Source organism: Robbsia sp. KACC 23696, assembly GCF_039852015.1.
GTDB lineage: Bacteria > Pseudomonadota > Gammaproteobacteria > Burkholderiales > Burkholderiaceae > Robbsia.
This window is the reverse complement of the sequence record NZ_CP156627.1, coordinates 287,943-403,285: the sequence shown is the minus strand read 5'-3', so window position 1 is coordinate 403,285 and position 115,343 is coordinate 287,943. Positions and strand designations below refer to the sequence as shown.

Here is a 115,343-nt window from a genome sequence, read left to right as displayed (position 1 = left end):
CGCGGCGAGCGGAGCGACAACGACGGGCTTTGCGATATGCACGAGCGGTACGGCGCGGTCGTCGGCGACACTGTCGAACGTGGCATCGCCGATGAGGCCGGGCGCAGGCGCATCGACGGCGATGTAACCCGCCATCGTGGCCGTACTGTCCATCGCCGCTTCGGACGCGAGCGCGAAGCCGGAGGTACAGCCAAGGCTGACGATCAAGCCGCCAGCGCGTATCGATCGCATTAAATAAGGTACTTTCATGAATCGGGCCTCTCTGATTGAATGGGCCTGCGCGATTGCCGGCGCTCCAGGCTGCGCTCAGAGTAGCACCGAATATTTCGATTTTGGGATTGGCGAAATGTTTTTAATTAGGTTTGCGAAGTAAATAAAAAATGAAAATATCCGATATTGGAAGCATTTATTTTACGGGAAGAGGGGCAGGGATGGATTAGGCGGTAGGCAACGCTTTAGGCTGCTGTCGACCGTCGTGCCGTCCGGGGCGCGGCCATGCTACGCTAGCGTCCTTGAAAGCCGTCCTATCCGGGGCGGCGCCGCGCGTCGGGGAGTAGGCGACGCGATGGGATGCTGAGGCAGGGGAGTGCACAAACGTGACGTTGGAGCAGTTGCGGATCTTTATTGCGGTAGCGGAGCGCGGACACCTGACGCAGGCGGCCGAGAGCTTGTCGCTGACGCCTTCAGCGGTCAGCGCCGCCTTGCGTAGCCTGGAACATCGCTACGACGTCAAATTGTTCGATCGGGTCGGCCGCGGCATTGCGCTGACCGAAAGCGGGCGGCTGTTCCTGACCCACGCGCAGGAAACCATCCGCAGCGCGACCGTGGCCGAACAGGTGCTAACCGATCTCTCCGGTGCCGCGCGCGGCAGAATTCGATTGCGCGCGAGCCAGACCATCGCCAGCTATTGGCTGCCGCGACCGTTGGTGCGCTTCCGTCAGCAGTTTCCCGGCATTGAGGTCGTCCTGGGTGTTGGCAATACGCAGACCGTCGCCGACGATGTCGTCGAGGGACAGGCCGATGTCGGACTCGTGGAAGGCGAGGTCGATCAGCCGTCGCTGGATCGGCAGCAGTTCGGCGCGGATCAGCTGATCGTCGTGGTCGCCCCCGGACATCGCTGGGCGTCCGCCCGAGACTTGCGCGTCTCCGACTTGATGCAGGGGGAGTGGGTCAGTCGCGAAGCGGGTTCCGGCACACGCTCCGTCTTCGAGGCCTTTCTTGAAAAACACGGCATGACGCCGTCGGCACTCGACATCATCATGACGTTTCCGTCGAATGAGGCGATCCTGAGCGCGGTAGCCGATTCCGATTTCGCGGCCGCCGTCTCGACGTTCGCCGCCGCGCCGGCCCTCGCGTCCGGTAGCCTCGTGCGCGTGCCCATCGCGGTTGCGGAGCGCGCCTTTAGCGTCCTGACGCACCGTGAGCGCTTCCGCACGCGCGCCGTGTCTGCCTTGATCGCCGAACTGACCGGTATTCGACCGGGACCGTGACGCGCACAGAAACGCAGCCTATACGCCCCTGGTCGGGACACAGCGGCGGGATGGCAGTCGATATCACCGATACGGAGCCTTCGCATGACGACGTTGATCGATTCACATGTCCATGTCTGGAAAGACGATCCGGCCTATCCCTTCGCGCAGGGTGCGAACGTGCCGGCTGGCATCGATGCCAGCGTGGAGGCGTTATTGGCCTTGATGGATGCACACCGCGTGCAACGCACGGTATTGATTCAGGTGATTCATTATCGTTGGGACAATCGCTATCTCGCGGATGTCCTGCGCCGCTTTCCGGACCGTTTCCACGGGGTTGCCCGCGTCGATCCGGAGGATCCGGCCGCGCCAGATCATATCTCGGCGCAAGCCGAGCAGGGTTTTCGTGGTGTGCGCTTGAGTCCGGCGGAGGGCCCGCAGGGCGATTGGATCGCCGGTGCGTCCATGCAGCCGCTATGGTCACGCTGTGAATCGCTGAAGGTTCCGATGACCTTGCTGGCGCCCGCCTCGCGTATCCCGGAAATCGCGAAGTGGATCGATCGCTTTCCCGATGTCACTGTCGTCATCGATCATATGGCGGACACGCCACTGGACCGGCCCGATCTGTTGGCACCGTTGCTGAGCTTGCAGCGCTATCCGAATGTGTTCGTCAAGATCACGCATCCGTGGTCGCTGTCGCGGGAAAGCTATCCGTACGACGATGCGTTCGCCCAGGTCGAACGTGTCTACGATGTATTCGGCGCAGATCGCGTGATGTGGGGAACCGATTTTCCGGTCAGTCTGCCGTATGCTTCCTACGGCGACGTGGTGGCGCTGTATCGCGATGGTCTGCGCTTCATGCCGCCGGCCGACCGTGAACAGGTGTTGTACCGCACCGTACAGCGAGTCTGGCCTTTTGGCATCGACTAGCTACATGATCAGAGGGATGGATGAAGACCGCGTACCGGACTGACGGCTTCGAGCAGGGATGCAATATGGAGTATCGTGGATTCCGCCTGCCAGGCACCCACCACCTGGACGTTGATCGGCATCCCTTCCTTGCTGGTGCCGAAGCGCATTGCCAAGCCCGGCAGGCCGGTCACATTGAGCGGAACCGTTGCGCCTTGAAGATAGGTGGCATCGACCGTTTGTCCGTCGATGACGAACGTTTCTCGGCCATGTTCGTGCGCCGGAATCGGTAGGACATGCGTGATGAGCGCATCGTAATGGGAGAAATAATCGGCATAGCCGTCACGCAGGCGCTCGGCCGCTTGCTCGGCCTCGATAAAGTCCTGCATCGATGTATCGGGTAAGGCGAGCATGGTCTTGGCCATTTTGTAGAGTTCGTCTGGATTGCGACCTGCCGTGGCGGCAGCAAAGGCCGGCTTCATCTCCATGACATGGAGCTTGTTGAACACGTCGAGCGCGAAATCACGTTCCAACGCCGGTATGCCGACATGTTCCACGAATATGTCCTGGGCCTTCAGCGCTTCGGCTGCCGCTTTCACCGTCGCGGCCACTTCGGGATCGACCGGCCCAAAGCCGGGGCCGACCATCCAGCCGACGCGTAGCGGACGACCTGCAGCGCGGCCCACGGCCGCATCGAACGGCACCGTGCTGCTTGCAAACGCGTCTTTCCCGTCCGGACCGCGCAACTGCGCAAAGGCCAGTGCGATATCCCGAACCGAGCGGGCCATCGGTCCAACGTGCCAAAAACGACGCGGCGCTCGCGGCCAGATCCCCGTCATCGGGATACGGCCATGCGTGGCCTTCATCGACGTGATACCGGTCTGGGCAGCCGGTCCCCGCACGGATATCGCCAAATCGGTCCCGAGTCCGATCGGTGACATACCCGCTGCGATGGCAGCCGATTCGCCGCCGCTCGATCCGCCGGGGGTACGGTTCAGATCCCACGGATTGTTTGATCGCCCTGAGAGCAAATTGTCGCTTTCGATCCAATAAGAAAATTCGGGAAGGTTGGTTTTTGCTAGCAGGATGGCACCCGCGTTCTTCATCCGCGTCACGCTGGTGGCATCGCTTTCGGGCCGACGACCTTTGAAGAGGGGCGATCCGCGCTGGGTCAACACGCCGGCGGTGTCGATCGAATCCTTCACGGTGAAAGGGACGCCATGGAGCGGGCCGAGTTCATGTCCCGCGAGGACCGCCACTTCGGCCGCCTTCGCGACACTGAGCGCATCGTTCGCCAAGGTGACGATTGCGTTCACTGCCGGATTCACGGCGGCGATACGATCGAGGTGTGCCTGCATCACCTCGACCGGCGAGACCTCCTTCGTGCGGATAAGGTCGGCCAACGCGGTGGCATCTTGGAAGAATAAGTCGGTATTCATGGTGAGCCTTTCAAAGTGGGAGGAGCAAAAAGTTCGTTGACGATTTTTAACTAACGTTAGTTAGGTAAACGTTATGCGCTATACTTCATCGCGTCAACACTTTTTTCGCGCAGGCGCTTTATGAAAAATCAGGCGGGGGCGAACCCTAGCTCCAGCTCCAGCGACAAGATCCTCGTTGCGGCGACGAAGATTGCACAAGCGCACGGTTTCAGTGGCTTGAACATGCGCACGCTTGCCGACAATCTGGGTATCAAGGCCGCCAGCCTTTATTACCATTTCCCCAGCAAGGCGGATCTTGCCGCCGCATTGGCCAAGCGTTACTGGGAGGACTCGGCCGCGACGCTGGAGGCTTTATGGGATGAGACGTCCGTCCCGGCCAGCTGCATGCGACGCTACCCGGATACGTTTCGCAAATCGTTGGAAAGCGAGAACCGTATTTGTCTTTGTAGTTTCATGACCGCTGAATACGACGATCTTCCCGAGCCGGTGAAGGTCGAGGTGCGGGCGTTTACTGAGGTAAATGTCGCTTGGCTGAAAAAGGTTCTAATAGCAGGCGCCATGGTTGGGGCATCCGACGCAGAAAATCGCGCACGAGCGATTTTTGCGGCCATTGCTGGTGCGCAATTAATGGCACGTGGCCGTTCCGATATTCGGCTTTTCGATACCTTGATCGATAGCTATCGCGCCGCGGGACTGATACCCGCCTAGGGCGAGGCCGCCGTCGATGGAAGCGGCGTAACGTGGTTGGTCGGTGTTTCTACTGCGCGTTATCGGCGGAAGCATCAGAGCTGACTTACCGCGGCGTATTTGCCTGAGTCATCATATGACTGGCCTGATTTTTCGCAATGACGCAGTCAGGGGTATCGCATCCAATGGGGCCTTAGATGTTGTCGCGGTACGCAACAATCATTGAAATTTGCCTGTATTTCCCGTTATATTGCACGTTTTATTACAATGCTTTCGGCCGCTGCACCGATAAACACAGGTCAAACCCTAGCAGAGAAAGCTGTCATGGCACGCTACACTAAGTCATACGATAACTAGGCCGTCCGCTCTGGCATTGCCGGTGTGGCAAGGCCACACGGAGACAGACATGGAAGCTTCCGCACAGAGCCGATGGTGGCGTATCGGCGGCGCGCTGATGACCGGGTTGTTCATCGCCTATCTCGATCGCACCAATCTCTCGGTCGCGCTGCCGTCGGTATCGGAGGATCTGGGCTTTGCCGGTCCGCATTTCGCCGTCGTGTCGGGATGGGTGCTGACGATCTTTCTGATCGGCTATGCGTTCGCCAATATCATCGGCGGTTTGGCGACGCGGAAGATGGAACCGAAGACGGTGGTGATCGTCAGTTTCGTCGTGTGGTCCGCGGCGACCGTGATCGCCGGTTTTGCAACCGGCGTGACGCTGATGTTGATCTGTCGATTCATCCTGGGCGCAGCGGAAGGGGTTTACTGGCCGCAGATGTCGCGTTTCGCGAAGGATTGGTTTGCGCCGAGCGAATTGACCAAAGCGAACTCGGTGATTCAATACTACGGACAGTTCATCGCACTCGCCACCGGCTTCATGTTGCTGACGCCGATCTACAATGCCTTCGGCTGGCGCACGCTGTTCTTTCTGACGGGCGGTATCGGCCTCGTCTTTATCGTGCCGCTCTATCTCAAATTATTGCGCCCGCGTAGCGAGGCGCCATTTGCCGAGCGTCATGCCGAAGTAACGGTCAGCGAGCCTTTGACTTTTTCCGCGCTTGGCGGCTTCGCCTATGTGCTGTTGGTGTTCAGCTACGTCACGAACGGCATGCTTTTCTGGGGCATTACGCTGTGGGTCCCGATGGCGGTGAAATCGATCGGTTTCAGTGGCGGTGCGCAGGCACTGGCAAGCTCGCTGCCTTTCCTGGCTGCGGTGTTGTTGGCCATCCCGATGTCGATGATCAGTGACCGCACGAACAAACGCGTGCTGATCGCGGGTCTCGGTTTGCTGATCCCCGGTGTCATGCTCCTGTTCCTGCCGCAATTGACGAGCGGGTATGCGAAGTTGGTATTGATCACGATTGCGCTAGGGTATTACGCGAGCAGCTATACGCCGAATATCTGGTCCATTCTGCAACTGACGGTGAAGCCGTCCGCCGTGGGCGCCGCATCCGGGATCATGAATGGACTCGGCGCGGGCGGTGGCGGCACAATTGCCGGCTTCCTGGTGGCGCTGCTGTATAAGCAGAGCGGCAGCTATATGCTGGGCTTTACCGTGTTGGGCGGCATCGTCATTGTGGGTGGCGTTGCGTTGCTGGCATCGGGTTGGATCTCGACGCGTCGTCGGCCGGTTGGTATCGCGGCTGCCCCTGTCCGCGCCTGAGCTGAACACGCGGCGATCGTCGATCGCGTGTTGTACCGTTTCGGCAGATGGCCGCTCTGGATGCTATTCAGAGCGGCCTTTTCTTTGCGCGTCGCTGTCGACCGACGGTCGTCGAAGCCTGTTGTCCGCATCCCCTATCGGCGTTGCCTGACACATTAAGTCGCAAGGTATAAAAATTTTTTATACGCGACATTTTGTTTTATGGATTGTTGCGTTTCGTTTATTAAGATAATCATTCGGTGTTTTGAATATTTTAGCGAATTAATTAAAGTCCAGACTTTAATCGGCCGTTATAAGCTTGGACCCGACTCCCTGCGTGAGGCGTGCAACGCGATTGACGTCTTAAAAAAAGCCATCGCCGTGCCGGGCGGCAAACGGGCAAATACGATTTCCGATACGAGGCTCCCCCATGCGTTCCTTGACCCTGCGCAAGAAGCTCCTGCTTCCCTTGCTAATCTGCTGTCTCGCGCTGACGCTGCAAGCGTGCATCAGTGCGTTCCAATTGCGGGATAGCCAATTGGCTGCCCGGAAGCTCGATTTGGCCCACGTGATCGATACGGCTGTCAGCATTTGCAAGTTCTACGCGGATGAAGCGAGCGCCGGCCGATTGCCCGACGCCGAAGCCAAGGCCCGCGCGATCGCCGCCATCGGCGCGCAGCGGTATGGCGCGAGCGGGTATATCACCAGCCTGACGAGCAAGTCGATCGTTATCGACAATCCGCTGAGCCCGAAGATCAACGGAAAAGACATGTCCGGTTTCCAGGACGCGCGTGGGCTTTATTTGTATCAAGCCATCGCAGCGGCCGGGGCGACATCGGAGGGCCGCGGCTATATCGAATATTGGTGGCCGAAGCCCGGTGAGAAGAACGCCAGCCCGAAGATCGGCTATGTCGCCCGTTTCGCACCTTGGCAGATGGACTTTATCGCCGGGGAATATTTCGATGACATCAACGCGGACTTTTATGTCGGTCTGGCCAAGTCCGGTGGGATGTTGCTCGTGCTGGCGCTGGTCGTCGGAGCGGTGGCGTGGCGCGTCTCGGCCGATGTCTATGGCTCCGTTGGCGGAGAGCCGACCGAGGCGGCAGCAGTCGCGCTCGGCATTGCCCAAGGCGATTTGAGTGCCGATATCAAGACGCATGCCGAGGATCGCAGCAGTCTGATGTTCTCTTTGAAGGAAATGCGCACGCAGTTGTCGCGCGCGATTGGCGACATCAAGCATTCGACGGAGTCCATCACGGTGGCGTCGAAGGAGATCGCGTCCGGCAATCATGATCTTTCCGTGCGAACCGAGGAGCAGGCCGCGGCACTGCAGCAGACCACTTCCAGCCTTGACGAGCTTGTCAGCACCGTCGATCGGAACGCCGAGAACGCGGTTCGCGGCGCGGCCTTGGCCAACACCGCTTCCGAAGCGGCCGTGCGCGGCGGGAGTGCGGTGGGCGAGGTCGTGACGACGATGCGGGGCATCAGCGAGAGTTCGCACAAGATTGCCGAGATTACCAGCGTGATCGACGGCATCGCGTTTCAGACGAATATCCTCGCCTTGAATGCAGCGGTGGAAGCAGCACGTGCCGGCGAGGGCGGTCGCGGCTTTGCCGTTGTCGCCGGCGAGGTGCGTCTGCTGGCACAACGCAGCGCGAGTGCGGCGAAGGAGATCAAGACCTTGCTGGATGCCTCGACGGCGCGCATCGAGACAGGATCGCAACTGGTCGAGCGTTGCGGCACGACAATGACCGACGCGTTACGTTCGGTCGATGCGGTAACGAAGATCATGAGCGATATCGCCGAGGCATCGTCGCACCAGACGCAAGGGATCAACGAGATCAGCAAGGCCTTGCGGCAACTCGATAGCGTGACGCAGTCCAACGCGGCACTGGTGGAAGAAGCGGCCGCCGCGGCGCAATCGCTGGATGATCAGACGGCACGGTTGAGCGGCGCGGTGTCGGTATTCCGTGTTTAATGCAGCTAGGGCGAACGGGGCGGCGATTCCTTCTTCGTTTACACTATATCAATTCGGAGCCCGTCTTCGTTGGGTTGGCGGGTTGAAGCGCTTGGCTTCCTTTTCGCTCGTGGGAATTGATCCAATTGTCGGTCTTAATGATCAACAGCGGTATGTGCCCAGCACGATCACGGCGCTCGTCCACGGCATCGAAGCGTGTCAGACGGTTCAGGCAGATGTCCCGCAATGCAGCGGAGCTGAGCGTTTTGATATCAATGGTCTCGATTGCATCTCTGCTCAGGCCAGCGAACTCTCCGTTTTCCCCGAAGTCACCCAGCGCGGTCAGTAGACACTCTTTAAAGGACGGTTCGTTCCGTCTATTGATGTTCGATGGATTCGATAACTTGCTTACAGCAATATAAGAACAGTAGGGCATTTCGAAATAGTTGGTCATCGAGGTTACTTTTGCGTCGATGTCCGAGATGGCTGCGGCTATTTCTTTAAGTGTCCGTTGGACCTCTCCGCGCTGCGATGATTCGAGATTCATTGCGCACCATAGCGTCACCGTCGAGTCGGTGTCGAGAGATAAGGTGCCCAGGTAAGGTGAGGTATTGTAGACATTGATGTATCTCGCAATGTATGTGGCACCGGCCGGATTTGTGACGAGGGTCTTGATTCGTGCAGAGATCGCGACATCGGTGTCGCCGTCGTCACATGGGTTCGCTGTGAAGTAGAGGTCAATGCCTTTGAGCGTTCGATGCCACAATGCCTTGGTTTTCTCGATTACATAGAATTCTTGCCCATGCGAGATGGTGTCGAGCGTCTCACCGAAAAAGTGAGGAATCGTCCTTTGCAATGCACGCCAATCCTTCACGTGTTCCAGAGAACCGGTGTTGCTTTCGGACTGGACGCAGTGGGATAGTTCGAGCCATTTTGCCGACGGAGGGTAGACGTCGATTGGTGGCGGCTTTCGGTTCGGCGTAAATATATAACCCAATAGCGTCTCGTCCGGCTTGACCCACGGCACCGTTTTTTTCGTTTCCGAGGGCTGCGTGCGGTGCGTTTGCACCGAAGATGAAGGTATTGCCGCCAAACTTGCCCAGTGCGTTTCCTGATTCAAACTACGGTGGCCTCGCAACATCGAGATGCGTAGCGCTTTCTCATTGCCACCATCTATCTGGGCATTGTATTTCAACATGGTCAGCGCGCAAAAGCAGCTCTTGCAGAAATGTGCGATCTCACTTTCTACGCGGGCCGGCGTAAGATCGAAAAGTGATACTTGCCGATGTATGCTGATAGTGTCCGATACATCGTTACCAGCCGATAAGCGGCTCGTGGTCATCCCGTATTGTAGGTGTGGAAACGTGTTGGTTTTGGCGCGCATACGAACATTCGTGATCCGAGACGTCAGCTCTACGACACGGCGCGCTTCCGGATGGCCTTTCCTAAGTAAGATATACAGTCCATCGTGCGTCGTGTAGCCTGCATTTCCACGCTTGTCGATCGCGCTTAACAGATCTTGCTCAAAGGGAAGCGTATTTTCTTCGCCGAAAGCCATGGGGAGAAGTTCGATAAATTCGGCGAACGTCATAGGGTTGCTTGCTGCTTGCATCGCTTGTCCTCGAGATTCCCTGAGTTGATTGCGCAAAAGCGTGCAATGGATCAGGCAGTGAAGGCATGTCTGGACGATCGGGGTGTCCAGACATGCGCCCACGCGCATCTGCACGGTCCGTCAATGGGTTCGACGGACTTCCGTGATCCACTATATCGAGCAATATGAGACCCACTCAATCGAGCGTGCGATGTGACGTTGCAGATTGCGAAGCGATGACATGGATACGAAGTCCCTGACGCAATATGGTCGAATTGCTTAGACGTAGAAATTGTTTCCGTCATCGAGCGGGCGCGAAACCTGCATGTTTCAATCCGGCGACTTCAACCAGCTATCTTTTATACCAAAGCCAGCCCTCAATATTGCAACGCCCATTTTATCGATGACACTTGATGAGAAATCGGGTTCAGTACTCTTTCCAAATATTAACGCCGCGGCATCCTGGGAGCTTGTGAGGGGGATGTATGTAAGTGGAGCATCACCGAGGTCGATAGTGTTACCAGGGCTAATAGGATCTTCAGGGTAATCCGCCCAATCCAGGTGTGCATTAAAGTCCTTCAGGCTGGCGCTCCGCGCGCCGAGCAAAGGGCAGAAAATCTGGACCCGATCGAGCATCACGTTCACACCGTACACGACGACGAAATGGCCGACCAGGTTGCAAAGCAATGGCCCGGATTTCAAGCCTTCTCTGATTTCCTCGCTCGTGTAGGCGCCGCGCGTGTGGCACTCCAATCCTTTAGGGGAAAGGTTGGCATTTTCAAGAGGCTTGAACACCACGTCCGCATCCGACCCCTCGAAAATAAATCGATCGTTCGTGGCCGGCGCATAGTCTTTGCCGTGGTAGGCAAGGATCATATTTCTGCTGGCCTCACCGCATGCATTCGCGCGTTCCTGCTTCAGCCCGACGATATCGACATACGTCGTCGAATCCTGAAAAATTCTGTGTTCCATCGCTCTCGAAAAATCCGGCTGATTCATCAAATCGGAAAAAACCATATCGCGAAGCGATTCGATCGTGACGCCCTCTATCTCCCGGGAGACACCACTGTCGCGATCGAGCAGAGAGATGCCGCCATGGGGCGTGTTGGAAAGCTCATAGCGTTGCTCGCCAATCCGCATCTGAACGGGAATGTCAGGGGTATCCGGGTCCCACTTCATCAAGGCTTTTCCAATATCCAGAAGATCGTTTTCCATCTCCGCCGCACCGCTCGTCAAATAGGCGCCGTAGATGCCCAAGCTCAGAATGTTCAGCACTTTCGCGAGTGTCGAACTGATGGGATCCGTGAGCTTTTCCCCGGATACCTCACCCGCCGCAACGCTTTGTAGCGTGTGGCTTAACGTTTGGATACTCATTGCACGCCTCGTATTCCGCTGCCAATACGCGAATCGATCTGCCCTTGCGATCTTCTGGCGGCACTGCCGGAAATCGCGCAGGCCTGGATCGGATGGTCTGCACAAAATGACTGAGTAACGGATCTCAAAAAGAGTTCCTATCCCGCCCATGACGTCGCACGATTTGGCCATGCAGTGAGACGTCTGCGTGCCGTTCTGTCCAAGTTGTTACCGTTGATCGAGGCGTTGGAAACCTATCTTTCTGTATATTACGTTTCGCTTGAGCGAGGAAAGCAGGGTGCCTATGAGCGCTGTACGGACCGTGCACATTAATGAGGAAAAACAGCCTATTGCAGCGTGCATTCTCCGTGGCGACAAGGGCGTGTATGCCGCCGCGCCGCGGCGCGCACTGTACCGAAACTTACACATTGCTACGGACGGGTACAGCTTATTCGGGTTCAATGGAAGCAACCGGAAAGGACAAATCGAGATGCAAAGGTGCACATCGATTGGTCAAGGATCCGGGCTCTGTACCGGATCAGTTCCAAGGAGGCAATGTGAAACGGTGGACTTTGATAATTGCGGCAGGAGCCGCTGTGGCGGGCCTGTTAGGCGGGTGTATCGTCGTCCCGGGCGGTCCAGGCTATTATGGTGGTGGCGGTGGTGGTTATTACCATCATCCGCGATATGATTATTACCGCTGATCGAACAATGCGGCGTGCGCCGGCACATGCCATGCCGCACGCGATACTGGATTAGCACTGACAGATTTTTAGCACTGACCGATTTGTGTGAGCGTGGTAGGGCCCCTCTGCTGCGAACTGTCTTTGACGGTTCGCAGTTTTTTTTGCGCTTTCTACTTGCGCAACGCCGCTTGCCTTCGATCGGATTCACGGTAAGCTGAAACACGCGGTACGGTGTGCGTGCGGTGCAAAGAGCAAGAACGGGCGCCGAACCTTCAACCAAGCGGAGCCGATGCATGAGTCTTGCCGAGACATATGAGGCGTATATCGCGTGCCTGAACGCCCGCGACCTGGATGAACTGGGCCGTTACGTGGCGGATGGCGTCATCCACAATGGCAGGCAACTCGGTCTCTCCGGTTATCGCGAAATGCTTGTCGGCGATTATCGCGATATCCCGGATTTACAGTTTCGCATCGATTTTTTGGTGGTGGATACGTCGAGCGTCGCGAGCAGGCTGCATTTCGACTGTCATCCGAAAGCCGAGTTCCTCGGCGTCGCGGTGAACGGTCGGCATGTCGTCTTTCACGAAAACGTGTTCTATCGATTTTCCGCCGGGAAGATCGAAGAGGTCTGGTCCGTGATCGACAAAGCCGCTTTGGAGGCGCAGCTGCAGTCGCTGCGCGCTTAGCGCGGCCATGTCACATGGCAAGGCTCGGACGCTTCATTCCAGACTATCGTGCCGTGTCTCGCGCATGCACAGAACGCCGATCAGGCTGATTGCCGCTGCGACCGAGACATAGCCGCCGACCCAGCTCAGGCCGCCTTTCGAGACAAGCACCTGTGCGATATAGGGCGCGACCGACGCGCCCAGAATGCCGCCCAGATTGTAGGCGACGCCGGCCCCGGTGTAGCGCACTTCGGTGGGAAATAGTTCCGGCAACAGTGCGCCCATCGGTGCGAACGTTGCCCCCATCAAGAACAGCTCAATGATCAGGAACAGCTGCACGGACAGCAGTTCACCGCTGCCAAGCAGCGGCGCCATCGCGAATCCCGAGAGCAGCGCTGCCAGCGTCCCGGCGATCAAGACCGGCTTTCGGCCATAGCGATCGCTCGCCCAGGCAGTCAACGGTGTCGCCAGCGCCATGAATAGCACCGCGACGCACAGCATGCCGAGAAAGGTCTGGCGCGACAGATGCAAGGTGCCGACACCGAACGACAGCGAGAACACGGTCGAAATGTAAAACAGCGTGTAGCAGACGACCATCGCGAGCGCACCGAGCACCATTGGCCAGGCATGGCGGCCAAGCAAGGTTGCCACCGGCATGCGCACGCGTCGATGCTGCTGGATCGCCGTCTGGAACGCCGGCGTCTCGGCAATTTTAAGACGGACATACAAGCCCAGGGCGACCAGCACGGCGCTGACGATGAAGGGAATGCGCCAGCCCCAACTGCGGAATTGCGCATCGCTCAAGGTCATCGTGAGCGCGAAGAACAAGCCATTGGACGCCAGAAATCCGATCGACGGCCCCAGTTGCGGGAACATACCGTACCAACCGCGTTTGCCGTCGGGCGCATTCTCCGTGGCCAGCAAGGCGGCGCCACCCCATTCGCCACCCAGCCCGATGCCCTGGCCGAAGCGCAGCAGGCAAAGCAGGATAGGGGCGAGGCTGCCAATGCTGTCGTAGCCCGGAACCAGCCCGATCAGCGTCGTCGACACGCCCATGACGAGGAGCGAGGCGACCAGCGTGGACTTGCGCCCGATGCGATCGCCGAAATGGCCGAACAGGAAGGCACCAATCGGCCGGGCGATAAATGCGATGCCGAACGTGACGAAGGCTGACAACGCTTGTGCCGTGGCCGATCCATGCGGAAAGAACACCGGGCCGATGACGAGCGCGGCCGCCGTGGCATAGACATAGAAATCGTAAAACTCGATTGCCGTGCCGATAAAACTCGCGAATATCACGCGCGCGTGTTGCTGCGGGGGCGCGGTGTTCGACGACGCTTGCGCGGCGTCATGCGCAGCGGTCCCGGGCGATGAAACGGGGGAAGTGGACATCGATGTCTCCTGAACGATCTTGGCTGCGCGTCGGCACGACACAGTGACGCCACAGTCATCGCTTCATGCAACGAACAAAGGGGAGACACCGGGCGCGGACGGCCGCCGATTTTTGGTATGCGGCCGGAAAAATGACCGGAGACGATTCGCGCCACGGGCAGGTTGCCGGGCGAAACCGTCGGGACAGGCGACAGCACGATGTGGGTACTCGTGCGAACCGGCCTGTCCATAGGCGGGGATAGAAGGGCAAGTATAGCGGGCGGCCGACCTCGGCGGCAAGGCATCCGCGGCGATGGGGAATCCGCGCGACGGCGTACTAGCGGCTATTTGACGGTGAAGCCGTAGTCGCCTTGCGTCCGATGCCCGTCATCGGCAACGGCCACCCAATGAACGGTGTAGGCCCCCGGCTGCAGCGGTTTCAGCGGAACGGACATGCGGGTACTGTCCTTCGGATCGACCGTCGATGGCCCGGCGGCAACGGGCTGTCCCGCGTGATCGGTGACGTCGATCTTGCTGAAGCGCGCGGTCAGTCCTTCGGTGTAGGTGATGGCGACATCGGCGGGCGCGGCATCGACGACGGCGTCTTTCGCAGGGGTCATCGTTTTGGGATGCGCATGGGCAAATGCCAGCGAAGCGCTGCCCATCAGCGAGAGGAATAAAGCGGCGGATGTCAGGGAGCTGCGAAAACGTTGCATATCAAAAGTCTCGATCGCGTAATGTGCATTGAATCGGCCATGTCCCCCGAGCCAGTGCGTGTATCTGGCGGACAGGACCTTGAACATAGACCCGCATTGTAGCGCCGAGGCGTTAAACGCTGCATCCGGGTCGCACGCGCCCGGCAGCGAGCCAATGCCGATTCGAAAGCTTTTTCGATACACGGCACGCGATACACGATACGACCGACGGTCGATAACGACGTTGTCTCTTTTTTCAGTGCAGCATGGCCCGTTGTCGCTCGGCGGTTCCCTTCTTGTCCAGCGACAGCGCGGCGACGAGGCTGAGGACGGCATTGGCCGCCAGCCATACGCCGACCATGGCGTTGCTGTGGAATTGGTGGGACAGCCACGCCGCGATCGCCGGGGTGAAACCTCCGAGGATGGCGGCTGCGATGGCTTGCGAGAACGCATAACCGGCGGTCCGCGCGCCTGGGGGCACCAATTCGACCATCGCGGCCACTTGCACTGCACTATATGCCGCGTACAGCATCGAGAACCAGATTTCGACGACGGCGAATTTCAACAAGGTCGGTCCGGCTGCCAGCCAGGCCATGCCGGGATACGCGGTGGCGGCTGCCAGCAAGGTGACGCAGATCAGCATCGTCCGGCGATTGACCCGGTCGGCGATCAGTGCCATCAATGGCAGACCGATCAGCACCGTCAGGCCGCCGAAGAACAGGATGACGAAACCGGCGGCTTCTCCCAGATTCAGGCTTTTGATGAAGGTGGGCGCGTAGGTGGTGATGATCTGCGACATGACCGTGGCCAATGCCGACATGCCCATGCAGCGGAGAATGATGCGCCAGCCGCCCGTCATGCTTGCGCAGATCTCTCGCATAGTGGGCGTCCGTTTCTTCGCCGCGAACACGGCTGTCTCGGAAAGGCTCGAGCGCAACCAGAACATCACCGGGATGACGGCGCAGCCGATCAGCAGCGGAATACGCCAGCCCCAGGCGTGCAAATCCGTCGGCGAGAGCGAGAAAAGCAGGACGAGGCCGGCCAGCGATGCCACCATGACCGATACTTGCTGACTACCCGCTTGCCAGCAGGTGAATAAGGCGCGCTTGCCGGGCTGTGCGATTTCCGCCAGATACACGACCACGCCGCCCAGCTCCGCGCCGGCGGAAAAGCCCTGCAACAGGCGGCCGCAGAGCACGATGATCGGCGCGGCCACGCCGATGCTGGCGTATGACGGTGTCATCGCCACCGAGATGATGCCGACCGACATCAGCGACAACGCCAGAATCAGGCCCTTACGGCGGCCATGCTTGTCCGTGTAGGAGCCCAGCACGATCGCACCCACCGGGCGTGCCAGGAAACCGAAGGCGAAGGTCATCAGCGACATCATGAGGGACAAGTATTCGTTGTCGCTGGGGAAGTACGTTTGTGCGATATAGCGGGCGTAATACCCGTAGATCATGAAGTCGTAGATCTCGAGCGCATTGCCCGCGACGACCTGCAGGATCGGACGTATCGAAAACGTCTCGGCGGAGGCGGGGGGGCGTGCATCGGCATTGTCGCTCGTGCTCGACTTTGCGGGCCCTCGCCGTGGATCGACATAGACGGAATCCTTCAGCATGACGTGTCTCCTGCTTTTTTTGATACGGCGGTGCAGGCCTGCAAGCGTCGCTGCCTGACGATGCGAAAATGATTGCGCAATCTTTCTTTGCGAGATAGTCGGGTTTACACGCGCGCGCGGCATCGCGCGTGTATAAAACACGCTGCGAATCAGGGTTATTTCGAGATTTTGACGGCGTCGCGGGGGACGCGTTACAGGACGCGGGTGCTATCGCGGTCGATGATGTCGAAGCCGGTATCGATCGTGTTGCGATGGTCGTCGGCGGGGGCGCAATCGGCCGGCGCGGGAAGAACGCCGAAACGGTGCAGCAGCGTGGTGGCCACGCGCTCGCCAATGCCGCGGCCATCCACGCGTACCGTCGACAGGGACGGATATAGATGCGCGGCGGCGCTCAGGTCGCCGAACCCCATGACACCCAAATGTACCGGAACGGCGATGCCTCGGCTTGCTGCTTCGGCCAGCACGCCCGCCGCGAGGGTATCGGAACTGCACAGCACCGCGTCGTAGTTTCCGCGGTCCAACAAGCGACGCAAACCCTCCCGCCCCAACCCCATCGTCGCCGGTGCGGCCAGGATCTCCATCGCCACGTGGTCGCTGGCCAGGCTTTGGAGTTCGGCCATCGCACTGCGGCTACGTCGCAAGCCACGCGGATCGTCGACGGAGACGATGCCGAAGCGACGATAGCCTTTTTGAAACAAGTGCCGAGCGACGGCGATGCCCACTGCTTCGTGCGAGAAACCGATGATCGTATCGATCGGGTTCGCGTTCAGATCCCACATTTCGACTACTGGAATACGGGCCTGTTTCAGGCGGGCAATCGTCAGCGCGGTGTGATCCGTACCCGCGAGTACAACGCCGTCCGGACGCCGTCCCAGAATAGCCTCGAGCAAGGCTTCCTCGCGGTGCGCCGCATACTCGGTCAATCCCAGCAAGGTCTGATAATTGGCCGCGTGCAGTCGTGCGATCAGCGCCTGAACGGTGTCTGCAAAAACTGCACTGGCGATCGTCGGCAAGAGCACCGCGACTAGGCGGCTGCGGTTGCTCGCCAGACTGCCGGCGAGAAGGTTCGGCACATAGCCGGTGGCGCGGACGGCCGCAAGCACCTTCTGCTGTGTCGCATCGCGAACAAGCTCTGGCCGATTCAAGGCGCGGGACACCGTCATCGGCGCGACACCCGCCACGCGCGCCACGTCGATCAGCGTGACTTGCTCGCCGCTCTCGGTGGCGGCCAGCATCGGCATAGACGTCGCGCTCGGCGTCGGCGCACTGGCGACGGTGAGGGCGTCGCCGCGTTTTGCCTGCCGTGCTTTACCTGTCCCGCGCGGGGTTTTCAGCTCTTTTGGTGCCATCTCGTTGCTGTCTCTTCCGTCGAATGCCGGCGCGCCTTCCTGGCGTGCACGCGCCATTGTATGCGGAGCCTTTGCCGAATTGGCGCACTGCGCCACGCCTCGCTCGGGAAAACCCCAGTCAGCGAATGCTGGACAGCGACCGAATGGTTGCGCAATCATTTGGCCATTGCCGGTGGGTCTTACGCACTGTGCCGCGCACCTCGAGGAGACGAACCTATGCATTCCCCTGCAAACCCTGCCCAGGCCGCAATGCCTTCCAATGACAAGATCGCGTGGATCAAGCTGTCGTCGGTGCGTTTGCCGCTTGCAAATCCGATTAGCGACGCGAAGGTGCTGACCGGACGACAAAAGCCGATGACCGAGATCGCGATGTTGTTCGCCGAGATCGAGACCGCCGATGGCCATCGCGGCCTGGGCTTCAGCTATTCGAAACGGGGAGGGGGGCCGGGGCAGTTCGCACACGCCAAGGAGATCGCCCCGGTGCTGATCGGCGAGGATCCGAGCGATATCGCGCGATTATGGGATTCGCTGTGCTGGGCGGGCGCGTCGGTGGGGCGTAGCGGCCTGGCGGTGCAGGCGATCGGGGCCTTCGACGTTGCTTTATGGGATATCAAGGCGCGTCGTGCGAATTTGTCCCTGTCGAAATTGCTCGGTGCGCGACGGGATAGCGTGCGTTGCTACAACACCTCGGGTGGCTTCCTGCATACCCCGTTGGGTCAGGTGCTCAAAAATATCGATATCTCGCGTGAGAAGGGTATCGGTGGCATCAAGTTGAAGGTCGGGCAACCGGATTCTGCCTTGGATGTCGAGCGTGTCAGTACGGCGCGTCGCCATCTGGGCGACAGTTTCCCGTTGATGGTGGATGCCAATCAGCAGTGGGATCGCCCGACCGCGCAGCGGATGTGCCGTACATTCGAGCCGTTGGACTTGATATGGATCGAGGAGCCGCTCGATTGCTACGACGCCGAAGGCCACGCGGCGCTTGCTGCAAGCTTCGATACGCCGATCGCGACCGGCGAGATGTTGACCAGCGTGGCGGAGCACCGGGCATTCATTCGCGCGCGCGGGGCGGATTTCCTGATGCCCGATGGACCGCGGGTGGGTGGCATCACGCCTTTCTTGAAAGTCGCCGCGCTGGCGGAGGAGGCCGGCATTATGTTGGCGCCGCATTTTGCGATGGAGCTGCACGTCCATCTGGCGGCGTGCTATCCCACGGAACCCTGGGTCGAACACTTCGAATGGCTCGAACCGCTCTTCAATGAACGACTCGAGACGCGTGCCGGACGCATGCTGGTGCCGAATCGGCCGGGTCTCGGTCTGTCCCTTAGTGAACGGGTCCCGGGCTGGACCGTCGAGCAGGTGGAAATAGGGCGACGAGGCTGACAAGGCGGCACGCGCACTACGTCTCGAATGACTAGGGAAAACAAATCTCGGCGCTATCCGATACCAAAAAGGGAAAACCCGTATGGCGCTATCTCGAAAATATAGCGCTTTAAAACAGTAGGAAAACCAATAAGCGCATTTGGATAGGCGATTTTTGGAATGATTAGGTTTACTTTGTAACAGCGCTGAAGAAACCGCTTCTCTTCTCCGTATACCCGTTTGAACGGCTCCGTTTTATGGCAGTGTCTGGGCGCGCTGCCATGCCATTCGAGATAGCCGGTCGGGTTCGCTTGTTCGAAAGATAAATAATAAGGGCGGAGGAAACTATGCAGCAGTCGAAGCGCGGCATCACAGTGCGTTCGGGATTGTTGGCGGTGCTGGTGGTGTTTGCGGTCATGATCCTGCTGGGAGGCGCCGTCGGCGTCTTATCGCTGGGAGGCGCTAACCGCACCAATAGCACCTTGGCTGAAGTTGCAAGACAAGTCGTGTTGGTCAACGATGGGTACAAGGACAGCACGCGGACACGCGCCGCGCTGACGCGCGGCTACTCGGCGCTGAAGGAGCGCGGCGACAACGCGGCGCGTGATAATGCGTTGAAATCCGCGCAGACCACGCTGGACAAGGCAGCCAAGGAAACCAGCGCCTTGCATGATGCGCCCATTGTCGAGGGGATCGAGCCGACGCTTGCCCGCTCGACCGCGGAGACATCGACTGCCCTGGCAACATTGCTGGAGTCCGCGCGCGATGCGCTGCGCGCGGGGGACACGGACGCCTATGTCAAGATCAACGACGAGAAAATCACCGTAGCGGGGCAGCGCTACACCGCTAATCTCGAGGCCTTTCAGGCGCAGGCCAGCGCCGTGATGCAGGCGGCCAGCGAAGCCGGTGCCCGGCAATATTCCCGTGTGATCGCCTTGGTCGCTTTGGGGATCGTTTTATCGCTGAGCTTACTGTTGGCGACTCATCTGACGCTGCGGCGCTGGGTGATCGGACCTTTGCAAGACGCCAGCGCCTTGCTCGATCGCATCGCGGCGAATGATCTCACCGCGACGGCGACCTATCGCAGCAATAACGAGATAGGGCTGCTGTTCGATGCGATGCGTCGAATGCAAGGCGGCCTTGCCGAGACCGTGTCGGTGGTCCGCAGCCGATGCGAAGCGATCAACACCGGCACCCGCGAAATCGCGGCCGGTAATCTCGATTTGTCGGCGCGCACGGAGCAACAGTCGGCATCGTTAGGCGAAACGGCCTCCAGTATGAAGGAGCTGACCTCGACGGTGAAACGCAATGCCGACCACGCGCGTGAGGCGAACGAGCTGGCCAATTCGGCGGCGTCGGTGGCGAAGCGCGGGGGCGAGGTGATCGGCGACGTGATGCGCACGATGGACGTAATTTCCGCCAGTTCTCGCAAGATTGCCGACATCACCGGCTTGATCGACGGCATCGCCTTTCAGACCAATATCTTGGCCTTGAATGCGGCCGTGGAAGCGGCGCGTGCCGGCGATCAGGGCAAGGGCTTCGCGGTGGTCGCGGCGGAAGTGCGCAGTCTTGCGCAACGCAGTGCCGGTGCGGCCAAGGAGATCAAGGGATTGATCGAGTCGTCGGTAGCCGATGTGACGCACGGCAACCGCTTGGTCACGCAGGCTGGTTCGACGATCAACGAAGTGGTCGGCAGTGTCGATTCCCTGGCGACCTTGATGGCCGAAATATCGGCGGCTACGTTCGAGCAGAGCGACGGCATTTCGCAGGTCGAGCAGGCGGTCAGCCAGATGGATCAGGTCACGCAGCAAAATGCGGCTTTGGTGGAGGAAGCATCGGCAGCCACCAGTTCGCTGGAATCCCAGGTCGAGGACATGGTGTCGGCTGTAGCCGCATTCCGTCTGAGCCGTTAAGCGCGGCACGCGATGCGGCCTGCCGAAGGCCGCATCGCGCGATAGCGTGCAAGCGATCAATCGATCGCACCGACCGAAAATGCATTGCCGACACTGACGAAGTTTCCGCCGCCAAGATAATGGATCGTGTGCAGCGTCGGCCGGCTGCCATCGAATTGCCAATGGCCATCTCGAAATATGGCCGGATCGGCCGCTGCCGACACGACTTCGCAAAAACACGTGTCATAGGCGTCCTCGCTGTGTGCTTCCGGAATCAAGCGACATTCCAACCATGCGGAGCAGCCCGTCTCGATGACGGGCACACCGAGAACCGGACCCGCCAGCGACGCGATGCCGTAGGTCGCGAACTTGTCTTCGTCGTGCCCGGATACGACACCGACATCACGTGCCATTTTTGCGCCCTCGACATTCGGTACGCAAATCCCGAACTTGCCTGATGCGTCGATCAACGACTTTGTAAAGGTGTTCTTGTCGATGACGACGGCAAGGCGCGGGGGAACGAACTCGACAGGCGTCGACCATGCGGCCGACATCACGTTGCGGCGCTCGCCGCTCGTCGACGTCACCATGATCGTCGGGCCGTGATTGAGGAGACGGCTGGCGTGTTCGAGCGCAACGGGTGCGAAGCGCGAGCCGACGGGAAGTGCCGATGCAGTAGTCATGGTGGCGCAGGGAAAAGGGAAACGGTGATGACGGGAGCGAGCATGCCGTGCTCCGGCGAGACCTTGCCGCATGCGGCGTCGCGGCAGGTTAAACCCGCATTGTCCCAAAATTCCTTGGCTTCCGCCTCGTACACACGATGCGACGACGACACGCGCCTCCTGGACGCGGCTGCCGCGTCATCACCGGGCGATCAGCGCGACGATGCAGGTCAGCAAGCCGATGCTCCCGAACACGAGCAGCAGGGCGAGCAGGTGTGCGCAGGCAATGTCCCAGCGGCTCATGATGCCGCGCCGCCTTGCAGCGTGTTCGACAGCAGACCCTTGAAATACAGCTCGGCGGTGGCATCCCATGCCGGACCGCTAGCTTTCGCGCGATGACGGATGCGATCCGGGTCGTGGTCGGCAGGCAAACGATGGAGATAGTGGGCGGTGATCATCTTGCGGCTCCTGGAGCAACGGTCGGAGCGCTTACGATAGCCAGTCGGCTATCATCTTGAAACAGCATGAATCGGATTTCAGTGATGGGCTTTTTGAATGGCTGAGCGATGAAAACCTTGGACATCGAAGCGGTGCAGGCCTTTGTGCTGACCGCGGATCTGCACAGTTTTACGCGCGCCGCCGAGGTGCTCGATATGACGCAGTCGGCTGTCAGCGTGAAGATAAAGCGACTGGAGGAGGGACTGGGGCGAAGGTTGCTGGAGCGCACGCCGCGTTCGGTCAGGCTTTCCAGTGACGGCAGTGCGTTTTTGCGCGGCGCGCGGGACCTGGTGGCGGCGCATCACGCGGCGCTCGAAGCCTTCGCGCCGAAGAAACGGCGGCTGGTCATCGGCGTTAGCCATCATATCGTCGGCGCGGATTTGCCGGTATTGCTGCGGCGTGTGGGTCAGGCCGAACCCGGCGTGGCCTTGGACATGCGCGTTGCCGCCTCGCGCGACTTACTGGAAGCGTTCGATGCCGGTGCCTTGGATGCGGCCATCGTGCTGCGTCACGACAGTCGGCGTCTGGATGGGGACGTGATCTTGACACAGCGCTTCGGCTGGATCGGCGCGACGGACTTCGCCTACCGTCCCGACGAACCGTTGCCGCTTGCCACGCAGCCCGAGCCTTGCAGCGTTCGCAGGATGGCCGTGGAGGCCTTGAACGCCGCCGGGATCCGGTGGACCGAGGTGTTTGTCGGGGGCGGGGTCAACACCATCGGTGCGGCCGTATCCGCGGGGTTGGCTTTGGCCGCTTTAGGACGGCGAGTCGCGCCGCCCGGCACCGTCGACATGGGCCCGCGCTTGGGCTTGCCCGCTTTGCCAACGCGCGACATCGTCCTGCACACGGGCCTGACCGATGCGCAGGCGAAGGGGGTGCTGCGCACGCTGGCAAGCGCGCTCAGGTCGAGTCAAACCTCGCGCGAGCGGGCATTCGAGGCTGCGTGATAGGGCGGTCGCGCGCGGGGCGCGGGGTGAACCGATATTTCCCAGCTGGTGGGAATTATGGAGAGATGAGGGTGTGATGCTGAATTAAGGATCGAAGGCGGGAATTATCGAGTAATGGGGCGGTTTTCCTTAATAAAGGATCACAAGTGGGAATTATTAGCAATCTAGCCGATGTCCGTGTATAATTCCCACAAAGAAGACTTTATCGTGTTCGAGCGCTTGAATTGTAATTAATCCCTATAGGTGGGAATTATGGCGAGAACGGTCACCCGACCCGAAATTGGGCTCAATCCTCTGGCCCAAAGCCTTGCTGATTTTGGACATCTGATACGGAATCGCCGGGCATGCAGCGGGCTCGCGTTAATGGATGCGGCAGATCAGTTGGGCGTCTCGAAAAGCGCTTTATCGCGACTGGAGAACGGCCGGGCCGTCGGCCTTGATCTGGCGCTACGCGTGGCTTCCGGTCTTGGCTTGCAACTATTGATCGTCGACAAAGCGCAAGCGGCAGATGCACTGGATGCAATAAGGCCGGCCGCGGCCGAGGCCGAGTGATGCAATATCGACTGCGTGTCCAGACCGATGGACAGAACGTTGGTGCGATCGAATACGACGCTCATCAAGAATCTTATCGATTCGACTATGCGCCTGAATGGCGAAATCGACGCGGCGCTTTTCCTCTCTCCCCGCGTATTCCTCTCCATGGCGGGGAGCAGGTACGCTCGGGCGTGATTCAACGGTTTTTGGCCAATTTGTTACCTGAGGGTCGGGCGCTCGACGTCGCTTCAATTGCATACCAATTGTCGAAAACCAATACGTTTGGCCTTACGCGACGACTCGGTGCAGAGCCTGTTGGGGCTTTGAGCTTCCTGCCAGACACCGACGACACCTTCGAACGAAGCGCCACAGCGCCTACCCGTCGCGCCATCGCCGATGAGGAATTGGCGGAACGCATTCGCGACCGCGACGGTATCCCCTTTCCTGTGTGGGACGGACGAGTGCGATTGTCCATCGCCGGCTATCAAGACAAGCTTCAGGTCATGGTTGAGGGGGAGCGACTGTCTTTGGTAGAGCATCCGCTCAGTTCGACGCATATTTTAAAGCCCGAGTCGCGCAATCCCCACATGCCGTTCATGGTTGCGAACGAGCATTTCTGTATGTCGCTTGCCGCAGCCCTCGATCTTTCTGTGGCACCCGTGCGTATTCGACGGACGCCCGAGCCTGTTTTACTGATTGAGCGCTTCGACCGCATCGTAGAGACATCTATGAGTAGTGCGAATGAGGTGCTTGCAGTGCGTCGTCGACACGTTGTCGACGCATGTCAGGCTCTGGACTTACCTGTCGACTTTAAGTATGAACGAAACCTGGGACATAACGTCGACGTGCAGTACGTTCGTGACGGTGTCAGTTTCGAAAAAATATTTTCGTTGCAAGCGGATTTCGATAACCCGGCATTAGCGCGTATGTTCATTACCCGTTGGGCATTGCTGCAACTCCTGATCGGGAACAGTGACGCGCACGGAAAGAACCTTTCATTTTTTCAAGCCGCCGGCGGCTTATCACCGACTCCGATGTATGACTTGGTCTCCGTGTACGTGTACGGAGACACGGTCGAACAGGAAATGGCGATGGCGTATGGCGATGCTTTTCGGCTGGAGGAGATCAGTGCGTTTCAATTGGCCGATTTTGCACATCGGGCAAAGATTCGACCCACTCTGATCAGTCGGGAAATCACACGGTTGGCGAACGCTGCGCTTGTGCATGCGCCTGTTTTAGCGCGCTCCGATACCTACACGGCCGAGGAGAAGGCCTTCCTGAACCGGCTGGCGGCCTTTGTTGGCAAGCAAGCGCGGGCGCTCTTACAAGTCGCGCCGATGATCGCCCAAGTCGATCGCGACTTGTTATAAGCGCCCGAAACGTTCACCCAGCCAGCAATTCAGCGTCGTTCGCCGCGGGCACGTGCAGATCTGTCGTGTCAGGCGCTTTCGACTCGAATTGCGCGATGATCCGCTGGTTATAGTCGTCGAGATAGGCCTGCAATTCCGTGCGGTCGATCAAGCGTACCGATGCCGCGTTTGCCAGTTCGATCGCCGATTGCGTGAACGCGGCGTTCGTGACGACGATGGCCTCATCGCAGCCATGGACGCGCTTCGCCGAGATAGCGTCCTGGACGGCTCCCTTGCCGAGCCGTTCCGCGTGCTGCCGCGCTTGAATCAGGATCTTCTTGCCGAATCGGTTGACGAAAAGATCGGCCCCCCGAAGGCTGCCCGGCGTGCTGCCTTCGACGTCATACCCGGCTGTCTCAAATACCGCCGTCAGACATTTTTCGAAGGCCTGGCTATCCATCGTGTCGACGTGATACATCGTCACGAAGCGCATCGGCTCGAAGTGCGTGAGCTTCGATGCCATGCGTTCGACGAGAATATCGAAGTGCAGTGTCTCGCATTTCTTCGACCATTCCTGAATCGTGCGCCAGGACAGCAACGGCGAACCGACATGCTCCGCCGCATGTTCGGAATACGCCAATTCCGCAAAGCGGACGTCGCGTTCCCAAAGAAAATAGAAAAAAAGGCTCAGGTCGTCTCGAAAACGCGTCCCGGTTTCGCTGATCCACGATTTCAAGCTTGCTTCGAGCGACTCCGCGATATGCCGCGACATCTCGCTGGAGAAACCGAGATAGGCGGCATTGAAACCGGTGGTCTGCAGCAGCTTATCCAGCAGGTGCGGCAACTCTTCGAGTTCGGTGAAACCTTTGCGAACCAATACCTCCCGAAACAATTCCCGATTCGTATAACTTCCGTTCGATCGTGCACCAAGGGACACGGTCGTATCCTGCTCGGCTTCCAACGATTGTTCGATGTGGAGGAAATTGGCGAAATACGGCATTTTGAACCGCGCATATTTCTGCAATACCGCGCGTAGCAATTCGCCGAGTTGCGCTTGCTCGCTCCGCTTGACCAGCAGATCCTTGACGAAGCCTTTGGTTTGATACTGAAATTCGGGGAAAAACGACGCGTCGAGCGGAATCTGCTGGGCCTTGATGGCGGCGGGATCCGTTCTTTCTCCAGGAGCAGGCGCGCACCAGGGACAAAGGGTTTCGAAGGCGGTTTTATTGCAAGCACTGCAACGGTAAATCACGAACGCTTTCTCCAAGCGGGACAAATGGAATGCTGCCCTTCGTTCCGATTCCGCCATCGGCCTGCAACGTCACAAGGGACGATTACTAAATAGTTACGAATTGTTGCAATGCTAACGTACGTTTACATCGATTGTAAATCTCGAATTTAAAAGACTTCTTCGCCCTGTAACGGCGCTTCTACTTTATCGAGATGAATGACCGGCGCGCGCGTCTGCGTTGTCGTTCTACGCGCGCAGCGGTTTTTCGAGACGTAAATCCGTCCGATCATTGCTCGGCCGAAACGAGCGTGAAGCCTTCGTCAAGCCAGCCGGTCAGGCCGCCGATCATCACTTTCACCGGGCGGCCCAGGCCCGCGAGGCGGCTCGCGCCGCGCGTCGCGCCATTGCAATGCGGGCCGGCGCAGTACGTCACGAACAGCGTTTCCGGCGGATAGGCCAATAGCTTCGACGCGATGATCTTTCCGTGCGGCAGGTTGATCGCGCCGTCGATATGCTCAGCGTCGAATAAAGCGGGGCCGCGAACGTCGAGTAGGACAAAGCCGGGATCGTCGCTGGCGAGCGCGCTCGAGACGTCGGCACAGTCTGTCTCGAATTGAAAGGACCTGTCGAAATGGGCTTTGGCGGTCGCGCTGTCGGCGGCAGGCACGGCGCACACTGCGTTGCGGGCGTGGGAGAGGGGCATGGCGGTGGATTCCTTCTGGGCCGGCGTGTTGGAATAAGCCCATTCTGGCGCGCTTCACACGCCCGGATAAGTGGCGTAACCGACATTCTTCGGTAAGATCACGACATGAAAAAACATCTCGTCGTCGCGCTGGCCTATGACCGCCTGTGTACTTTCGAGTTTGGGTGCGTGACGGAAGTGTTCGCGCTCGAACGGCCGGAGCTCGACGTCGAATGGTATCGATTCGACGTCTGCGCGGTGGAACCCGGCCCGCTTAGGGCGGCGGGAGGGATCGGCATTGCCGCGCCGTACGCGCTGGGTTTGCTGGATCACGCGAGCACGATCATCGTACCGGGTTGGCGCGACGCGAACGAGGTGCCGCCCGAGGCCTTGCTGAAGAAACTGCGCGATGCCGCTGCACGAGGCGCACGTCTCTGTTCCATTTGCTCAGGGGTTTTCGTGCTGGCGGCTGCCGGTCTTCTCGACGGGAAAGCGGTGACGACGCATTGGCGTTACGCCGCGGATCTGCAACGACGCTATCCCTCGGTGAAGGTGCAGCCCGATTCGCTTTATGTCGACGAGGGCAACATCATTACCGCGGCCGGCTCCGCTGCCGGCCTGGATATGTTGCTGCATCTGGTGAGGTTGGATTACGGCGGGGCCGTTGCAAATCGCGTGGCGCAACGGCTGGTGATCTCGCCGCATCGTGAAGGCGGGCAAGCGCAGTTCATCCCGCGCCCGATGTTGACCGCCGAAAGCGATCGCTTGTCGACGTTGATGACGTGGATGCGCGAGCATCCGGCTTTGCCGCACACGCTGCGCTCGTTAGCGGAGCGTGCGGCAATGAGCCCGCGTACGCTGCAGAGACAGTTTCTCAGCGCGACCGGGTTTGGCCCGTACGAATGGTTGGTGCGGGAGCGTGTCGCCATCGCGCGCGAATTGTTGGAAACACAGGCGGCCTTGCCCGTCGATCAAATTGTCGATCTGGTCGGCTTCGGTTCGGTCGAGTCGATGCGCCGTCACTTTCGGCGAGTGACATTCACGAGTCCGGCCGCGTACCGAAAAAAGTTCGGCAATGGTCAGAAAGCGCCCGTCGTCACCCACAAGTAGCGCCTTGCTGGCGGTATCGACGGCAAGTTGTCGGCGGCATCGTGTTCGCCCCCGTTACATCGCCAGCAGGCGCATGCCGAGCAAGCTCAATCCGCCCAGGCAGAGCAGGGCCAGCATCGCGGCGGCGACGACTCGGCCCCCTGAACGCGCGATGTCGCGGATATCGACGCCGAGCCCCAATGCGGCCATCGATACGATCGTCAGCAGGCTGGAGATCGACTGCGCCGGTGCCAGCATCGCGTGCGGAAGCGCATCGGCGGAACGTAGGCCCATCAAAACCAGAAAGCCGATGACGAACCAGGGACAGAGTTGATGCCAGGCAAGCGGGCGCGGGCCGCTTGCCTGCGATGCCGACGCGTGTGACGGCAACAGCGACAAAGCAAGCAGTACCGGGCCCAGCATCAGCACGCGTACCAGCTTCACCAATGTGCCCACTTGCACGCTGATGGCCGACACCGCTGCCGTGGCGGCCAATACCTGTGGCACTGCATACACCGTCAAGCCCGCGAACACGCCGTAAGCGCGCGGCGGCATGCCCATCAGCACGCCGAATACCGGCAAGAGCAGAACGACGATGACGCCCAGCACGGCAGTGAAGGCGATCGATGCGGCGACGTCGCGACCTTTCGCGCCGATGATCGGGGCGACGGCGGCAATCGCCGAATTGCCGCATATCGCGTTACCGCAAGCGACTAGCAGCGCCAATTCGTGATGCAGCCCCAGCATGCGTCCGACCCAATAGCCCATAACGATCGACAATACGACGATGGCGACGATGGTGCCCAATAAGCCCGCGCCCTGCGCGAGTACGGTGGTGGCGCTGACCGAGGCACCCAGCAACGTCACGGCGATTTCCAGCACCGTCTTCGCGCAAAAGTCGATACCGCGCTCGAAGCGCTCCGAGAGCGGGACGATGCTTCGCATCGCGACGCCGAACATGATGGCGAGCACTAGGCTCTCCAGCCAGGCACGGTGGAACAGCCAGACCTGAAACTCCGCCACGACGAGCGCGGCGCCACTGACCACGACGCAGAGCAACAGGCCCGGCGCGATATCGGCCAATATCTCGGCCGCGCGCGCGGCGACGCGGCCGGCGGATGACGGCGATCTGAGTATGTCAGCGGAGCGGAAGGGCGCGGTCATGTCTTAGCACTTTCATTCATATCAATATGAATGAAAGTGTGATGTAACGAATCGTCAATGACAATCAAATGTTTTTTGAGAAATCGTGAAATAGAATCGAACGGTCTCTTTTGTCGGCTGACTCCATCGACATACGGCTAGCGGATGGCCGGCATAGTCTGGAATGGCCAACGCCTGGTGCCCTTCGGTGCGGGATCGCACGTTCGCACGATCGAATGAAAAATGGCGTGCCGCGGCACGCCATCTGATTCTCGCGACGAGACGCCGCGTCCTTTCAGAGGAGCGCGGCGGCACGATCGTCAGGCCATATCAGCCCTTTAGGTTCTTTACGACTTCGCGCCCGGCGCGTACCACCGCGTCGGTGGTGATATCGAATTTCTTATAGACATCTTGAATCTTGCCGGACTCGCCGAAGTCGTGCATCCCAATAAATTTGCCTTCGAGGCCGATGTATCGCTCCCAGCCTAATTCCACCGCCGCTTCAACCGCAACGCGTGCGAGCGTATCGCCCAGCACTTGCTTTTTGTACTGGAGATCTTGTTTCTCGAAAAGCAGTCGGCAGGGCATCGACACGACTGCCGTCGGCACCCCTTCTTTCTGCAGAATGTCGCGGGCCTCGACGGCAAGGTGCAACTCGGAACCGGTCGCGATCAGCGTGAGTTGCCGCGCGCCGCCTTCGGCTTCTTTCAGCACATAAGCGCCGCGCGCGGATTTGTTCTCGGTGCCGGCCTCCGTACGGAGCAGCGGCATCGGCTGGCGCGACAACGCCAGCAGGGCGGCCTGACGCGGCTGATCCATGACCAGTTCCCAGCATTCCGCCGTTTCCACCGCGTCGCCCGGCCGATACACGGCGAGATGCGGAATCGCTCGCAGCGCGGCAAGGTGTTCGACCGGCTGGTGCGTCGGGCCGTCCTCGCCCAAACCGATCGAATCGTGCGTCATGACGAAGATCGTCCGGATGCGCATCATCGCGGCTAGGCGGATTGCCGGACGGCAGTAATCCGAGAAACACATGAAGGTGCCGCCGTAAGGGATCAGGCCGCCGTGCAGGGACAGGCCGTTCATCGCTGCCGCCATGCCATGTTCACGTACACCGTAGTGGATGTACGAGCCGTTGTAATGGCCCGGTGTCACCTCGACCTGATTCTTGGTCTTCGTATTGTTCGACGGCGTCAAATCGGCCGAGCCTCCCAGCAATTCCGGGATGGCGTCGAACAGGTGATTCAGCACCGCGCCGCTGGCCTGACGCGTTGCCATCTCGCCACCCTTCGCGATGAACTCCTCGCGGGCAGCGGCAATCGCCTTCTTCCAGTTTGTCGGCAACTCGCCCTTGTTTCGGCGTTCGAATTCGCCACGCAGCGCGTCGGGCGCTTTTTTGACACGATCCGCCCACGCGAGTCGGGCAGTACGGCCCTTTGCGCCGATCTCGCGCCATTCGCTGAGCAGCTTCTCGGGAATTTCGAACGGAGGCGAATCCCATCCCAAAATCTTGCGAGCGCCAGCGATTTCGTCTTCGCCCGGCGCGTCGCTGTGGGCCTTTTGCGTACCCGCCTTGGTCGGGAAACCGAAGCCGATGATCGTTTTACAGGCGATCAGCGTCGGTTGATCGGTCTTTGCGCGCGCGGTTTTGATGGCGTCGCGAATCGCATCGGTATCGTGGCCGTCGATTTCGAGGACGTGCCAGTTGGAGGCCTTGAAACGCTCGATTTCGTTATCGGAGACGGCAAGGCTGGTGGCGCCGTCGATCGAGATCGAATTGTTATCCCAGAATGCGATCAGCTTGCCGAGTTTCAGGTGGCCGGCCAGCGAGATGGCTTCCTGGCTGATCCCTTCCATCAGACAGCCGTCGCCGAGGAAAACATAGGTGAAATGGTTGACCAGATCATCGCTGAATTGCGCGTTCATGATGCGCTCGCCGAGCGCCATGCCGACGGATTCCGCGATCCCTTGTCCGAGCGGGCCGGTGGTCAGTTCGATACCGTCCGCGTGACGGTACTCCGGGTGGCCCGCCGTCTTGGCGCCGACCTGACGAAAACGTTTCAGTTCGTCGATCGTCATATCGGCATAGCCGGTCAGATAAAGCAGGCTATACAGCAGCATCGAGCCATGGCCGTTCGATAAAATAAAGCGGTCGCGGTCGATCCAGTGCGGATCGGCGGCGTCGAACTGCATGAAATCCTTGAATAAAACCGTCGCGATATCGGCCATGCCCATCGGCGCGCCCGGGTGGCCGCTCTTGGCCTTTTGCACGGCGTCCATCGAGAGAAATCGGATGCAATCCGCCATGTCCCGCAGGTGCTTGTCCCGTGGAGCCGGCAGGACGACGGGTGCTGAGGGTGCGGCAGAGGAGGAGGATTGTGATGACATCGGGATATCCTTTCAGGTCGGTAGCGAAGGGCGCTTACAAATGGACGTCTGAAGCTGCACCCTGGGAAGACGGACAGGGAGGGGGGCCTACAACCCGTCCGCGAACGCACAGGGCATCCTTCCTATAGTAAGTCCGTCCGCGATGATTTGCAGGAAAGGTGGCCGGTGCCATCGCCGGACAGCGGGGAGGAGGGGAAAGGTGCATCGCACGGACGTGCGTTTTCTGCCGGTCGCCGTTTCCGGCGTCCGGCTTTGGCATTGCCCGATTTTTTACGGGCTGCAGAAAGACGGCTGATAGTTGTAGACCCAGGCGGTCTTCGTGCTGCTGGGCAACAAAGTCCAGTTCGTCATGCTTTGTAGCGTGCTGAAGATCAGTGCCGAGCGGGACGTGACCTTGTCGGTGAAGGCGCCGTCGTCGTTGACGTCGACCTCGAACGAGATTTCCACCAAGGACGGGGTTGTCGCGCCGTTGGCGTACCAGACCGTCAGCGTGAAATCGGCGTCCGATTGACCGATGTCGCTGGTGGGGCCGTCGTAGGTCAGCTCGTGAATCGACAAGCCGCCTACCGGTGACAGCGTATCGCTACTGACACTGTCGAAGGCCGTGGTCGTCGGGAACAGGTCCTTGATGTCGCTCAGGTGGTTGATGTTCTTGCCGCTTTTCGCCGATTCGCTGGTCGAATGCGAGAACTGTTCGTGAAACGTTGGCGTGATGTCGTCTTCGAGCTTGCTCGACGCATCCGAGGCGCTGCCACTGACGTCGGTGTTGGCCGAGGTGCTCTCGTCGGTCGAACCGAATTTCAATTCGATCTGGCGGGCACCGTCGTCGTCGCGTTCGCGCATCGAATATCCGGCCGCTTTCACTTCGCAGCTGCCCGGCGTGTCGTAATACAAGACGGTGCGGTCGTGGTCGGCCGCGAAGGTCTTCGTCACGGTTTCATCGAAACCGTTGGCGGTGAGGCTCGCCTTTAGATCGGTCAGGAAGCGGTTTGCCGCATCGAGCGGCGCGCTGTCGAACGCTGCCGGATTCAACAACACTTTGTATTCCCGACTGCCTACCGTCGGGGTCTTTGCAAACGCATCGTGCGCGACCAGGGCCGTTGCGAGCAGCGCAACGCCAGCCGCATGATGCCAGGTGATCTTTGTCATTTGGGCTCTCATGGGAAGTGATGTAAAGCGCTCCTAGACTAGTGTCCTTGCATGACGTGGCCGTGAAAGGCATCGCGTGAGCAATCTGAATACCGCTCCCCCGTATGCCGCTTGTGCGCGCCCGCGATCGGTACCGCATTGCCTTTTGATAGCTTTTTGTAAGCTTCGAATTTTGTTCGCGCGCGCCGCGATAAGCCATGAATTAAAGCTGTCCTTGTAAATGATATGTTATATCATTGCAAATATCGGTGCCGATCGAATCGACACCTTTCGGCGGGCCCTTGATGAACCAGCCATGGCGACCGCTTTGCATTCCATCATTACAAAAGTATTTCGATATCCTTACTTTCAACATCCGGTCTCAGAAAGCGATGACAAAAACACCGATTGCCCGCCTTGTATTTTTGCTCTTTAGCGCATCGCTAACCGGTCCGGTATTTGCCGCGGCCGATGCAACGGACGCGGCATCCGATCCAACGATATCCGGCGCAACCGCCGCCCCAACCGGCGGCGAAACCGCATTGGTACCGCTTACCGTGACCGCGAAGCGTCTCGACGACGCGCGCAACGGCCTCTCTCCCGATACGGGTAGTTCGGTATATCGCATCACGAGCAGGGATATCGATAACCTCCCTCAAGGCGCAGATACGCCGCTGAATAAGGTCTTGCTACAGGCGCCTGGCGTAGCGGACGACTCATATGGGCAACTGCACGTGCGGGGGGATCATGCCGATCTTCAATATCGCATCAACGGCGTGATTATTCCCGAAGCAATCTCGGGATTTGGCCAGGCGCTGGACACGCGGATCATCGATCAAGTCAATGTGCTGACGGGTGCCTTACCGGCGCAATATGGCTATCGCACTGCCGGCATCATCGATATCACGACAAGGACAGGTGAAGAGGGCAGTGGCGGTGCGGTGAGCGTGTTTGGCGGCAGCCACCAGACACTGAAAACGAGTGCCAATGTTTACGGAACGAAAGGTGCGTTCAGCTATTTCTTTACCGGGTCGCTAGGCGAAAACAATCTCGGAATCGAATCGCCGACGTCGAGCAGTACTCCGTTGCACGATCACACACGTCAAGGGGATGGTTTCGGCTACTTATCGTATGTGATCGATCCGAGCACGCGCGTGAGTGTGATGTTTGGCACGACGAGCAACCAGTTTCAATTGCCGAATACGCCTGGTCTCGCGACGAATTACGCGCTCGTGGGCCATGATGGGTTCGACTCGTCCACGCTTGACGACAACCAGTCGGAGCTGAACAATTTTGCCGCAGTTTCTTTGCAAGGGACTATCGGTGCATCGCTCGACTATCAGGTATCGCTTTTCACACGCTACACGCGGACCCAATTCACGCCCGACACTGCCGGCGACTTAATGTTCAACGGCGTGGCATCGAACGACTTTCACAACGATCAAGCCAATGGTATCCAGACGGACATCACGTATCGTCGGAACGCCGCGCATACGTTACGCGCCGGGATGCTTTTTCAGGAGGAGCACGCGCAATTTCGAGATAACGTCAGCGTGTTTGCGACCGATGCGGAGGGGAACCAACTGTCCGACGTGCCGTACGCCATTCAAAGCGCTAGTAGCAAAACAGGATATTTCTGGAGTGCGTATGTGCAGGACGAATGGCAGTTATCGGACCGCTTGACGGTCAATTACGGTGTGCGTTACGACGGGATGGACCAATACGTCAACGCGAGTCAGATCAGCCCCCGTATCGGGGCGGTGTTTAAACTTACGCCGACCACGACGGTACATGCAGGGTATGCGCGATATTTCACGCCGCCTTCCTTCGAGCTGGTATCGGGCACCACGATCGGCCAGTTCGCCGGAACGACGAATGCAACCGAGGTTACCCAAAACGATCCGGTGCAGCCCGAACGCAGTAACTACTACGACGTCGGCATTTCGCAGAAACTGTCCTCCACCGTCACCGTTGGACTGGATGGCTATTACAAGCAGGCGAAAGAGCTGTTGGACGAAGGGCAGTTCGGCACTGCGCTGATTTACGCGCCTTTTAACTACCAAAAAGGCCGCGTTTACGGTGTGGAGTTCACCGCGAACTATCGGTCCAGCAATGTGAATGCTTATTTGAATGTCGCCTACAGTCGTGCCCAAGGCGAGAATGTGGATTCCGCCCAGTTCAACCTAGGTCAGGACGAGTTGAATTTTATCAGCAATCACTATGTGTTCCTCGATCACGACCAACGTGTGACTGCCTCGTTCGGCGGGGCCTATAAGCTGCACCAGACGACTTTTTCAATCGATGGCCTGGTAGGCAGCGGGCTGCGCAGCGGCTTTGCGAATACCGATAAGTTGCCGCTGTACGCGACCTTCAATTTCGGCGTCAAACAGCAATTCAACGAGCCGATCACCGGAAAGTTCTCGGTCAGTGTGTCACTCGAGAACGCGTTCGGTCGCTCCTACGAGTTACGTGACGGTTCGGGGATCGGCGTCGGCGCGCCGCAATATGGCCCGTATCGCGCGGTGTACGCGGGTATTACCAAGCAGTTCTAGTCGTTCGAGCGGGCATTCGGCGCGCCAGCATCTTGCCGAAGCGCCGATAAAATCTGAAACCTTCCTCGGTTCGTTGTCACTCACCATGGTCTTTCCATCGCGGGTATCGAGGAAATCAGATGGGCATGCCAGTTTCGCAGCGTCATTTCTATAGCCTCGCGATCTCCGCCGTCTTCTGCGCCGCTTGCAGCGGGTCACCACCCGATGCGCCGGCCATCGTCCCGCCGTTGGTGGCGGCGCTCGTCGTGCAAGCGCGCGACGTGACGCTCACCCAGGAATATCCTGGCCGCATTGCGCCATATCGCATCGCCGAAATACGCCCGCAGGTCAGCGGTATCGTGATTCGCCGTCGTTTCGAGGAAGGCGCGGAGGTGCGAGAGGGCCAGGCACTGTTCGATATCAATCCGGAACCTTTTAAAGCGGACCGTGACGTCGCCGCCGCGACGCTTCGGAAGGCCGATGCGGCATTGACGTTGGCGACCGTGCAGGCCGATCGCATCCAACCCCTCGTAGCGATCGAAGCCGTCAGCGAGCAGGCCTATGACGAGGCCATTTCGAAAAGAGATCAGGCGTTCGCCGAGGTCAGGCAAGCCCGAGCAGCGCTCGATCGCAAGCAACTGGACGTGCGCTTCGCCACCGTGGAGGCCCCTATTTCGGGACGGATCGGCCAGGCATTGGTGACCGAGGGGGCGCTTGTCGGCATCGGCGACGCCACGTCGATGGCGCAGATCCAGCAAATCGATCGCGTCTACGTCGATGTGCGCCGACCGGCTTCCTCACGCGATGCATTGACGAACGCCACGCTAAAGACGAAGGACGATCATAGCGAGGGTGTGCCCGTTACCCTGTTCGATGCCGATCACGGCCAACTGAAGGAAGCGGGGCGTATTCTTTTCTCCGGCCTAACCGTCAATGCGAGCACCAATGACGTGTTGCTGCGGATCACCGTCGACAATGCGAAGCGCACGCTGTTGCCCGGGATGTTCGTCTGGGCACGGGTGCCCCTCGCATTTTATCCGGCTGTCTTGACGATTCCGCAGCAGGCGGTGGTGCGCTCCGGCAACGGTCCCCATGTCTGGACGATTCGCGAGGACGGCCGGGCGCACTTGCAGCCGGTGGAATTGGGCAGCCTTGTTTTTCGAGACTACATCGTACTGCAGGGGCTCGTTGCCGGTAGCAAGGTGATCGTGGAGGGCGCCGAGCGCGTCAGCGAAAACGGCGCTGTCACGACGCAACCGTGGAATCCGCCCGAAGCCGATGCTTCGGGGCGGAATGCCGCGACAAAGCAGGCGGTGTGATATGGCGCAGTTCTTTATCAACCGCCCCATCTTTGCGTGGGTCATTGCCGCGTTTATCTTTTTGTTCGGCGTCATGGCGCTCCGCTCGCTGCCCATCACGCAATATCCGGACGTCGCGCCGCCGAGCGTCAACATCACCGTCGTGTATGCGGGTGCCGACGCGCAAACGATCAGTGATTCGGTCGTCAGCCTGATCGAACGCGAGCTGTCGAGCATCAAGAACCTGCTGTATTTCGAGTCCTCGGCCGATGCATCGGGCGCCGCCACGATCGTCGCGACGTTCAAATCCGGAACGGATCCGGAAATGGCGCAAGTCGATATTCAAAACAAGATCAAGGTGGTCGAGCCTCGGCTGCCGCAGGCGGTGCGTCAAAGTGGCATTAGCGTCGAAGCGGCGGAGTCGGGCTTCTTGATGATCGTCGGGCTGAAATCCGACGGGGGCAGCTTAGACGGCATCGCGCTGAGCGATTATATGGCGCGCAACATCACGGACGAGCTGCGTCGCGTCGAGGGAGTGGGTCGGATCGTCCCTTTCGGCGCGGAGCAAGCGATGCGTGTCTGGGTCGATCCGGCAAAGCTGTTGACGTTCGGCATGTCGATGAAAGAGGTGATCACCGCGATCAGTGAACAAAACGTGCAATCCTCCCCGGGGAATATCGGGGCGGCGCCCCAGGATAGCGGGCAGCGCGTAACGGTTCCGCTCATCGTAAAAGGTCAACTCGGTACGCCGGACGCGTTCAAGCAGATTGTCCTCCGATCGAATACATCGGGTGCAAAGGTGCTTTTGGGCGATGTGGCACGTGTCGACTACGGCGCACAGACCTACAATTACGTCATTCGTGAAAATGGCCAGCCGTCAACGGCCATTGCCATTCAGCTTGCGCCCGGCGGCAATGCGGTGCGCACGGCCGCAGGCGTGGCGCATCGATTGGAGGAGTTGCGTCAATCGATGCCTGCCGGCATGCACTATTCGATACCGTTCAACACCGCCCCCTTTGTCACGATATCGATCGAGAAAGTAGTCTACACGTTGATCGAGGCGATGGTGCTGGTGTTCGCCGTCATGTACCTCTTTCTGCAGAATGTTCGCTACACGCTGATCCCTGCCATCGTCGCGCCGATCGCCTTGCTCGGTACCTTCGCGGTGATGTCGTTCGCGGGCTTCTCGATCAATGTCTTCACGATGTTCGGGATGGTGCTCGCGATCGGCATCGTCGTCGATGATGCGATCGTGGTCGTGGAGAATGTCGAGCGCATCATGGCGACCGAGCAGCTTTCTCCCTACGACGCCACATGCAAGGCGATGAAAGAAATTACCGGGGCCGTCGTCGGGATCACCCTTGCACTGACTGCCGTGTTTATTCCGATGGCATTGTCCTCCGGCTCGGTCGGTGTCATCTATCGCCAGTTCTCCCTTTCCATGTCGGTGTCGATTCTCTTCTCGGCATTTTTGGCGCTGACACTGACGCCCGCCCTGTGCGCCACCCTTTTGCAACCGGTCGTGCATGGGCATGCGGAGAAAAAGGGCTTCTTCGGGTGGTTCAACCGGAAATTCGACCGCTTATCGGCTGCCTACGAAGCGCGTCTTATCCGGCTGACCTTGCGTGTCGCGCGCGTCATCTTCGTGTTCGCCGCGCTCTGCGTCGTGCTTTTCGCCGCTTTCAAGAAATTGCCTTCCGCATTTTTGCCGGTGCAGGACCAGGGCTATTTCATTACGAGCATTCAACTGCCGGCCGATGCGACGATGGAACGCACCTTGGTCGCCGTGAAAGCGTATGAGCGGCACATCGCCTCCCGCACGGCGGTGGCATCCAATATGGCGATCGTCGGCTATGGTTTTTCCGGTTCCGGATCGAATGCCGCCTTGATGTTCACGGTGCTGAAAGACTGGGGCGCGCGCGACGGCTCATCGTCTCGCACCGAGTCCGAGCTGGCACAGAAGGCCATGCAGCAAACAACGGAAGGACAGTTCATGTCTTTGCTGCCGCCCGCGATTCCCTCGCTCGGGACCAGTTCGGGGTTCGCTTTGCGACTGGAAGACCGCGGCAATCAGGGCTATGCAAAGCTGAAAGAGGCCGAAGCCACGCTGATCGCGCTTGCGTCGAAGAGCCGCCTGCTCGCCGGTGTTTATGCCGATGGTCTGCCCTCCGGTGCCAGCGTCCGTCTGGATATCGATCGGATAAGAGCATTGTCGATGGGCGTGCCCTTCGCCACGATCAGCGAGACCTTGAGTGCGGCTTTCGGTTCCGCCTATATCAATGACTTTCCCAACGCCGGCCGAATGCAACAGGTCATCGTGCAAGCCGACAGCCCGTCGAGAATGCAGATCGACGACGTCTTGAAATTCTATGTCCGCAATGATCAGGGACAGATGGTGCCGCTGTCGGCGTTCGTGCAACCGGTCTGGACCCATGCGCCGCTGCAGCTTGTTCGTTATCAAGGCTATCCGGCCGTGCGGCTCTCCGGCGCTCCGGCAGCAGGGGTTTCGAGCGGTGTCGCGATGCAGGAAATGGAGCGGCTGGGGCAACAACTGCCGCATGGCTTCAGCGTCGAGTGGACCGGGCAATCGCTTCAGGAGCAGGCGTCGTCGAGTCAGGCACCAATCTTGATGGCGCTGTCCTTGCTGGTGGTGTTTCTGGTTCTGGCGGCGTTGTACGAGAGCTGGTCGATACCGGTCGCCGTACTGCTGGTGGTGCCGCTGGGATTATTGGGTGCCGTCGGCGCGGTATTGCTACGAGACATGCCCAACGATGTGTTCTTTCGCGTCGGCATGATCACCGTCATTGGCTTGTCGGCAAAGAACGCGATCTTGATCGTCGAGTTCGCGAAGCAGTTACGGGAGGAAGGGCGGAGTGCCGTCGATGCCGCCGTGACGGCGGCGCGTATGCGGCTTCGCCCGATCATTATGACGTCGCTGGCATTCGGCATCGGCGTCGTACCGCTGATGGTATCGACAGGCGCGTCGTCGGAGACGCAACATGCCATCGGGACAGGCGTATTCGGCGGCATCGTCGCCGCCACCGGTTTGGCCATTTTCTTCGTGCCGGTTTTCTTTGTCCTGGTGATGTCCGTGCAGGAGCGCCTGATAGACCGTTTCAAGGTCGGACGACCGTCATCGACGAATCGCGACCGCGAATAGGAAGCGCTGAAAATGAAAAACAGCTTCTTGTGCGTGTGCGTGGGCGTCTCCTTGTCGGCATGCAGTCTTGCGCCGAAAATGGTCCGGCCCGACGCGCCCGTGCCGGCCGCGTTTCCGGCGGTCTTTTCGGCAACGCCGACGATGCGCGACGCATCGACCGATAACGCCGCGGCAATCGGCTGGCGATCGATGTTTGCGAATCGCGCGTTGCAGCAGCTCATCGAACGCGCGCTGGGCAATAATCGGAATCTGCGCGTCACGGCGTTGAATGTGGCCGCGGTAGCGGCGGAATACCGCATAGCGAGATCCAGTCGGCTGCCCGCGCTGGCTGCAAATGCGTCGTCCACGCGGCAACGGTTTCCGCTCGATGCGGGGGAATATGGTCAGGCATTCGAGGGCACGTCGGCGTCGTCCGGCTATCTGGTGAACGACTATACCGTCTCCGTAGGCCTCAGTGCCTTCGAGGTCGATTTGTTCGGCCGCGTGAAGTCCTTGTCCGATGCGGCAAAGGCCCGCTATTTCGCGAGCGAGGAGGGCCGGATGTCGGTGCAGATCGCGTTGATCGGGGCCGTGGCAGACGCGTATTTCTCCTATCAGCTTGCAACGGAACAGTTGCAGTTGACGCGAAAAACCCTTGCCGATTGGCAGCGCTCGTTGACCTTGTCCCGCGCCTTACGGCAGGCGGGGCAGACGAGCCGATTGGACGTTGCCGAGGCGGAGTCGCAAGTACGCAGCGCGGAGGCCGATGTCGAACAGCGTATCCGCGCGCAGCGCGTCGCGATCAATGCGCTTCGGTTGCTGGTGGGCACGGATTTGCCCGATCCGCAAATCCCACTTACGACGCTGGCGCAGGATGACGTCATGACGGTCTTGCCCGCCGGCGTCCCGTCCGATCTGCTGTTGCGACGACCGGACGTGCGGCAGGCGGAACAGCTATTGATCGCCGCGAATGCGGACATTGGGGCCGCGCGCGCCGCCTTTTTTCCGCGGCTGTCCTTGACCGCGACATTGGGCTACACGAGCCCGGCTTTGCGGGGGCTTTTCACGGGCGATCAGTCGGCGTGGTCTTTTTCACCGCAATTAACGTTGCCGATTTTTCAAGCCGGCGCCTTACGCGCCGCGCTGAGCGTGGCGGAATTGCGTAAATCGGTTGCCGTGGCGCAGTACGAGCAGGCCATCCAGATCGCGTTTCGCGAGGTTGCCGACGGCTTGGCCGGCAGGGAAACCTACGGCAGGCAGATCATTGCGCAGCAAGCGGTGGTGGCCAGCGCCGCGGAACGCGTCGACCTTGCCGATGCGCGATACCGCGCCGGATTCGATACCCGTTTGGCCTTATTGATCTCGCAGCGTGCGTTGTACAGTGCGCAGGATAGCTTGCTGGGATTGCACAGCGCGGCGCTGAGCAATGCCGTCGCTTTGTATAAAGCGTTGGGAGGCGGCGTGCGGGGCGATGACATGCCGGCATCATTCCCGCGCGATCAAGCAGCCGCTAACCCCGATTGATGCGAGACCAGCCTGGCATACGCCCCGCCTTTTGCTAGCAGCACGCTGTGCGAGCCGATTTCGCGTATTCGGCCGTTGTCCATCACGACGATCATGTCGGCATTCTTGATCGTCGATAGTCGATGCGCGATGATGATCGCCGTCTTGTCGCGTTTCAAGGTATCGAACGTCGCATGAATATGATGCTCGTTGATCGTGTCGAGCTGCGAAGTCGCTTCGTCCATGATCACGATGGGCGCATCCTTCAGAAACGCGCGTGCGATCGCGATACGTTGGCGTTGCCCGCCGGAGAGTTGCACGCCTCGTTCTCCCACGCGTGTGTTCAACCCCTCGGGCAGCTGTTTGATGAAGTCATGCAATGCGGCAAGCTCCAAGGCCTGCTGTAATTGATCGTCGGATGCATCCGGTCCCGCAAGTCGTATATTCGCTTCGAGCGTGTCATTGAAGAGATAGGTGTCTTGGCCGACCAGTGCGATATGGCGACGGACATCGTCGAGACGGATATGCCGCAGATCCGTTTCATTCAGCGTTATCGTGCCCGCCTGCGGGTCCCAAAATCGGAGCAACAGGTTCGCCAAGGTCGACTTGCCGGCGCCGGATGTGCCGACGATCGCCACGGTCGTGCCCGGCTCGATGCGAACGCTGACGCGCTCCAGGGCCGGCATATCGCGTCCCGGATAGGCAAACGTAACCGCGTCGAAACATACCGCGGGATTTTTTGGGATAGGCAGGTCGCCATCGCGCACCGGATCCGGCTCCTCCTGAACCAGATGCAAGCGACGGGTGGACGCAATCGTGTCGGCCAGCTGACGCGCGGTCTGCCCGATTTCCGACACCGGCATGAATGCCGCAACCGAGACCAGTGTCAGCAACGGCAGCCATTCAGGCGCAATCCAGCCTTTCCCACAAAGCACGGCGCCCACTAGCGTGACCGCCAGCGCGCCCACGCCGGTCGCGACTTCCAAGGCGGCCCCTTGCTTTGCGAGATCGTCGAGCAACGCGGAACGCACGCGCTGATAGCGCGCGACATCGTGCATGAATACGGCTTTGCGGGCGTCGGTTGCCTGAAATGCCGATAGCTCCGCGAGACCTTGTATCGTTTCCGTCAGGTGCGCGCCTAATTGACCGAGACCGGCTCTTGCCTCCGCCCCAAGCTTGTCGATCTTTGCCCGCGCGAAGATCGGATTCAGTCCGGCCCATGCCAGAAAGGGCAGCAGCACCAGCGCAAGGGGCCAGGCCACGCATGCCAGCAGTATCAGTACCGCCGCCGGTATCAAGACCGCGACGAAGGCCGGGGCGACGGTGTGGGCGTAGAAATATTCGATCGTCTCCACGTCCTGCGTCGCCAATGCCACCAGATCGCCGGAACGACGGCGGAGCAGATAGGCCGGTGCCAGCCGCGTCAACTTGGCAAACAAGGCGATCCGCATCTCGGCAAGCAGGCGATACGCCATATCGTGCGCTTGCCAAGATTCCAGCCAATGCAAGGTCGCGGCAAGCGGTGCGGCAATCAACAAGCCGACGGTCAGCATCGTGACGGAGCGCCCGGATGCGACGCCGGCGACGACCAGCGATCCCAATAAACTCACGGCGATAAACGCCAAAACGCGACCGATCCCGCACAGCACGGTCAATGTCAGCCGCGTGCGCCAGGGCCGGATAAAGCGCAGTAAGGTTTGCAGTGTCCTGGCCCAGCCGATTTCGCGGGCGTCTTCGGCGAGGGATGTCTTCGTCGGGGCCGATGCACGTGTCGCGCCGCCTGCTGTTTCCAAGACAAGGTTTTGCTCGGCTGCCCCGCCGAGTTGCGGGCCCATCAGGCGCGCATACATGCCTTGTTGCCTGATCAATTCGGCATGCGTGCCTTGCTGCACCACGCGGCCGGCGTCCAAAACCAAAATGCGATCGGCACCGATGACGCTGGACAGCCGATGCGCGAGGATCAATGTGGTGCGGCCGACCATCAGACGGTCCAAGGCTTGTTGAATGATCGCTTCGTTTTCCGCATCGACGGCGGATAGCGCTTCGTCCAAAATCAAGATGGGGGCATCGCGGAGCAAGGCACGCGCAATGGCGATGCGCTGCCGTTGACCACCGGAGAACGTGGCGCCGCGCTCCCCGACGCGCGTCTCGTATCCCGCCGGCAGCGCGGCGATGAAATCGTGAATATTCGCCGCGACCGCGGCAGCGACCATCTCCGCATCGCTTGCGCCCGGTCTGCCGAGACGCAGGTTCTCGGCGATCGTGCCATGAAATAAGGTGCTGTCTTGCGACACGATCGCCATCATGCCGCGTACTTGATTGGGATCGAGTGAACGAAGGTCGCGCCCGCCGATGCGTATCGCCCCGGTTTGCGGATCGTGTTGTCGGAGTAGCAAGCGCAGAATCGTCGATTTTCCGGCACCGCTCGGCCCGACGACGGCAACGGTCTGGCCGGCCTCGATGCGGAAACTGAGATCGGCATGCGCGTCGAGGCGACGGCCCGGATAAGCGAAGCCGACGCCGTCGAACGCGATATCGGCGCCGAGATCGTCGATGCGTGCCGCCTCGGTCGGCATGCTGTCCTGCGGCGCGTGCAGCAATGCATGAATGGCCGAGGCCGCGGATTGACCCATCATGCCGCGATGGAGCACGGCACGCAGATCGCGCAACGGCCGAAAGACTTCGGTGCCGGCCATCAAGACGATCAGCAGCGCATCGATCTGCATCTCGCCGTGCCGGACGCGCCATGCCCCCAGCGCGATCGCGACGGCGGCACCAAGCGCCGTGCCGAGATCGGTAAAGAAGCGTGTCAGCAAGCCGAGCGCCAGGACCCAGAACGTGCTGTTGGAAAGCGCCCGCGCCTGTGCGGCCAGCTTCTGCGCGAAACGCTCGGCTTGACCGAATGCCTTCAGCGTCGGCAAGCCTTGCACGGCGTCCAGAAACGCTTCGCCAAATGATTTGAAAGCCGTCGCTCGTGCGGTGGCGGCGCGCTTGTCGGCATGGTGGATCGTCATCGGCAGTGCCAGTGTGACGAGGGCGGCGATCAACAGGACGGATGCGGTCGGGATATCCCACCAGGCGAGAATGCCGAAAATCATCAACGGCGCGCAGGCCGCGATGATCAATTGCGGCACGTAAGAACCGAAAAACGTCTCCAGCTGCTCCACGCCGTCGACAACGGCCAGCATCACGCCGCCGGTCCGCTCCAAACCGAACCAGGCCGGTCCGAGCGCGACGATGCGATCGAAAAGGCGTGCGCGCAGCAGCGATTGAATACGTCCCGCCGTGGCTTGTGCCGTTACGATCCGACGATGGTCGAGCCAGGTTCGCACGACGATGCAAACGAGGGCCGCGGCAGCGTCGACCGCCACCGAGCGCGCTGGCGCACCGGCGAACACCAGCGCCAGAACGCGTCCGATAAAGACGAAGCGCAGGACGCCAAAAGCCATTGCCAGCAGGCCGAGGCCCACGGCGCCCGCCACGCGCAGTCGTAGGCCGGCCATCAAGGCCCAGAGTGTTCGGTCGAAATACATGCCTCGGTCTCCCTCGAGCGGTGTGTAGTCAGATTGCACGTTATCCTGACTTCACGACGGTGGCAAAAGACGATTTCTCACGAGGTATTGAGCAAGTTACAATACCTCCATGCTTGCTCTCCCGTCCCTGCCATCGCTTCGCGCATTCGAGGCCACCGTTCGCCTTGGCGGCTTTGCGCGTGCCGCGACTGAGCTGAACGTGTCGACCAGTGCGGTCAGTCATCAAATCCGCGGATTGGAAGAGGCATTGGGCGTGCGCTTGCTGGAGCGCAGTACGGGCCTTGGCGGCATTTCGCTGACGCCGGACGGCGCCCGTTTGCTGCCTGCCGCGGCGGAGGCGCTATCGCTGCTGGAGGCTGCCTGCCAGGACATCCGAAAATCCGCCACGCGGCTGACCGTCTCGGCCAATATGTCTTTCTGGTCGATGTGGCTGGCGCAGCGCACCGCGGAATTTTCGGCGCATCACCCGGATATCGCCTTGAATTCGATCATCGAGGAGGGGCCGCCGGACGTCAATCGATTGCCGGTGGATATCGCGATCCTGCATGCCTCCGAACAGGACATGCTGCCGAACGACGTGCTGCTGCTGCGCGAATCGGTGATTCCGGTATGCAGTCCCGCCTTGCATGCGCAGGCTTTGTCGTCAGCAGCGTGCCCCTTATTGCAACAGGAACATCGCGACTTTCCCGAGCTCGAATGGCGATCCTGGGCGTCCGACATGGTGCTGCCGGACAATTTCGAGCGAAAAATCGTGCGCTTCAGCAGCTTCAGTCAGGTGATCGGTGCCGCCGTCGGGGGCGCGGGCCTGGCCTTGGGGCGCATGCCCTTGATCGATTCGGAGTTGAAGAGTGGCCGATTGGTTCGCGTGCGGCCCGAGTTGGTGCGCGTGTCCTCATGGCGCTACGTATTGCGCCGCGGGTCGGCACGGGAACATCGCATGGCGGATCGGCTGGTCGACTTTTTGCGAGCGGAAGCGACTGCCGCGACGTCGGCATGATCGCGCGCGGCATGCAGCCCGCAGCCCAGGCGCAAAAGACCCGTTCCAGGAGTTCGTTTTTTTTTTTGCGTTTATATTGCAAGGTAAACTTGCAAGATTACCTGTTTAGCGTCATCCTTCGTGGACTGCCTTAACCCTTTGCTCGGTCCACGATGATCTCTTCCTCTTTTTCCCAGTCCGTGACCGATTTCATGCAATCGATCGGGATGTTCCTGCGCCGTATGCGCAGCATGCCGAACGGCGACGGTCTCTCGATGACGGAAGCCATTGTCTTGTCGCGCCTCGCTCATGACGGTCCAGCAACGATCGCCGCGCTCGCGCGGGCCGAAGGGATGAAACCGCAGTCGATGGGCACGACGATCGCGGCGCTAGAGGACGCGGCGCTGGTGGTTCGGACAGCGCATCCGACGGACGGGCGCCAGATGCTGATCGGACTGACCGAGAACGGCGTGCAAAGGCGGGCCCAACAACGCGCGCGCAAGCAACTCTGGCTCGAACAGGCGATCAAGGAGTTGAGCGAGGAAGAGCGCGACACCTTGTTCCGCGCCGCGGGCATCATTCGCAAGCTGGCGGTCCAATGAGTCGCATGTCTTCCGATCCTGCCGCGACGGAGCCGATCGATCCGACCATCTGGAAAGTGGTGGGCGTCGTGTCCATCGGTCCTTTCCTGTCGCAGATGGATTCGACGCTGGTCAATGTGTCGCTATCGACGATCGGTCAGACGCTGCACGCGTCGATCGCCACCGCGCAATGGGTCGTCAGCGCCTATCTGTTGGCGATGGCGCTGATGCTGCCGTTGAACGGCTGGCTGGTCGACCGGGTCGGCGCCAAGCGTGTCTATCTTTTCTGCTTCGGGGCTTTTACCGTCGCGTCGGTGATATGCGGCGTGGCGCAAAGCATGGGCGAGCTGATTGCCGCACGCATCGTGCAAGGCTTGATTGGCGGCATCATGGCGCCGATGGCGCAGATGATGATCGGGCGCGTGGCCGGTCGCCATATCGAAAAAGTGATGGGTTTCGCGGCACTCCCCCTTTTATTGGCACCGGTGTTCGGCCCGGTTCTGGCCGGCGGTATTTTGGTACATGCGTCCTGGCCCTGGCTCTTCTTCATCAATGTCCCGATCGGCGCCTTGGGCGTGGTGATGGCCGCGCGCCTGCTTCCTGCGGACACCGATGCGGTGCAGGCCCGTCCCTTCGACTTGCTGGGGTTCGCACTCGTTTCGCCCGGTCTCGTCGCGCTCATCGACGGTTTGCAGAATGCGAGCCGGGCGGAGGGGCGTGGCTTGGCGTTGGCGGGCATGGTCCTGCTGTCGGCGTTCGGCTGGCATTCGATTCGCAACGGACGCGCCGGCAAAGCGCCTTTGATCGACGTGCGGATCTTTGCCAAGCCGCGCTTTGCGGTTCCGGCGATGACACAGTGCCTTGCCAATGCGGTGCTCTATGGGCGACAACTGGTGGTGCCGCTCTTCCTGATCGTCGGATGCGGTCTGTCTGCGGCCCATGCAGGCAGCCTGCTCGCCGCGACGGGCGTCGGCATGATGTGTACGTTTCCGCTATTGGGACGTTTGACCGAGCGTCTCGGTTGTCGCGGTGTGGCAGCGGGTGGGGCCTTGCTGGCGCTGCTTGGTGCGCTGCCTTTCGTTTATATGGCGGGGCATCACTTCCATTTCGCCCTCGCCGTAGTCAGCCTGTTCCTGGCGGGGGCGGGGCAGGGGATGATCGGCGTCCCGTCGGTCTCGGCCGCCTACGCCGCCATCCCGAAAAACCAGTTGGCCGTGGCGAATACCGCGTTGAACATCGTGCAGCGCATCGGCGGGCCGCTGGCGACCACACTGCTTTCGATGACCATTGCGTCGTCCGCGACGGCGGCGCATCCGTTCGCACCAGTCGACGCGTCGCATTTTGCCTGGGCGTTTCTGGTGCTTGTGGCGATGCATCTCCTTTGCGTTCTCGCGGCGATGGGCCTTCCCGTGCGCGTGCAAAGGCCGAATCGCGACTGATTTTTTGCGACAATGTGGGATTGCACGTGCCCCCCCCGGAACGCGAGAACGACTATGACGCTCAACGCTGCAGCCACGGCTGTCGACCATCCGCTGTTTCAGCGCGCCGATGTGCGGGCGCTACGCGAGGACCTGGCTCTCGCCCTGCGCGCGGCCGCGTTGCATGGCCTCAGCGAAGGGGTATGCAATCATTTCAGCGTGGCCTTGCCCGATGACGACGGTCTGTTCCTGCTGAATCCGCGCGGCTTGATGTGGAGCGAGGTGACGCCGGACGATATCGTGATCGTCGATGCATCCGGCACGCGCGTGGCCGGGCGGCACGACGTCGAGCCCACCGCGATGTTCATTCACGCGGCGGTGCATGACATCGCCGGCAAACACTGCGTGCTGCACACGCATATGCCCTATGCGATGGCGCTGACATTGACCGAAGACGGCGGCCTCGACACGCGGCTCTCGCAAAATGCGATGCGCTATCACGGCCGGGTCACCATCGATCGGGACTACAACGGCCTGGCGCTCGATGCCGGGGAGGGGCAACGGATCGCGCGGGCGATGCAAGGCAGCGATGTGGTCTTTCTCGCTAATCACGGCGTCATCGTTTGCGGCACGCGCATCGATCACGCTTACGACGATCTGTATTATCTGGAGCGGGCTTGTGCGGCGGAAGTCTTGGCGCGCTCGACGGGGCGCCCGTTGCGACCCGTCGATGCGGCGTTGGCGGCGCATGTGGCAAGCCAGACCTTGAGTGAGCGCCTGCAGTCGGAATTGTTTTTCCAGGCACTGCGACGCACCTTGGCGCTTCCCGACGAGCGCGCGATCTGAGCGATTAGTCGCCGGCGCGCAAGGCCTGTTCGTGGCGGATGCGTGCCTCTTCTTCCAGACGCGTATCTTCGAGTTCTTCCATCAGACCATCGAGGTCGACTGGCGTCTCATCAACGGCGATCCGGCCGCTCAACGGGACGTCGAGGTGCAGCGTGCCGGCCTCGAACATGGCCCAGATTTCCTTGCCGTAGGCCGTCTCCAGCAATTCCGGCGCGAAACGGCCGAAATACGTCGCCAGATTGTCGACATCGCGCTCCAGCATGGCGCCGGCCTCGTTGTTGCCGGCGGCATTGACCGCCTGCGGCAAGTCGATGATGACCGGGCCGTCCGCGGCCAGCAGAATGTTGTACTCGGACAAGTCGCCATGCACCAGACCCGCGAGCAGCATCCGGATCACTTGACGAACCAACATCATATGCAGTTCGATGGCCCGTTCCGGCGACATCTCCACATCGTTCAGCCGGGGCGCGACATTGCCGTCGGCATCGACGACCAGCTCCATCAGGAGCACGCCATCACTGCAGATATAGGGTTGCGGGACGCGCACGCCGGCATTGGCGAGCTGGAACAAGGCATCGACTTCGGCATTTTGCCAGGCCTCTTCCTGCATCTGCCGACCATAGCGCGAGCCTTTTTCCATCGCGCGCGCCTGACGGCTATTCTGCACTTTGCGGCCTTCCCGATAGGACGAGGCTTGCCGGAAACTGCGCTGGTTCGCGTCTTTGTAGACCTTTGCGCAGCGAATCGAATCGCCGCTGCGCACCACATAGACGATGGCTTCCTTGCCGCTCATCAGCTGACTGATGACTTCGTCGATCAGGCCTTCCTCGACAAGCGGAATCAAACGTTTCGGTGGTTTCATGCGTGCGACACCGGGTGGGGCTGCCGGCTTTCGACTGCCGATTGCGTCCGGTGGACAGCGGAAGCGGGGTGAAGGCAAATAGTAAAAGAGGTCATTCTCGAATTCTACGCGAAACGGGCGCCGGGCCTATCGGAAATGGCCGAACGCGGCGGAAAGCCGACATTTGCGCCACCTGGCGCGATGACGCGGTATCGTGTGGCACCTGAATATCGAACGTCTGAATGGAATTTCGCTATGAGCCTTGCTTCCTCTTTGCCGACTCCGGAGTTGTCGTCGGAACGCATCGACGCCTTGCGCGCCGCGACCCCGGGCCTCCAAACCACGACGCATTTCAACCATGCCGGTGCATCGTTGCCGTCTCGCGGCACGCTGGAAGCGATCAATGCGCATCTCTGGCGCGAAGCGACGCTCGGTCCGATCGAGGCCGGCGTGGCGGCACGCGAGGTCACCGAGCACGCGCGGTCGCTGGCGGCACGGATGCTTCACGCCGACCCTGCCGAAATCGCGATCACGACCGGCAATTCCGCCGGCTGGGGGGCGGCATTCGCCGCGCTGGGCACGTGGCAGGCGGGGGATCGCATTCTGACGGGGCGGCATGAGTGGGGCGGGAATCTGGCCAATATGCTGCTGGTCGCCGAGCGCTATGGCGTATCAGTGGAGGTGATTCCGTGCGACGCCGAGGGGCGAGTGGATCCGGCCGCATTGGACGCCATGCTCGACGCGCGTGTTCGATTGATTGCCCTGACCTGGATTCCCTCGAACGGCGGCGTGATCAACCCGGCCGCGGCGATCGGTGCGGTGGCTCGGCGTCACGACATTCCGTATTTTGTCGATGCCGCACAGGCACTGGGGCAATATCCGATCGATGTCGCGGCCGTGGGATGCGACGTGCTGACGGCCCCCTGCCGGAAGGCCTTGCGCGCACCGCGCGGCACAGGGCTGCTTTATATTCGACGGGCGTTCATGCCGCGCCTGAACCTCGCGTATGTCGACGCCCGATCGGCACCGGTGCGGTCCGAGACGCAGCCCGATGGTGCCGTCGCCTTGCGCGCGGTCGTGCGTGACGATGCCGCGTGCTTCGAGACCTCCGAAGTATCCGCTGCCTTGCATTGCGGTCTGGCGAATGCGCTGGAAGAAGCGCTGGCGATCGGCATCGATGCCATCCGCGCGACGATCGATGCCAAGGCCCGTGCCGTGCGCGAGCGCTTGGTGGCGCTGCCGGGCGTGACGATTCTCGACCTCGGCTCGGAGCGCGCGGGGCTCGTGTCGTTCGACGTGGCCGGCCAGGACCTGCCGGCGCTGCAGCGCACGCTTGCCGCGCGTGGGATCTCGATCAGCGTCAATGGCCTGGGCTATACGCCTTGGGACATGACCGCTCGCGGCTTGTCGCACATTGCGCGGGTATCGGTCAGCTATCTGACGAGCGAAGAGGAGATCGAGACGCTGTTGCAGGCAATGCGCGAGGCGATTGCCTGAAGCTGGATGCGCGGGGTTCAACGCAGCGGCGAAAATGCTTCTGGCAGGCAAAGGGTCGAGGTGGCATGGGCGATCTGTTGCGGGGCACCCTGTGGTGGCCAACTCCCGTCTGCATAATGTCGCGCGCGCAACGCCGCGCGTTCCGCCACGCTCGAGAAACCCCAGATGTGCGTGATGTGCGGCGCCCCGTCGAGGGCATACAGATTGATCACCAAATGCGCCGTGTAATCGCGCGCCGGCGTGATTGCCGTTTCCCACGCAGCAAGCGTCGGCGCCAGTCCGCCAGGCTTGAGATGGTAGGTTCGAAATTCGTAGATACCGCCGCGATCGCCCGGCTCGACGTCCGGCAAAAACGGAAAGCGCGCATAGCCCACCATCGAAAGCGCCATCGTCCTATCTTGCATGCCGAACGGGCGGGGGCTCGACAGCGCCCGCTGCCGTTCTCTTTTAAGCGCGTCCCCCGTCTCGAAACCGCGCAGTATCTTTATCTGGAACAGCGTGCCGATTTCCGAGCGCCATGCACCCAACAGTCTTCCTTCGCCTTCGCTGACCCAGCCATGCGCGGCACGAGAAGACGCGTCTAGCGCGAGTGGCGCGCAGGACAAGGTCGTCAGTTCGTAAAACATTTTTGTATCGCTCCTGGCGCAGCGTTATCCGCTTGCGCATTCCTGCTTCACCGACCGGAAAGCCAAAATCTCAAAATAAAAGGCGCTTTTTCAGAAGGCTCACCGCGGAAAAATTGCCACGCTGTCGCGCAGCATTCGATGCACGATAATTGACTATCTCGAATTGATAAATCTGGTTAGAGTGGGGACTTTCACAACGAGGAGTGGGGAATGCCCGACCGGTTGACCAGCATGGCGGTCTTCGTTCTGGCGGCTGAAACCGGGTCTTTCGCGGCGGCCGCGCAAAAGCTGGAGATGTCGCCGCAAATGGTGGCGAAGCACGTGGAATCGCTCGAACACAGAGTGGGAACACGGCTATTGCATCGCACGACGCGTAAACAGAGCCTGACCGAGTTTGGTCGTCTCTATCTGGCGCGATGCGAACGCGTGATCGCCGAAGCGGATGCGGCGGATGAATTGGCCAGCGCGGCGCAGCGCACGCCCAGTGGTCGATTGCGTGTCAATGCATCGTTGACGTTTGGGCGCTATGGCCTGATGCCGGCAATGTCGACCTTCTTGCGCGCGCATCCCGCCGTTTCATTGGAATTGACTTTGTCGGATCGTGTGGTCGATCCTTTGGAAGGCGGCTTCGAAGTGCTGTTCCGCATCGGGCCGATTGCCGATAACACCGCCTGGGTCGCGCGGCCACTGCAACCTTATCGCCTGCTCGCGTGTGCGTCGCCCGACTATCTGGCGCGTTACGGCATACCGACAGCGCCGGCCGATCTGGCCGATCATCAGACCATCGGCTTCGCGCCCTGGCCGGCAGAGCGAAACCGACAGTGGCATTTTCTACGCGACGGGCGCGACTTCGTTGTGTCCGTCGAGAGCCGATTGATGATGAATGACTGGTTTGCAATGCATCACGCGGCGCTGGACGGTTTCGGCATCGTCGCAGGGTATGAGCGCGCCTTGCTGCCTGATGTCGCGGCCGGGCGTCTCGTGCGCGTGCTGCCTGAATATGAAATACCTACGCGGCCTATGCATTTGCTTTATGCCGTCGATCGCCTCATGACACCGAAGCTGCGATGCTTCGTCGATGCAATGGTCGGGGCGTTCGGCGCGTGATGTGGATCGAATGCGATGCGCGATCACTGATACAGCAGGTTGCTTATAGCCTATCGAATACGACTCGAGACGCAGACGTCGCTATCTTTTCGCACGCGTCACCACGCGTCGCGCCAGCGTTGCTCCGTTTCCGACGTGTACAAGGTACGTCCTACCGCGACGAGAAAATCGACATCGGCGGGTTGCAGCTTTGAGAGATTTTCCGCGAGCCAATCGGCCAAGTCGTCCGACGTGGTGCTGATGGATGCGTTATTGCCATCGAAATCTCGGAATTTTTTTCTGATCTGCGCTTGATTCATAGAGTGCCTCGGCAATTCCTAGCGTCTGGCTGGCCATAAAGGCGGTACCAGATCTGACCGGGCACGGATCCACGAGAGGCAGCGTCTCTGCCTGGTGTGAGTGATTTTGGCCGGTTCGTCCTTAGGTTATCGGCACGGTTTTTTGTTTCTTGAGGGTTTTCGTCACTACATGCGCGACCTTTTTTCCTTCACGTCGCGCGACGCGGAATCCATTCGATGCTTAGGCTGCGTTCCAACGTCGCGCCCGGTTCCAGGATTTCCATGCCCGTGTGCGGCACCCCAAGGGCCGCGAGATTGAAGCCGTCGGCAACGTGGCTGACCGGCTCGACGCACAAATAGCGCAGGCCCGCCGGCGCAAACAGGACCAGATGCGAGAAGTCGGGCGTCGATACGCGCACCGTCCCCTCCTTGCGTTCGAGCGATAAGATCCCATTCCATTCGGAGAAATAGCCCCCGATATCGACATCGTCGGGGGCCGACTTGCGCATCACGGTGGCCTGGGTCAGCACGGCGGATTCCCCCGTCGCGATCTGGAATCGGTCGATTGTCCACGAGCGCTCGGCGTGAAAGTGTGCGGTGTCGCCGGGACCGAATTGCAAATACGGATGACTGCCGAGACCGGCCGGCATCGCCGTGTCGGATCGATTCGTCAGGGAGAGACGTTGATGTAAATGATTCCCTTCGACGACGAAATATTGTTCCGCGCTGAATCGCCAAGGCCAATGCGGCCCTTCGTAGTGAAGCGATAGCGTCGCGCTGTGCGCGGTGTGGTCGACGACCTGCCATGGCATCGTCTGTGCGACCCCGTGCAAGGTATGCGGCGATGCCTCCGGATGCGGAGGCAGGCTGAACGACCGCTCGCGGAATTGGAGATGCGCATTGCGAATGCGATTCGAATAGGGCACCAGCGGATAGATGCCGCCCTTCGGCCAATAAACTGGCGAGAAGGTATCGCCACGCAATGGCTCCGCTAGATCGACAGCATCGGGGCGACTGCGCAATAACACGACGCGACCGCCCCATTCCGGGACGAGTTGGGCTTCCAGCGTCGTGCTTGAGAGGGTAAAGCGTTCTGGCGAGGCGGTCATCGTGGCAAGGCATCCGAGATCGTGTGATAAGCGGATCGTAGCGTGTAAGTGAGATAGGCGGAATCGGTGCCTGCCCGGTCGGCGGGCAGGACGCTCAGCGCGAGGCTTCGATGGTCGTTTCCGCCGCTGTCTTCGCATTCAGGGCGTCGGCGCTTCCTTCCCACTTCGCGATGGCCGCCGCCGCGACGCTGTTTCCCAAAACGCTGACTGCAGTTCTTCCCATGTCGAAAAACGGGTCGATGCCGAGGATAAGCATCAGTCCCGCAGCCGGTAGACCGAATGCCGGCAGCGACGCGGCAACCACGACGAGCGACGCGCGCGGGACGCCCGCCATGCCTTTGCTGGTGATCAACATGACGAGCAATACGCCGAGCTGCTGCATGAAGCTCATGTCGACGTGAAACGCTTGGGCAATAAAAATCACGGCAAAGGCTTGGTACACCATCGAGCCGTCGAGATTGAAGGAATAGCCGAGGGGCAGCACGAATCCGGCGATACGGCGGGACACGCCAAATCGTTCGAGTTGCTCGATCGTCAACGGAAAAGCGGCTTCACTGCTGGCCGTCGCGAAACCGATCAGAAAAGGGCTCTTCATCAACGCCAGCAATCGATAAATGTCCTTCCCAAGGACCCATCGACCCGCGCAGACGATCAACGCGACCAGCAGCGCCAAAGCAGCATAGAAACCCGCGATCAGCTTGCCGTACGACACCAGAATGCCGAGGCCGCGCATGGCGATAATGCCGCACAAAGCCGCGCCGACACCGATGGGTGCCAGCCACATGACGTAAGACGTCAAGGTCAGGCAAATACGACGATTTGCAGAATGTCGTTTTGCACCATCGCTTTTGAACGGTGCGAACGCGGCATGCGGCCGCCCGTCTGGTGGCGTGCGGCGTCTTCGGTTTGCATGCCGTCCCGTTCGAATGCGCCGAGAGTACTTGAACTACGGGAGGCGTCGATTTAATCTATCTAACTATCAAAGTTAACCATACTGAAAATGACAGACTCCGGCGATATCCGATTTCTGCTGACGATTCGCGATAGCGGCAGCCTTACCGCAGCGTCGCGGAAACTGGGTTTGTCGCCGTCCGCGGTTACGCAACGGTTGCAACTACTGGAAAAGAAGCTGGGAATGCGGTTGATCGATCGCACCGCGCGCAAGCTGCTCTTTACCGAGGAGGGGCAATTGCTGTGTCAGCGCGGGGGGACCTTGATGCAAGCGTTCGATGCGCTATTCGACGAGTTGCGCGAGCGCAGCGGAGGACTGATCGGGACCCTGAAAGTCAATGCGCCGCTTGGCTTCGGCCGGCGATATATCGCCCCTGCGGTTGCGGAATTTCAGCGGCACCACCCGGATGTCACGATTACGCTGACGCTGTCCGATCGTCCGTTGACGGAAACGTCGGATCGCTTCGATGTCGTTGTCCATATCGGCGAACTGCGCGATTCGAATCTGATCGGGCACACGCTCGCGCCGAATGCGCGCTTTGTCTGTGCGGCGCCATCGCTGGTAAAACGCTTCGGTATGCCTGCCGGCCCGGATGAGCTGATGCAGATGCCCTGCATCGTGCTTCCCGAAAATAACGAGGATGCTTCCTTATGGCATTTCAGCAAAGGCAAGACGACGCGTAGCGTTCGGGTGCCATCGAAGCTGAGTTGCAACGACGGCGACGTCATCCGCCGCTGGGCGTGCGAGGGCCGTGGCGTGATCTTGCGATCCGAGTGGGACGTGGCCGACGATCTGCGAAGTGGCCGGCTGATCAGGCTGTTGCCGGCGTGGAAAACCAGCGATGCCAATATCATCGCATTGGCGCATAACCGGACCGGTTTGCCCGCCAGGACGCGGCACTTCATGACGTTTTTGCAGGAACGGTTCAAGCCCACGCCGGAATGGCGGGCGACATGACACCGTGCCGCTGGTTCGGCACTGCATGGTCCCTTCAGCGATCCTCTCGACCAATATGCAATTTTGTTAAAGGTAAGAGTTATATCGTCTTAATGGATGCGGCTTTTTTCGACTTTATAATCGGCGTCAGTGAATCACTTCGATTATGAAAGGGGCCAAAGCCTTGAAGCCATCTCTACCGTCAGTGGACCGCGCTTACCCGAAAGCTGTCCTGTTCGATCTGCTCACTGCGTTGCTGGATTCATGGACGCTGTGGAATCAAGCCGCCGGGTCGGAGCAGGCGGGCCGGACGTGGCGCGCCGAGTATCTGCGCCTGACCTATGGCTGCGGCCGGTACGTGGCTTATGAAACGCTGGTCCGCGACGCTGCCAGCAACGTCGGCCTTCCGGCCTCGGCGGCGAGCGCGTTGGAAGAAAACTGGCTGCAGCTCGCGCCGTGGAGTGGCGCGCTCGACGCTTTGCAACAGCTGCAGAATCATTGCAAGCTCGCCATCGTGACGAACTGCTCCGTCGCACTCGGCAGGCAAGCGGCAGCGATCTTCCCGGTAAAGTGGGATGTCATCGTGACCGCTGAGGAGGCCGGTGTTTACAAACCGGATCCGCTGCCGTACCGCATGGCCCTCGACGCACTCGGTGTCGACGCCGCAGAGGCGGCATTCGTCGCCGGTTCGAGCTATGACATGTTCGGGACGGCCGCGGTCGGTCTGCGGACTTATTGGCATAATCGTGTCGGTTTACCGCTGGTTCAGGGGGCGGTTGCCCCCGACCTGACGTCCTCCCATCTGGATCGCCTCGTGCCCTGGGTTTCCCAATTCGGTAAGGCAACGAATCACCATGCAGAATAAAATCATGTCGCTCGACCTGCTCGATACCCCCGCCGCCATCATCGATGTCCCGCGGATGGACCATAACATCGCGCTGATGCAGCAGCACATGCGTACGCTGGGCGTCCATTTTCGGCCGCACGTGAAAACGACGAAATGCGTGGAGGTCGTGCGCGCGCAGATCGCCGCCGGCGCCAAGGGCATCACCGTGTCCACGCTGAAAGAAGCCGAAGCCTTCTTCGCTGCAGGGGTGGTCGATATTCTTTACGCGGTAGGCATCGATCCGTCGAAGTTGAAGCGGGCAATGGCGCTGAAGCAGAAGGGGTGCGATCTGAAGCTCGTGGTGGACAATCCTGCGGCGGCGCTGGCCGTCGGCGAGTTCGTGCGCGAACAGGGCGTTGCCTTTGAGGTCTGGATCGAAGTGGATACCGATGGTCACCGCTCGGGCATCACGCCGGAAGAGGAAAGCCTGCTCGAAGTCGGGCGGATCCTGCGCGACGCCGATGTGAAAATAGGCGGTGTCATGACCCATGCCGGGTCGAGCTATGAATTGAATACGCCGGACGCGCTGGAGGCCCTCGCCGAGCAAGAGCGGGCGGGATGTGTCCGCGCGGCGCAGCGCTTGCGCGATATCGGCCTGGCCTGTGAAGGCGTCAGCGTGGGCTCGACGCCGACCGCACTCGCGGCACGCCATCTGGAGGGCGTCACCGAAGTGCGTGCCGGCGTTTATGTGTTGTTCGATCTGGTGATGCGCAATGTGGGCGTGTGCCGCTTCGACGACATCGCGCTGAGTGTGCTGACCACCGTGATCGGGCATCAAGCGGACAAAGGGTGGGCCATTCTCGACGCCGGCTGGATGGCGATGAGCCGCGATCGCGGTACGTCCAAACAAGACCGCGACTTCGGCTACGGTCAACCGTGTACGCTGGACGGCACCCCGATCGCGGGCTATCTTTTGAGCGGCGCGAATCAGGAGCATGGCATCCTTTCGCCGATCGACATCGACGACGGTTCGACAGGTTCGGCGGCGGTATCGGATACGGTGGATATCCGCGATCGGTTTCCGATCGGCACGAAGCTCCGTATCCTGCCGAATCACGCCTGCGCGACAGGTGCGCAGTTTCCCGAATATCACGCCCTGGATGCCGAGGGCGAATTGACTGTATGGAGCCGATTTCATGGTTGGTGAGTTCGAACCCAAGTTGCCGCAATTTCCCGATACGCCGACGTTGGCGCGTCCTGGCGGTCACTACAGCCATGTGAGCGTTGCAAATGGCTTTGTCTTCGTGTCGGGCCAGTTGCCGATCACGGCGAGTGGCGAAAAGCTGATCGACGCGACGTTCGAGGCGCAGACGGCACAAGTGCTCGACAATGTGAAACAGGCGCTCGCCGCTGCCGGCGTCGGCGTCGCGCAACTGGTGCAAGTGCGCGTCTATCTCGACGATATCGACAACTGGCCACGTTTTAATGAGATCTACGCCCAATGGGCCGGCGCGGCGCGGCCGGCGCGCGCGATCGTGCCCACCGGTCCGCTGCATTTCGGTTTCAAAATCGAGGTGGAAGTGACTGCAGTCACGCGCTAAGCCGACAGGGCAGACGTGGCATGATGGGTGTTGGACCTGGCGTGAGGGCTGCTTATGCCGCGCGAAAGCAGGCCGACCGCACCCCATGCCCACCGCCAGAAAAAGGAGCAACGTCTTGCCCACCTTGTCGATGCGCGATATCACCCCCTTTCAGATAGCCATTCCCGACAGCGAATGGCAGGACTTGCGCGATCGCCTGCGGCTGACGCGCTGGGCCGCCGCGCCGCTGGTCGACGACTGGTCGGATGGGAGCGACACCGCTTTCCTACGCGAGCTCGTGACGTACTGGCAGGATGCCTTCGATTGGCGGGAACAGGAACGGCGGCTCAATGCCTTGCCCCAGTGGCACGCGTGCATCGATGGCCAGACGATCCACTTCGTCCATCAACGTGGCAAGGGGCCGAAGCCGATGCCGCTGGTGCTGACGCACGGTTGGCCCGGTTCGTTTATCGAGATGGAGGCGCTGATCCCGATGCTGACCGATCCGGCCGCGTTCGGTGGCGATCCGGCGGATGCATTCGATGTGGTGGTGCCGTCCTTGCCCGGCTATGGTTTTTCGGCGCCGCCACGGGAAACCGGTATGAACCCGCGTCGTATCGCGGCACTGTGGCAGCGATTGATGTCGGGTCTCGGTTATCCACGATTCGTGGCGCAAGGCGGGGACATTGGTGCCGGCGTGTCGATGTGGCTCGCGCGCGATTTCCCGGAGCAGGTCGCCGGATTTCATCTCAATTACATTCCGGGCGCGTTTCAGCCATCGTTGGACGGTGCGCCGCCGAGCCCGGAAGAAGCGCGGTATCTGACGCGCAGCGCGCAGTGGGCCGCGGCGGAGGGGGCGTACGCGGCGTTACACGCAACAAAGCCGCATACGCTGGCGCAGGCCTTGACGGACTCGCCGGCAGGTCTGGCCGCATGGATCGTGGAGAAGTGCCGCAGCTGGAGCGATTGTGACGGGGATGTCACGCGTGTGCTGTCCCGCGACACGCTGTTGACCGATATCTCAATTTACTGGTTCAGCCGGACGATCGACGCGTCGCTGCGGCTCTACAAGGAAAGCAAGGCCTGTCCGCTCGCCTTCGCGCAAGGGGAGCGCATTGCGCCGCCGTGCGGCGTTGCCGTCTTCCCACGCGAAATATCGATGCCGCCGAGAAGCTGGGTCGAACGGGTCTGCCATGTCCAGCGTTGGACATCGATGCCACGGGGTGGCCATTTCGCGGCGTTGGAGCAGCCGGCATTGCTCGCGGAGGATCTCCGCGCATTTTGCCGACCGCTGCGCCGTTGAATCGTTCGACGGCAGGCGACGACCCGCCGACGACGTGCGTCAGAACAAGTGCTCGATACCGGCGAAGACGCCGGTTTGGCTATGCCCGGCGAGCGGATTGCCGGTATCCGGCGTGGTCCCCGCGGCGTTGGCGTTCAGGCTGAAGTTCGCGGTAGAACTGTTCTGCACCGTTGCCGCTTCCAGGTGCAACTGGGTGCGCTTGGACAGGTTATAGGTGCCGCCAAGTGCATACATCGTGGCGTTGCCGCTGCCCTTGTTGGCGTTCACGTGATAGACCGCGGCCGTGACAGTGGCTGCCGGCGTGGCCTGCCAGGTGATGCCGCCCCATTCATGATCGAGCGACGTCGGCTGACCCGCGATATACGCGCCGCCGGAGGAGCGGATCGCCTGATACGCGGCGCGGACCGTGAACGGACCGAGGAAGACGTTTACCGCGCCGGTGTATTCGCGCGAGGCCGTGAACGCGCTGTCCAAGGCGCCATTGGCGCTATCCCGTAATTCGTCGTAGATGCCCCGGACCTGGAACACCGATGACGTGTACGTGACCTGCGCGCCGTCGGCACGACCTTGCGTCGTCGTGCCATTGCCGTTGAAGTTCGTCGCGTTTGACAACGAGTACTGTCCGGCGAAATCGAAGCCGGCGAAGTTCGGCGACTGATACGACACGTTGTTGCTGGTATGGTTCCAGTTACGACCGCGGACCAACGACGCCGACGACCAGTTCGACTGGCCGAACGGATCGAAGTCCCACACGCCATTCGCGATGGCCAGCTCACGGCCCATGTTGAACGTACCGTATTGCTTGCTGGCCAGGCCGACCGTTGCGAAGCGATCGAAGATCTGATTGTTGCCCGGGCCGGTGCCGGTCATCGTGTTGAAGGCGCCTTCCAATCGGAACACCGCCTGCATACCGCCGCCCAGTTCTTCCGCTCCCTTCAAGCCCCACAGGCTCGTGCCCCAGTCGCCGCTCTCGGCACGCCAGCGGCTGCTGCCCCCGCCCGGCGTCGTCGGTTGAAGCCCGTTCATGTACTCGATGCCGGCATCCAGGCGGCCATACAGCGTTACGCTGCTCTGCGCGAAGGCGCTCGTCAGGGGAAATGCCAGGGACGCCAACGACGTCACAATCAACGCTTTTTTCATTGTCTCTTCCATGTAACGACGTGTTGTCATGCGAAACGGCTATCCGTTCGCACTTGTAAAAAAATCACGCTTATTTTTTTTGATACGCGGCAAGCTCGACGCTGCGCCTCCTCTCCAGATAAATCGGTCTTGCGACCTGAATCGACCGGCATGGCTGCCGGCCCCCCCATTGGACTCAGGAATGACGACGGGGATCGTCTCGTACCATCGTCCAACTTCTCTATCTCACAAATAAAACACGCTGTTTGCCCTACCAGCCAGTGCGCCCGCGCGTTACATTCAGGCGCCTTTGAAACGATGCTCCGGCATCCCGGTGAAATCGGTTCGTACGGCGAAGATGCCGCCGGCCAGAGGTTCCGCCGCGAGCGCCGCGCCGTCCATTCCCGTTCGCGCGCTGGTGATGAACAGCGTGCGCCGGTCAGGCCCGCCGAACGTGGCACAGGTCAGGCGCGATGCCGCAACGTGGACATGCGCGGAGACGGCGCCGTGCGTATCGAAGCGCACCATCCGGCTGCCATCCCAGTGGGCGTTCCACAAGCCGCCATCGCGATCGATGGTCGAACCGTCGGGACTGCTTTCATCGGCCTGCAGCGTCGCAAAATGCACCGGGCTGCCGATCCGTCCATCGGCAAAGTAATCGGCGCGATGGATCTGCCGCGTCATCGAGTCGGCGAAGTACAACCACGTGTCCGCCGACGTCTGCCCTTGTGCGGACGACGCCGTATCCACCGACGCCGCGCCCCGGGGGCGGTGGAACGCCTCGGTATCGAAAGCGATGCTATTGGCACAGGCTACGCGGGGCAACGGCAACCGTTCGAGCCGGAGATCGGCGTTCAGGCGCCAAAAATGGCCGATCGCCTCCGGTTCGGCTGACTGATCGAACATCCCGAAAACAAAGCGTCCTTGTGGATCGCAGCGACCATCGTTGACACGCGTGCGTGCCTCGTCCGCCTCGACGGCGGCGATATCGACCAAGGTGCCGCTTGCCGGCTCGAACAAAGCGAGACGGGATGCCAGCCCGAGCAGCAGCCATCCTCGACGCGAACAGAGCGCGAAGCTGGCCAGGCGCTCCGGAAGCCGCCAATGATGTGTCTCGTAATGCCGCGGTGCGCCGCTAGACCAGTCGACATCCGCCGCAAACGTATGACGCCACAAGACGGCATTTTCGATATCGGTCCAGTAGAGGGCCGACTCGGCGTCGTCCCACAATATGCACTCGCCAAGCGTCGCCTTGGCATCGTGAAACAGCTGTGCGTGCAGTTCGATCACGATCAGGTCCATCCACCGTCGACGACGAAATCCTGGGCGGTACACATCGCGCTATCGTCGGCGGCGAGGAACAAGGTCATGTTGGCGATATGCTCGGGCAGCAACGGCTCATTGATGCACTGCCCCTTTGCAATATCGTCCTTGGCGGCGTCGTCGACCCAAAGCGCGAGCTGCTTTTCGGTCATGACCCAGCCGGGCACGACGGTATTGACGCGGATCTTGAAAGGTCCCAGGTCCCGCGCCAGGCAGCGGGTCAATCCCTGTACCGCGGCTTTCGATGCGGTATAGGCCGGCATGCCGCCTTGCTTTAGCTTCCAGCTCGTCGAACCGAAATTGACGATCGAGCCGCCGCCGGCCTGTTTCATGTCTTCCATGACTTGCTGCGCCGCAAAGAATTGGTGGCGCAGATTGACGGCGATGCCTTTATCCCAGAATGCGTAGCTGGTCTCTTCGATACGATGGCGTTTGTCGTTTGCCGCGTTGTTCACCAGGATCGTGATCGGGCCGCAAGCGGCGCGCACCGTAGCGATCGCTTCATTGAGTGCCGCTTCCTCGGTGACGTCGCATGCGACAAAACAAGGGCGGTGGACGGTGGCGGGATTCGCACCGAGCTTCTCGACCAGCGCTTCACCGGCCGCTTTGTCCAGGTCGACGAAGCCGACACGTGCGCCTTGCGCGACGAATGCGCTGACTAACGTCGCGCCGATGCCGGTGGCGCCGCCGCTTATGAAGACGCTGCGATCTTTCAGGCTGGGATAAGTGGCGTAGCGCTTGTGCGCGGTTTCGGTCGAATGCGAAGCGGTGGAATTCGACGCCGGCAAATCGTCAGGGCCGTTATTCGAAGCAGTAGTCGTCATATCAGAAAGAATGGTCTCGGTGCGGCGTTGTCGCGAATGCGGTGCAATTATGTTAGCTAATTATCGCCAGGATTGCTGGCAGGCCTGAAGGGCATTCTAGTAATACCAATGGCTGCCGTCATGCCCGTTTGACTCGGTGCTTACCCGTATTGAGTGCCTAAATAGTCTTACCATATTCTCTGCACACCCAGTCTGCGTTCGTATGGATACCTAGCTATCGTGGCTTGGGACGGTAATGGAAAGGATTTAGAAAGGCAGAATTTGGCTTTTCAACCATTCAAATAACGCACGACCCAATATGTGGGATACCGCATCGAACGAAGGTCCTGGATAACGATTACTCAACCCATATTTTGGGATTTGAATTAAATCGCTCACTGGACTCCGATACAGGCGCGGTACGCCGACTGATGCGAGGTCGGAAACGAAAAATGATGGAGACAACGACGATGCGTATTTCGATGAAGGTATACGGCCGCGCGGTAGCGGCGGGCCTGTTGACCTCGATGCTGGCGCTCGCGAGCGCCCAAAGCCATGCGGAAAAATTAGGGTTCCTGGTGAAGCAACCGGAAGAGCCGTGGTTCCAGACCGAATGGAAGTTCGCCGACAAGGCGGGCCAAAAGGACGGTTTCGACGTCTTGAAAATCGCCGTGCCCGACGGTGAGAAAACGCTGGCTGCTATCGACAGCCTGGCGGCAAACGGCGCAAAGGGATTCGTCATCTGTACGCCCGATCCCAGACTGGGACCGGCCATCGTCGCGAAGGCGAAGGCCGCGGGCTTGAAGGTCGTGGCGGTGGACGATCAATTCGTCAATTCGAAGGGCCAGCCGATGACCGATGTGCCGCTGGTTATGATGGCCGCGACGAAGGTGGGTGAGCGTCAGGGGCAGGAGCTGTACAAGGAAATGCAGAAGCGTCATTGGGATCCGAAAATTACCGGTGCGATGGTGATTACGGCGAATGAGCTTGATACCGCCCGGCGTCGTACCGACGGCGCGATGTCCGCGTTGAAGGCCGCCGGATTCCCGGCCTCGCAGATCTATACGGTGCCGACGAAGAGCAACGACATCCCCGGGGCGCTGGATGCCGGTAACTCGCTGCTGGTGCAACACCCGAACGTCAAAAACTGGCTGATCATCGGCATGAACGACAACACGGTGCTAGGCGGCGTGCGGGCGACGGAAGGCAACGGCTTCCAAGCGCCGAATGTCATCGGTATCGGCATCAACGGCGTGGATGCGGTCAACGAATTGTCGAAGACCAAGCCCACCGGCTTTTACGGTTCGCTGCTGCCGAGCCCGGATATCCATGGCACCAAGAGCATCACGATGTTGCATGACTGGGTGACGAAGGGCATCGAGCCGCCGAAGTTCACCGAGGTGACCGACGTCGTATTGATCACGCGTGACAACTTCCATGAAGAGCTGAAGAAGAAGGGCCTGGAATAAGTTCTTGGCGCGTTGACTGTCGCACGCCCCGCTGGACGGGCGTGCTTTTCGCGTCTTTGTCGTTCATTTTTTACGGAGCAAAGCCATGCAAGCAAATGCAACCTCGCTGGCTTTTTGCGATATCGGCAAGACCTTCCCCGGCGTCACGGCGCTGGCCGGTATCAGTTTCACCTGCCGGCCCGGTGCCGTACATGCCTTGATGGGCGAGAACGGCGCGGGAAAATCCACGCTGTTGAAAATTCTCAGCGGCGCCTACCAGCCGACCACGGGGCATCTCGAAATCGATGGGGCGCCGGTGGTGTTCCGCAATACGCAGGATGCGCTGGCAAACGGCGTTGCGATCATCTATCAGGAGCTGCATCTCGTCCCGGAATTATCGGTGGCCGAGAACATCTGCCTGGGACAGTTTCCGGCGCGCGGCGGCATCGTCGATCGCACCTCGATGCGGGAGGCCGCCGCGCTGCAGTTAAAGCGCCTGATGCAGGACATCGATCCGGACACGCCGGTCAAATATTTGTCGATCGGTCAGCGGCAGATGGTCGAGATCGCCAAGGCGTTGGTGCATGAAGCACGGATCATTGCATTCGACGAGCCGACCAGCAGTCTCTCGGCGCGCGAAATCGAACAGCTCGAACGCGTGATACGCGATCTGCGAGAAGAGGGGCGGATAGTCATTTATGTGTCGCACCGAATGGAAGAAATCTATCGGATGTGCGACGAGATCACCGTGTTCAAGGATGGCCGACTGGTGCAGACCTTCGACGATATCGCGCACCTCAGTCATGACAAGCTGGTGCGTGCGATGGTCGGCCGCGATATTCAGGATATTTTCGGCTATGCGCCGCGGCCGTTGGGCGAGGTTCGACTCTCCGTCTCGCAATTGGACGTCCCGGGACTGGAGGCGCCGATCGATTTGACGGTGCGCGGCGGGGAAGTCGTCGGGCTCTTCGGTCTCGTCGGCGCCGGTCGGACCACGTTGCTGCGCGCGCTGTTCGGCGCGGATCCAGCCCGCTCCGGGACGGTCGGCATCGATGGCGAAGCCAGCACACTGGATTCCCCGCGGCAGGCGATCCGGCAGGGCATGCTGCTCTGTCCGGAGGATCGCAAGGCACAGGGCATCGTGCCGGTACATTCGGTTGCCGACAACATCAATCTGAGTGCGCGGCGTCATCATCTCGGATGGCGCGCATTGATCAACGGGCGATGGGAGCGCGGCAATGCACTCGATCAGATCAAGGCGCTGCGAATCAAGACGCCCGGTCCCGAGCAGGCAATCCGCAACCTGTCGGGGGGGAATCAGCAGAAGGCGATCCTTGCGCGCTGGCTATCCGAAGACAACATCAAGGTGATGATTCTCGACGAACCGACGCGCGGCATCGATGTCGGCGCGAAGCACGAGATTTATCAAGTGATCTTCGCACTGGCAAAAAAGGGGGTTGCCGTGCTGTTCGCATCGAGCGACTTGCCGGAAGCGCTGGGCCTGGCCGACCGGGTCATCGTCATGCGGGAAGGCAAGGTGGTAGGCGAACGCAATCACGACGAGGCCACCGAGGAGAACGTACTCGGGCTCGCGATGCTATCCGCGGCGCCGTCCGATGTGGATCCGTTGGCCGCCTGACCCGTTTGCGACACCCGATCCGCTTCAGCGAATAACGCGAAAACAGCGTCGATTTACCGACTTCCATTCAACTAGGTGAGAAAGAACATGGCCCTCACGCAGACGCAAACCAGTAATAACGCACCGCCGCAGAAATCGCGTAACGGTGGAGGCAGCATTGCTTCCCGAGTATGGGACGGCTATGGGATGTTGTTGGTGGCACTTGTCCTGTTCGTCCTCTGCAGTGTCGCCGTACCGAACTTTTTTTCGATGATCAATATGCGCGGCTTGGCGCTATCGGTCTCCTTGGCCGGTATGGTCGCTTGCGGGATGTTGTTTTGCCTCGCCGCCGGGGATTTCGATTTGTCGGTCGGCTCCATCGTCGCGTGCTCCGGCGTGGCCTGTGCCGTGGCGATGAATCGTACCGAGTCCGTGTCGGTGGGTATCGCGACGGGGTTGATCGTGGGCGCGGCGTTTGGCGCGCTCAATGGCTTTGTCGTCGCGCGACTGAAGATCAATGCGTTGATCACGACCCTGGCCAGCATGCAGATGGCGCGCGGATTGGCTTACATCATCTCCGACGGGCGTGCGGTCGGTATCGACCAGGAAAACTTCTTCCTGCTAGGCAATACCAGCGTTCTTGGCTTGCCGGTGCCGGTATGGCTGATGATCGCTTGCCTGGCCATCTTCGGTTTTCTGCTGGGACGAACGATCTTCGGGCGCAATACGCTCGCAATCGGCGGCAATGAAGAGGCGGCGCGCCTGGCCGGTGTCAGCGTGACATGGACCAAGTTTACGATCTTTGTCCTCAGCGGCTTGGTGTCGGGTCTCGCCGGCGTCGTGCTGGCATCGCGGATGACGTCGGGCCAGCCGATGACCTCGCTGGGTCTCGAATTGACGGTGATCTCCGCTTGCGTGCTGGGCGGCGTCTCGCTCAAGGGCGGCGTCGGTCGTATCTCGTATGTGCTGGCGGGCGTGTTGATTCTGGGCACCGTCGAAAACGCGATGAATCTGCTGAATATCTCGCCGTTCGCACAGTATGTCGTGCGGGGCTTGATCCTGCTCGTCGCCGTGATCTTCGACCGATACAAGCAGCAGTCGCGCACCTGAGGTGCGGCGGGTGGGCCGCGCTCAGATCGACGAGAGCGGCCTGTCGGCTAGCACACTGTCGGCATCGACGCTGGCATTTTCCAGCTGTACCAGACTGGCCTGGCGCGCGCCCAGCGGGTCGCGATTCTGGATTGCCGTCAGGATCGCCTTGTGGCGGGGTAGCGAGAGCGCGTGCGTGTCCGGATGTCGACTCGTCAGTTTGATCGACTCGGATAGCGCAAGGGATAGCATATTGCCGATGTAGGCCAACATCCTGTTATGGGTCGCGGCCATGATCGTGCGATGGAAGGCCAGATCGGGCTCGAGCAGTCCGTCGGCTGTCTGCGCGGCGGCCATGTCGGCATAAGCGCTTTCAATACGCTTCACATCTTCCGCATCGGCCGCGGTCGCCGCCAATGCCGCGGCGGCCGGCTCGATGATACGACGCACGGTCAGCAGCGATCGGAAGAAATCGCTTTCCGGCATACTGTTCAGCGTCCAATAGAGGACGTCCGGATCGAGCAGATGCCAGTCTTCACTGGCCCGCACGATGCTGCCGACGCGCGGCTTCGATACCACCAGGCCTTTTGCAACCAGGACGCGTGTGGCTTCGCGCAGCACGGGACGACTTACACCATAGGTCTCGCAGAGCAAGGGTTCGGCAGGAAGCCGTTCACCTGGCTTCAGTCTGCCGCTGACGATGTCCGTCCCGATATCCTGCACGATCTGACCGTGCCGGCTCTTGCGCGTTTGGGGATGGCGATAATCCATGCCTGCTGACGAGTAGAAGTGAAGAACGGGGCAGGCAAGCATATCACGCAGGACGTCACGTGATAGTTTAAGCCTTCGCAGGATTGCTGCGACGCCTGACAAGCGAGACGGTCAGTTCGATCCGATGCCGCGTGCCGTGCACCGATTCGGCAGGCGGGCGCGGCATGGCGATCGGTATCAGTTGGCCCAGCGCAGAACCAGCGGATCGAGGCGCCGCGCGACGCGCAGAAGACCGTCGCGCGTGGCGGGATGAAGCGGTGCCAGCGGATGGCGTGTCGCATCGCTTGCAATAATGCCGCCGGCTTGCATCAGGACCTTGCACGCCGCCAGTCCGCCTTGGCGATTTTCATAGTTGATCAGCGGCAACCATTGTTGATACAGGTTCGCGGCTTTTTCGGTATCGCCCGCTACATAGGCATCGAGAATCAAGCGGATGCCGTCGGGATAGCCGCCGCCGGTCATCGCACCGGTTGCGCCCGCATCGAGGTCGGCCATCAAGGTGATGGCCTCCTCGCCGTCCCATGGACCGAGGATCGCGTCACCGCCCAAGGCAATCAGCTCTCGAAGCTTGCCCGCGGCTTGTGGCGTTTCTATCTTGAAATACGACAGATTGGCGATATCGCGGGCCATTCGCGCGAGAAACGCCGCCGACATCGGGGTGCCGGCGACAGGCGCGTCCTGCACCATGATCGGAATCGAGAGCGCGTCGGAGACCTGCTGATAGAAGGCGAAGATCTGCGCTTCGCTGACGCGGAACGTGGCGCCATGATAGGGCGGCATGATCATCACCATTGCCGCGCCCGCGTCCTGTGCCGCACGGCTACGTTCGGCGCAGACCTTCGTGCTGAAGTGGCTGGTCGTGACGATGACCGGCACGCGGCCGGCGACGTGCTCGAGCACCAGCGTCTGCAATGTGCTCCTTTCTTCGTCGCTTAAGGCGAACTGCTCCGAGAAGTTCGCGAGGATGCAGAGGCCGTTCGAACCGGCGTCGATCATGAAGTCCAATACGCGCCGCTGGCCGGCTTTATCGAGATTGCCGTGTGCATCGAAGATCGTCGGTACGACCGGGAAGACGCCGCGATAGATCGGCGTCTGGCCTGAGCCAGTGGTCGTTGCGGCATTTGCCGAAGGGTAATGGGCGGGGCGATCGGTCATGCCGAATGACTCCTGGAAGATGAATGGGTGGGGCCTTGCGTTGGCGCGCGCGGAAGCGTCGCACTGCGTCGCTCGACATATTTCGAGATGACGAAGGTCAACAGCACGCCCAGTAGCAGCACGCCGCCGGACAGGAAATAGAGGCCATCCTGTATCCGGCCGGTGGCTTGTTTGATCGCCCCGACGGCAAACGGACCGAGATAGCCGCCCAGATTGCCGATCGAATTGATCACGGCGATGCCGGCCGCGGCTTGCGTACCGGTCAGGAAACGTCCCGGCAGCGTCCAGAACACCGGCTGCGCGGCGTAAAGGAAGCAGGCGGTCACGGACAGTGCCGCGAGCTGAACGACGGGCGAGGCAATCGCTGCCGATACGGCCAAACCGATCGCACCGAGCGCCGCGGACAGTGCGATATGCCACATCCGTTCGTCGCGGCGGTCCGCGCTGCGCGGGACCGTCAGCAAGCCGAGCACGGCGAACACATAGGGGATCGCCGTCAAGAATCCGGTCGTGATATTGGAGCCGCCGAATCCCTTGACGATGGTTGGCAGCCAGGTGCTCAGCCCGTAGATCGCCAGCGGATAGGGGAGGAAATACAGCGCGAGCAGCAGGATGCGATGATCCTTGACTACGGTCCAAAGTCCGCGCAGACCATGCGCCAGAGGTGGCGGCGTGGCTTCCCGCTCACGCGTGAGCACCGCATCCAGCCATTGCCTGTCGGCTTCGGGAAGCCAGCGGGCCTTCGCCGGCGTATCGGGCAGCCATAGCAGTGTCGGAATCGCGAGCAGCACGGCAGGGGCACCCGTCAGCAAGAACAGCCATTGCCAACCGTGCAATCCCGCAATGCCTTCCATATCCAATAAAGCGCCCGACACCGGACCGGTGATGATCAGCGCAAACGGTTGGGACAGCAGGAAGAGGCCAAAGATTTTTGCACGATGATTCGACGGGAACCATTGGCAGAGGAAGTAGACGGCGCCCGGATAGAAGCCCGCCTCTGCGGCGCCCAGCAGAAAGCGCAGCAGATAGAAGGAATGCGGTCCGCGAATCAGGCACATCGCGGCCGTGATCAGGCCCCAGGTGATGAGGATGCGCGCAAACCACCGGCTCGCGCCCACCTTCACCAACAGCACGTTGCTCGGTACTTCGAGCAGAAAATAGCCGATGAAGAACAGGCCCGCGCCAAAGCCATACGCCGCGTCGCCGATACCGACATCGGCGTTCATCTGCAGCTTGGCGAAGCCCAGCGTCGAGCGATCGATATAGGCGACCAGATAAAGCAATATCAAGAAAGGCACGAGTCGCAGCGTGATGCGCCGGACGATACGTTGCTCCGTCGCTTCGTGCGCTTCATGCGCCGGGTCGCGCCCCTGCGTGCCCGTGGCGGAAGGATGGTCCATCGCCGTCTCCTAGAATGGTTGGACAGCGCATCAATGCGAATGACGGGGCACGGCGGCGCCGCGGCAGCCGACGAGGAAATCGAAATCGCAGCCCTGATCCGCTTGCAGCACGTGCTCGACGTAGAGCTGGCGATAGCCGCTGCGATCCGCCGGGTCGGCCGGTTTCGAAGCACGCGTTTCGTGCCAGTCGGCAAGGCGGCCCTGCAGTTCGTCGTCGGAAATATCGAGACGCAATACGCCGCGGTAGCTGTCCAGTTCGATCCAATCGCCTTCTTGCACGACGGCCAGCGGCCCGCCTGCGCGTGCTTCGGGCGCGACGTGGAGCACGACCGTGCCGTAGGCGGTTCCGGACATGCGTGCGTCGGAAAGGCGGACCATATCGGTGATGCCTTGCGCCAATAACTTCGGCGGCAATCCCATATTGCCGACCTCGGCCATGCCGGGATAGCCCTTGGGACCGCAGTTTTTCAAGACAAGCACGGAGTCCGCGGTGACATCGAGGTCCGGATCGACGATGCGCGCCTTGTAGTCTTCGAGACTTTCGAAGACCACGGCGCGTCCTCGATGCTTCAATAGCGAGGCGGTGGCCGCCGACGGTTTGATGACGGCGCCGGAGGGGGCCAGGTTACCCCGCAAGACACAGAGGCCGCCGTCTGCAAGCAGCGGTTTCTCGATTTCGCGAATGACTTCGGTATCGTAGATCGGCGCGTCGGAGACGTTCTCCCACAGCGATTTGCCATTTGCCGTGAGCGCATCGGGATGCGGAATCAGATTCGCTTCCCCGAGACGTCGCAGCACGCCGGGGAGGCCGCCCGCGTAGTAGAACTCCTCCATCAGGAAGCGCCCCGACGGCTGCAGATCGACGAGCGTGGGTGTGCCGCGTCCGATCCGGGTCCAGTCCTCCAATTCCAGCGGTACGCCGATGCGGCCGGCGATGGCTTTCAAATGAATCGCCGCATTTGTCGAGCCGCCGATCGCCGCATTGACGCGGATGGCGTTTTCGAAGGCATCACGCGTCAGTAATTTCGAGAGGGTAAGGCCTTCGCGCGCCATGTCGACGATCCGCATGCCGGACATGTGCGCCAGTACATAGCGCCGCGCGTCGACGGCGGGGATGGCCGCATTGTGCGGCAGCGTGACGCCGAGCGCTTCGGCCATGCACGCCATTGTCGAAGCGGTGCCCATCGTGTTGCAGGTGCCGACTGAGCGCGACATATCGCCTTCGGCGGAAAGGAAATCATGCAGCGTGATGGTCCCGGCCTTCACCTGTTCGCTTAACTGCCAGACCAGTGTCCCGGAGCCGACGTCGCGGCCCCGGTGCTTGCCGTTCAGCATCGGACCGCCGCTGACGAGCAGCGCAGGGACGTCGCAGCTGGCGGCGCCCATCAGTAGCGCAGGGGTCGTTTTATCGCAGCCGGCGAGCAAGATCACTGCATCGATCGGATTGCCGCGGATCGCTTCCTCGACGTCCATGCTCGCAAGGTTGCGCGTAAACATGGCGGTGGGACGCAGATTCGATTCGCCGTTGGAGAATACCGGGAACTCGACAGGGAAGCCGCCGGCTTCCAGCACGCCGCGCTTGACGTGCTCGGCCAACTTGCGGAAGTGCGAATTACACGGCGTCAGCTCGGACCAGGTGTTACAGATGCCGATGATCGGCTTGCCTTGGAACTCGTGATCGGGGATGCCCTGATTTTTCATCCAGCTCCGGTACATGAAGCCGTTTTTGTCGGCGGTACCGAACCATTGGGCAGAGCGCAGGGGCAGCGCGCCCGACGTCGCGCCATCGGCTGATACGGAGGAAGCGGGCTGCTCGCTGGGGAGGCCGCTTACGGCGCCTGCGACGGCTTCCGGGCGTTGGCTGGCCGCACCGTTCTCTTCGTCGTCCGTGCCCAGTCGGCCCCGGGATGCGCGATCGTCGATCATGTGTCTCCTCCTGATTGTTTTTCGTCATTATAGTCAGACTATTGGAATCTATTATTCGGGTTAACGCGCTGAAGGGCCGCGATTCTCGCGATAGTTCTGCCGGGTATTGAACAAAAGACCGACTATTGGGTGTTTGCTCTGGCAATACGCTGGACCGTGCACCGCGATGCAACGTGATGGCGTCGAAGAATTCGCGAAAGGCGTGATTCGCGCTTGCGCTTGCCTTTTGTTGAAATGGCGGAAAGTAAAGAGGAATACGAAATAAAAAAGCCGTCAACCGCGAGGATGCCGTCTTGCTATCAAGACGAATCCCCTCAGCTCGGCTGCGGCACCGTCAGCCCAGCGGCTCGGATATCTCGATAAGATTTAAATCCGGATCGCGCACGTACACGGACCGTATAGCTTGCGTGGCGCCGGTGCGTTCGACCGGGCCTTCGACAATCGGCCAGCCTTTCGCATGAAGATGCGTAACGACGTCGCCGAGCGGAACGGTCGCGAGGAAGCAGAGGTCGAGCGCGCCGGGCACCGGGAGGTGCGCTTTCGGCTCGAATTCCTTGCCGCGTTGATGCAGGTTGATCTTCTGATTGCCGAAGCGGAGCGCGACACGGTCGCCGCGAAAGGTTTCCTTCTCCATGCCCAGCACATCGACATAGAAGCGCGTCGTGGCCTCTATGTCAGTGCAGGTCAATACCAAATGGTCGAGGTGATCGATCAAATGCATTGCTGACGTCTCCCATGGTGCTCAATGTCTTCCCGGCAGGGCGAGCCGCTTTTCCACCTGTCGCTGAACGATTTCCAGAATCGTGCACATGACCCAATACAGCGCGGCGGCTACCAGATAGAAGGGAAGGGTGTAAAACGTGGATGCAATCAACTCTTGCGTACTGCGCAGCAGCTCCGTCACCGTGATGACCGACACCAGAGACGTATCCTTGATCAGGCTGATCAAGCTATTGGCCAAGCTGGGTGTGGCAATGCGCAGCGCCTGCGGTCCGATGACATAGCGTAAAGCCTGGCCGCGTCGCAGCCCCAGGCTATACGCAGCGAGCCATTGTCCCGGAGTGATACCGAGTATCGCGCCCCGCATGCTCTCGGACAGATAGGCCGCGACATTGACCGACAAGGCCAGCACGCCGGCCGGTGTCGGGTCCAACGATATTCCCGCCGCAGGCAGACCGTAGTACACGACGAATATCTGTACCAATAAAGGCGTGCCGCGGATCACGCTGACGTACGTTCGCGCGATACCGACAAGCAGACGATTATGGCTGATGCCCATCGTCGCCAGCACGACAGCCGCGACCAAGCCGAAGATCATCGACAGCACGGCGAACTTGACCGTCAACCACACGCCCAGGCCGAGCGCGGGCGCCGATTGCATCAGGATGTCGTAGAAACTCATCGCGTGCCGCTACTCACTTCGCGGCGCTTGCCGGCAACGGCTTCGACACGTCGATGCCAAACCATTTGTCGGACAGCTTGGCCAAGGTGCCGTCACTGCGCATACCGGCCAAGGCGTCGTTCACTGCCTTGGCAAAAGCGGGGTTGCCCTTGCGGAAGGGGATACCCATCTCGGTCTGGTCGCCGACGGTACCGCTGGTGCGCAGCGGCAGCGGCGAGTGCTTCAGCAAGTAGGCCAGCATCAAACGATCGTTCAAGGCGGCGTCGATACGGCCGGCAGCCAGGTCGGACAGATATTCCGGGGCACCCGGGTAGGTGCGGACATCGATGCCCGCCACGGCCTTTGCCATGTCGTTGTAGTTGCTACCCAAGGAGACGCCCAGCTTATGCCCCTTCAGATCGTCCAGCGAATGGAACTGACGATCATCGTTCTTGCGCTGAATCAGCTGTCCGATCGAGTAGGTGTACGGCGTCGAAAAATCGAGCATGTTCTGGCGCGCAGGCGTGATACCGACCTGATTGACGATGACGTCATATTTGCCCGCCTGCAGGCCGGCAATGATGCCGCTCCATTCCGTCGTGATGAAATGCGGCTTCACCCCCAGACGCCGCGCCAGTTCCTTGGCGACATCGACATCGAAACCTTGCAGATCGCCTGCCGGGGCTTTGAAGCCGAACGGCGGGTAGGTGCCTTCCATCCCCACGTCCAGCGTGCCCCGATGCTTGACGGTGTCCAGCAGATCGGCTGCATGGGCCGAAGGCGCGATGAAAGAAAGGGCTGCCAGCGAAAATGCCGTGGCGCCAAGCAATGCGCGCGTGATATGGCGCGGGGAGAAACGGATAGACATTGCGACTCCTACTTTAATATCCCGAAAAGACGGTATTTTGCGATCGAACCGCACATTTTATGCCGAATCCCCTGAATCTGCCGACGGCAGACCGCCTCATTCGCCTGTCACCGCGCGAATGCGGAAGACCGGACATTCATGGCGTTCCGCGAGAAGCGCCAAGTCTTAAAAATAGCGCCCACGCGACCAGGGCGGTTCCCGCCACCACATAGCCGACGACGTTGAAATGCAGCAGCTTGCCGCTCGCATCCAATGACACGATATGACCGGCTATCACCGAGGCGATACCGCCCGACACCTGCTGAATGGAGGCGCTGACGGCATTGAACGCGCCTCTGGCTGCCGGTACCGGGATCGTGGATGCCATCGCCTGAAACGGAATCATGCGTGACGAAATGCCGACGAACAAAACGATATTCAGCAGGATCAGTCCGTAAAGCGGGATCGGCCCGAGATGTGTGTAAATCAGCACCATGACGATAGACATCACGGTACCGAAGCTGAATACGCGACGCTTGCCGAAGGTGTCGGTTGCCTTGCCGATGACCGGTCCGAAAACAACCATGCACAATCCGGTGACCAGATAGACCACGGGCAGCACGGCGATACCGATCTCTAAATTATTGGTCGCGAAGGCACTGCTGAAAGGCATCAGCATAAAGGCGCCCGTGGTCAGCAGCGCCGTTGCCGCGAAAGCCGGCACGTGGCGCGGATCTTTCAAAGTGTGCAGCAGATGTAAAAAGGCGCTACGCTCCTGCGGACTATTCAAATGACCGGTCACTGGCTTCAATCCCAGCGCGACGACGATGCCGCCAGCCAGTCCGAGCGCCGCCATGGCTAGAAAAGGCACGTGCCAGTTCCAGCGGCTCGATAGATATAAGCCTGCCGGTATCCCCAGAACCTGGCTTGCCGAGAAGGCCGTCTGTATCAGACCCATCACACGGCCGCGCATCTGCGGTGCGAAAAGATCGGCTGCGATCGCCAATACCACCGAGCCGATCACGCCACCGAACAGGCCGGTGAAGACGCGCGCGAGCAGCAGCGATTCGTAGGATTGCGCGAGTCCACACCAGACCGTGCCGAGCACAAAGCCACTGTAAAAAAAGAGCAGCAGTTTTTTGCGATCGAATCGGTCGGCAAAGCCCGCGATCAGAATGCCCGAAATCCCCGCGCTAAACGCATAGGCGGAAACGACGAGGCCGAACTGAGATGGACCGATTTTCAGCGCCGGTATGATCAGGGCGCCCAATGGCGCCATCAGCATGAAATCGAGGATGACGGAAAACTGAAGGAAGGCCAGAATCCCCAGGACCCGTTTCTGATAAGGCGAAAACGTTTTTGCAGACGCAGCAGCAGGTGTATTCATACGATGTGGCTTGCCACCTCAAGTGGCATTACTCCGAAGGATGCGTATCAGGCTCGAGCGTGACGAGCAATTTATGCAGCAGCGCCGCGAGCGTTTTGCGCTCGGCATCGCTCAGCACCGCGCAGGTTTCGTCGTCGATGCGACGCAAGATTTGGCGGCCCGGATCGAGTCGGCTCATCGCGAGGTCGGTGAGCGACACGACGCTACTGCGTTTGTCGGTCGGCGACGGTTCGCGTCGAATTAACCCATCCCGCTCCATGCGGGAGAGCAACTGGGCCATGCTCGGCTGTTCGACGTTGCTTGCCGCGGCGAGGTCTTTTTGCGTCAGCTTACTGCCGTCTTTCAGCGCGACGAGCACCGGCAAATGCGAGGCGGTGATGCCGGCGGGTTTCAGCTCTTTGTCGATGATCCTGGAAAGCGCCCGCTCCAATCGATTGATGAGCAACGTCGGCATATCCAGGGGTGACCATATTGAGATCGGGCGCACGATATTCCTTTACATTTAAATAGGACCCTATACACTTGCTATAATATAGGATCCTATTTAAATGTAAAGGACGGGTTCATGTCGCAAAGACCGACTATCGCCATACTGGGCGCAGGGCCCGCCGGCTTGACCGCGGCGACTATGTTAACGCGCGCCGGTTGGCAGTGTAGCGTATTCGAGGCGGATCAATCGGCGCGGTCGCGTGATCAGGGTGGATCGCTCGACCTTCATCCCAATGAAGGCCAGCTTGCCTTGAAGAAAGCGGGTCTCTGGGACGCTTTCATGCAGGTCGCGCGTCACGAGGATCAAGATCAACAGAGCATCGATCACGCGTCGGGAGCGGTCCTTCGGCGCGAGGCGCCAGAGCCGGGTATGGGCGAACGGCCGGAAATCGATCGCATCGTGCTGCGTGAGCTGTTGCTACAGCCGATGCCGACTACGGTGGTTCGGTGGGGACAGTCTGTGACGGCAGTGGTCGCGCGGGCCGATGGTCGCCACGAACTATTTGGTGTCGCCGGCAGCCTTGGGCGATTCGATCTCGTCATCGGCGCAGATGGGGCGTGGTCGGCCGCGCGCGCGGCGCTGACGGACATCCGGCCGCACTATACCGGCATCACCTTCGTCGAACTGTGGCTGACCGATGTGGACCGCCGACATCCGGAGAAAGCGCGCCTGGTGGGACACGGCACGATGTTTTCACTTCATGGCGGTGCCGGCATCATCGCCCAGCGTAACGGCAACGCCTTGGTGCGTGTCTACGCCGCGTTTCGGACCACACCCGAAGAGGGCGATCGCCCGGATCGCACCCTGGCGTCGATCACGAAGCTCGCCCTGCTCGCGCGTTTCGAAGGGTGGTCCCCCGCCTTGCTGTCGTTGATTGCCGATGCCGACAGCATCGCCGCGGTGAGGCCCATCGTCGCGCTGCCGAATCCCCTGGGCTGGCCGAGCCGACCCGGCTTGACTCTGCTTGGCGACGCCGCGCATGTGATGCCGCCACTCGGCGTCGGGGTGAATCTCGCGATGCTCGATGCGGCCGAGTTGGCGGAAGCGTTGATCGGTAGCACGCACTGGCGCGATGCCGTGACCCTCAGCGAGCGAAACATGCTCGCGCGGGCGGAACCGCTCGCCGCGTCGATCGGCGCGGCTTTTCAAGACATGTTCAGCGTGCAGGGCGAGCAGATCCTGCTCGACAACATGGGCTCGCATCCGGCGGATTGATCGTCGCGCCGGGCTGCGGTCGACTCCCTGTGGCAAGGCGGTTCAGATCAGGCCGAAGGCGTAATACAGGCCGATCGCAAAGAAGGCCGAGGCAATCTTGATCAGGGTCATGACGAAGATATTGGCATACGCCTCGCGGTGACTGAGCCCGGTCACGGCCAGCAAGGTGATGACGGCGCCATTGTGCGGCAGCGTGTCCATGCCGCCCGATGCCATCGAGGCGATACGGTGCATCACCTCCAAGGGAATATGCGCCGCATTGGCCGCCGCGATGAATTGATTGGACATCGCGGCCAGCGCGATACTCAAACCGCCCGACGCGGAGCCGGTGATGCCGGCCAGCAAGTTGATCGTGACCGCCTCGTTGACCAGGGGATTGGGGATCGCTTTCAGGCCTTGCGCAATCAGCATGAAGCCGGGGAGAGCAGCAATGATGGCGCCGAAGCCGTATTCCGATGCGGTATTCATCGTTGCCAGCATCGCCCCGCCCACCGCCGTTTTGGAGCCCTCGGCAATGCTCGGTCCGTTGCGCATCCCGCGCCAGCCGAAAATCAGCGTGAACAGCGAGCCGCAGGCCAGGGCCGCGAGCACGGCCCAGATGCCGACCAGCTTACTGGCATCGACGGGAATCGGTGCCGGCAAGCCAGGCAATGCCAAGGTGTAGACGCCCGGAAACCAATGGGGAATCCAATGCGTAAACAGAAGATTGCTGACGCCCACCAGGACCAGTGGTGCCAAGGCGATCAGCGGATGCGGCAAGGCAATGTCGGGCGGCGTTTCCGGCTCGTTGCGAAGATTCGTGCCGTATCCTTCGTTGGCCCGCTGCGCACGACGGCGTGCGCGTTCGAGATACGCTACGCCGAGTATGAAGATAAAGACCGATCCCAAAAAACCGAGCCAAGGCGCGGCCCACGCGGTCGTATTAAAAAAGGTGGTCGGGATGATGTTCTGGATCTGCGGCGTTCCCGGCATCGCGTCCATCGTGAACGTAAAGGCACCGAGCGCGATCGTCGCCGGCATCAGGCGCTTGGGAATGCCGCTTTGACGGAACATCTCCGCGGCAAACGGGTAGACCGCGAACACGACGACGAATAAGGAGACGCCGCCGTAGGTCAGCAAGGCGCAGACGATGACGATCACCGGAATCGCCCGTTCCCGGCCGAGCGCCTTGATGACGGCTTCGACGATGGCGCGGGAGAAGCCCGACAATTCGACGAGCTTGCCGAATAAGGCGCCCAGCAGGAAAACAGGGAAATACAGTTTTACGAAGCCGACCATCTTGTCCATGAAGAGGCCGGAAAACGCCGGTGCGACCGCCGAGGGGTCCGTCAACAGCACGGCGCCGAGGGCGGCAATCGGGGCAAAGAGGATAACGCTATAGCCCCGGTAGGCGGCTAGCATCAACGCGGCGAGCGCGAGGATGGCGATGAGAATGCTCATGGTGGATGCTCGCTTGTTTTTTTGTAGATCTGTCGCACACCGGCGACGGCCGGTGCGACATGCATGCGTTCGCGTGGAACGCATGCACGTCGCCCGGTTGTCTCCTGTCGTTTTCCTGCGCATCGCGCGGGACCGGTCCGTGTCTAAAGCTGAAGCCAAAATCAGTGTAGCGCACGTCACTGCCGACCGCCATGCTCCCTGCGAATACCGTTTCTCATCCCGTCCGATCGCATCTTAGCGGCTTCGCCTCCAGTGCTTCCGTATGCGGACGCCGGTACGATCGGTTTAGCGATGCTCGGCGCCGCGCTATTCGTTTGGCGACGCTTCAGGGCGGATAGCGGGCCGGCGTCGCACGATTTTCAAGACGGAATACCCGCGTACGGCACGTCCCGATGGCCATAACGTCGCACGCGGATATTGGCCTGTTCGCCATGGCCGGCGAATCCTTCCAGCGCGCACAGCCGTGAGCAGTACTCGCCGATCATCGCGGACGCGTCGTCGGTGAGCACTTTTTGGTAGGTGCAGGTCTTCAGGAATTTTCCTACCCACAGGCCGCCGGTGTAGCGCGCCGCGCCTTTCGTCGGAAGCGTGTGATTCGTGCCGATCGCCTTGTCGCCAAACGCGACATTGGTACGCGGGCCGAGGAATAGCGCGCCGTAGTTGCGCATATGCGTGAGGAAATAATCGGGATCGCGCGTCATCACCTGGACATGCTCGGAGGCGATCTTGTCGGCGATCTGCACCATTTCCTCGTCCGAGTCCGCGACGATGACCTGGCCGTAGGTCTCCCAGGCTTTACGGGCGATGCCCGCGGTGGGCAGGATCTCCAACAGACGGGCGACTTGCGCGATCGTGTCACGCGCGAGCGCTTCGGACGTCGTCAGCAAAATCGCGGGCGAGTCGGGGCCGTGCTCGGCCTGTCCTAATAGATCGGTTGCGCACAGCTCGCCGTCGACGCTGTCGTCGGCAATCACCAGCGTCTCGGTCGGCCCCGCGAACAAATCGATCCCCACGCGACCGAACAACTGGCGTTTCGCTTCGGCGACGAAGGCATTGCCCGGCCCTACCAGCATGTCGACCGCTTGAATCGAGGCCGTCCCCAGCGCCATCGCGCCGACTGCTTGAATGCCGCCAAGACAGTAGATGGCGTCCGCCCCGGCGAGGTGCTGGGCCGCCACGATGGCCGGTGCCGGTTTGCCTTGATACGGCGGCGCGCACGTGATGACGCGCGGCACGCCGGCGACCTTGGCGGTGATCACCGACATATGCGCGGAGGCAAGCAGCGGATATTTGCCGCCCGGGACATAGCACCCTGCCGCATTGACGGGTACGTTCTTGTGACCGAGTATCACGCCGGGCAGCGTCTCGACTTCGATGTCGCGCAAGGCGTCGCGCTGATGTTGCGCGAAATTCCGCACCTGCGTCTGTGCGAAGGCGATGTCGTCCAGGTCGCGCTGCGTCAGTTGATCCAGGCAACCTTGAATTTCGGCATCGCTGAGGCGATAGTCGTCGCGCTCAAGCTTGTCGAAACGGATCGACAGATCACGGATCGCGGCATCGCCGCGCTGCTCGATATCGGCGAGCGTCCGTTCGACGGTGTCGCGTACTTCGCGATCCGCGCTGCGGATCATTTCGCCGTCGGCGCCAGTTTTCAGCCACGTTGCCATTCGGAACTCCTCTCTCAGTTGAAGACGCGCGGATGCCCGCACGAAAGGGCGATAACAAACGCATGCAATCATTCACTAGCGGTTTTTGCATACGTATGCAATTTTCGGAAATGCTACGCGTGGCGGCATGGCGGTGAAATGGGGGTTTACGTGAGACGGGGGCGCCGGAAGAGCGCGCGTAGGGCGTGAAGCCTTCCTCGACGCCGATCGGATGCATCGCGCGTGACTCAAGTAACGGTGTCGACCGCGGACAAGATAGAATGGCTGGGTTTCACGGCGTGGCCGCGGTCCATACTGCAGGCGCGATGGCTCAAGAACGACGAATTGGCGGCAGAAGGCGCGTAAATGGCTGCATCACTGACAGATTTGCTCAAATCCATTGTCGAAAGTAAGGCCGTATTGGATGCCGCGCGCCCGTTGCCGCAGCATACGCTGGCGTCCCTGCGCGAGAAGTGGATGCTCGAGTGGACGTATCATTCCAACGCGATCGAGGGCAATACCTTGACGTTGCGCGAAACGAAGGTCGTCCTGGAAGGCATCACTGTTGGTGGGAAATCATTAAGAGAGCACATCGAGGCAAGCAATCACCGCGATGCGATTCTCTATCTCGAGGCGATTGTTTCCGAAGGCGAACCGCTCACTGAATGGCAGCTGCGCAATATCCACCGTCTGGTATTGAAAGCGATCGACGACGATCAAGCGGGACGGTATCGCTCCGAAAACGTGGCGATTTCCGGGCCCCGCACGACACCGGTCGATCATCTACAGCTGCCGCAGACAATGGCCGACTTTGTCAGTTGGTACGGGCGGGCTGGTCTCATGAGCCCGGTCGAGCGTGCGGCCGAATTGCATACGCGCTTCGTGAAAAACCACCCCTTCATCGACGGGAATGGGCTCACCGGGCGCTTGCTGTTGAATTTCGAGCTGATGAAATCCGGATATCCGCCCGCAGTCATTAGAAAGGAGGACCGTCTTGCCTATTACGATGCGCTCGATGAGGCCTGTGTGAGTGGCGAGTACGTTGGTATTACGACATTGGTGGCGGAGGCGGTATTGCGCTCCCTGGAAATCTATCTCGATCTGCTTGGTTTGAAGAAGGGACCGGCGCCTCGGCGCGACGACCCGGAGCGCTAAGCCAACGGATCCACGACGCCGCCGCGTACGCTCCCGCGCACGACCAACTCGCCCGGCAATACCAGGCGCTGGGGTGCGACACCGATATCGCCCAGTTGTGCCTGGATGATCTCCACCGTCCGCGCGCACATCGCGTCGATCGGTTGCCGGAAGGTCGCCAGGGAAAACTCGGGCCAGGCCGCCATCGGGATGTCGTCGAAGCCGACGATCGATAAGGAGCGGCCGATATCGGCGCCGAATGCGTGTCGCGCCACGCTCAGCCCCGCGAGTGCCATGTAATCGTTCGCGAAAAAGATTGCATCGGGGGGCTCCGGCAAGGACAGCAAGCGCTGCGTGGCCGCGCGCGCGCCGTCCTGCGTATAGTGCCCCGTTTCGCGCAATGCCAGCGTCAACCCCGCCTGGCGCAACGCCGCCGTGAAACCATTTTCCCGTTCCTGACTGGTCGACGAACCGTCCTGACCGGCGACGTAGGCCAGGCGTCGATGACCGTGCCGCAGCAAGTGCTCGGCGATCCGTGCGGCGCCCCGCACATTGTCGCCGACGACGCTCGATACGCGCGCACGCATGCTGGTACGGTTCAGTTGCACGACGGGCAGGCCGATGCGCACGCATTCGTCGGCGAACGTCGACGATAGCGGTGACGATACGAGAATCAGCCCATCGACGCGATAGCGCAGCACGTCTTCCAACACCGGGTCCGAGGAGTCCGTGGCCGGCGAGCGGAACAGCAGAATGCGTCGGCCGGTCTCCGTCAGCATCGATGACAGACGCCCGACCACGGACGCGTAAAACGGGTTGTCGAGGTCGGGAAGCACCACGCCGATGATGGTCGACTCCCGCTTGATCAACGAACGCGCGATCAGATTGGGGCGATACCCTAGCGTGTCGGCCGCCTGTTGGACGCGCTGCCGCATCGCGTCGGAGACGCTCGCGCCAGGCGTGAAACAGCGCGATACCGCCGATTGCGATACGCCCGCCAAGCGTGCGACGTCGTGCGCGGTGGATGGAAATTGAGATGCCTGCGGCGTGGCCGGTTTCGCGGCGCGCGGCGCGTCGACGCGTTTTACCGCTGGCGCAAGGGAGGCTTTGAGGCGTTGTGGCATGGAAGCACGCTGAAACGGCAAACAAAGACAGCAAATCGAGAGGGTCGCATCGAAGCGGCGCCATCGACGTCGCCGGTAGCCGGCGCGCCCGACTCGGGGTGGCGCCCGCTGCCGACAGGCCGCACGACACGTCAGCTTACCCTATGGCCGGCCTTCAGGTCCGTTGCCGTGAATAGCGCGCGCTGCCTGCACAGGCAATGGTGATGGCCGCAATGCCGATACCTTGATACATGCTCAGCGTTTCGCCCAGTATCAGCCAGCTCGCCAACGCGGCCATCGCCGGAGAGGCGCTCATCAGCACGCCGAATACGCGTGACGGTATGCGATGCAGCGCATACATGTCCAGGAGATAGGGAATCATGCTCGACAGCAGCGCGACGGCAAAACCGATCGCCAGCATCGATCCCTGCCACAACGCGGCGCCGGCATGCGTTACGCCGATCGGCACGACGAAGGTGGCGGCAATCAGCATGCCGGTCGACACCGCTTTCGGGCCGAGATGGGCGACCCGCGCACCAAATGTCATATACAAGGCCCATAGCAGCGCCGCTGCCAGTGCAAAAGCAATGCCGAGCGGGTTCAGACTGCTTCCCAGCGCGTTGAATGGCAGCAGGCACAGACCGATGACCGATAAGCCGATCCACAGCAAATCGATGCGGCGACGCGATAGCAGCAGGGCGACGCTCAGCGGACCGATCACTTCGATCGATACGGCGATACTGACCGGAATCAAGGAAAAGGCATGATAGATCGTCAGATTCATGATGCCCAACGTGACGCCATAGGCCAGCAGCGCCGGCCAGATGCCGGGTTGACGCCACACGCGCCATGGCCGGAAGACGATCGCGAGCACGGCGGCGGACATGGCCAGCCTCAGCGCCGCCATGCCCTCGGGGCCCACCACGGGGAACAGGGTTTTTGCGAAGGCCGCGCCGATCTGAACCGAGACCATGCCGATAAGGGCCGCGAGCGTCCCGAGCGAGGCGGTTCGTGAAGCGGCCTCGGCCGTCTGGGGCGATGCCCCTTCACCCGGCAAAGGGGATGATGTCTCTGTTCCGCGACCCACGTCGTCTCCTCGATTCATAGACCGCATCATATTGCCTAGGCAATATGATGCGGTACTGGTCGAGCAGCATTTCACTTTCTGCCGTTTTGCGCAAGTCTTCTGCGAGCGGGCCGCCTGAGACGACGCTATCGTCCGCGGCGTCTGAGCAAGGCCTTGCCGAGTAAAGCAAACGCGCTGGCGGGGAGGTCTTCCAGCTTTTCCACGACCGCCGTCACCGGATAAAACGTTTCCACGGCATCGTTGAGGATGCCGACGCCCACGAGTTCGATGCCCTGCAGTTGCAGGTCGGCCACCCGCCGTTTCAAATCCGCGCCGAGGATCGCCGGATTGCCGTCGGCCGTCGAGGGATAGCCGTCGGAGAACACCATGAGGACGTGGCGCCGTTCGCGTCGCTCGCTGAGCCGTGCCGCTGCCCAACTCAACGCTTCGCCATCCGGATTTTCGTGGCCGCATTCGATGGCGGCGATGCCGGACAAATTGTTCGAATCGAAGCGTTTGTACACTTGCAGATCGAGTTTCTCGACGAAACGGTTATAGCCGTCGGGCGCATTGCCGGCAGCCAGCCAGTGCCGATGGTAGGCACGCATTTCCGGATCTTCGACCGAACAATAGCCCAGCACTTCGCAGGCGAAGCCGAGCCGCGTCATCGCATCGCACAGCGCCGCCACGCAAAGGCGGGCAAGCGCGATCTTGCTGGCCGCCATCGAGCCGCTGCGGTCGACCAGCAAGGTCACCGCCGTATCGCGTGTCGGATGGATACGGCGCGTCTGGAACGGCGTGCGATAGCCCGGCGATGCCGCAAAGCGGAACAGCGCCGCACGATGTAGTTCGCCGCGCTCCTGCTCGCTTTGCCAATGCGTGGCTTCTTCCGACTTCAAGACCCGTTCCAGCTTCGCGCGCAATGGCGCCGTGTCCGCGCGCGCGGCATTGCGCAGCCGCCGCCACGCCAAGGGATCGCCTTGACCGGTCAGATCCGTGACGGTGTCGAAGGCGGTCGTGATCGGGATCGATCTGTCCGACACCGTCTGCGCGGGCGGGCCCGAGGGGCGATCGGCAACATCGCCGGAAGAGGGGGGCTGGGCGGCGGATTCGGCCGAGTCCGCGATCGCCCCGGCAGCGGCATCGCCCACTTCCGGCGGTCGCGTCTGCTCGGCGTCGGGCAACTCGTCGCCAAGTTCCTTGTTTGATTCGCTGGCGGCGTGGCCGTCCATGACGAACATCATCGCATTGGCGGTGTCGGCGCCAAGCGAGCGAACGCGTGTGGCAATGCGTTGCGTGATGCGGATGCTGTCCGATGTCGACGCTGCCGCGCGTGCGGCGGCGAGGAGATCGTCGATGCCGTGCAGGATGGATGCGACGTCCGTGCCTGCGTTCGCGGCGAGCGCGGCGCCGGCCTCGTGCCACAACGCTTGTTCGATATGCCAGGTCAGCCGAGCAGGCCAACTCAGCTCAGGCACGCGCCGCGCCATCGTTTGCGTCTTGTCGTGGCGTGCTGCCGCGACAAACTGCCGTGCTCCGGGTTGCCGCGCGAGCAGACTGTGCGTGGTGCGATGTGCGTCGAGAACGTGCGCTAGCGCGCGAAGCGTCGGTGCGCGGAGCGCGTCGATCGCCGCGGCATCGCCGAAAAGATCGCTGGCGGCGAGTTGATCGACATAGCCGATCATCGTCGCCAGGGACACGCCGTCACCGAGCAGTCTGGAGGGCAGCAACAGATGCGCGCCGTCCCAGGCGGGGCCATCGTCGCCGAAGACGACCGTGATGTCGGGACGCCGCGTCAAGGTGCGGGCGAGCTTCGACAGGTGCTCGCCCAGGTCATGCTCTTGCATGGCGAGCGGCTCAGGCATCTTGGTCGTTGTCGACGGCGATATGGTGCCGGACGATGCTGCTGATCAAGGCCGCATCTTCCGCATCGACCTTGGCATAGATCGTCGGCCCCGCCGCCGTTTCCGGGTCGCCGGTGCGCAGCATCATCGCCGTCCAGTCCAGGAGCCGTCGCGTGGAAAACGCGCTGGCCAGATCTTCCCGGAGGAAGGCCGCGCGGCAGTCGGCCGCGATCGCCGCGAGGGTGTGCGCCATCGCCTCGGATACGCTCGGACCGAATGTCTGGCGCAGCACCGTCGCTTCGTCTTCCGGCGAAAGGTAGTCGATCATATAAACGCGCCAACGATCGAGAAACGCTTCGTTCATCAGATTGGCGCCTTGATACAGGTGGCGAAACCGACTCATTGCGCCGACGGCGTTGGCGGTGCCGAAGAGCCGGAACGCGGGATGGGGCGCGATAATCTCGTTACCTTTCTCCTTCAGCAAGAGCTGGCCGCCCGGCTCCAGCACCGCGGTCAGGACCGACAGGATGGCCGGTTCCGCAAAGTCGATTTCGTCGACGATCAGCCAGAGGCCCTGACGCATTGCAATGGGAAGGACCCCGTCGACCCAGACGGTCTCGCCCCCCTTGACCGTCCAGAAACCGACGAAATCGCCGACGCTGGTCTGACCGTTCATATTGGCGCGCAGCACGCCTTGCCGGCAGAGCGCCGCTGCCTGCTCGATCAAGCTGGTCTTGCCGGTGCCGGTATGGCCGATCAACATCACGCGCCGGTTCTCATCGACATCGCGCAGCACGTTATCGGAGCGCGATGCGAACAGATAGGCCGGATTCACCGCGGGTACCAGGGGGCCGCCGGCACCTTGCGGCAGACTGACGTTGCCGATCCGTACCCGTTCCCGATCCGCGACGTCGGCAAGCTGCGCCGATCGCGTCCCTGCCTCGCGCAGATCCTGCATGAAAGTGGGATGGGCGAACGTGCTCGGATCACGTCCGTCGTGACGCTTGACGAAGCCCTCACGCTGCCATTTCGCCAGTTTTGCCTGCAGATTTTCCAGATCGACGACGGTATCCACCTTGGTGGGCCGGTCCGCCAGACGATGCTGGATGCGGTAAAGGTGCGGGCGCTCGGAACGGCTGACTTGCCAGCTTCCGGCCTTGCCGTCGAGCGGATGCGCATAGTCGCCGATCAGCGCCTGATCATGCGTGAACGCGGCGGGTTGATCGGAGGCGGAAGACGGGCGATGGAGGGTCATGACCGGAAGTGGAAAGTGCGTGCGCGACGGAGCCGCGCCGATCCATCCTATTTTACCGTGATCGGCTGCCCTGGCGCGGTGGCGACGTCGTTGCCGCGTCGTCGGCATCGCGGACACTTAGTAACCACGCCAGGAAACGCGGTTCGCTGCCGTACGCGACATTGACGCGAATGCCGGGCGTCGGTGTTTCCGAGATGGTGAACGCGGCGGACGGCGCGACGAAGATGCCCAAGGCGGCGGCCTCCGCGGCGAGATTACGCGCCTGCATTGCCGGCGTCAGCGCGATCCATACGTAATAGCCGCCACATAACGGACGCGGCACGCTGAATCCGGCGTTTTCCAGTCCGCTCACCGTGCGTGCGGTGGCGTCCTCGATCCGATCCTTCAATCGTCGCAGGTATTTGAGATATTGCGCGCCCTCGATCAGCGAATACACCAGCCGCTCGTTCTGCGCCGAGGTCGACACGATGGTGATGACCTTCATCTCGTTGAACTGCTCGGCCAAGGCAACCGAGGCGGCGATATAGCCCACGCGGACACTGCCAGGCAGTGTCTTGGAAAAAGAGCCGACATAGACGACGCGATGTAACTGGTCGAGCGCGGCCAGGCGGGGCGCGGTCACCGGCAAGACATCGGCGAAGGGGTCGTCCTCGATCACCAGCATGTCCTGCTCTTCGGCGACTTTCAATACGGCATAAGCGACGCCTTGCGTGAGGGAACCGCCGGTGGGATTGTGCGCCAACGATTGCGTGAAAAAGAGACGTGCGCCGGTGGCGCGGGCCTTTTCGCGCAGATCGATCGGATCGGGACCATCGTGACGCCGGCGCACGCCGACGATATGCGCACCGGCGACGCTGAGTTTGCGAAACAAGGGGTAGTAACCGGGATCATCGACCAACACCGTGTCGCCTTCGCGTACCTGACAACGGATGACGAGGTCCATGCCATGGTTGCCGCCGTAGGTCGTCAGCACCTGGCCGGTGTGACAGTGAATGCCGCGCTCGCCGAGCCTGTCGCATAGACGTTCGCGCAACGGCAGCAAGCCCCAAGCGGTGTTGTACGTGTCGTCGGCGCTGACACGCATGACTGAAAGCGGGCGGCGCATCTCGGTGGAGGCCAGCCAGTCCGGCGGTAGACGTCCGTCGCCTGGCCGAATCGGCAGGCGACGCTCCAACTGCTCCGTCAGCAGTTCGGCGGCCGTCTCCGCGCTCGACACGATGGCCCGCGGCACCGCCTTGCGATGCGGCGGCGATGATCGCGCGACATAGTATCCGGCGCCGGCTCGCACCGTCAGCACGCCTTGCGCGACTAATCTGAGATAGGCCTCGACGACGGTGTTTTTCGCGACACCCATGGCGGCGGCTTCCTCGCGAATGGATCGCAGGCGATCGCCTGCCTGCAGTGTGCCGCGTTGGACGCGCTGCAGAACACCGTCGATGATCCATTCGATCTTGGAAGCGGGCTGTGCCATGACTTACTGTACCACCGCGTTGCCTGGTACGGTAACCGAAAAATTGTGCCGGACTGTACCCGTCGAGGGCGCGGGCAAGGGGCTATGCTTGAACAAGGCATAAGAAAAGACCGCGCGGCGCAACGACGCCGCGGGCAAAAAATGTGGAGACGAGAATGACAGATGTTTTCAACAGCGGGCCGGATCGCGCGTTCGCCCCCATCCCGCCGGGTGAGCGCGGGCTGCCGACGCTGACCGCCGAGCCCTGGCACAAAGTGGCGGACGACTTCCAGCAGTTGGAGGGGCTGTGCTTCGATCGCGCGGGCAATCTCTATTTGCTGGAGGTGTTCGGCGGCCGTATCTACCGACTCGACTGCGACACCAAAGCGATGACGGAAATCTACCGTGCCGAGGGCGACAACCCGGCGGCGATCAAGATTCACAAGGATGGCCGTCTGTTCGTGTGCTGCCTCGGCGATTTTAAGACAGGAGAAATTTTCGCGATCGATCCCGATGGCCGAAATCGACGCAGTATTTTGCGCGGATATGTTGCCGACGATATGGTCTTTGCGAAGGACGGCAGCTTTTACTTCACGCATTTCGTCGGCACGTCTTGCGAACCCACTGGCGGCGTCTATCACGTGTCCGCCGATGGCAAAACCGTCACGCCCATTCTCGAAAAAATGGCGGGCCCGAATGGGGTGGCACTGTCGACCGACGAGACGCGCCTGTGGATCACGGAAACCAATGCCAACCGTTTGCATTTGATCGAATTGGGCGCGGACGGCAAATCAATCGCGCCGTACGGCACCAGCATTCCCTACCACTTCACTGGATTCCATGGGCCCGACTCCTGCAGCATCGATGCGGAGGACAACCTCTATGTGGCGATGTACAACCAGGGGCGCGTCATGGTGTTCAATCCCTGGGGCTTTCCCATCGGTCAGATTCTGATTCCAGGCCGCGAAAGCGGTCATCATCTGCGCACGACCCATCCGATGATGATGCCCGGCACACGTCGGCTGTTGATCTGCACCAACGACCATGAGCGTGGCGAGGGCGCGTGGATCTTCACGTCGGAGGGGGCCGCGGCGGCACATCGAGGATTCCAATTCCATGCCTGATGACACACGAAAGTTAAGCGGTAAAACGGCGGTCGTGACGGGCGCCGCACGCGGCATCGGTCAGGCCATTGCCGCGCGCTTCGCCGCGGAAGGGGCCGATGTGCTGATCGCGGATCTCGACTTTGCAAGCGCGCAGCAGGCAGCGGACGATCTGACGGCGCGTTACGCGGTCAAAGCGGTAGCGCTTCGCGTCGATGTTTCGACGGAGGAAGAGAATGTGCGCATGATCGAGACCGCGATCGCCACGTTCGGCCGTCTCGATATTCTCGTCTGCAATGCCGGCATCGTCCGTCCCGGACGGCCCATCGAGACCATTTCAGGGGCGCAGTGGCGCGAGGTGATCGACGTCAATCTGATGAGCTGCATTCATGCGACATCGGCCTTCGTGCCGCACGCGAAGGCGAATCGATCGGGACGCATAATCTATATGGCATCGGTCGCAGGGCAGGTCGGCGGCGTCGCGGCCGAGGTGGCGTACTCGGTCACGAAAGCCGCCGTCCTCTGCTTGACGAAGGCGGTCGCGCGCCAACTCGGGCCCTTCGACGTCACCGTCAATGCCATCGCGCCGGGCGCGATCCAGACCGCCATGACCGATATCTTGCAGTATCCGCCCGAGGTCAAGAAAGGGATTGCGTTGGACCGATACGGCGAGGTGTCGGACATTGCCGGCGCTGCCCTTTATTTGGCGAGTGACGATGCGCGTTATATGACGGGCGCCACCCTTGACGTGAACGGCGGCATGGCAATGCGCTGATCGTCCGCCGCAAGCGGGCGAATTCCACCATGACATCTTCGTCGGGAGACAGGCTATGGATTGCTATCAAAAACGGCTGCGACTTCGCGCCTTGCTGGATGCGCCGGGCTGCACGCCTCTGATGGGCGCCTACGATGTATTGAGTGCGCGTATCATCGAGCAGACCGGATTTCCCGTGCTGTACACCGGTAGTTTCGTGACCGGGGCGAGCGGATTCGGCTTGCCCGATGTCGGTCTGGTGCAGATGCACGATCTGCTCGGTCTGGCGCGGGAGATCGCGAAGGAAACCAATGTGCCACTGGTGTGCGATGCCGACACCGGCTGGTATCACGCGGCCAATATCTGGCGTACCGTGCATGAATTCGAGTCGGCTGGCGCGTCGGCGATGCATATCGAAGATACCGTATTCGGCAAACATACCGATCATCCTGCGGTGTTGTTGGAACCCGATGCGATGTGCCAGCGTATCAAGGCCTGTGTCGCCGCGCGTAAGGATCCGAATTTCCTGATCATCGCTCGTACGGACGCCATTTATCTGAAGAACGATCCCGAAGAAGCGGTCGCGCGGATCAATGCCTATCTGGCCGCGGGCGCCGATGCCGGCTTCATTGTCTTTAAAGGGTCCGTTCGCGCGCTGGCCGATTTCCGGAAGCGCATCTTGGGTCCGTTGATCGTCACCAGTGTCGATTTTCAGGACTCGGTCGCGGAGGAAGGCGCGGCCGGCGCGAATATGTCGGTGTATTGGCCATTGACGATTTTTGCCGCGTTCAGAGCGGTAAAGCAGGTCTGCGAAACCTTTTACCGTGAACAGGATGCGACGAAGCTCAGGGAGTATTGCTTCGATGAAGGCATGATCAATAAGACGGTGTCGTACGAACGGTTCGAAGCCAATTTGAAGCGCTTCGGCGCGGTCTGAGGTTCCAGGCCGGCGGCGCATACGGGGCAATCGCGAATCACGCTGTACATCCTTGGCGAAGCCGGTTATCGTGTTCGCGGCGCGGAGATCGTCGCGGATTCTGCGCCTGTCGACCAACACGATTCGATCAGCTCAGAGGCCCGGAATGCAATTGCCGTTTTATCAAGTGGATGCCTTTACCGACACGGTGTTCAAAGGCAATTACGCCGCGGTCGTGCCGCTCGCGCAATGGCTGCCGGACGTGGTGATGCAGGCCATTGCCAGCGAGAATAATCTTTCAGAGACGGCTTTCTTCGTTCGCGGCCCGGATGGCGCCTATGCTATCCGCTGGTTCTCTCCGCTGACCGAGATCGCGTTCTGCGGACACGCCACGTTGGCAAGTGCCTATGTGATCTTCAAGCAAAACGCCGATGCCGATATCATCGCCTTCACGGCCGACGCGGTCGGGCGGCTGAGCGTGTCGCGCAAGGCCGATGGCTTTATCGAGATGCGTTTTCCGCTGCGTCCGGCGGAGACGCTCGAAACGATCCCCGACGCATTGCTGAAGGGGCTTTCGATCGCGCCGCGCGAAGTCGCGGTATGCGGCCAGGCTTATGTTGTCGTCTATGCGTCCGAAGCCGAGGTCCGCGAGGTCGTACCGACGTTGCCGCTGCTGGCGACGTTAGGCCCGCGCGATGTCGTCGTCACGGCGCGTGGCGATCGGCATGACTTCGTCTCGCGGTATTTCTGGCCGGCCAACGGCGGCGATGAAGATCCGGTGACCGGCTCGATTCACGCGACGCTGGCGCCATTCTGGGCCGCGCGGCTGGGCAAGGCGGACTTACTGGCCATGCAGGTATCACGCCGCACGGGCCTGCTGCATTGCCGTGTGGTGGACGATGGCGTCTTCGTCTCCGGACAAGCGGTCCAGTATCTGGAAGGCTTTATCGAAATTCCTACTGTAGCTTGATCTGATACCGAACGTGGGCGGTCCGATCGGCAACCTTGTCGTATAACGCCTGGGCATCGACATTATCGTGATCGGTGACCCAATAGATGCGCCCCCAGCCCTGCGCGATGCCTTGCGTACGAAGCGCCTCGATCAACGCCGTCCCGATGCCGAGCCGACGGCCTGCGGGCGCCACGAAAAGATCTTCCAGATAGCAGACGGTCCGATCACTCCACGTATGCGGATGGCAGACGTAATTGCAGAAGCCGAGCGGCTCGCCGGTCTCGCTCGCAACGAGCAAACCGTCGATCGGGGAAGTCGGATCGATCAGGCGCTGCCAGGTCTTTTCCGATATAGCGCTATCAAGCGTCGTACGGTAGAACGCGCAATATGCCTCCCACAAGGCATGCCATGCGGTGCGATCGTTTGCCGACACGGGACGGATGGTGAAGGTCATTGTCGGAGGACGCAAGGGTTCGATGCCATGGCGCGAGGGCGACGCACGCGTCGCCGGCTAAGCATGGCGCGGGTCACGCTGTCTCGATATCGGGCGTCGAGCGCGTGTCGAGCTGAAGCTGCATGAAAGCGAGATCGAGCCAGGTGCCGAATTTCGTTCCCACTTCCTTCATATGACCGACGTGCTTGAAACCGAGAGTTTCATGCAGCCGCACGGATCCGGTGTTGTTCGCCTCGATGGCCGCGACCATGACATGCTTGCCCAATGTCTGGGCGCGTGAGATCAGCGTTTGCATCAGCTGTTTGCCGAGACCCTTACCGCGCTGATCGCCGCGAACGTAGACCGAGTGCTCGACGGTATAGCGATAGCCGTCGAAAGCGCGCCAGTCGCCAAACGAAGCATAGCCGAGCACCGCACCGTGCTCGTCCACGGCGACGAGAACCGGATAGCCGATTTTGCGTCGATCGTTGAGCCAGGCGGTCCGATTGGCGATATCGACGGTGACGTCGTTCCAAATCGCGGTGGTGTGTACGACGGCGTCGTTATAGATCGCCGTTATGCCTTCGATATGCTCGGTACCGGCATCGCGAACGTCCATATGCATCTCCCAGGTTGATCGGCGTAATGATACCTATCCGACGGGCGGCATATGCAATATTTCTTGCCGACACGCTATCGTGCCCAGCACATCGCCCGCCTCGAACGTTCGCGGCGCGGGAGCCAAGCGACGCGAGGCGTCATACGTCAGAGCGCACGCGCGATAGCCTGACCCAGCAGATCGATGCCCAGATCGATCTCCGCTTCGCTGACATTCAGCGGGGGCGCGATACGGAAGACGCCGCCCATCCCCGGCAACTGCACGATATTCATGCTGAGCCCCAGCTGCATGCATTCACGCGTGATGCGCGTGCCGAGGCCGTCGGCCGGTTCTTTGCTTGCGCGGTTCTTGACGATTTCCATGCCCAATAACAGGCCGCGCCCGCGGATGTCGCCGATACACTCGTATCGTTCCATCAAGCCTTCGAGACCGCGCCGAAGGCGCGCGCCCATCACGTTCGCCCGAGCTACGAGGCCATCGCGCGCGACGACATCCAGCACGCGCAGGCCGATGGCGGCGGGCAAAGGGTCCGAGACGTGCGTCGTATAGAAGAGGAAGCCGCGCGCGTGCGCTTCTTCCTCGATGGCCGCCGACGTGACGACGGCCGCAAGCGGCAATCCGGCACCCAAGGTTTTCGATAGCGTCAGGATGTCCGGTGTGACGCCGTCGCGCTGGCAGGCGAACATCGTCCCGGTGCGGCCAATGCCGGTTTGCGCTTCATCGAGAATCAGCAACATGCCGCGCGCCTCGCAATGACGCTTCAGCGCGGCCATATAGCCTTCCGGCAGTTCGATGATGCCGCCCGAGCTGAGAATCGGCTCGGCGATAAACGCGGCGAGATTGCCGGTGGACTGTCGGTCGATCAATTCGAACGCGTAGTCCAGCTCGGCGAGCCAATCGTATTCGCCATGACGTTCGAAGCGCGGCCGATACGGAAACGGCGCGGGAATGGCGAAGGAACCAACCGCCGCCGGCCCGACGCCTTTGCGTCCCGCGCTGTAAGTGGCCGATGCGGCGCACCCGGTCATACCGTGCCAGGACTGCGCGAAGCCGACGATCTCGTATTTACCGGTCACCAGCTTCGCCATGCGGATCGCCGCCTCGTTCGACTCGGCGCCGGTGCTCAACAACAGCGCGCGGTCGAGGCCGTCGGGCGTGATGTCGGCCAGCCGCTTGGCCAGATCGACGACCGGCCGCGATAGCATGCCGCTGAATAAATGATCGAGCTTGCCCGCATAGTCGGTGATGACGGAGACGATATCGGGATGGCTGTGCCCTAGCACGGCACTCATCTGTCCGGACGTGAAATCCAGGATGGCGCGGCCGTCGGCGTCATAGACGAAGCTGCCTTGCGCGCGTTCGATGATCATCGGTTCGAACGTGCCGCCATAGCGGATCAGATGCTGTCTGGCATTGTGCCAAAAAGTCGGGTCGTCGTTCAGGGACACGGGCGCCTCTTAGTTCGATGTGAGCAAGATGCGGAAAGTGTAGGGCGCCATATGAATTGAGGGAATCGAATAGTATTTATGAGAGATAGCAAAGACGCTAATATCGGGCGTTCTGTCGGAAGAGGAAGGCCATGTCCTTATCGCTTGAAATCGATTTGTTGCGCTCCTTTGTCGTGATCGCCGAGACCCGGGCGTTGACGCGGGCGGCCGACAAGGTGGGCCGCACCCAATCGGCCTTGAGCCAGCAGATGAAGCGTCTCGAGGAGATCGTCGATCAACCGCTGTTTCAGCGCACCGGGCGCGGTATGCGCTTGACCTATCCGGGCGAGCGCTTGCTCGTGCATGCGCAGCGGATTCTTCGCGCGCACGACGAGGCGATGGCCGATGTCTGCGGCACGGGCCTGTCGGGCGCCATTCGGTTCGGCTGCCCGGATGACTATGCGGCCGTGTTTTTGCCGCGTCTGCTACGCCGCTTCGCCAGTTTGCATCCGCAGGTTCAGGTGGAGGTTCTCTGCGCGCCGACGACGCGGCTGCTGGAGCACGTGGCGGTTCAGGCGGTGGATCTGGCTCTGATTTCCGTGACCGAGAGCGCCTCCGACGCGGACATCATCCGCCGCGAGCCGCTGGTATGGGTCGGCTATCCCGGGGTGGATGCCGCGCAATTCGATCCCTTGCCGCTGGCGTTGTCCGATCCCGATACGCTGGATCATCTGGCGGCCTGCGACGTGTTGCAGCGTGCCGGCCGCGCCTTTCGCATCGCCTATGCCAGCAGCAGCCTCGCCGGGCTCACCGCCGTGGTGCGATCGGGGCAGGCGTTTGCCGTCGTGACCCAGACGGCCGTGCCCTCCGATCTCGCGATCCTGAGCGGCGAGCCTGCCTGGCCGGCGCTACCGACGATCGGCATCACCGTGAAATACGCGCGCAAGCGCCCGGCGCATCTGACGCGCGTGTTCGCCGATCATATCCGCGCGACATTGCCGCTGCTGTGAGCGATTTTCGAGACAGGCTTGACGCGATCGCTTGGAGCGATCACTGCAACAACGGCGTCAAGTCCGGATCGCCTTTTGCCATCGCGCGCTGATAGGCCGGGCGCCCGCCCATGCGTGCCAGATAGGCACGTATCGACGGATAGGGCGCGAGATCGAAGGGATAGAACAGGCGCATCGTGCTGAGCGAAAACACCGTCATGATGTCGGCGGCGGTAAAGTCCCCACCGGCCAGATAGTCGTTATGGGCGAGATGGTCCTCCATCAGCGCCAGCACTTTGCCGAGCCGATCCTGTGTTGCGGCGACGACGGGATGATCGGCGGGAAGGCCGCACCGGGACGCGGTCAGCGCCCGCATGATGACCGGTTGCAGATTGCCATTGGCGAAATGGAACCAGTAGAGATAGGCAGCGAAGTCCGGATGGTCCGGACCATATTGAAGACGGCCTTCGCCATGACGGCCGAGAATGTATTCGATGATGGCTGCGGACTCCGCAAGCAGGACGCCATCGGTTTCCAGGACCGGCGCGGCGCCCAGCGGGTGCAACGCTTTCAGGTCCGGAGGCGACAGCCGCGTGACGGCGTCGCGGGTGTATTTATGCATCTCATAAGCGAGACCGAGTTCTTCGCATAGCCACAGTACGCGTTCCGATTGCGAGTGACCCAGGTGGTGAATTTTCAGCATCGTGCGATCCTTGCGAAAGTGGGCGGAGGAACAAGGCGTTCCGTGATCGCCAAGCTATCACTGTATCAGGCGAGCGAACCGGCAAAGGCGTCGCGATTACTGTACCGGGTGGTCACACGCGGCGTCGAGCGGTGTGCCGTCCTGTCGCGCGATCCGTTCGGCCAGCGTTAGTCGCGGACAGGTATGGCATCGTACGCCATCGTGTCGACGGAAGTGATAGCAACAGGTCTGTCGGTCCACCTCGAGCGTCGGGATGCCATCGCGTCCGCGATACGCGAAGAAACCACTGCGCCCGTCGAGATGCAGCGCGGCGAGCCAGCGCGCACACAAGGCCTCGATCTCTGTCGTTGCGCCGCCCTCGCCCGACGCAGGCTGTGCTGCAAGCAAGGCGGCGAGCACGCAATCGGCTTGCATGCCTTGCGCGGCGCGGACATTGATCCGGATAGACCGGGAGAGCGCTTCGAGTGCCGACGCGCAAAAACGGTTGATGTCGGCGGCGGCCTGCTCGATCAGATCCGTGGGTATCCCTTGCACGGGACGATGTGCCGGATAGCGCGCCGTGTGTGTCCACCCCTCGGCGAAGGTCTGCTCGAACCCCGCAAGCGACGGCAGGCAATGCGCGCGATGCACGGCGATCACGCTGACGTAAATGGGTTTCCATATCAAAATTCCCCAGCACCGCAGCGACCAGTATGCGCGCCCGGCTTCCGGGTAGGCCCTGGACCAGTGCGCAACGAGCGCGGCGATGCAGGCTTGATTCTGATCCGATGGCGCAGGATATCGATAGGCCATGGGAGGCCTGGCCCCGTCCGCGGAGGCGCAATCGGCTTCCGGTTGGTCCTTCACGCTGCCAGATACGGTGGCGCCGACGCCTGGAACGGTCCGCTCCACGATGCCAAGCGCCTCGGCCAGTGTGTACGCTGTCATCGTCATCAAGACGACACGGCCGCGGCCCTCGGCATGCAAGACCTATCGACGTCCTGTTCCGGTCTACTCAAGTTCGATATCCCCTCGGTTGAAGACGATGCACGGCGCGACTGCGTACAAGGGTGCGTTTCGCGCCGCCCTCGCCGATCAAGACGTCAAATGCAATTGATTCTCGTTCAATATGATAGAAAGTTCCTTGCGCGCTGGCAAGGACTCGTCATCAGTGGGGATATAGGCGGGATGAGGCGATCGTGCGTGCGGAAGACGCGGATCGGGAACTAGCGCTTTTCTTCCAGCGCCTTGCGCTGCGTTTCCAGCTGCATGATCACGCGTTGGAGCACGCGCTCCGCGACGGCCGAGCGTTCGACGAAACGACAGCTGATGACGTAGCGTACTTCCCCGGTTTCGGACGTGGCTTGCCGTGGCGCGATGATTTCCAGGTTCACGCTCAACGAGCCGAAATCGCCGAGTTCCAGGGCCACGTCGTGCAGCACGCTCCCGATTTCGAGCCCGCTGAAACGCGCCTCGTAGGTGCGAAGCGCAACGCCGCCCAGCGACAGGTCTTGCAGCTCGAGGCGGAAGCTTGCCCCCGCAATGGCCGGACCGTGCGCGACGAACGGATCGACAACCGGTGTCGGCACGCGGAAGTATTCCCGGCGCTGCACGTAAAACAGGGTCTTGGGGAAGCGCGCCTCGAAGGCGGGCCGATTGTCGAGACGGACCCTGTAAGCGGCGCCGGTAGTGAAATGCGTATGCAATGCACCCGGCAAGCTACGGAACGTCAGCTCGTCCGTCTCAAGCAGTGCCTCGTTATCCGCTTCGACGTTGCCATAATCGAACATGAAGGTGCCGTTGCGCGGATCGACGGCGAGGATATGCGCAACGTACTGGCGCTCTCCGAATTCGACCGTCATGCGGTCGCGCCGCGTCATCAACGTGCGCAAGGACATGGAAATCTGCAGCGGATCGCGCTGCCGATAATCCAGATCGACCTCGGGCAAAGGATTCGGAGCGACATCCGGCGAAGCATTCGAATCGGCGTCGCGGGCAGGTGCGGTAGTCATCGTGAAGTCGGTAGAAACGTGCTTGGTCAGTTTCGATTCGCGGACCGGTGAAACGGAAACAGGCGAAACGGTTATATGGCGTTGATTTACCGGCATCCGGCGGAGCATCGACTTTTTTGAGAGGCATCGCGTGCGCGGGCTAGGCATCGCCGATTCTCTGCCAAAGCCGCGCATTTCCCGCGTTTGACCTGCATGCCAGCCATTAACGGCATCGCGTCCTCTTTTCTTGATAGAAACGACCGGTAAGCGGTGAGTTTTTTTGGGACGAGACGGCGATAAAACAAGCGGGCTGTATCCTACCAGATAGCCATACGCCCGTTTGAATTTATTCCCTGGCCACGCGTTTGCTTTCCGTCGGTACCGGTCGGTCCGCGCGGAAATCATGGGATGCCTCTAAGATCCTAGGGGATACGCTCGTTCGGGTCATGGCGTCGGCAGACGCGCAACACCAGTTGGCGCAGCCAGCGATGCGCGGGATCGGCCTCGAGGCGCGGATGCCAGAGTTGCGAAACGGTGAACGTGCCGGTGGACACGGGCAAATCGAACGCGTGCAGGGTGTCGGAGCCGGGGGTCGGCGCTTGCTGCCACAGACAGGCCGAGGGCACGAGCGCGATCAGGTCGGATGTACGGGCAATGGCCAGCGCCGCGGGAAAACCGGGAACCACCGCCACCACGGTCCGCTCCAGACCCAGTGTCGCCAAGGCCGCATCGATCGGCCCATTTGCCACGCCGCGCCGCGACGCCACCACATGGCCGTACGCGACGTACTGCTTCGCGCTCACCTTGCGGACTTTCTGTAGCGGATGCCCCTTTCTGACAACGGCGACGAAGTGATCGCGGAACAGTGCCTGCAAGCGCACTTCCGGTCCCATCTCGCCCAGGACGCCGATTTCGAGATCGATTGATCCTTCCCGCAGCGGTGTCGAGGTCTTTTCGGGCTTGGGTGCGAACCGGAACCGCACCTGGGGCGCCTCGGCGCTCGCGGCCGCGATCAGGTCGGCGCCGAATTGCTCGACGAAGCCTTCGTTGGTGCGAATGGTGAAATCTCGTCGGAGCGTCGACAAGTCGAGGACCGTCTGGGAGGGGCGCAGCACCGATTGCGCGGCTTCGACGGCACCCCTCGTGCGTTGGCGCAGCGCTTCCGCATGGGGCGTCAATACCATCTTGCGACCGGCGCGTACCAGCAGGCGGTCGCCGGTCGTATCGCGGAGGCGGGTCAACGTGCGGCTCATCGCCGATGCGCTCAATCCCAAGCGACGCGCGGCACCGGCCACGCTGCCATCGCTCAGCAGGATGTCGAGTGCAATAAGGAGATTCAAGTCGGGTTCGGCCATATCCGATGCTAGCACGCACGGCGTGCCGAACGTGGCGTTGCATGCAGTGCCACTGCCCGACGCCTGCGCATGACGCCCGGTGTTAGGCGAGCGGGCCTGGCCTTCTCGCCGGCGACACGCCGCGGCCGGCCATCCGCCTGGCTCGAAGACGGGTGCGACGCAGGAACGGTGCGTCCGCGGGGTCGAGATGCGATAATCCGTCTGGCTCTTTTTGAATGCAATGGAAAATGAACCAATATCTCGAGGTTCCGTTCCGCGAAAAGGATGCCGCCAAGGCGCTAGGCGCACGCTGGGATGGCGGCGCGAAAAAGTGGTACGTCCCGGCCGGTACGGCGCTGGCGCCATTCAGTTCCTGGCTGCCGGCGGGATCGACGACGGACATCGCCGAACGTTTCGACGCCGTGACCGAGATCAAAACGGTCACGTCGGACAGTCGCGACCTCGCGCTCGCCGAGAAAGGCATCAGCCTGTCGCAATTGCTGGCGGGCGTCTCGCAACTGGTGGCCAACGCCTATAAATCGCCTGTCTGGACAATGGTCGAGGTCGTCGAGGTCAGCGGCCGCAATGGTCACGTGTATCTCGATCTATCGGAGCGTTCGGTCGATGGCCGGATGCTCGCGCGGGCAAAGGGCATGATCTGGTCCAGCACCGCCCAGGCGATCCTGCCGCAGTTCGAACGGGCGACGGGCGCGCAGCTCGCGCCGGGTATCAAATTGCTCGTGCGCGGCCGGCCCGTCTTCAAGCCCGAATGGGGCTTCAGTATCGAGATCGACGCGATCGATTCCGAATACACGCTGGGCGATCTCGAAGCGAAGAAGCGGGAGATTCGCAAACGGCTGCAGGACGAAGGCGTCTACGACGCGAATCGGCGTCTGCCCGGCGTCTGGGATTTCAATGCCGTTCTGGTGGTGGCGCCGGAAATGGCGGCGGGCCTGGGCGATTTCCAGGCCGAGGCCGAGCGGCTATCGCACTGCGGTGTCTGCCGCTTCGTCTATGTGCACAGCCGCTTCCAAGGCGAAGGTGCGCCTGAGCAGATACGCAAGGCCTTGCTGAGCGGCCTCGAAGCGTGGGCGGACGCGGGGCATGCGCCGCCGGATGCCGTGGTGATCATCCGCGGCGGAGGTGCCGTGAACGATCTGGCCTGGCTGAACGACTATGCGCTGGCGCATGCCGTATGTACCTTGTCCGTACCGGTGCTGACGGGGCTGGGCCACGAGCGGGACAGTACGATTCTCGACGAGGTCGCCAATCATGCTTACGACACGCCGAGTAAGGTGGCGGCCGGTATCGAGCAAACGGTGCGCCAGCGCGTCGCCGAGGTGAACGCGCACTTCCAGCGCGTGATCGATCATGCGATGAGCACGACGACCTCGGCGCGTTCGCTGGTCGAGCGACAGATCACGGGCACGCGTGCCGGTGCCGAACGCCAGATCGCGAGTGCGCGCCGCAGTGCCGCGGAGTTGATCGGCGAGCTGCAACTCGGCGCGACGAAGACGGTGCATCGCGCCGACCAGGTCACGCGCGAGCAGATGACGAGCGCCCAACGCGATGCGCAGCGTTTAATGGCGATGGCACGCGAGCGGGTGCCCGCATTGATCGCGGACGTGACCCTGCATGCGAGCAAAGGCGTTGCGCAATCGCGCGAGCGGACTCAGGCGCATTACGATGCGCTCCGTGACGTCGCGGGGGCATCGTTGCGCCGCCGGCGAGAAGCGCTGCAGACGAGCATGCAGGATGTCGTGGTCGGCGCGCGTCGGAGCATCGTGCAGGCGCGTAGCGATGCGGCAAGCCAGTTCCAGGCGATCGCCGGGATGGGGCCGGGTAGAACATTACAGCGCGGCTTCGCGATCGTCCGGGACGATGCCGGCGCGACGGTGACGTCGGCGACGCGCGTGGCGGCAGGCAATCATGTTGAAATCGAATTCCGGGACGGTCGTGTTGCCGTCCAGGTCATCAGGAAAGCGGAAAAAAATGACTGAACAGACTTTCAAAAGCGCCTACGGGGTCCTGAAAAAGCACGCCGATACGCTGCGTACGCAGCAGGAGCCGAACATCGACGACTTGCTGTCGATCGTGACCGAGTCGGTCGAGGCGTATAAGGTGTGCAAGGCCCGTATCGATGCCGTGGAAGCGGCGCTGGCACAAGCGCTGAGCGATAGCGCGTATGAAGATATCGCGCCGAGCGCCGCGAATGCGGCGGCCGCCGCCGCGGCTGCGGATGATGCGGACGATGCCGACGACGTGCCGTTCTGACACTGATCAAATATCAAGCGGGGCCCGATTCGGCGTGGCGCTTCCGATCTTGCGCCGGAACGCCGTCGGACTCCCAGTTGGGCGGCAGGAAGAAACGCGCCGCTCGACCTCAACGAAACGCCGCGCCGAACGTAGCGATCTCCTCTTGCGGCATGCCGGACGCCGCGGCGGCCTGACCGATTTGCTGCCAGGTCGTCGCATCGATCGGAATGCCTTCGGCCAGCAGCTTGCCACGGCGTGCGAGCTCGGGTTCGCCCGGCATCAGGATGCGATCCGTGCCTTCCGCCAGCGGTGATGCCTTCAACCAGTCCACGAACGCATCCGCTTCCGCTTGGACAGCGGGCGCGTCGAAGGCGTTCGGATCGATGATGACGGTCGTCATGCAATTCACGATTGCACTGGTATGGTCGAGCGTCGCGTCATGGGTGGTGTAACCACCGGACAGCGCACCGCCAAAAATCTCGCACATCGTCGCCAGTCCAAAGCCCTTGTGCAAACCGAATGGCAACAACGAACCGAACGGCGCCTCGTGCATGACCTTGGGTTCCTGCGTCGGTGTACCGTTGTGATCGATCAAATAACCGGGCGGCACCGTGACGCCTTTGTTATAGGCAACCCGCGTCTTGCCGAACGCGATGCCCGCCGTGGCGAAATCCAGAATCAACGGCGGCTTGCCGGGCCGAGGAAATGCCGCGCAGAACGGATTGGTGCCGAAGCGCCGGTCGATCCCGCCGAACGCCGCCACCATCGGATCGCCCGCGACATTGACGAAGTGGAAGGACACCAATCCTGCCGCTGCGCATTGCTCCGCCCAATGCCCGATGCGGCCGATATGATGCGCGTTGCGCAGTCCCACCGCACAGATCCCCAGCTTTTTCGCGCGTTCGATGCCGAATGCCATCGCTTCGTACGCCACTACCTGGCCAAACCCTTTATGACCTTCGACGGTCAGCACCGCACCGGCATCACGGACGATCTCGGCATGGACATTCAATCTCAATTGTGCCTCGTCGAGAGAGGCCACATACCGCGGCACCATCCCCACACCGTGCGAATCGTGGCCGGAAAGATTGGCCATGACGAGATGCTCCGCCACCAGGTCCGCTTCGCTTTGGGTGCTCCCGGCGTGCACCCAGATCGCACTGATATAAGCGCGCAACGTCTCTGCCGCGATGCGTGATTCACTAGCGTTATCGAGATTCATCCTGCCGAGTCCTTGTGTTCGTGATCGTGATTAGGTGATGACGCCCAACTGCCAGGGAACGAACTCGTTCTGTCCATACCCATTGGCTTCGCTCTTGGAGCGCGCGCCTGACGCACAGTCGAGCATCTGCTGGAAAATACGTTCGCCCAGTGCATCGATGGAGTGCGTGCCATCGATGACACCGCCGCAGTTGATATCGATATCGTCGCTTTGTCGTTCCCATAAGGCGGTATTCGTGCCCAGTTTGAGCGACGGTGACGGCGCGCAACCATAGGCGGAGCCACGGCCCGTGGTAAAACAGATCAGATTCGCACCGGAAGCCACTTGCCCGGTCGCGGAGACCGGATCGTAGCCCGGCGAATCCATGAAGACGAAGCCCTTGGTATCGATACGCTCGGCGTATTGATACACCTCGACGAGGTTCGTGGTGCCGCCTTTGGCAACGGCACCCAGCGATTTCTCCAAAATCGTGGTCAAGCCGCCCACCTTATTGCCCGCCGAGGGATTATTATCCAACGCCGCGCCATGATGCGCACAATACTGCTCCCACCAGGCAATGCGCGCCAGCAACTTCTGGCCGACTTCGGGCGTCACCGCGCGACGGGTCAGCAGATGTTCCGCGCCGTACACTTCCGGCGTCTCCGAGAGAATAGCCGTTCCGCCGTGCTGCACGAGCCGATCCACGGCGGCGCCCAGCGCCGGGTTGGCGGAGATGCCCGAATACCCATCGGACCCCCCGCATTGCAAACCGACGATCAGGTGCGATGCCGGCAGAGGCTCGCGCCTCACGCGATTGGCGTCCACCAGTAGTTCCTTCACCATGGCGATACCGCGTTCGACGGTCTTCTTCGTGCCACCGCTGTCTTGAATCGTGAAGCTGCGCAGCTTCTCGCCGTCTTTCAGCCCCGCCGAATTCAGCACGCCGGCAATCTGATTGGCCTCGCAGCCCAGTCCCAAAAACAGCACCGAATGAAAATTGGGATGCACCGCATAGCCGGACAGCGTACGCCGCAACACGGCCATGCCATCGCCCTGGGTATCGATACCGCAACCCAGCCCGTGGGTCAGCGCGATGACGCCATCGACATTCGGATAATCGCTTAGCACTTGCGGATGCGTGCTGCGTTGAAAATGATCGGCAATGGCGCGGGCCACCGTAGCAGAGCAATTGACACTGGTCAGAATGCCGATGTAATTGCGCGTCGCCACGCGTCCGTCGTCGCGTCGAATGCCCATGAAGGTGGCCGGTTCGCTGACATAGGCGGTGGGATGCAGGTCGATGCCGAACGCATGCTCGCGCGAAAAGTCGGCCATGCTCAGGTTCTGCGTATGCACATGCTGGCCACGCGCGATCGCGGCACGGGCCACACCGATGATTTGGTTATAGCGCTTGACCGGCTCGCCTATTGCGATGTCCCGCGTCGCGATCTTGTGGCCCGCCGGAATCAAGCCGCTGATGCGCAGATCCTCTGACGCGATAGCGGCACCGGACATCAATTGCCGCGTAGCGATCACGACATCGTCGTTCGGATGCAGCCGGATGACCGGCGTGCCGACCGCGATGTTCGGCGCGACGCCGGCGGTCGACGCCGTGGGGAACTCCCGCGACCCAGGGGGCGCGATATCCCGCGCGGTGTTTTGCTCGTCGGCTTGTGTCACGTCGGATTGCACTGGCATGGTATGGAGGCTCGGTTGGGCATCAGACGGGCGAATGCGCATGACCCTGAGAGGCCAGGGCATTGCCGCTGACAGTGTCCAGGGGCTCGACGCGTTTCACGATGACCAGATAGCTGAACGCGCCCAGGAAACAGAAGAAGCCCGCAACGCAGAGCGGCACCGTGAACGAACCATGCGTGATTGCGACCATCAAGCCCGTGAAGGTCGTGATGACGATGCCGGCAAGATTCGACGCAAAATTCTGAATACCGCTGATGGAGGCGACATGATCGGGCGTCGGCGCCACGTCGACGGGCAGTGACCAGATGCTGGCGGCTGCAAAAGCCAGGCTGCCGTAGGCAATGCCGAAGAGCGCGAGCGTGAGATAGATATTGGACGTGAAGGCGGTCAGCGTGATGACGGACGACAGCAACATCCCGCCTACCATGCACGTCTTGCGCGCCGCCGTCAGACTCCACCCTTTTTTATACAACAAATCGGAGACGAAGCCGCCCAGCCAGCCACTGGGAATCGCCATCAATGCCGGGATCATGCCCAGCGTTCCCAGTGATTTCAGCGAGAAGCCGCGTGTCTGCACCAGGTAGCTCGGGAACCAGGTGATGAAAAAGTAGATGACGAAATTCAGGCAGAAGAAGCCCAGCATCATCCCCCACAGCGTGCGATATTTGAACAGCGACAGCCAGGTGATCTTCTGCTTCGGCAGATCCGCCAGTCCCGAGGCAGCGGGTGCCGTTGTCGACAGCGCCGACATCGGCGACATCGCGGGGGACGTGGAGCCCATCGATGTGCCGTACATACCGGGTGCGGTCGACGTCGCGTCCGCTTCTTTCTCCGTCAGATCACCACGGGAGGGATTCTTGTAGATCAGGAACCAGCCCACCACCCAGATGAAGCCGATGGCGCCGGTGATGATGAACGAGGCTTCCCAGCCCAGCGCGCCGATAATGAGCGCCACCACCGGGATCGACAGCGCGGAACCCACGCGTGAGCCGCTATCGAAGATACTGGTCGCCAATGCTCGCTGCGCTGGTTTGAACCACTGACTGACCAGCTTGGCACAGGAAGGGTAGGCCCCGGCCTCACCGATCCCCAGCGCCAGGCGGCAGCCGAACATTGCCGCGACGCTGGACGCGCCGGCGGTCAAGGCGGTGAACAGCGACCACCAGGCCACCGCGATCGGCAGGGCGATACGGGCGCCGATGCGATCGACAAACCAACCGAACGGCATCTGCATCAACGCATAGGTCCAAAAGAAGCCACTTAAAATCAAGCCCATTTGCGCCGGGCCGATATTCAGCGCCTTTTGAATCATCGGCGCCGCCACTGCCAGATTCGCACGATCGATATAGTTGATGGCAATCGCGAGAAAGCACAGCAGGATCACTACCCAACGCATATTTCGCATTTCTTGTCTCCTCTCATTATGGGCTTACGCCTTGACGATGCGATCTCGTAGCGCCGCCCGCAGGTATCGATGCGCGATGTTCACGCCCAGCTCGTCGGCCAGGTCGATGATCGGTTTGAAACGTCGTTGTTTCTTTTGTTCGTGATGCGTGGCGATATCGGCGAGGCGATGTGCCAGAAAGGGATTGTCGAAGCGGTCCCGCACCTCCACCAGATAGCGCGATGCCTGCTCGCCTTGTCCCAGCGCCGCGAACACCGGCAAGACTTCGTTGGCCCAGACCGATTCAAGCGTTGCGCGCCACGTTGCGTGGTGCATGGCGTCGCGCACGGTCGCATCGGCGAGGTGGGCGTCCGCCGCCTGCTGCGCGTCCAGCCAGCATTGCGCCAACACGGTATGTCCCAGATTCAGTAGAAACAGCTTGAGCCGCTCGAAATGCGCTAGATCGTCGGTCAGGATCATGCTGTCGTGCCGGCAGGGCAGCACCATGCCGGCTTGCCGTTCGATCGCCCAGAGTGCGTACGGTTCGGCGACGGCGCCCACCGGCGTGATCGGTTCGGAGACGATGCGATCGACCAGCGAATTGACCCACACGCATGTGTCTCGCAGATAGGCGATGAAGTCGGGTGCGGCATGCCACTTTTGTGCGATGTCCACCACCAGATCGCGTAAAACGTCGCCATTGCGGGAGACCAGTTCGCACGGCAACAGCGTGATGGCTTCCGCGCCGTCGCGATAGCGTGTGTGCAGCAGCACGGCCAATTTGGCGGCGAAGCCACGGGGCGCGGTGTTTCCTTCCAATAGCGCCGCATGATCCTCCGCGAAGACGGCATAGCCGCTATCACCGGTATTCGAGACGATCACTTTGACATCATGCCGAATGCGCTCGCGCAGCAAGGACCAGTCTTCGTCCGCGTGCAGGGCCTCGGCGATACTGTCGGACTCGATGCGCAGATCGACGGTCTCGTGATGCTGCATGCCCCGAATATGCACGGGATAGCGGCGGTGCTCGCGTAACGCCGCGATTCGCGCACTGCTGGCGGCATGGGCGGTGGTCTGCACCACGGTGATCTTGCCCAGGGCGGCGCCAGGATCCCGCCGCGCCGCCTCGCAGACAAAGAGATCCACATGCGCCTGCAAAAACCGGCTGGTGCCGAATTGCAAGATGGGCGGTGGCACGTTCGACGGCGATTCGGCAGGCCCTTCAAGGTCCGCTGTCGTGTCTGCGGCGATAGGCGCTTCGCGAGGCGAGTGGGTCATCGATGTCATCGGGCAGGTCGGATTGATCGTACTGTCAGCACTCGACAATCGCTTTGACGACGCCGGCCGACGGCTCCAGCAACGTTGCAAAGTCGTTCGGCAAGGCGGACAACCGCAAGCGATGCGTATTCAATGCGGCATCCGGAATCTTCCCGGCGCGCATCGCCTCCAGCACCGTCTCGAAATCTTCCAATGTAGCGTTGCGGCTTGCCAATAGCGTTGCTTCGCGTTTGTGGAACTCCGGATCCGAAAACGAGATGGCGTCTTTCACGATCGAGATGAGCACGTATTTGCCGCCGTGCGCGATGAATTCGAAGCCGCGCTGCATCGCTTTGGCATTCCCGGTTGCATCGAAGACGATGTCGAAGAATTCACCATCGGTCAGTGCCGACAATTGACTGACATCGCCTTCACCCAGCGTCACCGCCGCGGCGACGCCAAGGTGCGACGTGCAAAAGTCGAGACGGTCTGCCCGCGAATCGAGCGCGGTAACCGTCGCGCCGCGGAGCGTGGCGAACGTCATGGCCGCCATGCCGATTGGCCCTGCGCCTACGACCAAGACGCGTTGCCCGCGCCGTACTTCCGCGCGGCGCACGGCATGCGCGCCGATCGCGAGGAACTCCACCATGGCCGCTTGATCCAGCGTGACCCCTTCCGCTTTCCTGACGAACTGCGCGGGGAGGCTCAGATACTCCGTCATCGCGCCATCGCGATGCACGCCCAACACCTGGATATTGACGCAGCAATTCGTCTTGCCGTTACGGCAAGCGATGCAGGTGCCGCACGAGAGGTAGGGCATTACATAGACGGTATCGCCGAAGACAAGGCCGGTCTCGGCGTCGGCGGATTCGACGGTGCCGGAAAGCTCGTGTCCCATGACGCGGGGATATTGCAAATAGGGCTGGTTGCCCGTGAAGATGTGCAGATCGGTGCCGCACACGCCCACGCGACGCACCCGCAACAACACCTCGCCCTTCTCGCGTTCCGGTGTCGGACGGCTTTCCGCACGGAGCAAACCCGGCTTTTCACAGATGACGGTCAGCATCGCTAAGCACCTTCTTAATAACGTTCGATCGGCGAAGAATAGGTATTTCCGAGAAAACTGGTCAAGCCAATTCGGCGATTTATAGGGTATGTCCTGAAAATGCGCGGGCGCCGTCTCCATTTTTATCGGGGTATACGCGGATTTTTTCAAGATAGTCGCGGCGCAATGCTAGTATTGGTCAGACCGATCGACGAGCCATTGGCTTTATTTGAATTGACGCGCGGATTTATCGAACATGGAAACCAAGAAACCAGCGAGCGGTCGGCTATATCAAGTCATCGGTGAAAAGATTCGCGCCTATGTCGCGGACAATAAGCTTTCCACCGGCGACAGGCTGCCGCCCGAGCGTGACCTCGCCGCATTGCTGAACGTGTCGCGCCCCTCGGTGCGGGAAGCGTTGATCGCGCTGGAGATTCAAGGGATCGTTGAAATCAGGATGGGCGCCGGCGTCTTCGTGTGTTCGCCGACGGCGCTATCCAGTGTGCATATCGACAAGCTGGGCGACAGTCCGATGGACATCATGCAGGCGCGCGCAGCGATCGAAGGCAGCGTTGCGACGCTAGCCTGTGCGCGCCTCGATGCCGACGGTATCGCTTGTCTACAGGCTTGGATCGACGCCATGCGCCGCGCGATTCAGCTGGGCGAATCGCCGGTGGAGGCGGATCGGCAATTCCATCTGAGCCTTGCCGAATTCGGGGAGAATCCGGTGCTGGCGCGCATCGTGGGCGAGCTGTTCGATGCGCGTCACACGCCGATCGCGGAAAAACTCCGTGGACATTCCGAGAATACCGCGACGTGGAATGCGGCGGTCGCCGAGCACGAACTGATCGTGGCCGCATTGGTGGCGCGCGACGGCTTGGAGGCGCAGTCCGCGATGCGCGCGCATCTGAAGTCTTCCGAGACGCGATGGATCGGTGCGCTGAATAGTGCAAACCCAGGCGACTGAGCGAGCGGCCGGCTCACGACGATAGTGGTGAACGCGGCAATAAAGCGAGATGACGCCGTTGGTCCCGCGCGTCGCCTAGAACGTCACGCCCGCCACCAACATCACATTCGCATACGGCGTGCATTCGCCGGTGCGGATAAACGCGCGGGCTTGTCCGCTCAGCGTTTTGAGTTCCGCATGGGATAGCGTGCGGCGGTCGATCGGCAGGGCGGTCTCCAAACGCGTGAGCCAGCCGTCCGCGCGTGCCACCGTTTCGGTCGCGATGACATAGGACTCCGCCTGCATCTCGGTCAGCACCGTGGACAGCACCAGATCGATCGAAGGCACGCCCGGTGTCAGTGCCAGATCGATGATTTCGACGTTCGCATTGCGCGGCGCCGGCATGCCGGCGTCGGCGATCAGTACCATGTCGCCATGGCCGAGGCTGGCTATCAGACGCGATAGGGCGGTGTGCAATAAAGGCGTTTTCTTCATGCGGTGGATCCCATGAATGCGATCACCTCTGCGTGAGTGGGAATCGATGTTTGCGCGCCGGCGCGGGTGACGGAGAGGGCCGCTGCCGCCAGACCGAAACGAATCGCCGTGGCAGCGGTATCGCCGGCGGCAAGCGCTGCCGCAAGCGCGCCGACGAAGGTATCGCCCGCCGCCGTCGTGTCTTTCGCTTCTACGCGATGTCCTGCGTGGTGGCTTGCCGCATCGCTGCCCTCGGGCAACCACAGCACGCCGCGCGCGCCGAGCGTGATCAGCACATGCCGCGCGCCATCGCGCCGCAATTGCCGGGCCGCGGCGGTAGCGCCCTCGAGCGAATCGACCCGAATGCCCGTCAACGATTCGGCTTCGGTCTCGTTCGGTATCAGAAAATCGATCAGCGGCAACCATCCGGCTGGCAAGGCATCGATCACCGGGGCGGGATTCAAGATGACGACCTTTTCCGCGGCACGCGCATGCGCTAATGCGGCGTGCACCGTTTCGCTGGGCACTTCCATCTGACACACCACGACGTCGGCCAGATCGAGCATTGCATGGTGGTTCGCCAGCGCGATAGGGGAAAGGGCGCCGTTACTGCCCGCCACGACGGTGATGGCATTCTGGCCCCTTTCGTCGACGAGGATCACGGCGATACCGCTCGGTAAGTCCGCCGCGATGCCAACGCCGTCGCATTGAATGCCTTCGTCTTCCAGCGCCTGTCTTAAAAGCGTGCCGAAATGATCCTGTCCGAGGCATCCCACCATGTGCACGTGCGCGCCCAGACGCGCGGCGGCTACAGCCTGGTTTGCGCCTTTGCCGCCCGGAATCTGCGCGAAGCCCTGGCCCGCGAGCGTCTCGCCAGGCCGCGCCATGCGCGGCGTGCGCACCACCAGATCCATATTGATACTGCCCACGACTGTCACACGGCCGCGACGATCCAGTTCCCGCGTGGTGTCCGGGGCGGACGGGCCGCGGTCGGGAGAGAACGGCGAGGTCGGCATGGTGCTCATGTGATGATTTTCGCGAAAGGACCGGCAACGGCGCGTCGCGTGCCGGTGTCTGGCGGCGGCGCGCTCGTCGATTCCCGCAGCAGCAGGCGCGGCGCCAGCACATGGTGTTGCACATCGCCGGTGATGCGTCCCGTAATGCGGTCGAGGAGACCGCTCGCGGCCACGTCGCCCAGGCGCGCGATGGTCTGCCCCACCGTGGACAAGGCGGGATACACATAGCGACTCATCTCGATATCGTCGAAACCGACGATCGAGCAATCCTCGGGTATGCGAATCCCGCGCTCGGCGGCAGCACGCAGCGCGCCGATCGCCATCGCGTCGTTGCTGGCGAAGATCGCCGTGGGCGCATAGTCCCGAAACAAGGTGAGCGCCGCGCTATAGCCTCCCGGGCTGGTGAAATCGGCGACGACGAGCGCCTCGTCGGGAAGGGAAACGCCGTGTTCGGCCATCGTCAAACGAAAACCGTCGACGCGATGCGCGCTGACGGTGGTGTTGTCCGGCCCCGCGATGCAGGCAATGCGCCGATGCCCCAGCGCGATCAGATGCTGGGTGGCGATGGCCGCACCGGCGCGGTGATCCACCTGCACCCGATCCGCGCGAATACCGGCGATCGGACGGTCGATCACGACGACGGGCACGGTGATCTGACGCAGCGCTTCGGCGGCGGCCGCCTCGTCTCCCACCGACGCGATGATCAACCCATCGACGCGCTTCTCGTTGAGGACACGCAGCCACTCGCGCTGCACGTCGACGTCGTTGTCCGAGTTGCAGAGGAACACGCAATAGCCATGGCGGCGCGCACGATTTTCGACGCCCTGCGCGATCTCGGCGAAGTAGGGATTGATATTGCTAGGGACCAGCATGCCGATGGTCCCGGTCGCCTGCGCCTTCAACGACCGTGCCACGGCGGACGGGACGAAGCGCAGCTCCGCCACCGCCGCAAGTACGCGCTCGCGCTTGTCGGCACGGACCGGACGGGTCTCGTTCACGACATGGGAAACGGTCGTGTACGAAACTCCGGCAAGCGCGGCAACATCTCGAATGGTTGGCATCGGCTGTCCTGTCGGTGCGCGCGCGTCAGCTTCGCCGTTTCGCGCGACGGCTGCGGTAGGTGTCCAGCACCACCGCGACCACGATCACCGCACCGGTGATAACGCGCTTGGTCGGCTCGTTCGCGCCGATTTGCGCCAGGCCGGCCGCGAGTACCGAAATAATCAACACGCCGATAAACGTGCTGATGACCGAACCGCGCCCGCCCATCAGGCTGGTGCCACCGATCACCACGGCGGCAATCACTTGCAACTCGATACCGGAGCCCGCGTTCGGATCGGCGGCCTCGAGCCGTGCGATCTGAAACAGCGAGGCGAGCCCCGCGAGCGCGCCCATCAGCGCGAAGACGAGGACTTTATAGGGACGCGGATCGATGCCCGCGAGGCGCACCGCCTCCTCGTTGGTGCCGATGCCGATCAGGTAGCGACCGAATACGGTCCGCGTCAACGTCAATTGCGCAACGATCATGACCAGCACGGCGATGATGAAGGCCGGCGAGACGCCGAAGGCGATCGGGTTTGCCAGCCAGTCGAACGCCTCGCCAATGTAGGCGGTGCGCGAGTTCGTCAATTGATACGCCATCCCGCGTGCCATTTCCAAGACACCGAGCGAGACGATAAACGACGGGATGCGCCATGCGACGGTCACGATCCCGGTGATCGATCCGGCCAGCGCCGCCATGGCCAGGCCCAGCACCGCCGCCGAGATCGGATTCCAGTGCCAGCGCAGCGCGGCGACGCTGACGACCGACGCGGCCAGTGCGAGTACCGAGCCCACCGACAGATCGATGCCCGCGATGATGAGCACGAAGGTCATGCCGACGGCCATCACGACGAGATCGGGGATCTGGTTTGCAATGGTCACGAACGTGTCGTAGCTCAGGAAATGCGAACTGAGCACGGAAAACAACGCGATCATGGCAAGCAGCGCGCCGGTCAGGCCGAGATAGCTGTTGAGCCCCATTCTCGTGCCGGCGTTGACGGCCGGCGCGGGGAGTACCGCCGCCGCATCGGACGTTTTATCGACGGGAGCCGTCATGGTGTGTCTCCATTGAATGCATCGTGCGAGGCCGTGCTCGTGTCGGCATGAACCAGCGTGTCGCGCGCTGCGTATCCTGAAAATGCGGCGGCCAGCAGATTATCTTGTGTCCACTCGCCGCGCGCGAAGGTCTGGACCAGACGGCCGGCGGACATCACCGCGATGCGGTCGCAGATCAACATCAATTCGCGCATATCGCTCGACACCACGACAATCGCTTTTTGCGCGCGCGCCTGTGCGCCTAGCAACGCGTAGATATCGAATTTGGCGCCGACGTCGATGCCGCGCGTCGGTTCGTCGAACAACAGTACGTCGCAGTCACGTTCGAGCCAGCGCCCGATGACGACCTTTTGCTGATTGCCGCCGGAAAGTTCCCCAACAGGCTGGCGCGGACTCGAACAGCGTATGCGCATCGCATCCACTTGTTTGATCGACAACGCTTGCTCCTTGCCGCCGTCCATCAAGCCGAAGCGCGACACCGCCGGAAAATTTCCCAATGCCAGGTTCGCCGACACCGGTTGCGGGAGCAGCAGCCCCTCGCCCTTGCGATCCTCGGTGATGAGGGCGACGCCATGTCGTACGGCCTGGGATGGCGAAGCAATCTCGCGCGGGCGGGGTGGATCGCCGATCGCAACGGTGCCCGCATCCTTGTGGTCCGCGCCGAAGATCAAGCGGAGCAGTTCGGTACGACCCGAGCCGATCAAGCCGCTGATCCCAAAAATTTCGCCTTGTTTGACCTCGAACGAAACGTCGCGCACGACGTCGGCACGGCTGAGTCCGCTGACGCGGAGCAGCGGTTTGCCGATACGTCGCTCGCCCAGATCGATGCGGTCGCCAATATCGCGGCCTACCATCAACTGCACGAGACGATCGGTGGGATAAGCTGCAATAGGGCCGACGCTGACGAGGTTGCCGTCTCGTAAAACGGCGATACGATCGGCGATGCGCGCGGTTTCCTCCAGGCGGTGCGAGATATAAACGATCGCCACGCCGTCGCGCTTGAGCCGCTCGACCTGCTCGAAAAGCAGATCCACTTCGCGGCCGCTCAGCATTGCGGTAGGTTCGTCGAGAATCAAGACGCGGCATTCGCCGATCAGATTGCGCGCGATCTCCACCATTTGCTGATGGCCGATACCTAATGCGGCTACCGGCGTATCGGGGTCCAGTGTGTCCAGCCCGACCCGTGCCATGGCCTGCACGGCGTCGGCACGCAGTTTTTTACGATTGATCCAACCGGTGCCGCGGGCGCGCGGCAACTGATTAAAAAACAGGTTCTCGGCAATCGTCAGCGTGGGCAGCAGGTTGAGTTCCTGCATGACCATCCGCACGCCGAGCGCTTCCGCCTGGCGTCGGCTGGACGGCGCATAGGGCGCGTCATAATACGTCATGGCGCCATGCGTCGCGGACTCGAGGCCGCCGATGATTTTCGAGAGCGTACTCTTGCCCGCGCCATTCTCTCCGGTCAACGCCAGCACTTCGCCGCCGATGAGCGAAAGGTCGATGTCGCTCAACACCGGCGCCGCATACACTTTGACGATACCGCTGACGCGCAGGACCTCCTTGCCCCGCGCATGCGTGAGCGTCGCGGCACCTGTGTCGGCTGTCATTTCTTCGTGACCAGGACGACCGGCGTCTCGACGATCGACGACAGATCGTTCTGCTTTGTATGCTCGCGGATGGCTTTCAACGCCGTGTCGATGCCGAATACCGCTTGTTTCGAGCCGAACTGATCGACCGTCGCGAGCACGCGGCCGTCGTTCAGCATCGGCTTGATCGCGGCGATATTGTCGTAACCGATCACGGCGACCTTGCCCGCGCGCCCGGCGGCACGAATGGCGGAGACTGCACCGATCGCCATATTGTCATTGCCGGCGAGCAGCGCTTTCAAGCCGGGATACTCGTTGAGCATCGCGGACGACACGGCATTCCCCTTGTCGATCTCCCAGTCGCCGGACTGAATGGAGACGACCTTGATGTTCGCCTGATCCATCGCCGCCTTGAAGCCGGCGGTACGTTGCTGGGCGTTCGTCGTCGTCGATACGCCTTCGACGATGCCGACCTGATCGCCCGCTTTCAGCGTCTTCGCTAAATAATCGCCTGCCAGCTTCGCGGCTTTCGTGTTGTCGGGGCCGACGAACGGAATCTTGATGCCCTTTGAACTGACGACGTCCGGATCGAGCCGGTTGTCGATATTGACGACGATGATGCCCGCATCCACCGCTTTCTTCAGCACCGGCACCATCGCCTTGGAGTCGGCCGGCGCGATGATGATCGCATCGACCTTGGCAACGATCATCTGCTCGACGATACGAATCTGCGCGCTAGTGTCGGTCTCGTTCTTGATGCCGTTGGAAATCAACTCGAAGTCTTTCGGGTGCGCTTTCTGATACGCCTTTGCGCCATCTTCCATCGTCAGGAAGAATTCGTTCGCCAGCGATTTCATGACCAGGGCCACACGCGGTACGTGGGGCGCGGCCGCGCTTTGCGCATGCGCGAAGGTCGGCAGCAAGGCGCCCGCGGCGAGCGTGGCGACGCCGGCAGCAAGGATACGACGGCGGAAAGTCGGGTTCATCATGCGTCTCCAATATTGTGATGTGACGCACGCACCGGTTCGCGCCATCCGTCCGATATTCGGACGGA

General features: G+C 61.2%; 98 protein-coding genes (1 of these 98 only partly in view). 40 read left to right on the top strand and 58 right to left on the bottom strand.

The window, feature by feature from the left end:
- Positions 1-249 carry the 5' end (the start) of a trypsin-like peptidase domain-containing protein gene (locus tag ABEG21_RS16565; RefSeq protein ID WP_347557743.1) on the bottom strand. Its footprint begins 1,158 nt before the window's first position, so 249 of the gene's 1,407 nt are visible here — the first part of the coding sequence; its start codon is at positions 247-249; its stop codon lies beyond the left edge, outside the window.
- 347 nt (positions 250-596) lie between these two features.
- On the opposite strand from ABEG21_RS16565, the gene ABEG21_RS16560 reads away from it, so the two are divergent.
- Together ABEG21_RS16560 and ABEG21_RS16555 are read left to right on the top strand one after the other, a co-directional pair.
- Positions 597-1,490, top strand: a complete 894-nt coding sequence (locus ABEG21_RS16560) for a LysR family transcriptional regulator (RefSeq protein WP_347557742.1) — start codon at positions 597-599, stop codon at positions 1,488-1,490.
- 84 nt (positions 1,491-1,574) lie between these two features.
- On the top strand, positions 1,575-2,399 hold the full coding sequence (locus tag ABEG21_RS16555) for an amidohydrolase family protein (RefSeq protein ID WP_347557741.1): 825 nt from the start codon (positions 1,575-1,577) through the stop codon (positions 2,397-2,399).
- 8 nt (positions 2,400-2,407) lie between these two features.
- Here the strand turns inward: ABEG21_RS16555 and ABEG21_RS16550 are convergent, their stop codons facing one another.
- Complete coding sequence (locus tag ABEG21_RS16550) at positions 2,408-3,817, bottom strand: amidase (RefSeq protein ID WP_347557740.1); 1,410 nt, start codon at positions 3,815-3,817, stop codon at positions 2,408-2,410.
- A gap of 120 nt (positions 3,818-3,937) precedes the next feature.
- Between ABEG21_RS16550 and ABEG21_RS16545 the strand changes: the two genes are divergently transcribed.
- The 3 genes from ABEG21_RS16545 (at position 3,938) to ABEG21_RS16535 (ending at position 8,124) form a co-directional block, all read left to right on the top strand.
- Positions 3,938-4,525, top strand: coding sequence for a TetR/AcrR family transcriptional regulator (locus tag ABEG21_RS16545; RefSeq protein WP_347557739.1), 588 nt, complete (start codon positions 3,938-3,940; stop codon positions 4,523-4,525).
- Positions 4,526-4,910: 385 nt separating this feature from the next.
- Entirely contained in the window at positions 4,911-6,167 is a 1,257-nt protein-coding gene (locus tag ABEG21_RS16540; protein ID WP_347557738.1) for an MFS transporter, read from the top strand.
- A gap of 409 nt (positions 6,168-6,576) precedes the next feature.
- Positions 6,577-8,124, top strand: a complete 1,548-nt coding sequence (locus tag ABEG21_RS16535) for a methyl-accepting chemotaxis protein (protein WP_347557737.1) — start codon at positions 6,577-6,579, stop codon at positions 8,122-8,124.
- Positions 8,125-8,167: 43 nt separating this feature from the next.
- On the opposite strand, the gene ABEG21_RS16530 is transcribed toward ABEG21_RS16535, so the two are convergent.
- Both ABEG21_RS16530 and ABEG21_RS16525 read right to left on the bottom strand, forming a co-directional pair.
- Positions 8,168-9,715 (bottom strand): hypothetical protein, encoded by a 1,548-nt coding sequence (locus ABEG21_RS16530; RefSeq protein ID WP_347557736.1) that lies wholly within the window; start codon positions 9,713-9,715, stop codon positions 8,168-8,170.
- 309 nt (positions 9,716-10,024) lie between these two features.
- Positions 10,025-11,068 carry a papain-like cysteine protease family protein gene (locus ABEG21_RS16525; protein ID WP_347557735.1) on the bottom strand — a complete coding sequence of 348 codons (1,044 nt, stop codon included), beginning with the start codon at positions 11,066-11,068 and terminating at the stop codon, positions 10,025-10,027.
- 958 nt (positions 11,069-12,026) lie between these two features.
- Between ABEG21_RS16525 and ABEG21_RS16520 the strand changes: the two genes are divergently transcribed.
- The gene (locus tag ABEG21_RS16520; protein ID WP_347557734.1) at positions 12,027-12,419 is read left to right on the top strand and encodes an ester cyclase; all 393 of its coding nucleotides are present in this window, start codon (positions 12,027-12,029) and stop codon (positions 12,417-12,419) included.
- Between the two features lie 33 nt (positions 12,420-12,452).
- On the opposite strand, the gene ABEG21_RS16515 is transcribed toward ABEG21_RS16520, so the two are convergent.
- The 4 genes from ABEG21_RS16515 to ABEG21_RS16500 all read right to left on the bottom strand — a co-directional run bounded on the left by ABEG21_RS16515 (position 12,453) and on the right by ABEG21_RS16500 (position 17,491).
- A complete protein-coding gene (locus ABEG21_RS16515; protein ID WP_347557733.1) occupies positions 12,453-13,790 on the bottom strand; it encodes an MFS transporter in 1,338 nt (445 codons plus the stop codon).
- Positions 13,791-14,113: 323 nt separating this feature from the next.
- The gene (copC, locus tag ABEG21_RS16510; RefSeq protein WP_347557732.1) at positions 14,114-14,485 is read right to left on the bottom strand and encodes a copper homeostasis periplasmic binding protein CopC; all 372 of its coding nucleotides are present in this window, start codon (positions 14,483-14,485) and stop codon (positions 14,114-14,116) included.
- Positions 14,486-14,720: 235 nt separating this feature from the next.
- On the bottom strand, positions 14,721-16,085 hold the full coding sequence (gene tcuC / locus ABEG21_RS16505) for a tricarballylate/proton symporter TcuC (protein WP_347557731.1): 1,365 nt from the start codon (positions 16,083-16,085) through the stop codon (positions 14,721-14,723).
- A gap of 191 nt (positions 16,086-16,276) precedes the next feature.
- Positions 16,277-17,491 (bottom strand): LacI family DNA-binding transcriptional regulator, encoded by a 1,215-nt coding sequence (locus ABEG21_RS16500; RefSeq protein WP_347557730.1) that lies wholly within the window; start codon positions 17,489-17,491, stop codon positions 16,277-16,279.
- Positions 17,492-17,650: 159 nt separating this feature from the next.
- On the opposite strand from ABEG21_RS16500, the gene ABEG21_RS16495 reads away from it, so the two are divergent.
- Together ABEG21_RS16495 and ABEG21_RS16490 are read left to right on the top strand one after the other, a co-directional pair.
- Positions 17,651-18,817: a mandelate racemase/muconate lactonizing enzyme family protein gene (locus ABEG21_RS16495; RefSeq protein WP_347557729.1), complete on the top strand. Its 1,167-nt coding sequence runs from the start codon at positions 17,651-17,653 to the stop codon at positions 18,815-18,817.
- 326 nt (positions 18,818-19,143) lie between these two features.
- A complete protein-coding gene (locus ABEG21_RS16490; protein WP_347557728.1) occupies positions 19,144-20,709 on the top strand; it encodes a methyl-accepting chemotaxis protein in 1,566 nt (521 codons plus the stop codon).
- 56 nt (positions 20,710-20,765) lie between these two features.
- Here ABEG21_RS16490 and ABEG21_RS16485 read toward each other — a convergent pair whose 3' ends face one another.
- Together ABEG21_RS16485 and ABEG21_RS16480 are read right to left on the bottom strand one after the other, a co-directional pair.
- Positions 20,766-21,371 carry a flavin reductase family protein gene (locus ABEG21_RS16485; protein WP_347557727.1) on the bottom strand — a complete coding sequence of 202 codons (606 nt, stop codon included), beginning with the start codon at positions 21,369-21,371 and terminating at the stop codon, positions 20,766-20,768.
- A 278-nt stretch (positions 21,372-21,649) separates the two neighbouring features.
- Positions 21,650-21,808, bottom strand: coding sequence for a hypothetical protein (locus tag ABEG21_RS16480; protein WP_347557726.1), 159 nt, complete (start codon positions 21,806-21,808; stop codon positions 21,650-21,652).
- A gap of 108 nt (positions 21,809-21,916) precedes the next feature.
- On the opposite strand from ABEG21_RS16480, the gene ABEG21_RS16475 reads away from it, so the two are divergent.
- The 3 genes from ABEG21_RS16475 (at position 21,917) to ABEG21_RS16465 (ending at position 24,699) form a co-directional block, all read left to right on the top strand.
- A complete protein-coding gene (locus ABEG21_RS16475; protein ID WP_347557725.1) occupies positions 21,917-22,795 on the top strand; it encodes a LysR family transcriptional regulator in 879 nt (292 codons plus the stop codon).
- 252 nt (positions 22,796-23,047) lie between these two features.
- Entirely contained in the window at positions 23,048-23,347 is a 300-nt protein-coding gene (locus ABEG21_RS16470; protein WP_347557724.1) for a helix-turn-helix domain-containing protein, read from the top strand.
- Entirely contained in the window at positions 23,347-24,699 is a 1,353-nt protein-coding gene (locus tag ABEG21_RS16465) for a HipA domain-containing protein (RefSeq protein ID WP_347557723.1), read from the top strand. The genes ABEG21_RS16470 and ABEG21_RS16465 overlap by 1 nt, the downstream gene beginning before the upstream one ends.
- 13 nt (positions 24,700-24,712) lie before the next feature.
- On the opposite strand, the gene ABEG21_RS16460 is transcribed toward ABEG21_RS16465, so the two are convergent.
- Entirely contained in the window at positions 24,713-25,930 is a 1,218-nt protein-coding gene (locus ABEG21_RS16460; protein WP_347557722.1) for a restriction endonuclease, read from the bottom strand.
- A gap of 265 nt (positions 25,931-26,195) precedes the next feature.
- Positions 26,196-26,612 (bottom strand): rhodanese-like domain-containing protein, encoded by a 417-nt coding sequence (locus ABEG21_RS16455; protein ID WP_347557721.1) that lies wholly within the window; start codon positions 26,610-26,612, stop codon positions 26,196-26,198.
- A 105-nt stretch (positions 26,613-26,717) separates the two neighbouring features.
- Between ABEG21_RS16455 and ftrA the strand changes: the two genes are divergently transcribed.
- Positions 26,718-27,701: a transcriptional regulator FtrA gene (gene ftrA / locus ABEG21_RS16450; RefSeq protein ID WP_347557720.1), complete on the top strand. Its 984-nt coding sequence runs from the start codon at positions 26,718-26,720 to the stop codon at positions 27,699-27,701.
- 54 nt (positions 27,702-27,755) lie between these two features.
- On the opposite strand, the gene ABEG21_RS16445 is transcribed toward ftrA, so the two are convergent.
- The 3 genes from ABEG21_RS16445 to ABEG21_RS16435 all read right to left on the bottom strand — a co-directional run bounded on the left by ABEG21_RS16445 (position 27,756) and on the right by ABEG21_RS16435 (position 32,360).
- Positions 27,756-28,844, bottom strand: coding sequence for a putative sulfate exporter family transporter (locus tag ABEG21_RS16445; RefSeq protein ID WP_347557719.1), 1,089 nt, complete (start codon positions 28,842-28,844; stop codon positions 27,756-27,758).
- Between the two features lie 309 nt (positions 28,845-29,153).
- Positions 29,154-31,211, bottom strand: a complete 2,058-nt coding sequence (gene tkt, locus ABEG21_RS16440; protein WP_347557718.1) for a transketolase — start codon at positions 31,209-31,211, stop codon at positions 29,154-29,156.
- A gap of 270 nt (positions 31,212-31,481) precedes the next feature.
- Positions 31,482-32,360: a hypothetical protein gene (locus tag ABEG21_RS16435; RefSeq protein WP_347557717.1), complete on the bottom strand. Its 879-nt coding sequence runs from the start codon at positions 32,358-32,360 to the stop codon at positions 31,482-31,484.
- Between the two features lie 371 nt (positions 32,361-32,731).
- On the opposite strand from ABEG21_RS16435, the gene ABEG21_RS16430 reads away from it, so the two are divergent.
- The 4 genes from ABEG21_RS16430 to ABEG21_RS16415 all read left to right on the top strand — a co-directional run bounded on the left by ABEG21_RS16430 (position 32,732) and on the right by ABEG21_RS16415 (position 40,831).
- The gene (locus tag ABEG21_RS16430) at positions 32,732-34,891 is read left to right on the top strand and encodes a TonB-dependent receptor (protein WP_347557716.1); all 2,160 of its coding nucleotides are present in this window, start codon (positions 32,732-32,734) and stop codon (positions 34,889-34,891) included.
- 125 nt (positions 34,892-35,016) lie between these two features.
- Positions 35,017-36,189: an efflux RND transporter periplasmic adaptor subunit gene (locus ABEG21_RS16425; protein ID WP_347557715.1), complete on the top strand. Its 1,173-nt coding sequence runs from the start codon at positions 35,017-35,019 to the stop codon at positions 36,187-36,189.
- 1 nt (position 36,190) lies between these two features.
- Positions 36,191-39,328 (top strand): multidrug efflux RND transporter permease subunit, encoded by a 3,138-nt coding sequence (locus ABEG21_RS16420; RefSeq protein WP_347557714.1) that lies wholly within the window; start codon positions 36,191-36,193, stop codon positions 39,326-39,328.
- Positions 39,329-39,340: 12 nt separating this feature from the next.
- A complete protein-coding gene (locus ABEG21_RS16415) occupies positions 39,341-40,831 on the top strand; it encodes an efflux transporter outer membrane subunit (RefSeq protein WP_347557713.1) in 1,491 nt (496 codons plus the stop codon).
- On the opposite strand, the gene ABEG21_RS16410 is transcribed toward ABEG21_RS16415, so the two are convergent.
- Positions 40,807-44,343 carry an ABC transporter ATP-binding protein gene (locus ABEG21_RS16410; protein ID WP_347557712.1) on the bottom strand — a complete coding sequence of 1,179 codons (3,537 nt, stop codon included), beginning with the start codon at positions 44,341-44,343 and terminating at the stop codon, positions 40,807-40,809. The two genes, ABEG21_RS16415 and ABEG21_RS16410, sit on opposite strands and share 25 nt — an antisense overlap.
- Before the next feature lie 109 nt (positions 44,344-44,452).
- Here ABEG21_RS16410 and ABEG21_RS16405 point away from each other — a divergent pair, with 109 nt between their 5' ends.
- The 4 genes from ABEG21_RS16405 to ABEG21_RS16390 all read left to right on the top strand — a co-directional run bounded on the left by ABEG21_RS16405 (position 44,453) and on the right by ABEG21_RS16390 (position 48,164).
- On the top strand, positions 44,453-45,340 hold the full coding sequence (locus tag ABEG21_RS16405; RefSeq protein WP_347557711.1) for a LysR family transcriptional regulator: 888 nt from the start codon (positions 44,453-44,455) through the stop codon (positions 45,338-45,340).
- 152 nt (positions 45,341-45,492) lie between these two features.
- A complete protein-coding gene (locus ABEG21_RS16400) occupies positions 45,493-45,921 on the top strand; it encodes a MarR family transcriptional regulator (RefSeq protein ID WP_347557710.1) in 429 nt (142 codons plus the stop codon).
- Positions 45,922-45,926: 5 nt separating this feature from the next.
- Positions 45,927-47,339 (top strand): DHA2 family efflux MFS transporter permease subunit, encoded by a 1,413-nt coding sequence (locus ABEG21_RS16395; RefSeq protein WP_347557709.1) that lies wholly within the window; start codon positions 45,927-45,929, stop codon positions 47,337-47,339.
- A 54-nt stretch (positions 47,340-47,393) separates the two neighbouring features.
- Positions 47,394-48,164 carry an aldolase gene (locus ABEG21_RS16390; protein WP_347557708.1) on the top strand — a complete coding sequence of 257 codons (771 nt, stop codon included), beginning with the start codon at positions 47,394-47,396 and terminating at the stop codon, positions 48,162-48,164.
- Between the two features lie 4 nt (positions 48,165-48,168).
- Here ABEG21_RS16390 and ABEG21_RS16385 read toward each other — a convergent pair whose 3' ends face one another.
- Entirely contained in the window at positions 48,169-49,026 is an 858-nt protein-coding gene (locus ABEG21_RS16385; protein WP_347557707.1) for a PA4780 family RIO1-like protein kinase, read from the bottom strand.
- A 252-nt stretch (positions 49,027-49,278) separates the two neighbouring features.
- On the opposite strand from ABEG21_RS16385, the gene ABEG21_RS16380 reads away from it, so the two are divergent.
- Positions 49,279-50,502 carry an aminotransferase class V-fold PLP-dependent enzyme gene (locus ABEG21_RS16380; RefSeq protein ID WP_347558056.1) on the top strand — a complete coding sequence of 408 codons (1,224 nt, stop codon included), beginning with the start codon at positions 49,279-49,281 and terminating at the stop codon, positions 50,500-50,502.
- Positions 50,503-50,519: 17 nt separating this feature from the next.
- Here the strand turns inward: ABEG21_RS16380 and ABEG21_RS16375 are convergent, their stop codons facing one another.
- Positions 50,520-51,128, bottom strand: a complete 609-nt coding sequence (locus tag ABEG21_RS16375) for an NIPSNAP family protein (RefSeq protein ID WP_347557706.1) — start codon at positions 51,126-51,128, stop codon at positions 50,520-50,522.
- Between the two features lie 210 nt (positions 51,129-51,338).
- Here ABEG21_RS16375 and ABEG21_RS16370 point away from each other — a divergent pair, with 210 nt between their 5' ends.
- Entirely contained in the window at positions 51,339-52,235 is an 897-nt protein-coding gene (locus ABEG21_RS16370; RefSeq protein WP_347557705.1) for a LysR family transcriptional regulator, read from the top strand.
- A gap of 98 nt (positions 52,236-52,333) precedes the next feature.
- Here the strand turns inward: ABEG21_RS16370 and ABEG21_RS16365 are convergent, their stop codons facing one another.
- The 3 genes from ABEG21_RS16365 to ABEG21_RS16355 all read right to left on the bottom strand — a co-directional run bounded on the left by ABEG21_RS16365 (position 52,334) and on the right by ABEG21_RS16355 (position 54,406).
- Complete coding sequence (locus ABEG21_RS16365) at positions 52,334-52,534, bottom strand: hypothetical protein (protein ID WP_347557704.1); 201 nt, start codon at positions 52,532-52,534, stop codon at positions 52,334-52,336.
- Positions 52,535-52,722: 188 nt separating this feature from the next.
- Positions 52,723-53,622 carry an aldose 1-epimerase gene (locus ABEG21_RS16360; RefSeq protein WP_347557703.1) on the bottom strand — a complete coding sequence of 300 codons (900 nt, stop codon included), beginning with the start codon at positions 53,620-53,622 and terminating at the stop codon, positions 52,723-52,725.
- Between the two features lie 94 nt (positions 53,623-53,716).
- On the bottom strand, positions 53,717-54,406 hold the full coding sequence (locus ABEG21_RS16355) for a cation:dicarboxylase symporter family transporter (RefSeq protein ID WP_347557702.1): 690 nt from the start codon (positions 54,404-54,406) through the stop codon (positions 53,717-53,719).
- A 216-nt stretch (positions 54,407-54,622) separates the two neighbouring features.
- Between ABEG21_RS16355 and ABEG21_RS16350 the strand changes: the two genes are divergently transcribed.
- The 5 genes from ABEG21_RS16350 (at position 54,623) to ABEG21_RS16330 (ending at position 59,219) form a co-directional block, all read left to right on the top strand.
- Positions 54,623-55,531, top strand: a complete 909-nt coding sequence (locus ABEG21_RS16350; protein WP_347557701.1) for a LysR family transcriptional regulator — start codon at positions 54,623-54,625, stop codon at positions 55,529-55,531.
- 163 nt (positions 55,532-55,694) lie between these two features.
- Positions 55,695-56,375, top strand: coding sequence for an HAD-IA family hydrolase (locus tag ABEG21_RS16345; RefSeq protein ID WP_347557700.1), 681 nt, complete (start codon positions 55,695-55,697; stop codon positions 56,373-56,375).
- Between the two features lie 4 nt (positions 56,376-56,379).
- Positions 56,380-57,543, top strand: a complete 1,164-nt coding sequence (locus tag ABEG21_RS16340) for a DSD1 family PLP-dependent enzyme (RefSeq protein ID WP_347558055.1) — start codon at positions 56,380-56,382, stop codon at positions 57,541-57,543.
- Complete coding sequence (locus ABEG21_RS16335) at positions 57,533-57,937, top strand: RidA family protein (protein WP_347557699.1); 405 nt, start codon at positions 57,533-57,535, stop codon at positions 57,935-57,937. Before ABEG21_RS16340 ends, ABEG21_RS16335 begins: the two co-directional genes overlap by 11 nt.
- Positions 57,938-58,067: 130 nt before the next feature.
- On the top strand, positions 58,068-59,219 hold the full coding sequence (locus ABEG21_RS16330; RefSeq protein ID WP_347558054.1) for an epoxide hydrolase family protein: 1,152 nt from the start codon (positions 58,068-58,070) through the stop codon (positions 59,217-59,219).
- Between the two features lie 39 nt (positions 59,220-59,258).
- Here ABEG21_RS16330 and ABEG21_RS16325 read toward each other — a convergent pair whose 3' ends face one another.
- The 3 genes from ABEG21_RS16325 to ABEG21_RS16315 form a co-directional block, all read right to left on the bottom strand.
- On the bottom strand, positions 59,259-60,359 hold the full coding sequence (locus ABEG21_RS16325; RefSeq protein ID WP_347557698.1) for a porin: 1,101 nt from the start codon (positions 60,357-60,359) through the stop codon (positions 59,259-59,261).
- Positions 60,360-60,638: 279 nt separating this feature from the next.
- Positions 60,639-61,628, bottom strand: a complete 990-nt coding sequence (locus ABEG21_RS16320) for an SMP-30/gluconolactonase/LRE family protein (protein ID WP_347557697.1) — start codon at positions 61,626-61,628, stop codon at positions 60,639-60,641.
- Positions 61,629-61,630: 2 nt separating this feature from the next.
- On the bottom strand, positions 61,631-62,485 hold the full coding sequence (locus tag ABEG21_RS16315) for an SDR family oxidoreductase (protein ID WP_347557696.1): 855 nt from the start codon (positions 62,483-62,485) through the stop codon (positions 61,631-61,633).
- A 431-nt stretch (positions 62,486-62,916) separates the two neighbouring features.
- Between ABEG21_RS16315 and ABEG21_RS16310 the strand changes: the two genes are divergently transcribed.
- The 3 genes from ABEG21_RS16310 to araH all read left to right on the top strand — a co-directional run bounded on the left by ABEG21_RS16310 (position 62,917) and on the right by araH (position 66,640).
- Positions 62,917-63,933 (top strand): arabinose ABC transporter substrate-binding protein, encoded by a 1,017-nt coding sequence (locus ABEG21_RS16310; RefSeq protein WP_347557695.1) that lies wholly within the window; start codon positions 62,917-62,919, stop codon positions 63,931-63,933.
- Between the two features lie 85 nt (positions 63,934-64,018).
- Positions 64,019-65,551 (top strand): L-arabinose ABC transporter ATP-binding protein AraG, encoded by a 1,533-nt coding sequence (araG, locus tag ABEG21_RS16305; protein WP_347557694.1) that lies wholly within the window; start codon positions 64,019-64,021, stop codon positions 65,549-65,551.
- Between the two features lie 87 nt (positions 65,552-65,638).
- Positions 65,639-66,640 carry an L-arabinose ABC transporter permease AraH gene (gene araH / locus ABEG21_RS16300; RefSeq protein WP_347557693.1) on the top strand — a complete coding sequence of 334 codons (1,002 nt, stop codon included), beginning with the start codon at positions 65,639-65,641 and terminating at the stop codon, positions 66,638-66,640.
- Between the two features lie 21 nt (positions 66,641-66,661).
- Here the strand turns inward: araH and ABEG21_RS16295 are convergent, their stop codons facing one another.
- The 9 genes from ABEG21_RS16295 to ABEG21_RS16255 all read right to left on the bottom strand — a co-directional run bounded on the left by ABEG21_RS16295 (position 66,662) and on the right by ABEG21_RS16255 (position 75,916).
- Positions 66,662-67,390: a FadR/GntR family transcriptional regulator gene (locus tag ABEG21_RS16295; RefSeq protein ID WP_347557692.1), complete on the bottom strand. Its 729-nt coding sequence runs from the start codon at positions 67,388-67,390 to the stop codon at positions 66,662-66,664.
- Between the two features lie 177 nt (positions 67,391-67,567).
- The gene (locus ABEG21_RS16290; RefSeq protein ID WP_347557691.1) at positions 67,568-68,545 is read right to left on the bottom strand and encodes a dihydrodipicolinate synthase family protein; all 978 of its coding nucleotides are present in this window, start codon (positions 68,543-68,545) and stop codon (positions 67,568-67,570) included.
- Positions 68,542-69,945 carry an MFS transporter gene (locus tag ABEG21_RS16285; protein ID WP_347557690.1) on the bottom strand — a complete coding sequence of 468 codons (1,404 nt, stop codon included), beginning with the start codon at positions 69,943-69,945 and terminating at the stop codon, positions 68,542-68,544. Before ABEG21_RS16285 ends, ABEG21_RS16290 begins: the two co-directional genes overlap by 4 nt.
- A 30-nt stretch (positions 69,946-69,975) precedes the next feature.
- Positions 69,976-71,871, bottom strand: a complete 1,896-nt coding sequence (locus tag ABEG21_RS16280; RefSeq protein ID WP_347557689.1) for an IlvD/Edd family dehydratase — start codon at positions 71,869-71,871, stop codon at positions 69,976-69,978.
- Between the two features lie 334 nt (positions 71,872-72,205).
- The gene (locus ABEG21_RS16275) at positions 72,206-72,592 is read right to left on the bottom strand and encodes a VOC family protein (RefSeq protein ID WP_347557688.1); all 387 of its coding nucleotides are present in this window, start codon (positions 72,590-72,592) and stop codon (positions 72,206-72,208) included.
- Positions 72,593-72,613: 21 nt separating this feature from the next.
- Complete coding sequence (locus ABEG21_RS16270) at positions 72,614-73,273, bottom strand: amino acid ABC transporter permease (protein WP_347557687.1); 660 nt, start codon at positions 73,271-73,273, stop codon at positions 72,614-72,616.
- 13 nt (positions 73,274-73,286) lie between these two features.
- On the bottom strand, positions 73,287-74,120 hold the full coding sequence (locus ABEG21_RS16265) for a cystine ABC transporter substrate-binding protein (protein ID WP_347557686.1): 834 nt from the start codon (positions 74,118-74,120) through the stop codon (positions 73,287-73,289).
- Between the two features lie 136 nt (positions 74,121-74,256).
- Complete coding sequence (locus tag ABEG21_RS16260; protein ID WP_347557685.1) at positions 74,257-75,486, bottom strand: MFS transporter; 1,230 nt, start codon at positions 75,484-75,486, stop codon at positions 74,257-74,259.
- 28 nt (positions 75,487-75,514) lie between these two features.
- Entirely contained in the window at positions 75,515-75,916 is a 402-nt protein-coding gene (locus ABEG21_RS16255; protein ID WP_347557684.1) for a MarR family transcriptional regulator, read from the bottom strand.
- Between the two features lie 135 nt (positions 75,917-76,051).
- Here ABEG21_RS16255 and ABEG21_RS16250 point away from each other — a divergent pair, with 135 nt between their 5' ends.
- Positions 76,052-77,191, top strand: a complete 1,140-nt coding sequence (locus ABEG21_RS16250) for an FAD-dependent monooxygenase (RefSeq protein ID WP_347557683.1) — start codon at positions 76,052-76,054, stop codon at positions 77,189-77,191.
- A 42-nt stretch (positions 77,192-77,233) separates the two neighbouring features.
- Here the strand turns inward: ABEG21_RS16250 and ABEG21_RS16245 are convergent, their stop codons facing one another.
- Together ABEG21_RS16245 and hisD are read right to left on the bottom strand one after the other, a co-directional pair.
- On the bottom strand, positions 77,234-78,631 hold the full coding sequence (locus ABEG21_RS16245) for a GntP family permease (RefSeq protein WP_347557682.1): 1,398 nt from the start codon (positions 78,629-78,631) through the stop codon (positions 77,234-77,236).
- 359 nt (positions 78,632-78,990) lie between these two features.
- The gene (hisD, locus tag ABEG21_RS16240; RefSeq protein WP_347557681.1) at positions 78,991-80,298 is read right to left on the bottom strand and encodes a histidinol dehydrogenase; all 1,308 of its coding nucleotides are present in this window, start codon (positions 80,296-80,298) and stop codon (positions 78,991-78,993) included.
- 345 nt (positions 80,299-80,643) lie between these two features.
- Here hisD and ABEG21_RS16235 point away from each other — a divergent pair, with 345 nt between their 5' ends.
- Positions 80,644-81,432: a Fic family protein gene (locus ABEG21_RS16235; RefSeq protein WP_347557680.1), complete on the top strand. Its 789-nt coding sequence runs from the start codon at positions 80,644-80,646 to the stop codon at positions 81,430-81,432.
- Here ABEG21_RS16235 and ABEG21_RS16230 read toward each other — a convergent pair.
- The 5 genes from ABEG21_RS16230 to ABEG21_RS16210 form a co-directional block, all read right to left on the bottom strand.
- Entirely contained in the window at positions 81,429-82,535 is a 1,107-nt protein-coding gene (locus tag ABEG21_RS16230) for a LacI family DNA-binding transcriptional regulator (protein ID WP_347557679.1), read from the bottom strand. The genes ABEG21_RS16235 and ABEG21_RS16230 overlap by 4 nt on opposite strands.
- Before the next feature lie 154 nt (positions 82,536-82,689).
- Positions 82,690-83,601 carry an EamA family transporter gene (locus ABEG21_RS16225; RefSeq protein ID WP_347557678.1) on the bottom strand — a complete coding sequence of 304 codons (912 nt, stop codon included), beginning with the start codon at positions 83,599-83,601 and terminating at the stop codon, positions 82,690-82,692.
- A gap of 125 nt (positions 83,602-83,726) precedes the next feature.
- On the bottom strand, positions 83,727-85,427 hold the full coding sequence (locus tag ABEG21_RS16220) for a cobalamin biosynthesis protein CobT (RefSeq protein WP_347557677.1): 1,701 nt from the start codon (positions 85,425-85,427) through the stop codon (positions 83,727-83,729).
- 10 nt (positions 85,428-85,437) lie between these two features.
- Positions 85,438-86,679, bottom strand: coding sequence for an AAA family ATPase (locus ABEG21_RS16215; RefSeq protein ID WP_347557676.1), 1,242 nt, complete (start codon positions 86,677-86,679; stop codon positions 85,438-85,440).
- A 52-nt stretch (positions 86,680-86,731) separates the two neighbouring features.
- Positions 86,732-88,150, bottom strand: a complete 1,419-nt coding sequence (locus tag ABEG21_RS16210; protein WP_347557675.1) for a PLP-dependent aminotransferase family protein — start codon at positions 88,148-88,150, stop codon at positions 86,732-86,734.
- A 155-nt stretch (positions 88,151-88,305) separates the two neighbouring features.
- Between ABEG21_RS16210 and ABEG21_RS16205 the strand changes: the two genes are divergently transcribed.
- From ABEG21_RS16205 to ABEG21_RS16190, 4 genes are all read left to right on the top strand, one after another.
- Complete coding sequence (locus tag ABEG21_RS16205) at positions 88,306-89,253, top strand: SMP-30/gluconolactonase/LRE family protein (RefSeq protein ID WP_347557674.1); 948 nt, start codon at positions 88,306-88,308, stop codon at positions 89,251-89,253.
- The gene (locus ABEG21_RS16200) at positions 89,246-90,007 is read left to right on the top strand and encodes an SDR family NAD(P)-dependent oxidoreductase (protein ID WP_347557673.1); all 762 of its coding nucleotides are present in this window, start codon (positions 89,246-89,248) and stop codon (positions 90,005-90,007) included. Before ABEG21_RS16205 ends, ABEG21_RS16200 begins: the two co-directional genes overlap by 8 nt.
- Before the next feature lie 55 nt (positions 90,008-90,062).
- A complete protein-coding gene (locus ABEG21_RS16195) occupies positions 90,063-90,923 on the top strand; it encodes an isocitrate lyase/PEP mutase family protein (RefSeq protein ID WP_347557672.1) in 861 nt (286 codons plus the stop codon).
- Positions 90,924-91,068: 145 nt separating this feature from the next.
- On the top strand, positions 91,069-91,872 hold the full coding sequence (locus tag ABEG21_RS16190) for a PhzF family phenazine biosynthesis protein (protein WP_347557671.1): 804 nt from the start codon (positions 91,069-91,071) through the stop codon (positions 91,870-91,872).
- On the opposite strand, the gene ABEG21_RS16185 is transcribed toward ABEG21_RS16190, so the two are convergent.
- From ABEG21_RS16185 to ABEG21_RS16175, 3 genes are all read right to left on the bottom strand, one after another.
- The gene (locus ABEG21_RS16185) at positions 91,859-92,308 is read right to left on the bottom strand and encodes a GNAT family N-acetyltransferase (protein ID WP_347557670.1); all 450 of its coding nucleotides are present in this window, start codon (positions 92,306-92,308) and stop codon (positions 91,859-91,861) included. The genes ABEG21_RS16190 and ABEG21_RS16185 overlap by 14 nt on opposite strands.
- 73 nt (positions 92,309-92,381) lie before the next feature.
- The gene (locus ABEG21_RS16180) at positions 92,382-92,906 is read right to left on the bottom strand and encodes an N-acetyltransferase family protein (protein WP_347557669.1); all 525 of its coding nucleotides are present in this window, start codon (positions 92,904-92,906) and stop codon (positions 92,382-92,384) included.
- Positions 92,907-93,052: 146 nt separating this feature from the next.
- Positions 93,053-94,354: an aspartate aminotransferase family protein gene (locus ABEG21_RS16175; RefSeq protein ID WP_347557668.1), complete on the bottom strand. Its 1,302-nt coding sequence runs from the start codon at positions 94,352-94,354 to the stop codon at positions 93,053-93,055.
- Positions 94,355-94,485: 131 nt separating this feature from the next.
- Here ABEG21_RS16175 and ABEG21_RS16170 point away from each other — a divergent pair, with 131 nt between their 5' ends.
- Positions 94,486-95,343, top strand: coding sequence for a LysR family transcriptional regulator (locus tag ABEG21_RS16170; RefSeq protein ID WP_347557667.1), 858 nt, complete (start codon positions 94,486-94,488; stop codon positions 95,341-95,343).
- 40 nt (positions 95,344-95,383) lie between these two features.
- On the opposite strand, the gene ABEG21_RS16165 is transcribed toward ABEG21_RS16170, so the two are convergent.
- From ABEG21_RS16165 to ABEG21_RS16150, 4 genes are all read right to left on the bottom strand, one after another.
- Positions 95,384-96,025 carry a glutathione S-transferase family protein gene (locus ABEG21_RS16165; protein WP_347557666.1) on the bottom strand — a complete coding sequence of 214 codons (642 nt, stop codon included), beginning with the start codon at positions 96,023-96,025 and terminating at the stop codon, positions 95,384-95,386.
- A 96-nt stretch (positions 96,026-96,121) separates the two neighbouring features.
- Positions 96,122-96,952: a siderophore ferric iron reductase gene (locus tag ABEG21_RS16160; RefSeq protein ID WP_347557665.1), complete on the bottom strand. Its 831-nt coding sequence runs from the start codon at positions 96,950-96,952 to the stop codon at positions 96,122-96,124.
- Positions 96,953-97,230: 278 nt separating this feature from the next.
- The gene (locus ABEG21_RS16155; RefSeq protein WP_347557664.1) at positions 97,231-98,016 is read right to left on the bottom strand and encodes a flagellar regulator YcgR PilZN domain-containing protein; all 786 of its coding nucleotides are present in this window, start codon (positions 98,014-98,016) and stop codon (positions 97,231-97,233) included.
- Between the two features lie 401 nt (positions 98,017-98,417).
- Entirely contained in the window at positions 98,418-99,350 is a 933-nt protein-coding gene (locus ABEG21_RS16150) for a LysR family transcriptional regulator (protein WP_347557663.1), read from the bottom strand.
- Between the two features lie 227 nt (positions 99,351-99,577).
- Between ABEG21_RS16150 and xseA the strand changes: the two genes are divergently transcribed.
- On the top strand, positions 99,578-101,329 hold the full coding sequence (gene xseA, locus ABEG21_RS16145; RefSeq protein ID WP_347557662.1) for an exodeoxyribonuclease VII large subunit: 1,752 nt from the start codon (positions 99,578-99,580) through the stop codon (positions 101,327-101,329).
- Positions 101,322-101,603, top strand: coding sequence for an exodeoxyribonuclease VII small subunit (xseB, locus tag ABEG21_RS16140; protein WP_347557661.1), 282 nt, complete (start codon positions 101,322-101,324; stop codon positions 101,601-101,603). The genes xseA and xseB overlap by 8 nt, the downstream gene beginning before the upstream one ends.
- A gap of 109 nt (positions 101,604-101,712) precedes the next feature.
- Here the strand turns inward: xseB and ABEG21_RS16135 are convergent, their stop codons facing one another.
- The 5 genes from ABEG21_RS16135 to ABEG21_RS16115 all read right to left on the bottom strand — a co-directional run bounded on the left by ABEG21_RS16135 (position 101,713) and on the right by ABEG21_RS16115 (position 108,191).
- Positions 101,713-102,807 carry a malate/lactate/ureidoglycolate dehydrogenase gene (locus tag ABEG21_RS16135; RefSeq protein ID WP_347557660.1) on the bottom strand — a complete coding sequence of 365 codons (1,095 nt, stop codon included), beginning with the start codon at positions 102,805-102,807 and terminating at the stop codon, positions 101,713-101,715.
- A gap of 30 nt (positions 102,808-102,837) precedes the next feature.
- The gene (locus tag ABEG21_RS16130; RefSeq protein WP_347557659.1) at positions 102,838-104,484 is read right to left on the bottom strand and encodes an altronate dehydratase family protein; all 1,647 of its coding nucleotides are present in this window, start codon (positions 104,482-104,484) and stop codon (positions 102,838-102,840) included.
- A gap of 22 nt (positions 104,485-104,506) precedes the next feature.
- A complete protein-coding gene (locus tag ABEG21_RS16125) occupies positions 104,507-105,889 on the bottom strand; it encodes an MFS transporter (protein WP_347557658.1) in 1,383 nt (460 codons plus the stop codon).
- Between the two features lie 24 nt (positions 105,890-105,913).
- Entirely contained in the window at positions 105,914-107,065 is a 1,152-nt protein-coding gene (locus ABEG21_RS16120; RefSeq protein WP_347558053.1) for a mannitol dehydrogenase family protein, read from the bottom strand.
- Between the two features lie 115 nt (positions 107,066-107,180).
- Complete coding sequence (locus ABEG21_RS16115) at positions 107,181-108,191, bottom strand: zinc-binding alcohol dehydrogenase family protein (RefSeq protein ID WP_347557657.1); 1,011 nt, start codon at positions 108,189-108,191, stop codon at positions 107,181-107,183.
- Between the two features lie 235 nt (positions 108,192-108,426).
- Between ABEG21_RS16115 and ABEG21_RS16110 the strand changes: the two genes are divergently transcribed.
- Complete coding sequence (locus tag ABEG21_RS16110; protein ID WP_347557656.1) at positions 108,427-109,137, top strand: FadR/GntR family transcriptional regulator; 711 nt, start codon at positions 108,427-108,429, stop codon at positions 109,135-109,137.
- Between the two features lie 75 nt (positions 109,138-109,212).
- On the opposite strand, the gene rbsD is transcribed toward ABEG21_RS16110, so the two are convergent.
- Genes rbsD through ABEG21_RS16080 form a run of 6 tightly spaced genes read right to left on the bottom strand, consistent with a single transcriptional unit; the run spans position 109,213 to position 115,275 of the window.
- Positions 109,213-109,611, bottom strand: a complete 399-nt coding sequence (rbsD, locus tag ABEG21_RS16105; RefSeq protein WP_347557655.1) for a D-ribose pyranase — start codon at positions 109,609-109,611, stop codon at positions 109,213-109,215.
- Positions 109,608-110,615: a ribokinase gene (gene rbsK, locus ABEG21_RS16100; RefSeq protein WP_347557654.1), complete on the bottom strand. Its 1,008-nt coding sequence runs from the start codon at positions 110,613-110,615 to the stop codon at positions 109,608-109,610. Before rbsK ends, rbsD begins: the two co-directional genes overlap by 4 nt.
- Positions 110,612-111,667, bottom strand: a complete 1,056-nt coding sequence (locus tag ABEG21_RS16095; RefSeq protein ID WP_347557653.1) for a LacI family DNA-binding transcriptional regulator — start codon at positions 111,665-111,667, stop codon at positions 110,612-110,614. The genes rbsK and ABEG21_RS16095 overlap by 4 nt, the downstream gene beginning before the upstream one ends.
- A 25-nt stretch (positions 111,668-111,692) precedes the next feature.
- Entirely contained in the window at positions 111,693-112,703 is a 1,011-nt protein-coding gene (locus ABEG21_RS16090) for an ABC transporter permease (protein ID WP_347557652.1), read from the bottom strand.
- Complete coding sequence (locus ABEG21_RS16085) at positions 112,700-114,310, bottom strand: sugar ABC transporter ATP-binding protein (RefSeq protein ID WP_347557651.1); 1,611 nt, start codon at positions 114,308-114,310, stop codon at positions 112,700-112,702. Before ABEG21_RS16085 ends, ABEG21_RS16090 begins: the two co-directional genes overlap by 4 nt.
- Positions 114,307-115,275: a sugar ABC transporter substrate-binding protein gene (locus ABEG21_RS16080; RefSeq protein WP_347558052.1), complete on the bottom strand. Its 969-nt coding sequence runs from the start codon at positions 115,273-115,275 to the stop codon at positions 114,307-114,309. Before ABEG21_RS16080 ends, ABEG21_RS16085 begins: the two co-directional genes overlap by 4 nt.
- Positions 115,276-115,343 lie beyond the last annotated feature (68 nt).

Excerpts from the sequence above, each read along its gene's own strand:
- ABEG21_RS16555 (WP_347557741.1), top strand. The coding sequence starts at position 1,575 with ATGACGACGTTGATCGATTCACATGTCCATGTCTGGAAAGACGATCCG.
- ABEG21_RS16550 (WP_347557740.1), bottom strand. The coding sequence starts at position 3,817 with ATGAATACCGACTTATTCTTCCAAGATGCCACCGCGTTGGCCGACCTT.
- ABEG21_RS16545 (WP_347557739.1), top strand. The coding sequence starts at position 3,938 with ATGAAAAATCAGGCGGGGGCGAACCCTAGCTCCAGCTCCAGCGACAAG.
- ABEG21_RS16540 (WP_347557738.1), top strand. The coding sequence starts at position 4,911 with ATGGAAGCTTCCGCACAGAGCCGATGGTGGCGTATCGGCGGCGCGCTG.
- ABEG21_RS16535 (WP_347557737.1), top strand. The coding sequence starts at position 6,577 with ATGCGTTCCTTGACCCTGCGCAAGAAGCTCCTGCTTCCCTTGCTAATC.
- ABEG21_RS16530 (WP_347557736.1), bottom strand. The coding sequence starts at position 9,715 with ATGCAAGCAGCAAGCAACCCTATGACGTTCGCCGAATTTATCGAACTT.
- ABEG21_RS16525 (WP_347557735.1), bottom strand. The coding sequence starts at position 11,068 with ATGAGTATCCAAACGTTAAGCCACACGCTACAAAGCGTTGCGGCGGGT.
- ABEG21_RS16520 (WP_347557734.1), top strand. The coding sequence starts at position 12,027 with ATGAGTCTTGCCGAGACATATGAGGCGTATATCGCGTGCCTGAACGCC.
- ABEG21_RS16515 (WP_347557733.1), bottom strand. The coding sequence starts at position 13,790 with ATGTCCACTTCCCCCGTTTCATCGCCCGGGACCGCTGCGCATGACGCC.
- copC (WP_347557732.1), bottom strand. The coding sequence starts at position 14,485 with ATGCAACGTTTTCGCAGCTCCCTGACATCCGCCGCTTTATTCCTCTCG.
- tcuC (WP_347557731.1), bottom strand. The coding sequence starts at position 16,085 with ATGCTGAAGGATTCCGTCTATGTCGATCCACGGCGAGGGCCCGCAAAG.
- ABEG21_RS16500 (WP_347557730.1), bottom strand. The coding sequence starts at position 17,491 with ATGGCGCGTGCACGCCAGGAAGGCGCGCCGGCATTCGACGGAAGAGAC.
- ABEG21_RS16495 (WP_347557729.1), top strand. The coding sequence starts at position 17,651 with ATGCATTCCCCTGCAAACCCTGCCCAGGCCGCAATGCCTTCCAATGAC.
- ABEG21_RS16490 (WP_347557728.1), top strand. The coding sequence starts at position 19,144 with ATGCAGCAGTCGAAGCGCGGCATCACAGTGCGTTCGGGATTGTTGGCG.
- ABEG21_RS16485 (WP_347557727.1), bottom strand. The coding sequence starts at position 21,371 with ATGACTACTGCATCGGCACTTCCCGTCGGCTCGCGCTTCGCACCCGTT.
- ABEG21_RS16480 (WP_347557726.1), bottom strand. The coding sequence starts at position 21,808 with ATGATCACCGCCCACTATCTCCATCGTTTGCCTGCCGACCACGACCCG.
- ABEG21_RS16475 (WP_347557725.1), top strand. The coding sequence starts at position 21,917 with ATGAAAACCTTGGACATCGAAGCGGTGCAGGCCTTTGTGCTGACCGCG.
- ABEG21_RS16470 (WP_347557724.1), top strand. The coding sequence starts at position 23,048 with ATGGCGAGAACGGTCACCCGACCCGAAATTGGGCTCAATCCTCTGGCC.
- ABEG21_RS16465 (WP_347557723.1), top strand. The coding sequence starts at position 23,347 with ATGCAATATCGACTGCGTGTCCAGACCGATGGACAGAACGTTGGTGCG.
- ABEG21_RS16455 (WP_347557721.1), bottom strand. The coding sequence starts at position 26,612 with ATGCCCCTCTCCCACGCCCGCAACGCAGTGTGCGCCGTGCCTGCCGCC.
- ftrA (WP_347557720.1), top strand. The coding sequence starts at position 26,718 with ATGAAAAAACATCTCGTCGTCGCGCTGGCCTATGACCGCCTGTGTACT.
- ABEG21_RS16445 (WP_347557719.1), bottom strand. The coding sequence starts at position 28,844 with ATGACCGCGCCCTTCCGCTCCGCTGACATACTCAGATCGCCGTCATCC.
- tkt (WP_347557718.1), bottom strand. The coding sequence starts at position 31,211 with ATGTCATCACAATCCTCCTCCTCTGCCGCACCCTCAGCACCCGTCGTC.
- ABEG21_RS16435 (WP_347557717.1), bottom strand. The coding sequence starts at position 32,360 with ATGACAAAGATCACCTGGCATCATGCGGCTGGCGTTGCGCTGCTCGCA.
- ABEG21_RS16430 (WP_347557716.1), top strand. The coding sequence starts at position 32,732 with ATGACAAAAACACCGATTGCCCGCCTTGTATTTTTGCTCTTTAGCGCA.
- ABEG21_RS16425 (WP_347557715.1), top strand. The coding sequence starts at position 35,017 with ATGCCAGTTTCGCAGCGTCATTTCTATAGCCTCGCGATCTCCGCCGTC.
- ABEG21_RS16420 (WP_347557714.1), top strand. The coding sequence starts at position 36,191 with ATGGCGCAGTTCTTTATCAACCGCCCCATCTTTGCGTGGGTCATTGCC.
- ABEG21_RS16415 (WP_347557713.1), top strand. The coding sequence starts at position 39,341 with ATGAAAAACAGCTTCTTGTGCGTGTGCGTGGGCGTCTCCTTGTCGGCA.
- ABEG21_RS16410 (WP_347557712.1), bottom strand. The coding sequence starts at position 44,343 with ATGTATTTCGACCGAACACTCTGGGCCTTGATGGCCGGCCTACGACTG.
- ABEG21_RS16405 (WP_347557711.1), top strand. The coding sequence starts at position 44,453 with ATGCTTGCTCTCCCGTCCCTGCCATCGCTTCGCGCATTCGAGGCCACC.
- ABEG21_RS16400 (WP_347557710.1), top strand. The coding sequence starts at position 45,493 with ATGATCTCTTCCTCTTTTTCCCAGTCCGTGACCGATTTCATGCAATCG.
- ABEG21_RS16395 (WP_347557709.1), top strand. The coding sequence starts at position 45,927 with ATGTCTTCCGATCCTGCCGCGACGGAGCCGATCGATCCGACCATCTGG.
- ABEG21_RS16390 (WP_347557708.1), top strand. The coding sequence starts at position 47,394 with ATGACGCTCAACGCTGCAGCCACGGCTGTCGACCATCCGCTGTTTCAG.
- ABEG21_RS16385 (WP_347557707.1), bottom strand. The coding sequence starts at position 49,026 with ATGAAACCACCGAAACGTTTGATTCCGCTTGTCGAGGAAGGCCTGATC.
- ABEG21_RS16375 (WP_347557706.1), bottom strand. The coding sequence starts at position 51,128 with ATGTTTTACGAACTGACGACCTTGTCCTGCGCGCCACTCGCGCTAGAC.
- ABEG21_RS16370 (WP_347557705.1), top strand. The coding sequence starts at position 51,339 with ATGCCCGACCGGTTGACCAGCATGGCGGTCTTCGTTCTGGCGGCTGAA.
- ABEG21_RS16365 (WP_347557704.1), bottom strand. The coding sequence starts at position 52,534 with ATGAATCAAGCGCAGATCAGAAAAAAATTCCGAGATTTCGATGGCAAT.
- ABEG21_RS16360 (WP_347557703.1), bottom strand. The coding sequence starts at position 53,622 with ATGACCGCCTCGCCAGAACGCTTTACCCTCTCAAGCACGACGCTGGAA.
- ABEG21_RS16355 (WP_347557702.1), bottom strand. The coding sequence starts at position 54,406 with ATGTGGCTGGCACCCATCGGTGTCGGCGCGGCTTTGTGCGGCATTATC.
- ABEG21_RS16350 (WP_347557701.1), top strand. The coding sequence starts at position 54,623 with ATGACAGACTCCGGCGATATCCGATTTCTGCTGACGATTCGCGATAGC.
- ABEG21_RS16340 (WP_347558055.1), top strand. The coding sequence starts at position 56,380 with ATGTCGCTCGACCTGCTCGATACCCCCGCCGCCATCATCGATGTCCCG.
- ABEG21_RS16335 (WP_347557699.1), top strand. The coding sequence starts at position 57,533 with ATGGTTGGTGAGTTCGAACCCAAGTTGCCGCAATTTCCCGATACGCCG.
- ABEG21_RS16330 (WP_347558054.1), top strand. The coding sequence starts at position 58,068 with ATGCGCGATATCACCCCCTTTCAGATAGCCATTCCCGACAGCGAATGG.
- ABEG21_RS16325 (WP_347557698.1), bottom strand. The coding sequence starts at position 60,359 with ATGAAAAAAGCGTTGATTGTGACGTCGTTGGCGTCCCTGGCATTTCCC.
- ABEG21_RS16315 (WP_347557696.1), bottom strand. The coding sequence starts at position 62,485 with ATGACGACTACTGCTTCGAATAACGGCCCTGACGATTTGCCGGCGTCG.
- ABEG21_RS16310 (WP_347557695.1), top strand. The coding sequence starts at position 62,917 with ATGATGGAGACAACGACGATGCGTATTTCGATGAAGGTATACGGCCGC.
- araG (WP_347557694.1), top strand. The coding sequence starts at position 64,019 with ATGCAAGCAAATGCAACCTCGCTGGCTTTTTGCGATATCGGCAAGACC.
- araH (WP_347557693.1), top strand. The coding sequence starts at position 65,639 with ATGGCCCTCACGCAGACGCAAACCAGTAATAACGCACCGCCGCAGAAA.
- ABEG21_RS16295 (WP_347557692.1), bottom strand. The coding sequence starts at position 67,390 with ATGGATTATCGCCATCCCCAAACGCGCAAGAGCCGGCACGGTCAGATC.
- ABEG21_RS16290 (WP_347557691.1), bottom strand. The coding sequence starts at position 68,545 with ATGACCGATCGCCCCGCCCATTACCCTTCGGCAAATGCCGCAACGACC.
- ABEG21_RS16285 (WP_347557690.1), bottom strand. The coding sequence starts at position 69,945 with ATGGACCATCCTTCCGCCACGGGCACGCAGGGGCGCGACCCGGCGCAT.
- ABEG21_RS16280 (WP_347557689.1), bottom strand. The coding sequence starts at position 71,871 with ATGATCGACGATCGCGCATCCCGGGGCCGACTGGGCACGGACGACGAA.
- ABEG21_RS16275 (WP_347557688.1), bottom strand. The coding sequence starts at position 72,592 with ATGCATTTGATCGATCACCTCGACCATTTGGTATTGACCTGCACTGAC.
- ABEG21_RS16270 (WP_347557687.1), bottom strand. The coding sequence starts at position 73,273 with ATGAGTTTCTACGACATCCTGATGCAATCGGCGCCCGCGCTCGGCCTG.
- ABEG21_RS16265 (WP_347557686.1), bottom strand. The coding sequence starts at position 74,120 with ATGTCTATCCGTTTCTCCCCGCGCCATATCACGCGCGCATTGCTTGGC.
- ABEG21_RS16260 (WP_347557685.1), bottom strand. The coding sequence starts at position 75,486 with ATGAATACACCTGCTGCTGCGTCTGCAAAAACGTTTTCGCCTTATCAG.
- ABEG21_RS16250 (WP_347557683.1), top strand. The coding sequence starts at position 76,052 with ATGTCGCAAAGACCGACTATCGCCATACTGGGCGCAGGGCCCGCCGGC.
- ABEG21_RS16245 (WP_347557682.1), bottom strand. The coding sequence starts at position 78,631 with ATGAGCATTCTCATCGCCATCCTCGCGCTCGCCGCGTTGATGCTAGCC.
- hisD (WP_347557681.1), bottom strand. The coding sequence starts at position 80,298 with ATGGCAACGTGGCTGAAAACTGGCGCCGACGGCGAAATGATCCGCAGC.
- ABEG21_RS16235 (WP_347557680.1), top strand. The coding sequence starts at position 80,644 with ATGGCTGCATCACTGACAGATTTGCTCAAATCCATTGTCGAAAGTAAG.
- ABEG21_RS16230 (WP_347557679.1), bottom strand. The coding sequence starts at position 82,535 with ATGCCACAACGCCTCAAAGCCTCCCTTGCGCCAGCGGTAAAACGCGTC.
- ABEG21_RS16220 (WP_347557677.1), bottom strand. The coding sequence starts at position 85,427 with ATGCAAGAGCATGACCTGGGCGAGCACCTGTCGAAGCTCGCCCGCACC.
- ABEG21_RS16215 (WP_347557676.1), bottom strand. The coding sequence starts at position 86,679 with ATGACCCTCCATCGCCCGTCTTCCGCCTCCGATCAACCCGCCGCGTTC.
- ABEG21_RS16210 (WP_347557675.1), bottom strand. The coding sequence starts at position 88,150 with ATGGCACAGCCCGCTTCCAAGATCGAATGGATCATCGACGGTGTTCTG.
- ABEG21_RS16205 (WP_347557674.1), top strand. The coding sequence starts at position 88,306 with ATGACAGATGTTTTCAACAGCGGGCCGGATCGCGCGTTCGCCCCCATC.
- ABEG21_RS16200 (WP_347557673.1), top strand. The coding sequence starts at position 89,246 with ATGCCTGATGACACACGAAAGTTAAGCGGTAAAACGGCGGTCGTGACG.
- ABEG21_RS16195 (WP_347557672.1), top strand. The coding sequence starts at position 90,063 with ATGGATTGCTATCAAAAACGGCTGCGACTTCGCGCCTTGCTGGATGCG.
- ABEG21_RS16190 (WP_347557671.1), top strand. The coding sequence starts at position 91,069 with ATGCAATTGCCGTTTTATCAAGTGGATGCCTTTACCGACACGGTGTTC.
- ABEG21_RS16185 (WP_347557670.1), bottom strand. The coding sequence starts at position 92,308 with ATGACCTTCACCATCCGTCCCGTGTCGGCAAACGATCGCACCGCATGG.
- ABEG21_RS16180 (WP_347557669.1), bottom strand. The coding sequence starts at position 92,906 with ATGGACGTTCGCGATGCCGGTACCGAGCATATCGAAGGCATAACGGCG.
- ABEG21_RS16170 (WP_347557667.1), top strand. The coding sequence starts at position 94,486 with ATGTCCTTATCGCTTGAAATCGATTTGTTGCGCTCCTTTGTCGTGATC.
- ABEG21_RS16165 (WP_347557666.1), bottom strand. The coding sequence starts at position 96,025 with ATGCTGAAAATTCACCACCTGGGTCACTCGCAATCGGAACGCGTACTG.
- ABEG21_RS16160 (WP_347557665.1), bottom strand. The coding sequence starts at position 96,952 with ATGACAGCGTACACACTGGCCGAGGCGCTTGGCATCGTGGAGCGGACC.
- ABEG21_RS16155 (WP_347557664.1), bottom strand. The coding sequence starts at position 98,016 with ATGACTACCGCACCTGCCCGCGACGCCGATTCGAATGCTTCGCCGGAT.
- ABEG21_RS16150 (WP_347557663.1), bottom strand. The coding sequence starts at position 99,350 with ATGGCCGAACCCGACTTGAATCTCCTTATTGCACTCGACATCCTGCTG.
- xseA (WP_347557662.1), top strand. The coding sequence starts at position 99,578 with ATGAACCAATATCTCGAGGTTCCGTTCCGCGAAAAGGATGCCGCCAAG.
- xseB (WP_347557661.1), top strand. The coding sequence starts at position 101,322 with ATGACTGAACAGACTTTCAAAAGCGCCTACGGGGTCCTGAAAAAGCAC.
- ABEG21_RS16135 (WP_347557660.1), bottom strand. The coding sequence starts at position 102,807 with ATGAATCTCGATAACGCTAGTGAATCACGCATCGCGGCAGAGACGTTG.
- ABEG21_RS16130 (WP_347557659.1), bottom strand. The coding sequence starts at position 104,484 with ATGCCAGTGCAATCCGACGTGACACAAGCCGACGAGCAAAACACCGCG.
- ABEG21_RS16125 (WP_347557658.1), bottom strand. The coding sequence starts at position 105,889 with ATGCGAAATATGCGTTGGGTAGTGATCCTGCTGTGCTTTCTCGCGATT.
- ABEG21_RS16115 (WP_347557657.1), bottom strand. The coding sequence starts at position 108,191 with ATGCTGACCGTCATCTGTGAAAAGCCGGGTTTGCTCCGTGCGGAAAGC.
- ABEG21_RS16110 (WP_347557656.1), top strand. The coding sequence starts at position 108,427 with ATGGAAACCAAGAAACCAGCGAGCGGTCGGCTATATCAAGTCATCGGT.
- rbsD (WP_347557655.1), bottom strand. The coding sequence starts at position 109,611 with ATGAAGAAAACGCCTTTATTGCACACCGCCCTATCGCGTCTGATAGCC.
- rbsK (WP_347557654.1), bottom strand. The coding sequence starts at position 110,615 with ATGAGCACCATGCCGACCTCGCCGTTCTCTCCCGACCGCGGCCCGTCC.
- ABEG21_RS16095 (WP_347557653.1), bottom strand. The coding sequence starts at position 111,667 with ATGCCAACCATTCGAGATGTTGCCGCGCTTGCCGGAGTTTCGTACACG.
- ABEG21_RS16090 (WP_347557652.1), bottom strand. The coding sequence starts at position 112,703 with ATGACGGCTCCCGTCGATAAAACGTCCGATGCGGCGGCGGTACTCCCC.
- ABEG21_RS16085 (WP_347557651.1), bottom strand. The coding sequence starts at position 114,310 with ATGACAGCCGACACAGGTGCCGCGACGCTCACGCATGCGCGGGGCAAG.
- ABEG21_RS16080 (WP_347558052.1), bottom strand. The coding sequence starts at position 115,275 with ATGAACCCGACTTTCCGCCGTCGTATCCTTGCTGCCGGCGTCGCCACG.